Genomic DNA, 83,395 nt, shown 5'->3' on the forward strand with positions numbered 1-83,395 from the left:
CGCAGGAAGTGGGTGAAGATGCTCGGCTGCATGGCCAGCATGAAGATCACGCCGAACGCCGCGCCCGCCAGGTGGGCGCTGTGGTTGATGCGGTCACCGCCGCGCTTGTCCATCCAGATGCTGTAGCCGACGTAGAACGCGGCGTAGACGATGGCCGGCGCCGGGATGAAGAACACCAGGATGATCGACCACGGCTTGATCAGGATGAAGGCGAACAGCACCGCCGACACCGCCCCGGACGCACCCAGGCTGAGGTAGTTCGGGTTCTTCTGGTTCTTCAGGTAGCTGGGCAGGATCGAGACCAGCAGCGCACCGATGTAGAACGCCGGGTAGGTCAGGTAGCTGCCGGTCAGCTGCACCATCACGCTCTCGATGAATCCCCCGAAGAAGAACAGGGTGATCATGTTGAAGATCAGGTGCGACCAGTCGGCATGGATGAAGCCATAGGTCACCAGCCGGTCGTACTGGCGGTGACGGTCGATGGCCGGCGGCCACAGGATCAGGCGGTCGGCCAGCTTGCGGTTGTTGAACGCCATCCACGACAGGATGGCGGTGATGGCGATCAACAGCAGATTGACGGGGGTCATGTCAGGCTCAGGCGCTACGGTAGTTGTCGACCATACGATAGCGTTTTGCGTACCAACCGAAGGCCAACGCCGCGACGAAGGCGAAACCGGCGAAGAAGAACATCAGGAATGCCGCCTCGCTCAGGCCGGTACTGGCGATCTTGTGGGTCACCACGTCATTGCGCACGGCTGCATTGGACAGCAGCACCCACAGGTTGCCGATGGTGGTGGTCAGGTTCCAGAAGCTCATGACCACACCCTTCATGGCCTGCGGCGCCTGGCTGTAGGCGAACTCCAGGCCGGTGGCCGAGACCAGCACCTCACCGAAGGTCAGCAGCGCGTACGGCAGCATCTGCCAGAAGATCGACATGGCGTTGCCCCCGTCCATCACCACCTGGATGCCGCCGACCACGATCCAGGCCAGGCCGCTGAAGGCGATACCGGCGGTCATGCGGCGCAGCGCGGTCGGCTCGAAGCCGAAGCGGCGCAGGGCCGGGTACAGCACCAGGTTGTTGAACGGGATCAGGATCATCACCAGCAGCGGGTTCAGCGCCTGCATCTGCGAGGCGGTGAACCAGCTCGGCATCTGCATCTGCTGGCCCTGCAGGACCCAGGTCGAGGCCTTCTGGTCGAACAGCGAGAAGAACGGCGTGGTCAGCGCGAAGATCACCAGCACGCGCAGCACCGAGCGCACGCCTTCCACGGCTTCGGCCGGATGCTGGCCACGGGCACGCTCCAGCTGCAGCCAGGTGCCGCCGCCGATGCCCGCCAGGATCGACACCAGCGCCAGGCACAGGCAGATGACGATGCCCAGCGAGCCGACCAGGCTGAACGAGGCTGCTGCCAGCACCAGGCCGAGCACGGCGATCACCAGGCCCGGACGGCCCTGGCCGGTCACGCGCGTGGTCAGTGCGGTACGCACCACGTTGGCGAACGAATGCGGATCCTTCGGCGGCAGCGGCACCAGCACGTAGCGCTTGCGGCCCAGCCAGAACACGAAGGTGGCGATGAACATCAGGATGCCCGGGATACCGAACGCCCACTGCGGGCCCCAGTTCTTCAGCACCAGCGGGATCAGCAGCGAGGCGAACAGCGAGCCGAAGTTGATGATCCAGTAGAAGGCGTCGAAGACGATCTTGGCCAGGTGCTTGTTGCTCTGGTCGAACTGATCACCCATGAACGAGGCCACCAGTGGCTTGATGCCGCCGGCACCGAGCGCGATCAGGCCCAGGCCGAGGAAGAAGCCCTCGCGGCTGTTCTCGAACAACGCCAGACACAAGTGGCCGGCGCAGTAGACCAGGCTGAACCAGAGAATGGTGTGGTACTTGCCGAAGAACCTGTCGGCCAGCCAGCCTCCGAGCAGCGGGAAGAAATACACGCCGATCATGAAGCTGTGCATGATGTCCTTGGCTTCACCGGCACGGCCTTCCGCAGTGATTTCCTGCAGCAGCAGCGAGGTGATCAGGAACTGCACCAGGATGTTGCGCATCCCGTAGAAACTGAACCGCTCGCAGGCCTCATTGCCGATGATGTACGGGATCTGGCGCGGCATCTTTCCCTGGCCGGCGATGGGGGCAACTGCGTCGTGGCTCATCCTGTAAGGCAATCCTGCAAAGCGAAAGGCGCAAGATTACCGGAAGCAGGGCTTGCGAAGCACGCTGCAGGGCTGCATGACAACGGTGCCAATCCATGGCAGACACCGCATGCCATGCCGGAAGTCACGGCACCTGCACGACAAAAGCGTAAACTTATCGTTATGCGCCCCCTCGCCCCCGCCCGTCTCCTGCTCAGTTGCCTGGTGCTGCTGATGGCGTTGCAGGCGCAGGCGCGGCCGCAGGCACCGGCCACAACGGCCAGCGAAAGCGAGCCCCGCCAACTGACCGTGGCCGCGCTGGAGCTGCCCAGCCGCGATGATGCGCAATGGAAGTTGCGCCGCGAACAGGTCGCACAGTTGCTGACCGACCTGCAACCGGACGTGATCTCGGTGCAGCAGGTGCTGCAGCAGCAGGGCCGCAACCCGGCCTGCTGGCTCGCCACCCGGCTGCGCTACAGCTGCGACTTCGTTACCGCCGATCCGCCCAGCCAGCCGTTGCGGCATGGCAACGCGATGCTGACCCGGCTGCCGGTCAGCGAGGATGGCGTGACCCTGCTGCACCCACCCGGCATCTTCAGCGCCGCCGGCATGATGCGGCTGAAGCTGGGCGAGGCACTGGTCAACATCTATGTGGCACGGCTGCGCCCGGACCCGGACGAGGCCACCGCCCGCCAGCATCAGACCAGCGACCTGATGACCTGGATCGGCGCCACCGCCGAGGGCATGCCCAGCCTGATCGCCGGCGATTTCTCGGCAACCACCGTCGAGCTCGTGCGCAGCACCCCGGGGTTCCAGCCCGCCCGGCGCAATCCCGGCGGTCGCGTCGAGGCGCCTGCGGCCAGTGGTGGCGGCAGCAGCGGTCATGGCCTGGATGTGCTGTTCCAGGTCAAGCACTTCGGCGGCATCCGCCAGCAGCCGATCCTGCTGCCGGCCGACGGCGACCTGCCCGGCCTGCGCCTGGGCGTGATGGCCACCCTGCGCCTGCAGGGTGATACCGCCACTACCGAATGACTCCTGCAACAGAAAAGGCCGGGTTTTCCCCGGCCTTCTCCGTTCATCCCATCACCGCGATCAGGCGATCGCTTCCTGGTAACGGCGCTCGACCTCGTTCCAGTCGATGACGTTGAAGAACGCGCCGATATATTCCGGACGGCGGTTCTGGTACTTCAGGTAGTACGCGTGTTCCCACACGTCCAGGCCGAGGATGGGGGTGTTGCCTTCCATCAGCGGGCTGTCCTGGTTACCGGTGCTCTCGACCACGACCTTTTTGTCCGGGGTCACGCTCAGCCAGGCCCAGCCGCTGCCGAAACGGGTCAGCGCAGCCTTGGTGAAGGCGTCCTTGAACTTGTCGAAGCCGCCCAGGTCCTTGTCGATGGCCTTGGCCACGTCGCCCACCGGGTTGCCGCCAGCATTCGGAGCCATCACGGTCCAGAACAGCGAGTGGTTGGCATGGCCGCCACCGTTGTTGCGCACCGGACCCTGCAGGTTCTCCGGCAGCGACTTGAGCTTCTTCACCAGTTCTTCGACCGGCAGGTCAGCGTACTCGGTGCCTTCCAGCGCCGCGTTGACGTTGTTGATGTAGGTCTGGTGATGCTTGGTGTGATGGATTTCCATCGTCGCCGCATCGATGTGCGGTTCCAGCGCGTCGTAGGCGTAGGACAGCTTGGGCAGGGTATAGGCCATGATGCATCTCCTGATTGCGAGGGCACCCGACGGTGTCGGGCGTTGCGCGGTGAATGATGGGGACAGACCGCCAGATTACCAAGGGGGATGTAAAGGAAATTGCGTCCTGCCAGTGAGCACGACGGCAATTGTTACGCAGCAGTGACGCGATGCCATTCTCATGCACCGTGCAGCGCACAGGCGCTACAGTGCCTGCACCGCCCTCGCCTGCTCCTTGCCCATGCGCAACCCCCGGCTGCTGATCACCGCCATCGCCCTGCTGCTGCTCGGCCTGGTCGTCAACCATTTCATGCAGCGCCCGCCGGCGCCGCAGTTCGCGCCGGACCTGCAGGGTGCGCCTGCCGCGCGCGCGCCGGCCACCGCCTCGCCCGGCAAGAACAGCGGACTTCCCGCGTTCCTGCCCGCTGAAGCCAGGCAGACCATCGCCCTGATCCAGCGTGGCGGCCCGTTCCCGCACCGCCAGGACGGCAGCACGTTCGGCAACCGCGAGCAGCAGCTGCCGCAGCGCCCGCGCGGCTACTACCGCGAATACACCGTCGATACCCCCGGCGCCCGCACCCGTGGCACGCGCCGCATCGTCACCGGCGGCGATCCGCCGGAGGCGTGGTACTACACCGACGACCACTACGAATCGTTCCGCAGCTTCACCGTACCGGCCCAGGGAGCGCAGTGATGAGCCACGATGATTTCGGCCTCGGCCTGCATGACATCAACAATGCTGGCGTCTACGCCATCGACAGCGACGACATCGGCGCACTTGCCGCAGCGATGCGCGATGCCGGGCTGAAGGTGATCCGCATCGATCTGGAAGGCGTGGGCGACAAGCGCACCCTGCTCGCCCGGCTGGCCGCGCAACTGGATTTCCCGACCGGCTTCGGCGGCAACTGGGATGCGCTGTCGGACAACCTGCGCGACCTGCAGTGGCTGCCAGCCAACGGTTACGCGCTGTTCCTGGCCGACGTGGACACGTTGCGCGCCTCCACGCAGAAGGACTTTGACACCCTGCTGGACGTGATGGACGAAGCCAGCCGCGACTGGGTCGGCCGCGACGTGCCGTTCTGGGTGTTCCTGTCGCAGAGCGCGTAAAGTCAGTGCCCTGGTAGAGGCCGACCTTGGTCGGCGCCTCTGTGCCAACCAAGGTTGGCACCTACCCAAGCGCGAGCCGGCCACTGTGTGGCGCGCCTGCCTTGCCTAGCGGCTCCCGTTGTCTTCCTGCAGCTCCTTCTTGAACGGAATGTCCGGCGGCGGTCGCGCCACGGCCGGCTGGTCCTGCATGTTCGGATTGGTCAGGCCGCAGCCACCACCGGCCTGCAGGATCGAGATCACGCAGGAGATCTTCGTACTGGTTCCCGGCAATGGAATCTCCATTGCCTTGACTCCCTTGCGCACCCACTCGGCCAGCAGCGATTCCTGCGGGACCCAGTACTTGTCGAACGAAGTGGGCGTGTAGTCGTAAGGCGGTCGCTTCAACCAGGTGCCCGATTGCGCGATGCGTTCCTTGCTCCAGCCATCGTTGGCACCACCGGGCGCACCGCGCTCGGCACGACCCTCGCCTTCCTGGCCCGGCACACGCACGCTGCCATCGGCATTGAACAGGCCACTGCCCTTGCCGGTGGCGCTGGCCTGGCGGGCACCCTTGTCGGCGCCGTCATGGTTGCGGCTCGATGCACCCCAGTCATCACCCTTGGCGGGCGTGGCCCAGTTGCCCGGATTGGGGGCCGGGCGCGCTCCTGCCTGAGCCGGGGTCGTGCTGGATGCAGCAGGCCGCGCAGTGCTGCTGCTCGCCTGCGTCGCGCTGCCATTGGCTGCCGGCGCGGGTGTTGCCGCGGGTGCATTGCCACTGGAAGACGAAGGGGCTGCGGCCGGTGCCGAGGCTACTTCGCGCTCGCGCACCTGTACGTCACGACCCGCCGGCGCACGCACCGCCGGATCACGACCGGCAACGGTTGCCATCCGCACCTGCGGATCGACCACCGCCTGCACTTCACGCTCGCGCACCTGCACGTCGCGCTGCGGCACCCGCACCTGCACATCGGCCGTGCGCAGCGGCTGCGACACCGCCGGTGCATCGACCGTACTGACTTCGCGCTCCTGCACCTGGATGTCACGCAGCTGCGGCGTCCGCACCGCGATTTCCGGCGCACGCAGTGCGGTTGGGGTTGGCGGCGCCTGCACCGGCTGCACGCTGCGCTCGCGCACTGCGGGCGTGGTGTCACGCGGCACGATGCTGACCTCCGTGCGCGGCACGCTCACCGGTGGCACCACGAAATCCGTACTGGCCTGCGCTACTTCGGTGGCCTGCACCGGCGAGGGTGGCGGGGCCGCAAGCGGGGCCGGCTCGGCTTCGGCCGGCGGCGACGGCACGCTGGCTGTCGGTGCTGGAGCCGGCGCGGGTGCAGGCGCCGACGCGGCCGCAGGACGTGGCTCAGGTGCCGTCGCTGCCCCTGCCTCCTGGCCGGCGGCAACCTGACCCGCCGGTGCAGCCGCAGCCGCTTCGGCACCCGGCTGATCGCCACCACCTTCCTGGCTGGCGCGACCGACGAATTCCACCTGCACACGCTCGCCTTCGGCGCCCTCTGCTTCCGGTGCCGTGGTGCGGATCACCGCAACCCACAGCAGCAGCATGAAAAACAGCAGGTGCAGCAGCGCGCTGGCAAACGCCGAGGTCCAGCGCATCCAGCGCTGATCGCGCGGCGCAGCGTCCCAGTCCTGCCAGAACAACCGGCGCAGCGACTGCCACGGTGACAGCCGGGGCGATTGCCCCGGCGGTCCAGGCAGCGGGCGCGGCAGCAATACCGCAATCACTTCGCGGGCGTGGAACGGCCGCGGCAGCGGGCCCAGCGAGCGCAGCCACAGCGCCCAGCCATAGGGCAGGCGCGTGGACTTCTCGAGGACGGCGCGTGGCTGCTGGCGGGCCAGCAGCAGTTCGATGAGTTGCTCGGCCCGGGTCAGAGGCACGCGTCAGCGGTCAGGCGACGTTGCCGCGCGGGATGTACGGCGCGTGGCCGCTGTCGTGGTCGGTCGCGTCGCGCACGGCGGTCACGCCCGGCACGCGGCCCATCAGGGTCTTCTCGATACCCTGCTTGAGCGTCACGTCGGCCATGCCACAGCCCTGGCAGCCACCACCGAAGCGCAGCAGCACCACGCCGTCGGCCGAAACTTCCTGCACGGCCACCTTGCCGCCGTGCGAGGCCAGCTGCGGATTGACTTCGTTCTCCACCACCCAGTGCACGCGCTCGACCAGCGACGCGGCATCACCGGGGGCCTCGCCCTTGATGCGCGGTGCCTTGATGGTCAGCTGCTGGGTACCGGCGGTGCCGGCGACGATGTCGATCTCGGCGCCGTCGAGCCAGCCGACGCTGCTCGCATCGACGTAGAGGGTGAAGCCATCGCAGTCCACCGCCCACTCGTCACCGAGCAGGTCGGTCGGTTCGGCGAATTCCAGCCGGGCATCGGCGCGCGGGGTACCGGGGTCGACCGCGCTCAGGCGCACGCCCATGCCGGGCACGCCCTCGCGTTCGATCAGCTTGCGGAAATGGGTCTGGGCAGTGTCGGAGATCTGGATCATCAGGCTATTCTAGCCAAGTAAGCGTCAGCCGCTCATTCGGTTTATACACCGTCCGGCGCATTGTTCAGTCAACACGAGGTGGAGATTCCCATGGCCGACCTGATTCCACTGGCCCAGGCCCGTTGCGTGCCGCGCAAAGGCAGCGACCACAAGCTTGGCGAAGCCCGCCTGGCCGAACTGCTGCCGCAGGTTCCCGGCTGGGAGCTGAGCGAGGGTGGCCAGGCCCTGTTGCGCACCTTCCGCTTCAAGAATTACTACGCCACGATGGCCTTCGTGAACGCGCTGGCCTGGATCGCCCATCACGAGGACCACCATCCGGACCTGGGCGTGCACTACGACCGCGCGGTCGTGCGCTTCTCCACCCACGATGTGGGCGGCCTGAGCGAGAACGACTTCATCTGCGCGGCAAAGACTTCGGCCCTGACGGAGCAACTGCCATGAACGTACGTTTGCTGAGCCTGTCCCTGATCGCTGCGACCGGCCTGGCCGGCTGTGGCCCGTCCGAACCACCGGCACCACCACCGCCGCCGCCGACCGAAGTGGCCGCAGTGAAGACGCCGCCGCCGCAGTACCCGCTTGAGCTGGCCTGCATGGGCGTGGGCGGCACCAGCACCTTCAAGGTGACCATCGGCGCCGACGGCAAGCCGAGCGAGGTCGCGCTGTTGACCGGGGCCGGCAACCCGCAGCTGGACGAACTGGCCAGGACCGCCGTGCAGGGCTGGCAGTTCAAGGCTGCCACCCGCAACGGCGCTGCAGTGCCGGCCACCATCCAGGTACCGGTCAGCTTCAACCCGCCGCAGCCGAAGCCGGACCAGTGCTTCGCCATCGAAGAACGCCTGCGCCGCGGCGGCTGATCGCCCGCGCCCCGACGAGGCCAGCCGACGCCCGCCTCGCCCTCGCCGCCCCGGCCTTGCCCGGGGCGGTTGTCTATTGACCAGGACCGCGTCGGTACATGTTGCAGATTCCTCCCGAAAACATCTGGATCGCACTGGCGGTCACTCTTGCGGCCGGCCTCGCCACCGCCATCGGCAGCCTGCTGGTGCTGTTCTCACGGCGCCCCAACCCGCGCCTGCTGGCGTTCGGCCTGGCCTTCGCTGGCGGCGCGATGGTCTATGTGTCGCTGTCGGAGATCCTCAACAAGTCCATTGCTTCGTTCGCGCTGGCCTATGGCGAACGTACCGGTTTCACCTACGGCACCCTGGCCTTCCTGCTGGGCGTGATCGTGATCGTGCTGATCGACCACTTCATTCCCAATCCGCACGACAGCCTGGACAAGCAGGACCCCGCGTTCCGCGAGAACAGCCGCGAATACCTGAAACGGGTCGCGCTGCTGACCTCGGTCGCGATCACCGCGCACAATTTCCCGGAAGGGCTGGCAACCTTCTTTGCCACGCTGGAAAGCCCATCGGTGGGCATGCCGCTGGCCTTCGCCATCGCCATCCACAACATTCCCGAGGGCATCGCGATCGCGGTGCCGGTGTACTTCGCCACCCAGAACAAGTTCTATGCGTTCAGTGCCAGCCTGCTGTCCGGCCTGGCCGAGCCGGTGGGCGCGGCGCTGGGCTACTGGCTGCTGTCAGGATCGCTGTCGCATGCCACGTTCGGCTGGGTGTTCGGACTGATCGCCGGCGTGATGGTATTCCTTGCGCTGGATGAGCTGCTGCCGGCGGCCAAGCGCTATGCCAAGGGCCACGAGACGGTTTACGGGCTGGTGGCCGGCATGGGCACGCTGGCGATCAGCCTGGTGCTGTTCAAGTGGTGAGGGTTTTGCGGTCAACGGGCTGAGCCCCCTCGCGGCTGGCGGAGCGAGATTCCGGGGTTGGGCCGGGCGAGGTGGGTTTGCGGGGGACGCCGTAAACCCATCCGGACCGACCAAAACCGGAATCCCGCTTTGGAGGCCAGCCGCGAGGGGGCTCCGCCCGTTGGCCGGTCAGCCCCTCGCAGAGGTTACTTCAGGCGATCCAACGCTTCGACCAGCTCATCGGCCAGCGGCGCGTTCAGCACATACGGGCTCTTGCCGTCGTCCAGCGCGAACTCCAGCGACGCCGCGTGCAGGAACAGGCGCTTCAACCCGATCTGCTCACGAAGCCGCTTGTTGACCGCCGGATCGCCGTATTTGTCGTCACCGGCCACTGGATGCCCCAGATGCTGGGCATGCACGCGGATCTGGTGGGTACGGCCGGTCTCGATGCGCACCTCACAGTACGAATGGCCGCCGCGGCGCTCCAGCACCCGGAAGTGGCTGATCGATTCCTTGCCGATCGCATTGACCTGTACATGGCGCTCGCCGCCCTGGCGCAGGCCCACGTGCAGCGGCGCGTCGACCGTCATCACGCCGTCGGGCATGCGCCCGGCCAGCAGGGTCAGGTAGCGCTTGCGGATGCCGGCGCCATGGTCTTCACGCAGCAGCGCCTGCAGTTCGCTCAGTGCCGAGCGCTTCTTGGCCACGATCAGCAGGCCCGAGGTGTCGCGATCCAACCGATGGACCAGCTCGAGGGTCTGGCCCGGGCGCAACGCGCGCAGGGTCTCGATAGCGCCGAAGCTGATGCCGCTGCCGCCGTGGCTGGCCACGCCAGTGGGCTTGTTCAGGGCCAGCAGGCGGGCGTCCTCGAAGACGATGGCCTGCTCCAAGCGGCGCATGAACGCCTCCGGCGGGCCGGCCTTGTCTCCTTCTTCACTGAGACGAACCGGCGGCACGCGCACCTCATCGCCCGCCTCCAGCTTGCGTTCGGCCTTGGCACGGCCGCCGTTCACCCGCACCTGGCCGCTGCGTACCAGCTTGTAGACCAGGCTGCGCGGGGCGCCCTTCAGCTGGCCGAGCAGGAAGTTGTCCAGGCGCTGGCCGGCGCGGTCGGCGGGAACGGTGATCATGCGCACGGAAGGCTTGTCGCCAGCGGGTTTGGTCGGGTCTTGGGCGGTCATCAGGCTGTTTATTCTGTTACACTCGGGGGGCGAGATAAGGGATTGATTTCGTTGGAAGTTACTCAGGGCCAGAAGCCCAGCTTCCGACGAATCCGGCACAGTGCGCGACCACCGCCCGCGGGGCGGCCATGTTAGCGGCTCACCGGCCTTCCCGGCCATCGCCGGATGCCTGACACGCAACCGTGCTGAACATGTCCCGCGTGGCGCTCCAGCCTGGCTGACAGCTGCCTGCGGCCTGTAACACCCCAAAACCCATAAGAGTGAAGCGCTCCCGCGGCCTGCCGTGGTGTCGTAGCGCTGGAAACCCAAGCCGCCCTCCCCGCGCTTGCGCGAATGGGCGGCGAACCGTGTCCAGAGGCGAAACCCCATGGCGTTCCGCGCGGTAGCCGCTTGCGAGGAACGCAACAATGAAGCGAATGCTGATCAACGCCACGCAGGCTGAAGAGCTGCGTGTTGCCATCGTGGATGGCCAGTCGTTGTATGACATCGACATCGAGCAGCCGTCGAAGGAACAGAAGAAGTCCAACATCTACAAGGGCCGGATCTTCCGCATCGAGCCCTCACTGGAAGCGGCCTTCGTTGAATACGGTGGCGGCCGCCATGGCTTCCTGCCGCTGAAGGAAATCTCCCGCGATTACTTCCAGGCCGGTGTCGACCACAACAAGGCCGGCATCCGCGAACTGCTGAAGGAAGGTCAGGAGATCGTTGTCCAGGTCGACAAGGAAGAACGTGGCAACAAGGGCGCCGCCCTGACCACGTTCATCTCGCTGGCCGGCCGTTACATGGTGCTGATGCCGAACTCGCCCAGCGCCGGCGGTGTCTCCCGTCGCATCGAGGGCGAAGACCGGGCCGCCCTGAAGGACGCCCTGGACAAGCTGAACATCCCTGACGACATGGGCGTGATCATCCGTACCGCCGGCGTCGGCCGCGATGCGGAAGAGCTGCAGTGGGATCTGGACTACCTGCTCAACGTCTGGCGTGCCATCGCCGAAGCCGCGCTGAGCAAGCCGGCCCCGTTCCTGATCTACCAGGAATCGCGCCTGATCGTGCGCGCCCTGCGTGACTACCTGCGCGCCGACATCGGCGAGATCTTGGTCGACACCGAGGAGATGTACGAGCACGCCCGCGAGTTCATGCAGCAGGTGATGCCGCAGACCCTGCGCAAGCTCAAGCATTACAAGGACGACATCCCGCTGTTCAACCGCTTCCAGATCGAATCGCAGATCGAAGGCGCCTACGAGCGCAACGTGCGCCTGCCGTCGGGCGGCTCGATCGTGGTCGACCAGACCGAAGCGTTGACCGCCGTTGACGTCAACTCCTCGCGCGCCACCAAGGGCAGCGACATCGAGGACACCGCGTTCCAGACCAACCTGGAAGCGGCCGAGGAAGTGGCCCGCCAGCTGCGCCTGCGCGACCTGGGTGGCCTGGTGGTGATCGACTTCATCGACATGGCCTCCAACAAGCACCAGCGCGAGGTCGAGAACCGTCTGGCCAACGCGCTGAAGTACGACCGCGCCCGCGTCCAGGTCGGCCGCATCTCGCGCTTCGGCCTGCTTGAAATGAGCCGCCAGCGCCTGCGCCCGAGCCTGGGCGAGTCCAGCCAGATCGTCTGCCCGCGTTGCGACGGCCACGGCCGCATGCGCAGCGTCGAGTCGCTGTCGCTGTCGATCATCCGCGTCGCCGAAGAGCATGCGATGAAGGAGAACACCGGGCAGGTGCTGGTGCAGGCCCCGGTGGAGATCGCCAATTACCTGTTGAACGAAAAGCGCAGCGCCCTGCGCGAGATCGAGCAGCGCCACGAGGCGCCGATCGTGATCGTCGCCGACGAGCAGCTGCACACCCCGCACTACACCGTCACCCGCCTGCGCGAGAACGAGCTGGGTGAAGAGAGCAACAAGCCCAGCTACCAGCGCGGCACCCCGCGCAAGCTGCCGGTGCACGCCCTGACCAAGGGCCAGCTGAACATCCCGCCGCCGGCGGTGACCCAGGTCAAGCACACCTCCCCCGCCCCGGTGCGCGAGGAAGTGGAGCCGGCCGCAGCTGCTCCGGCCCCGGTCGTGGCAGCGCCGGTGGCGCCGGCCCCGAGCGGCGGCGTGATCGGTTGGCTCAAGCGCGTATTCGGTGGCGAACCGGCACCCGCGCCGGCGCCGGTTGCTCCGGCAGCGCGGCAGTCGCAGGATGGTGGCCGCAAGGACCGCAACAAGGATCGCAACAAGGACCGCAAGGACCGTCGCGACGACAATCGTGGTAACGGCGGCAACGGCAACGCGCAGCAGCAGAAGGACGGCGGCAACCGCAAGGACCGCGGTGAGCAGCGCAAGGACGGCCGCAACGGCAACAACGGCAATGCCCAGCAGCAGCCGCAACAGGGCAAGCAGAAGGAGCCGCAGCAGAAGGATGGCCAGCAGCAGCCTCAGCAGCAGAACAAGCCGCGCAACGAGCAGCAGGGCCAGAACCAGAACCAGCAGCAGCCGAAGCTGAAGCAGCCCAAGCAGCCGCGTCCGCAGCAGCAGGACGGTGACAAGCCGGCCGAGAAGCCGCAGCGCGGTGCCGCCGATGCACCGGCCGAAGCCGTGACCGCCGCAGCAGCCGTGGCCGCCACCGCCGTCGCCGCCAATGGGGTGACCGCGCAGGAAGCCACTGCACCGGTTGCCCCGGCGGCCGCCGCTCCTGTGGACGCCGCAGTACCGGTCGAGACCGCTGCCAACGCTGCCAGCGAGGCCGAGGTGGTTGCCGTTGCCGGTGAAGAGGCCGCAACCGACGCCAATGGCGAGCAGGCAGGCGAAGGCGCGACCCGGCGTCGTCGTGGCCGTCGTGGTGGCCGTCGTCGTCGTCGCGGTGGCGCCGAGAACGCCGCCGGCAGCGACGCTCTGGGTGATGACCAGGACGAGGGTGATGACGGTGATGACGCCGACGGCGCCGAGCCGAACGTCGACAGTACTGCTGGCACTGCGCCGGTCGCTGTTGCGCAGCCGGCCCGTTCGCAGCCGGAGTTCGACTTCGATGACGAAGCCGAGCCGGTCGTTGCCGACGCCGCGAAGCCGGTCCGTGCTGCCGCCGCCGTTGCCGCCGCACCGGTTGCCGTGGTGAGCAGCGCCGTGGTCGAAGCCGCCGCCCCGGGCGTGGCTGAAGTGCAGGCCCCGGTCGAAGCTGCTGCGAAGACCGAAGCGGCGTCCTCGCCGGTGCAGACCAGCATGCTCGATGCCATCGACGCTGCGACCCCGGCCCAGCCGGTAGCCGCTGCCGCGTCGGTGATCGAAGCCATTGCGCCGGTGACCGAAGCACAGCCGGTCGCGGTTGAAGCAGCTCCGATGGTTGAAGCCGCTCCGGTGATCGAAGCGAAGCCGGCGGCGGTCGAGGCTGCGCCGGTGGCTGAAGCGAAGCCGGAGATCGTTGTAGCCGCGCCGGTGGTCGAAGCCAATCCGGAGGCCGTTGAGGCTGCGCCGGTGGTTGAAGCCAAGCCGGTCGTCGAGCCCGTCGTGGCCGCCGAACAGCCGGTTGCTCCGGTGGCGGTGGAAACCGTGCCGATCGAAGCCGCTGCACCGGTCGCCGAAGCGGTGGTGACGCCGTCGATCGACCCGGTCGCCGATGGCCATGCCGACGCCGCAGCCCAGGCTGCAGAAGCCAAGGCCGATGAAGAAGACGAAGAGGCCGCCAAGCGCACGCCGCCGGCGAACTGATCGCTCTTTGATCGCATGAAATCGAAACGGCGGGGATCAATGATCCCCGCCGTTTTTGTTTGTGCCGTGCCGTGCCGTGGTGGTTGCCGACCTTGGTCGGCGGCATTGATTCAACGCACGCGGATACGTCCGTGCCGACCAAGGTTGGCACCTACCAAAGCAGGGACACGGACGCCGCCGACAGCACGGGCACCGCAGTGGCGGTTGCCGACCTTGGTCGGTGCCGTTGTTCGTGCCAACCAAGGTTGGCACCTACCAGGAGCGTGCTCCGTCAGGGTTTCGGCGCGAACTGCAGGCGGGCCCACACGCCGTAGTGATCGGATGCCCAGCGACCGCTGTCATCGGGCTGGTCGAACAGCAGCTTCGCCTCGCGCGCGACCATCTCGTCCTGCTGGAAGAAGATGTGGTCGATCCGCGACGGCGCCTGGTAATAGTGGCGGTTGAGCGTGCTGACCCCGGCAAGGTCAGTGTTGACGTGCACGCTGCCGTAGCTGTCGCCGTAGTGGCTGCGCAGCTCGCTCAGGTCACCAGCATCCACCAGCGCATTGAAGTCGCCGGCGATCACCACCGGAGCACCGGCCGACGTTGCAGTGATGAAGCGCAGCAGGTCCTCGACCTGGCTGCGGCGGATGCGTTGCCCGCTCTCGTCACTGCGCTCGTTCAGATGCGTGGCGTAGACGTTCACCGCCTGCCCGTCCACGTCGATGCGCAGGTGAGCAACCGTGCGGTAGTCGTCCAACGGCTGCAGCAAATGATCCCCCTGGGCGAGGATCGGCCGCCGGGTCAGCAGTGCATTGCCGTAGCGCTTGGGCGCCCCAACCGGATCGGTGGACACGAACACGTACCTGTAGCCGAGTTGGCTGGCCAGCCATTGCGCCTGGTTGCGCACATTGCGGCGCTGGATCACCTCCTGCAGGGCAACTGCATCCGGCTGCAGGCGCTTGAGCTCGGCCAGGATGGTGCGGCGCCGGCTCGGCCAGTCTTCGCGGTCATGATGCAGGTTGAAGGTGACCATGCTCATGCCCGGCGCGCTGGCAACGTCGGGCGCCGCGGTCGTGGCAGCCGGTTCGGCCGCCATCACCGCGCCCGGCAATGCCAATGCAATGGCCAGCCCCAGGGCACGCACCGATGTGCGCACCCTCGCCCCTTGCTGCTTCATCGTTACTGTCCCTTACGCTCGGCGCGGCGCACCGCGCTCGGCACTTCGATCTCGATCCGCGCCGGCAGCTGGTGCACGTGCAGTTCCTTGTTGATCCACTCGGCGGCTTCGCCGTTGACCGTCGCCTCGCCCGGATCACCCGCGTACGGCCATGGCAGCACCACGCCCCCCACCGGCGGCACCAGGCCCGGCTGCACCTCCAGCACCAGCTGCTTGTCGCTGCGCTGCAGGCGGTAATTGAGCTGGCCCTGTGGGGTACGCAAGCCCTGCACCGCGACACCCTCGCCCTGCAGCCACGCACTCGGTACGCCGGCGGCCAGCACCAGCGCATCGTCCATGTCACGGTTGTAGGCGAACATGTCCAGGGCCGAGCGCACGAAGTCCGAGGCCACCCAGGCATGCGGCAGGTCACCGACGAAGAACGGCTTGCGCGGCGTGCGCGAGACCACTTCGGCCCACTGGTTCCAGGCCTGCGGTGCGCGGTCCTTGAAGAAGAACTCGGTGGCCTGCCAGGCGCGGTCGCGCCAGCCCAGGCGCACGAACGCGGCCACGTTGCGCCACTCGTACGGGGTGTAGTCCTTCCACTCGCGCTTGCCATCGCGCCGCGCGACGAACTCGTTCCAGTAGCGTTCGAAGGTCGCCTCCAGTGCCTGCTGCGGCAGCCTGCCCTGCTCGCCGCCCGGGGCCAGTGCGATGGTGGTCGACGTCGCGTCGAAGTCACCCAGCTCGGCCGAGCCCGGCAGGTAGTCAATGCGGTGCTGCTGCATCGCCGACTGCAACGAGGCCTGCAGGTCATCCCGGAACTGGTCGCGCGATTCGGCCATCTGCATCGCCTCGACCTTGCCCAGCTGGGTCGCCAGCAGCGCCGCGTCCTTGTAGCCGCGCAACGCCCAGAAGTTGTCCCAGTACGAGTGCATCGGCTTGGCCGAATAGCCTTCGTGGCTGATCGAGGCCGGCATCATCCCGTAGAACGCCGGGTTGCGCGCGCGATTCTCTTCGGTGCGCTCGCTGGCGCGCAACTGCTCCATGTAGGTGTAAGCACCCTGCACGTGCGGCCACATCAGCTCGGTGAAGGTGCTGTCGCCGGTGTAACGCCCGTACTCGGCGATGCTGTAGATCAGCTCGCCATGGCTGTCGTTCTCCGGCACCGGATCACTGCCGCGCGCATCGACGCAGCACGGCACCTTGCCGTTCTCGAACTGGTACGGCGCATACCAGTTGATGTAATCGCGCACCGCATCGCTGCGGCCCATGCGCAGCAGGCCTTCGGAAATCATCGCGCCATCGCGGATCCAGCTGCGCGCATACGAACGCGTGCCCGGCTGCAGCCGCGGCCCGACCCGCGAGATCAGCATGTGCGCGACCGCCGTGCGCAGGGTGTCGACCAGCGGTTGGCCTGCAGCGGGCACCTGCAGCGAGACCACGCCCAGCTTCTTGCGCCATTGTTCGGCCACCTGCGCCTGCGCCTTGGCCACGTCCAGCGCCTGCGGCGCCCAGCCACCGGTCTGCGGCAGCACCACCGCCACTTCACGGCTCTGGCCGGGCTCCAGCTTGATCGTGTACATCAGCGCACCCGACGCCATGCCGGTGCTGTCCTTCACCGCCGTGGTCGCCGGATACGTGCCGCTTTCCAGATGCATCGCATCGAGCTTGCCATCGAACGTACTGGCAAAGCGCGCGTCCGGCACCTGCAGCGGGTAGATGCGCGGCTCACCGTTGACCCGCACCAGCTGCTCGCCCACATCCAGTGCATCGATGCGGCTGAAGCCACCGACGGTGTTGAGGAACTGCGTGGGCGGATTGACCTGCCACGGACGGATCGCCAGTGCCAGGGAGTATTCGTGTGCGACCTTGTCCGGATTGCTCAGCCGGTAGCGGCCGATCAGCTGCGCACGCTCCGGCGTGCCCTGCACGAAGCCGGTCACCGCCAGGCCGACTTTTTCATGCACCCAATCGACGTTGGCGATCGGCAGGTAATGATCCTGCAGCGACTGGGTGATGGCCACCTTCGACCAGTCCAGCAGCTTGCCATCGAGGCGGATGAACGGTTCGATGCTGAAGCTGCCCTTGGCCGGCTCCAGTGCGCCGTCCTCGCTGATCAGCGCCTGTTCCTGGCCGCCATCGAGGCCGAGCAGGGTCCAGTACGGCTGCTCGCCCACGTAGGCACGTGGCAGCGAGCCGCGTGGCAGGTCGGCGGCGACCGAGGACAGGAAAGCGTTCGGGGTGGCGGCAAAGGCCAGCGGCTTGAGCGTGATGTCACGGATGCCATAGCGCCAGTTCGGGCCGTCCTGCAGATCGAAGCGCAGGTAACGCGCATCGGTGTCCGGCAGCGCCAGCCAGTCGCGACCACCGGCACCGCTGGTCACTTCACGCACGGTGCGCCAGTCACGGCCATCCTCGGAGGTGCGTACGGTATAGCGGCGGGCTTCCAGATTCGGCAGCCAGTCGATCACCGCACCGCCGATCTCGCGGCTCTTGTGCAGGTCCAGGCTGATGGTCTGCTGCTTGACGCCACCACTGATCCAGAACGTATCGCTCTTGCCGTCGATCATGCGGTCCTGCAGCGCGGTGGCGGTATCGGCAATCACCGACGGCACCAGCGCCGAGTCATCCTGTGCTGGCAGGCCCTGAAGGGTCAGCTTGTCGAAGCACACCGTGCCGCGGCCGCCGACCTTGCTGTAGATCGTGAACTCGATCGCAGCACTGCGTGCCATTTCCTTCTCGGGCGAGGGACCCCACGCCTTGTCGATCTGGCGGCGGCGGTACTCGACCGGCGTCCACGCCTTGGGGAAGCTGTAGCCGGGCCGGTTGACCCACCAGACGTTGTCGCCGCTGGCATCGATCAGCTTGAACTGCAGGTCGTTGCCCGGCGATTCGCCGCGCAGCTGGAAACCGAAGCGGTAATTGACCGGGTATTCGATATCCAGCGCGCGGCGGATGCCGACGTAGCCGGAGACATCGTGGAAGTCATAGTCCAGGCACAACGCGCGGCCACCACCGGCGCCGCTGACCGGCCGCAGCGAACCGCTGACCTGGTCGGACAGCACCAGCTTCCAGGCGGCGATGTCGTCGAAGTCGTCCAGCACCTTCGGTGCCGGCAGCGCCGGTGGCGCGGCGATCGCCAGGGAGGTCCACAACAGGCCCAGTCCAACGGCGATCGCTCGCTTCATCCCTTGACGCTCCCCAGCAACAGACCTTGGATGTAGTACCGCTGCAGCACCAGGAACAGCGCCAGCACCGGAACCACGGTGACCACCGCGCCGGCCATCATCATTTCCACGTCCATGATGTGCTCGCGCGAGAGGGTGGCCAGCGCCACCGGCAAAGTGTAGTGCTCCTGATCGGTCAACACGATCAACGGCCACATGAAATCGTTCCATGCACCCATGAAGGTGAAGATCGCCAGGGTCACCAGCACCGGCTTGAGCATCGGCAGCACGATCTGGAAGAAGATGCGCAGCTCCCCTGCCCCGTCGATGCGGGCCGCTTCCAGCAGTTCGTCCGGAATCGAACGCGCGTACTGGCGCACCAGGAAGATGCCGAACACGCTGGCCAGCGCCGGCACGATCACGCCACCGAAGCTGTTGACCAGGCCCAGCTGCTTCATCAGCAGGAACAGCGGCAGCATCGCCACCTGCGCCGGAATCACCAGCGCCGCCATCAGCACCTGGAACAGGCGCTCGCGGCCGACGAAATTCAGCTTGGCGAAGGCATAGCCGGCCATCGTGTTGAGCAGCAGCGAACCCAGGGTGATGCCGACCGACACCAGCAGGCTGTTGGCGAAGTTGCCGCCCATGCCGGTGCGCGCGAACAACTCATGGTAGTTGCGCGTGGTGATGCTCGATGGCAGCAGCGGCGGCGGGAAGTGGGTCGCCTCGCCCTGCGGCATGAACGAGACCGAGAGCATCCACAGCAGCGGTGCCAGGCTGACCAGGGCCAGCACCAGCAACGCACCATTGATCAACCATGGGTACCAGCGCGACTGGCCGATTTCACGACTCATACCAACTGCCTCTTGCGGCCAAAACGCAGCATCACGGTGGTCACCGCCAGGATGATCAGGAACAGCAGGAACGCCACCGCGGAGGCGCGCCCCAGGTTCCACCACTTGAAGCCTTCCTCGAACATGAAATACAGCACGCTGACGGTGCTCTGCAGTGGGTCGCCGCGGGTCATCACGTACGGTTCGGCGAACAGCTGGAAGTAGCCCGACACGGTGATCACGCCGACCACCAGCAGCACCGGGCCGAGCATCGGCAGGGTGATGTGCAGGAACTGCTTCCAGCGCGAGGCACCGTCGATGCGGGCGGCCTCGTACAGGTCATGCGGGATCGCCTGCAGGCCGGCCAGGAAGATCACCATGTTGTAGCCGAAGTTCTTCCACACCGCGAACAGCATGATGGTCGGCATTGCCCAGTTGGGATCACCCAGCCAGTCGATCGGACTGATGCCCAGATGCGCCAGACCGTAGTTCACCAGGCCGTAGCTGGTATGGAACAGGTAGCGCCAGATCACCGCCACCGCCACCAGCGTGGTCACCACCGGCGCGAACAGCGCGGTGCGGAACAGCGCCTTGAAGCGTGCGGCCGGTGCATTCAGCAGCATCGCCGCACCCAGCGACACGCCAATCGACAACGGCACGCCGATCAACACGAAGTAGGTGGTGTTCCACAGCGACTTCCAGAACATCGGCGTCTGCAGCAGGTCGATGTAGTTGCCGAGGCCGACGAAGCGCAGGTTACCGCCGTCAGCCAGGGCATACAGGTCGAAGTCGGTCACGCTCAGCGCCAGCGCCGAGGCGACCGGCAGGCCGAAGAACATGCCCAGCACGATCAGCGAGGGACCGGCAAAGATCCAGCCGGCAAGTGAAGTACGTTTCATTGCGCGCTCCCGGCGGCCACGGCACTGCTCGATTGCGGCGACGGCACGCGCTGCTGCAGGCGTTGTTGTTCATGCATCCAGCGGCGCTTGGCCAGCACCTTGTCCACGCGCTGGTCCAGCTCTTCCACGGCCTTGTCCTGCGCCAGGCCACCACGCACTACCTTCTCGGTGACGATGCGCATTTCCTGCACGATGCGCTCCCACTCAAGCACCTTCGGCGTCGGCTTGACCCGCTCCAGCTGGTCACGGAACGCAGCGGCCAGCGGATCGTTGGCCAACGACGGCGCGTTCCAGGTACTGCGGCGCGGCGGCAGGTCGCCGATGATCGAATGGAAGCGGGCCTGGATTTCCGGGCGCGACAGGAATTCAATCAGCTTCCAGGACGCCTCCTTCTGCTGCGACTTGCGGAAGATCACCAGGCTGGTGCCACCGGCGATGCCCGCGCCCGGACCGTCCGGCCCCGGCAGCGCGGCGGTGCCCCACTGCCCTTCCAGCTCCTTGGGCTGCAGCTTCTTGAACTCGCGGATGTTCCAGGGGCCGGAGATGTAGAACACATTGAAGCCACGGAAAAACTCGTCCCAGACGTTGGAGATCTGCGTCTCGGACATCTTCGGCGCCCAGCCCTGCTCGAACATGTTGGCGTAGAAGGCCAGCGTGCGGCGGAACCCCGGGCTGGCGAAATTGCCGCGGGTGTCATCGTCACGCAGCAGCGGATCGGGCTGCTGCAGCGCCAGCGACAGCTGCTGCTCGAACTCGTTGATCGGCATCAGCACCGCATAGAGGTTCGGGCCCTGCATCTTCTTGATCGCCGCCATCTGCTCGTCCCACTCTGCCCACGTACGCGGCGGATGGTCGTAGCCGGCCTTGGCCAGCAGGTCCTTGCGGTAGTAGATCAGGCGGGTATCGACGTACCACGGCACGCCCACCAGCTCGCCGTGGATCACGTTGGTATCCCAGATACCCTGGAAATAGTCCTTCGGGTCGACCACGGCCGAACGCTGCACGAACGGCTGCAGCGGCGTCAGCGCGTCGAGTTCGGCGAACTCCGGCACCCAGGTGTTGCCCAGCTGGCACACGTCTGGCAGACCGTCGGCGGCGAACGCGGTCAGCAGCTTCTCGTGCGCGGCAGTCCACGGGATGTTCTGCACATCCACCTTGATGCCCGGATTCTCGGCCTCGAACTCATGGATCAGCTCGCTGACCACCTCCGCCTCGCGGCCCATCGCCCAGAAACGTACGGTGGTGGTGCCCGGATCGGTACGGGCGCAGCCGGCCACGGCCAATGCGGCCAGGGCAGGCAGCGCCCAGCGGCGCAGGCGGTCGATCCAGTTCGGCATCGGGTTACTTGCCCTGGCCTGTGGTGCGGTTGGCATTGTTCTTCTGTTCCTGCGCGGCAGCCGCGCGTGATTCGGCGATACCCACCGCGCGTGCCGCCGCGGCCTTTTCGTCTTTCTGCAGTTCCAGCGGCTGGAACGAACCTTCCGGTGCCAGCCAGCCACCACTGAACCCGGCCCGTTCCAGGCCCTTGCGGATGTACGGGTTCTTCTTCATCACTTCCCAGACAAAGTCATCGCGGTAGTTGGCGATCATGGTCAGGATCGGGCCCTGGTCGATGGCGATGTAGTCGCTGGCGACCCAACCGCGATCCGGCACCAGGCGGCCGGTCTTGATCGGGATGTCGTAGTTGAAGCTGGGGTTGAACGAATCCAGGAAGCCGTAGCTGGAATAGATGTAATCGCCAAAGCGCTTGTGCATCTCCAGCGTGGCCGGGATCACCTGCTCGGGGGCGAACACCACCGACGCGATCGCAGCGGTGGGAGCGATGGTGCCGTCATCGAAGTTCTCGCGCAGGCCGGCGCCGCGCGAGGAGTAATGGCGGAACTGGCGCTGCTCGCCGCGATAGTCCTGGGTGGTGTTCTGTGGTCCGTCGCTGGCGGTCAAACCCCACACATTCTCGCCATACTCCTTCCACTGCATCGGGTTGGCGATGGCGTACTCGCGCTGGGCCAGTGCGGCCGAGCGGCTGTTGAGGAAGTAGGTGCTGCCGCGCTCGCGCATGTACGCGTCCTGGATGTCGCGGAAGTCGATCCAGACGTGGCTGTACTGGTGGCCGAACAACGGGCCGAAGGACAGGTATTCCTGGCCCTGGTAGACGCCCCAGTCGTTGTCATAGGTACGCGTCCACACCGTCCACGCATCCGGGCTGACCGGGTGCGTCGGCGAGCCCAGGGCAAGGATGTAGACCATCATCGCCTCGTTGTAGCCCATCCAGTCGTGGTCGATGAAGCCGCTCTCGGGGAACCAGCCCATCGAGATCAGCGGTGCACGCTGCTGCAGCCACGGCCAGTCGACCTTCTTGTACAACGTGTCGGCGATCTGGCGGATCTCCTTCTCGCGCGGATCGTCGCCGTCGTAGTACGACTGCGCGAACAGCACACCCATCATCAGCAGCGCGGTATCCACCGAGGACAGTTCAACCCAGCTGTCGTAGCGACGCCCTTCCTGCATGTCCAGGAAGTGGTAATAGAAGCCCTTGTAGCCGGCCTTGCCGGTGCGCTGCGGGCCCATCGGCACGTCGCGGAAGAACTTCAGCGTGGTCAGGGTGCGGTCGATCGCCTGGTTGCGGCTGACCCAGCCGTTCTCGATACCGATCGGGTACGCGGTCAGCGCGAAGCCGACCGAGGCGATGCTGGCGAACGGCCGCGACGGATAGCGGTCCGGGGTCAGGCCATTGATCTCGTTGGTGGTATCCCAGAAGAACTGGAAGGTACGGCGCTCGATGTCATCGAACAGCGGCGGCAGCACCGGCTTCATCGGCCGCGGCGGTGCGTCGGCCTCGATCAGGATCACCGGCGGCCGCGGCTTGGCAGGTTCCTGCGGGGCCGGCTGGCAGGCGGCCACGGCCAGGCTCAACGCTGCGGCGGACAACAGATGGCGTGCCTGCATGGCGTGATTTCTCCGGTGGTCTGATCGATGGGAAAGCATACCGTCCAATGATCTGAAATCGTTTACAAGATGCGCTCTGAAAAAACCACGAAAAACGTGGTTTGACACCGCGATCATTGCCCATGCCGCTGCCCCCTGGCCGGCAGCGGCATGGGCAATGGACCGGCACGGGGCCGGCCATTGCCGTTTTCAAGCAGCCGATGCCGCCGGCGGAACGGCGGCATCGGGTCGTGCATCTACATCCGGGCTTAGAAGCGGAAGCCCACTTCGGCCTTGATCTGGCGCGGCGTACCGACGATGTCGCCGGTCTCGTTGTAGCTCGCGGTCAACTTGCCATTCTTGTAGTAGTTGTAGTTCGAGAAATTGTCGAAGTTGAACACGTTGATGATGTCGATACGCGCATACAGCTCGGTATCGCCCGGCATCTTGAACGTCTTCGTCGCCTGCAGGTCGACCGAGCGATAACCGAAGATCTTGCCACCCAGCAGGAACTTGCCGTTGCCACCCGGAACCGCCGCCATCGGGGTCGGCAGGTCGAAGCCATTGGCCTGCGGCACGCCGTACCAGTCGTTGATCGCGGTTGGGGTGGCCAAGGTGATCTTGCCACCGAAGGTGATGCCCCAGAAGCCCGCATACGAACCGGTCACCACCAGGCGGTGACGCGGCGCGCCGTTGGAGCGGATGGTCGGATAATCACCGATCACGCCACGGTCGAACGCGTAGTGCTCGTTGATGTCACGGTTGTGGCGGGCGGTGGTCCAGGTATAGGCGATGGAGGTGCCCCAGCCGCTTTCCTGGGTGAACGGCTTCTGCGCCGACAACAGGATCTGGGTAGCACGGGTCTTGATGCCCTGCTGGCCGATGATCAGGCTGCCGAAGCCCGGCACGTTGCAGCTCCACGCCTGGCCCAGACCGGCTTCGGTGCCACCGCACAGACGCGGATCGTCGAAGAAGTTGCCGGTCGGGTAGCGATTACCCAGGGTGAAGGCGAAGCCGTCATAGGTGAGCGTGCGCGAGATGGTGGCGTCGGTCAGCCAGTCGCCGATCTGATTGCTCATGCCCAGGCTGAACTGGTCAGCGTAGGGGACCTTCAGATTGTTGTTCAGCAGGTCGACTTCCAAGCCGGCATTGCTGGTCGAACCGACCAGGCTCTGGAGGTTGCCGATACCGTTGAGCAGATTCGGGTTCCAGTCATAGCACGCGGCGTTGCCCTGGAAGCACTGACCGGTTGCCGGATTGCGGAAGTAGATCGTCGGCTGCGGCAGGGCCAGCTTGGTGGTTTCCAGCTGCAGGTAGTCGAACAGGTCGCGGTCGTAGGAACGACCGGCACCGCCGTGGATCACGTGCTGCTCGTCGGCATTGATGTCATACGAGAAACCCAGGCGCGGCTGCCAGGCATTCTTGAATGCCTTGCGGTTGTGGCCGTTGCTGATGTAATCGTTGATGTTCAGGCCGCTCAGCGCCAGCGTGTCGGCGTAGCTCTGGCCAGCGGCGGCACGCGGATCCTGCGCGAACAGCGCATTGACCACTTCCGGCGGGGTCACGAAGTCCAGATAGGACGGGTTCTTCTCGTAGTCCCAGCGCAGGCCGAGGTTCAGCTGCAGATGGTCGTTGACCTGCCAGTCATCCTGGATGAACAGACCGATCTGCTTCACCTTCGAGCGCACTTCGCCAGACACGCCGGACACGCCGGTGACCGGCTTCACGAACTGTGCCTTGTACGGGATGCTGTCCGGGAAGGTCGGGTTGTCGATGGTGTAGTAGAACTGCGGATTGATCTGCGCCGCATCGGAGGCGTACAGGTCGATCTGCTTGTACTTGGCACCCATCTTGATGGTGTGGTCGCCCGCCCACTCGATGCCATCCAGGGTCAGGTTGTCTTCGATCGACCAGCCCTTCTGGCCCTTCACCTGCGACGACATTGCCGAGGAACCACCGATCGAGACGATGGCGCGCTCCTCGCTCTTGCCGTCCGGCGCGGTGTAGTTGAAACCGTTGCCCATGCTCAGCGGCTTGGGATTGTTGAACGAATCCTCGTGGGTAACCATCAGCTCGTTGTAGTAACGCTCACCGCTGTGGTTCCAGCGCAGCGCGTAACGACGGTCAGTGTTCTTGGTTTCCTTGCCGTGCATCGGCGCGGTCTGGTCCGAGAACTGCTGCTGGGTTTCATCACGGTCCTGGAAGGTCAGTTCCAGGCGATCGTTGTCGGTCGGCTCGAAGTCGACCTTGGCGAAGATCAGGTCCTGCTGGAACGGCTGGCTGGCCGGGCCCAGGCCGGCCTGGGCATCAGCCGGGACGCGGTTGGCCTTGTTGGTCACCGCACCATGCGGTGCGATGGTCACCGGCAGATCGAAGCGCTTGGCTTCATAGGTCACGAAGAAGTGGGCCTTGTCCTTGACGATCGGGCCGCCCAGGGCGAAGCCGTATTCCTTCTCGGCCGAATCCTCCTTGCCCTTGCCCGGCTGACGCTCGGCCGGGGTCATCGCGCGCATGCTGTCGTTGGTATAACGGTAGAAGGTTTCACCCTTGAACTCGTTGGTACCCGACTTGGTCGCGGCCGTGACCGCTGCACTGGACACCTGGCCGTACTCGGCCTTGTAGTTGCCGGTGATGACCTTGTACTCGCCGATGGCCAGCTGCGGGAACGGGTTACCGGCACTGCCGGACTGACCGGCCACGCCGCCGCCCTTGACGTAGCTCTTCTGGCCCACACCGTCGATGTAGACGTTGGTGCCGTCGGAGTTGGTGGCACCGCCGCGCAGCGAGGTGTTGCCCTTGGCGTCGCGGGTGAAGATCATGCCCGGCACCGCGTCGGCGAACTCCAGGAAATTGCGCGAGACCTGCGGGGTGGTCTGGATCTGCTGCAGGCTGACGGTCTTGCCGACTTCGGACGTGCGCACTTCCTGCAGCAGGGTCGGCGCGACGACGTTGACGGTGTCCAGGTTGGTGGCTGCGGTCGAACCCGGGGTGCTGCTGGCCGCGCCGGCAAAGTTCAGCGTAGCGGTCGAGGCCACGGTGACGGTGACCTTCTGCGACTGGCCGTTGGCGACCACGTCGTAGGTGCCCGGGTCCAGGCCCATCAGCGAGTAGCTGCCATCGGCACGGACGGTGCCGCGACGGACGGTGCCGGTGGCGACGTTGGTGGCGGTGACTTCGGCGCCGGCCTGGGCGCCGGACACCTGGCCGCGCAGGCTCGCATTGGCCGACTGCGCCATGACGTTCGGGGCGGCGGCCAGCATCAGGCAGCTGACCAGTGCGGTGCTCAGCAGCCGGCGTGTCGGCGTGCGGAAGGTGGTGTGCATCATCAACTCAATCTCCGGGTGGCGGTAACCGCTCGCGCGGTACCTGCGATCAATCAAAAAAGAAGGAACGCCTCTGGCTTCAATGGCCCGATGGCGGAGTGGTGGAATCGCGAACTATCAAGCGGGGAACCAGGGTCTGCTTGTCCCCTGTCCCATCCGTGGAGGTGCCGTCCATCAACTGCAGCAGGCGCGTCATGGCCCGGTCGCCGAGCTCGGCGATGCTGACCTGCATGGTGGTCAGCGACGGGTGGACGAAACGCGCCAGTGGAATGTCATCGAAGCCCGCCAGGGCGACATCGGTCGGAACACGGACACCGGCCTGCGTGAATGCATACAGGCATCCCAGAGCCATCATGTCGTTGGCGGCGAACACGGCATCAGGCAGCGCTCCGGCTGCCAGCAACTCCTGACCGGCGCGATGGCCGGAAGCTTCGTCGAAATCACCGGGCAGCTCGATGCCCTCGGCGCCACCGCCAAAAGCCGCCAGCGCGTCACGGAAGCCGCGCAGGCGCTCGCGCGCGTCGAAGTTGAGATCCGGGCCAGAAATGAAAGCGATGCGACGGTGGCCAGCGTCGAGCAGATGGCGGGTCATCGCCATCGCACCAGCGTGGTCGTCAATGCTCAGCACCGGGTGGTCCTGCCCGGGCAGATAGGTGTTGATCAACACCGTCGGCAACGACTGCGGCAGGTTGTCGGTCAGGAAACCGGGGCTCTCGGCATAGGGGGAGAGCACCAGCAGGCCATCGACGCGGCCGCGCATGGCGCGCAGGGCCGCACCCTGCTGCTCCTGGTCACCGTGATAGCTGGACACCAGCAGGTGCTGGCGGCGGCTACGGGCGACATTGTCGATGCCACGCATCAGTTCGGAGAAGAATTCGCCGTACAGGTCCGGCAGCACCACGCCCACCGTATTGGTGCGGCGGCTGCTCAGGCTGCGGGCGGCGGCGTGCGGGGTGTAACGCAGCCGTGCGGCCACCTCCAGCACAAGCTGGCGGACCGGTTCGGCGACATTTTCATGCCCGTTGAGCGCGCGGGAAACCGTGGCCACGGAGACCCGGGCTTCGCGTGCGACGTCTTTGATTGTGATAGCTGCCTTGTTCACGAAGCCGCCCTCCACGGCTTGGACCTACCAGCATTGGCGCGGAATGTAAGCGTTTCCATCTGGGCTTGTAAACAGTCCGTTAGGCGAATGTCCCGAAATGGACATGGAAATCTGTCTGCAGCGAGCCCCCGCAGGGACCCGCCAGGACAGCGTGGGACAAGGGCTCAGCCCTGTTCTGACGGGGTCTGCGCGCGGATGGACAACGCGTGGATATCGGTCTCCATCATCGCCCCCAGCGCGGCGTACACCGCGCGATGCCGGGCCAGCGGGCCCAGCCCGGCGAAGCGTTCACTGACCACATGCACGTTGAAATGGCCGCGACCATCGCGCGCACCGGCATGGCCGGCGTGGCGATGGCTGTCGTCTTCGATCTCGAGCACGCTCGGCGCCAGTGCATGCTGCAGCGCATCACGCATTCGCGAGATCCGTTCCGCGTTCACGGCAACACCTTGCGGAACGGTCGCACCTGCACGCGGGTGTAGACGCCGGCCGCCACGTACGGGTCGGCGTCGGCCCAGGACTGGGCCTGCAGCAGCGACTCGAACTGCGCGATCACCACCGAGCCGCTGAAACCGGCCGGGCCTGGGTCTTCACTGTCCACCGCCGGGCACGGGCCGGCCAGCAGCAGGCGTCCCTCGTCGCGCAGCGCGTGCAACCGCGCCAGGTGTTCCGGCCGCGCCTGCAGCCGCTGCGCCAGCACATCCTGGCCGTCATACCCTTCGATCACATACCACACCGGCATTTCCTCGCTTGCGTTGTCGGGTCCGCAGATTCTAGCCAATGCCGCCCCTGCCCCGGCCCGGCTGGACACTGGCGCGACAAAGGCTTACCCTAGACTCCATTGCACGTGGCTGGATGCAGCAGCCCGTCGGTTTTTGCGGCCAACGCAGCCCCCGACGACCGTCCCGCTGCTTCAAACCGGTCCACCTGGCCGGGCCACGTAGACGACCTCCCCGTAGTTCCGTCGCCGCCGTTTCCTGCGGCGCGTCCTGCTGTTTGATATGTGTGGAATCGCGCCGATCCCGGCGTGTCTGGTGCCCTGGGGCTCCGTGGCATTGGCCCGGCGAACCCGGTGCCGCGACTGGTCCGTTGCAATCCTGATGTCCATTAGATGACTTCCGAACTCGCGCTCGACGCGAACCCGCCAACCCGGCCGCCCGCCCCACAGCAGCAGGAAATGCCGCTGGCCGTGGTGCATGGGCAACCGGTCCTGCAGATTCCGCAGGACCTGTACATTCCGCCGGACGCGCTGGAAGTCATCCTGGATGCCTTCGAAGGCCCGCTGGACCTGCTGCTGTACCTGATCCGCCGGCAGAACCTGGACGTGCTGGACATTCCCGTGGCCGAGATCACCCGGCAGTATGTGGAATACATCACCGTGATGCGCGAGCTGCGCTTCGAGCTGGCCGCCGAGTACCTGGTGATGGCGGCGATCCTGGCCGAAGTGAAGTCGCGGATGCTGCTGCCGCGCCCGGTCAGCGAGGAAGGCGATGAGGCCGACCCGCGCGCCGAGCTGGTGCGCCGGCTGCAGGAGTATGAACGCTTCAAGCAGGCCGCCGAGGACATCGACGCCCTGCCCCGCCAGGACCGCGATACCAGCCTGGCACACGCCTTCATGCCCGAACGCGCCACGGTGAAGCTGCCGCCGCCGGTGGACCTGAAGGAAATGCTGCTGGCCCTGCACGACGTGCTCAAGCGCGCCGAGCTGTTCAGCGGTCACGCCATCAAGCGTGAGGCGCTGAGCGTGCGGCAACGCATGGGCGAAGTGCTGGGACGCCTGGAAGACGGCAAGTTCTATCGCTTTGAAGGGTTGTTCACGGCTGAAGAAGGCAAGCTGGGCGTGCTGGTCACGTTCCTGGCGGTGCTGGAACTGGCAAAGGAACAGCTGCTGGACATCGTCCAGGAAGAACCGCTGGCGCCGATCTACGTGAAATCGCTGGCCGCCGGCAACACCAATGCCCCGCTGCAGTTCAGCAGCGAGTTCGACGACAACGACGACGACGCCAATGCCAATGCCAATGCAGACGAGTGAGCGCTGACTGCCGATGGATCAATCGCTGATCAACCGCATTGTCGAGGGTGCCCTGCTGGCCTCCAGCCAGCCGCTCACCCTGGCCCAGCTGAAGGACCTGTTCCCGGAAGAGGAACCGGCACCGCCGGGCAGCATCGAACGCGCGCTGGAACGCCTGCGCGAGGCCTGCGAAGGCCGCGGCGTGGAACTGGTCGAGGTCGCCTCCGGCTTCCGCTACCAGGTGACCGGCGAAGTGCATGGCTGGATCAGCCGGCTGTGGACCGAACGCAAGACCCGTTACACCCGTGCCACCTTGGAAACCCTGGCGCTGATCGCCTACCGGCAACCGATCACCCGCGGCGAGATCGAGCAGGTGCGCGGCGTGGCGGTCAGCAGCAACATCATCCAGGCGCTGGAAGAACGCGAGTGGATCCGCGTGGTCGGCCACCGCGATGTGCCCGGCAAGCCGGCGCTGTTCGGTACCACCAAGGGCTTTCTGGATTATTTCGGCCTGAAGCGATTGGATGAGCTGCCGCCCCTGTCGGAACTGAAGGACCTGGGCGAGCTGGAACCCCAGCTGTCCCTGGACCGCGATGTGCCCGCAGCAGCAAGCGCCGACGGTCCTGACATCTCGGCCGGCGACGAAGGCGCTGCCGCGAACGATGATGCCGGCCTGGCCGGCAGTGACACCCCCGATTCCGCCGACGCAGCTCCTGCAGCGGCTACCGATGAGCAAGCACCTTCGCCCCTCGATGATGGGCACCCCGATTCCGCGCCGGGCGAGCGCGCGGTGCCAGTGAACGAACGCGAAGACAACGCCGTCGCGATGACGACCGTGGCTGTTGACCAAGCCGATTCCGAACCAGAGGCCGACCTCGAAACCGTCGGCCGGAGCAAAACTGATGAGTGACACCCCCCGTAACAAGCTCTCGCTGAAGCGCGAAGCCACCTCCGAACAGTTCAAGCTGGAAGAGCGCCTGCACAAGGTGCTGGCCCAGGCCGGCCTCGGCTCGCGCCGCGCGCTGGAACAGCGCATCGCCGAAGGCCTGGTCAAGGTCAACGGTGAAGTCGCGCAGACCGGCATGTCGGTCAAGAGCGGCGACAAGATCGAACTGGACGGCCGTGGCTTCGTCGCCACCGCCCTGGCCGAGCCGTCGCGCGTGCTGGTCTACAACAAGCCGGAAGGCGAAGTGACCACCCGCGATGATCCGGAAGGCCGCCCGACCGTGTTCGAATCGCTGCCGCCGCTGAAGGGCGCGCGCTGGATCGCGATCGGCCGCCTGGACATCAACACCACCGGCCTGCTGCTGGCCACCACCGACGGTGAACTGGCCAACGCCATGATGCACCCGTCGTTCGAGGTCGAGCGCGAATACGTGGTCCGGGTGCGTGCGCCGGAAGGCGAGGAAAAGGTCTCCGACGCCATCGTCGACCGCCTCACCCGTGGCGTGGCACTGGAAGACGGCCCGGCCAAGTTCGACGAGATCGAACGTATCGGCGGCACCGACTCGCACGACTGGTTCCGCGTCGTGGTGAAGGAAGGCCGCAACCGCGAAGTGCGCCGCCTGTGGGAGTCGCAGGGCTGCCAGGTCAGCCGCCTGAAGCGCACCCGCTACGGCAAGGTGAGCCTGCCGCGCGAACTGGCCCGCGGCCATTCGGTGGAACTGGGCACCACGCAGGTTGAAGCCCTGCGCGCGCAGCTGAAGCTGGAAGAAGGCGCACCGTCGGCACTGACGCTGCAGCCGGTGATCGGCCAGCGCCGTGCCGCCAAGACCACCGTGCGCGTGCGCGAAGGTGGCCGCGGCAATGCCTACGTCAACGGCCATAACACCGCCGACGAAGGCCGCGAGCTGCGTCGTTTCGACAACGTCCGCGAAGACCGCGGCCGTGGCCGCGGTGGCAAGGGCGGCGGCTTCAAGGGTGGCCTGACGGTCAGCGGTGAAGCGGCGGCCAAGCAGTCGCAGAAGCCGTTCAAGCAGCGTGCCCAGAAGAACGACCGCTCGCTGCCGGAAGGCAACCCGGCCGCGTTCCGCACCTGGTACGTGCCGGATGGCGTGAGCACCGGCCCGAGCGGCCATCGCAATGCCGGCCCGGGCGCACGTGGCCCCGGTGCCCGTGGTCCGGGTGCGGGCGGCCAGGGCCGTCCGTACGGCAAGCCGAAGGGTCCGGGCGCAGGCGCCGGTGGCGGCCAGGGGCGTGGCGGTTTCGGCGGTGAAGGCCGTGGCGGCGCAGGCGGCCAGGGTCGTCCGGCCGGTGCGGGCAACCGCTCGCAGGGCCAGGGCAACAAGCACCCGTACGGCCATCCGGGCAATGCCCCGAGCTTCCCATCCGACCACGCCACCCCGGGCTTCAACCCTTATGGCAGCCCGAAGCCGGCACAGGGCGCCCGTCCGGGCAGTCGCGGTCCGGGCGGCGGCAACCGAGGTCCAGGCGGTAATCGCGGCCCGGGTGGTCCGGGTGGCAACCGTGGCCCGGGTGGCCCCGGCGGCAACCGCGGTCCGGGCGGCCCGCGCCGCAGCGGCCCGCGCGGCGGCTGATCGCTGACACGCATGAAATGAGAAACCCCGGCGCAGGCCGGGGTTTTTCGTTGAAAAGGGGACGGAGGGGATTAAGTCGTTTTTGCCACGGTGTGTGTCGAAGGGGCGAAAGCGACTTAATCCCCTCCGTCCCCTTTTGCGTGGCGCTGGAAAGCGGCGGGAGTGGTGCCGGTCATGCTGCGGAAGAAGGCGATGAACGGGCTCTCGGCGGAGAAGCCGGTGTCCTGGGCCACATGCGCGACGCGATGACCCAGCAGCAGCAACTCCATGGCCCGCATCAGGCGCCATTGCTGGCGCCAGGCCTGATAGCTCATGCCGGTATCACGCTGCATCAACCGGCCGACGGTACGCGCGCTCAGGCCCGTGCGCGCGGCCAGCTCCCCCAGTTCGGGCGGCAGCTGCTCGGCCAGCGGCAGGCAACGTGCGATCCGCGGATCACGCGGTAAAGGCAGGTCCATCGGCGCCACCGGTGCAGCGGCGATTTCCAGCACGCACAACGCCAGTTGATGGTGCGCGCGCGGCGACTGCCAGTCATGGTCGAACGGCGCCTGCGCGATCGGCTCCAGCAAGGCCTGCAGCAGCGGACCGACGCCGATGATCGCCGGCTGCCGGGGCAGCTGGGCCGACAGGGTGGCGTCGAAGTACAACGAACGGTAGTCGACTGCCTGGCGCATCTGCGCACGATGGCGCAGCCCACCCGGAATCCACGCCGCGCGCGCGGGCGGCAGCAGGCTGACGCGATCACCGTAGGTCAGGCGCGTACAGCCCTGCCGGGTGTACAGCAGCTGCGCGCGTGCATGTTGGTGCCAACCCGAGTCGTGATCCGCCAGTGAGGCCGCGATCCCCAACACCGGAGCGCCCCAGGCATCGGCGTCGAAGTGCGCATCCGGCTGCAACCAGGCCATGTCTGATTTCATATATCTGATGACAGGATAGACAGAGTGCGCCATTGCGGGCGCGACCACAATGCGCGGCCCTGTTCCTGGAGCGCCCGCATGTCGCGCCGCCTGTTGTTGCTCGCCATTGCACTGCTGATGTTTCCGCAGCTGGCACAGACCCTGTACAGCCCGGCCCTGGCCGATCTGGCCGAACGCTTCGCCCTGCCGCCGAGTGCCGCCAGCCAGGCCATGAGCCTGTACCTGTTCGGCTTCGCTGCAGGCGTGCTGCTGTGGGGGCGCCTGGCCGATCGTATCGGTCGTCGCCCCGCCCTTCTCTGTGGCCTCGGCGTCTTCGCAGTGGCTGCACTGGGCGGGCTGATGGCTGGCAGCTTCGGCCAGGTGCTGCTGGCCCAGGTGTTGGCCGCAGTCGGCGCCGCCGCCGCTTCGGTGGTGACCCAGACCGTGCTGCGCGACCATCTGCAGGGGCCAGCGTTGGCGCAGGCATTCTCCTGGATCGGCATGGCCCTGGCCCTGAGCCCGGCCATCGGTCTTGCACTGGGCACGCTGCTGGTCGCCGCCAATGGCTATGCCGGCGTACAGTCCGGCCTGCTGCTGATAACTGCCCTGCTGGCGGTCGCATGCCTGGCTGGCCTGCGCGAAAGCCGTCCTGCACAGATCCCGCACACGCCCATGCTGCCGCTGCTGCGGGAACTGCTGCGCGATCGCTGGATCTGGTCACACGCGTTGCTGGTGATGGCCTTCAACGTGGCGATGTACAGCTGGTATGTGCTCGGCCCCTTCGTGTTTGCGCGCCTGCACTGGCCAGCCACCTGGTTCGGCGCCAGCGGCGCGGTGCTGGCACTGGGCTCGGCACTGGGCGCGTGGGGCAATGGCCGCCTGCTGCGTGCAGGCGTTGCCTCAACCACGCGCATCCGCATCGCCGCAGGACTGGTTCTGACGGGAGGCCTGCTGGCCGCGCTGCTGCATGATCACCCTGCCCTGGTCGCGGCGATGGTACCGGTGGTGATGGGCTTCGGTCTTGCCATCCCCAATGTGCTCGGCCAGGCCCTGCGCGGCTATCCACACTGCCTCGGCAGCGCAGGCGCGCTGTTCGGCCTGCTCTACTACCTGTTGATCGGTGCGGCAATGGCGCTGGTCGGTGCAGTGCAGCTGCTGGCACCGACCCTCATCGCGTGTGGCCTGCTGGCCTTGTGGCTGCAGCGGCAGCGTTTCGCTGCAGCCTAGGAATTGCTGCAAAAGCAGCGCACTGTGCGCGCCTTCCGGGAACGGCTTTGATTCCCTGGCTATCGTGCGCGCTCTCCCACACAAGGCAGATGCCCATGATCACCATCACCGCCGAACAGGCCCGCGCCAACGCCGATGCCGCCAAGCGCCCGATCGAACTGTTCTACCGCGATCTCGACAACGCCATCCAGATCGGCTCGGAAAATGGCCGCCGCTACATCGTGTTCGGCTTCAGCCAGGTGATGGCCAGCGAGCAGCTCGTCGAAGACGTGGTCGCACAGCTGCTGAAGAATGGTTTCGGTGTTGAACGGTTGTTGAGCGATTCCGAACAGCACTACATCCGCATCAACTGGGGAACTGCCGCGCCGTCGCGCCTCAGCGCCGGCTGAGGGTGAACGCGGTGCCGTCCACGCCCAGATCCCAGCCCTTGCCGGTACCGGACAGGGCCAGCGAGATGTCGCCCTTGGTCATCACCTGCGCGTTGCTGGACTTCACCGCACCGGCATGCGCGCCGACCGAGGCGTACGTACCCAGCAGTTCATTGACGCTGACAGCGCCGGTGAAACTGCCACGCCCGTTGGTGATTTTCGACTTGCCGACGGTCAGGCCGCCACCCTTCATCTGGATGCGCACCGGCATGCTGGCGCCGTTGCTGCAGGTGACCGTGCCATTGCCGGATGCGGTCTTGTAGATCAGCGACCAGCCGGAGAGGTTGTAGCGCAGCTCGCAATCGAGGTTGCCAGCGGCGTGCGCGGCCGGGGCCAACGATGCGGCGGACAGCGCCAGTAGCAGGGCGAAGGACGTGTTCATGGCGGGACTTCCAGTTCGGTCGGACTGGCGGCGAATCTAACAGCGCGCGCGTGCACGTTGAATGCAGGCGCGCGCGCTGGTGCGGCAGCGTTCAGGCCGTCGCTCAGGCCTGCTGGTCCAGGTGGAAGGCATCGGCATCAAGCATGGCCGGGAAGCGCGCGCGGTGCGCGGCCAGCGCCTCGGCCGAGATGGTGGTGGTGACCACCTGTTCGCGTTCGCGGATCTCCACCTGCGGCTGACCGAGGAAATCCAGCACCGCGCTGTCGCCGGCGTAATGCAGCTGGTTGCCATCGACGCCCACGCGATTCACTGCCGCCACGAAGCACAGGTTCTCGATCGCACGTGCACGCAGCAGTGTCTTCCACGCATAGGCGCGTGCCGACGGCCAGTTGGCAACGAAGATCTGCAGGTCGAAATCCAGCTGCTGCGGACGCTCTACGTTGTAGCGGTTGCGGCAGAACACCGGGAAACGCAGGTCGTAGCAGACCTGCGGATTGATCCGCCAGCCCTTCCATTCCACGCTCAGGCGGTCGCGGCCGGCAGCATAACGCTCGTGCTCGCCGCCGTAGCGGAACAGGTGGCGCTTGTCGTAGTACTCCAGGTTGCCATCGGGCGTGGCGAACAGCAGGCGGTTGTAGACGCCTTCGCCATCACGCAACTGCACGCTGCCGATCACCGCCGCGTTCAAGGCCCTGGCCTGCTCGCGCACCCAGGCCACGGTCGGGCCGTCCATGCCTTCGGCCTGGGCGATGGCTTCATTGGAGAAGCCACTGGTGAAGGTCTCCGGCAGGATTACCAGATCGGTGGTGCCGGCCAGCGGTGCCAGCAGCGCGCCGTAGTACTCACGGTTGCCCGCCGGGTCATGCCAGCGGGTGTCGCCCTGGACGAGGGAAATACGCAGGTCCTGCATGTCCACGCCTCCGCTCAGAGCAGGCGCAGGCGTTCGATCGCCGCGTCCATGGTCGCTTCATTCTTGGCGAAGCACAGGCGCACCAGGCGCTGGCCGGCCGGCGGATTCTCGTAGAACGGCGACAGCGGGATGGCGGTGACACCCTTTTCGATGGTCAGCCACTTCACGAACTCATGGTCCGGCAGGTCGCTGATGGCCGAGTAATCGACCAGCTGGAAGTAGCCACCCGGGACCGGCAGCGCCTTCAGGCGGGTGCTGGCCAGCTGCTCGCGGAAACGGTCGCGCTTGGCCTGGTAGAACGCGCCCAGCTCGAGGTGGTGTTCGGGCTCATCGCGGATCATCGCAGCGAAGCCGTACTGTGCCGGGCCGAAGCTGGTGAAAGTGTTGTACTGGTGCACCTTGCGGAACTCGGCGGTCAGCGCCGGCGGCGCGATTGCGTATCCGATCTTCCAGCCGGTGCAGTGGTAGGTCTTGCCGAAGCTGGAGATGACGAACGCGCGTTCGCGCAGTTCCGGGTAGCGCAGCGCCGATTCATGGCGGCGGCCGTCATAGATGATGTGCTCATACACCTCATCGGAGATAAGGTAGATCTGCGTGCCACGCAGCAGCTCGGCCAGTGCCAGCATGTCCTGCGCCGACAGCATCGCGCCGGACGGGTTGTGCGGGGTGTTGACGATCAGCATGCGGGTGCGCGGGGTGATCGCCGCACGCACGCGGTCCCAGTCGACGGCAAAGGTCTGCGGATCCAGCGACACATGCACGGCCTTGGCGCCGGCCAGGTCGATCGCCGGCTCATAGCAGTCATACGCCGGGTCGAGCACGATCACTTCCTCGCCGGCACGCACCACGGCGTGGATGGCGTTGAAGATGGCCTCGGTACCGCCACTGGTGACGGTGATCTCGCTGTCCGCATCGACCTGCGCGCCGTAGCAGTCCAGCGCCTTCTGCGCGATGGCCTGGCGCAGCGGCGCCACACCGGTCATCGGCGGGTACTGGTTCAGCCCGGCGGCCATCGCCTTGGCCGTCTCATCGATCAGGCGCTGCGGCACGGAAAAGTCCGGGAAACCCTGGCCCAGGTTGACTGCGCCGTGTTCGGCGGCGAGCTGGGACATCACGGTGAAGATCGTGGTACCGACCTTGGGCAGCTTGGTGTTGGGTTGCATCGGCCTGGAGTCTGGGGGAACGAGGCCCAGAAGTGTACGAAATCCACGCTGCGACTGTGGGTTCAGCCGGTAGCACCGGGTCATGCCCGGCGGCTCTTTGCATATGCCCTGCGGCCGCCGGGCATGGCCCGGCGCTACCGGGACGGCATTCACCGCTACAATTGCCGCCGCACTCCGGCATGAAGACCCCTGCCCCTTGAACACCCCTGCATTGCTGGCCGCGAGCGGCCTGAGCTTCTCCCGCAATGACGAGCCGGTGTTCGGCCCGCTGGACTTCCATGTGGACGCCGGCGAAGCCCTGCTGGTGCAGGGCGGCAACGGCGCCGGCAAGACCACCCTGCTGCGCGTGTTGGCGGGCCTGGCCCGGCCCGGTGCCGGGCAGGTGCAGATCGATGGCCGGCCAGCCGGCAATGCCGAGCGCGCGCGCTACGTCGCCTACCTCAGCCACCTGCCCGCATTGAAGCCCGATCTGGACACGCTGGAGAACCTGCACTTCCTGTGCGGCCTGCACGGGCGCCGCGCGCGCCAGATGCCGGGCAACGCGCTGGCCATCGTCGGCCTGGCCGGTTATGAGGACACCCTTGTTAGGCATCTGTCCGCCGGGCAGAAGCGGCGGCTGGCACTGGCACGCATCTGGCTGTCGCCGGCGCCGCTGTGGCTGCTCGACGAACCCTATGCCAACCTCGACCTGGAGGGCATCACCCTGGTCAACCGGATGATTTCCGCGCACCTGCGCGCCGGCGGCGCGGCGTTGGTCACCACCCATGGCGCCTATGCCGCGCCGCCAGTGCGCACCCGCCAACTCGACCTCGGCGGTGCCGCATGATCGCGCCAGGCACCGAACCGGGCCTGTGGCAGACCGCAGGCGCCCTGCTCAAGCGTGACCTGCGCCTGCTCTGGCGCCGTCGCGGCGATGCGCTGCAGCCGCTGCTGTTCGCGGTGCTGGTGGTGGTGCTGTTCGCGCTGGCGCAGGGTCGTGAGCCACAACTGCTGGCCGCCACCGCAGGCGCAGTGCTGTGGCTTGCGGTGCTGCTGGCCGGGCAGCTGTCGCTGGATTCACTGTTCCGCTCCGATGCCGAAGACGGCTCGCTGGAACAATGGCTGCTGGCGCCGGTGCCGCTGGCCTGGCTGGTGCTGGTGCGCGTGCTGCTGCACTGGGCGACCACCGCGCTGCCGCTGATCGTGGTCAGCCCGCTGCTGGCCGAAATGCTGCATCTGCCGCATGACCAGCTGCCGATGTTGCTGGCATCGTTGCTGCTGGGAACGCCGTTGCTGAGCCTGATCGGTGGCGTGGTCGCCGCGCTGACCGTAGGCATCCGGCGCTCTGGTATTCTCGTGGCGTTGCTGTCGCTGCCGCTGTACGTGCCGGTGCTGGTGTTCGGCGCCGGCAGTCTGGCGGCAGCCGGACGCGGACAGGATCCGGTCGGTGCGCTGCTGATGCTGGGCGCCGGCCTGCTGGTCGCGCTGGTGCTGGCGCCGTTGGCCACCGCCGCTGCAATACGTATTTCTCTGAGTTGACCGAGCTGAGAGCCAATCCACCCCTGCTGGATAGCCGCCACGCATGAATCCGATTGTCCGCTGGTTCCACCAACTCGGTTCGCCCCCCACGTTCGACCGATTCGCTGCCCGCTGGTCGCGGGTGTTCTACCTCGCGGCGGTGCCTGTGCTGCTGGTCGGCATGTGGCAGGCGCTGCTGGTGGTGCCGCCGGAAGCCAAGCAGCTGGACAGCTTCCGCATCCTCTACATCCACGTGCCCAGTGCCTGGATGAGCCTGTTCGTGTTCGCGCTGATGGCGCTGTATGCCGCCATCGCCCTGATCTGGCGGATCAAGGTCTGCGAGATCCTGGCCATGGCCTGTGCGCCGATGGGCGCCGGCTTCACCCTGATCACCCTGCTGACCGGCAGCATCTGGGGCAAGGGTACCTGGGGTACCTGGTGGGACTGGGACCCGCGCATGACCAGTGAACTGGTGCTGCTGTTCCTGTACCTGGGCGTGATCGGCCTGTACCACGCCATTGAGGACCGCCGCAGCGCCGCGCGCGCGGCCGGCCTGCTGGCCATCGTCGGTGTCAGCCTGCTGCCGGTGATCCGCTATTCGGTGGACTGGTGGGGCGGCCTGCATCAGCGCCAGTCGATCAACGTGTTCGGTGAATCGGCGATCAGCAGCGCGATGATCGCGCCACTGTGGTGGATGGTCATCGGCACCAAGTTCTGGTTCGCCAGTTCGGTGCTGGCCAAGGCCCGCGCCGACAATCTCGACCGCGAGGCCGGCAAGGCCTGGGTCGGTGGCCGGGTCGATGCCGCACGCGCGGCCGGGGAGGCCCAGCCATGACCCACCTGCCCTATGTGATCGGCGCGTACGCCGTGTTCGTGCTGGTGCTCGGCGCCGATGCCATCGGTTCGTGGCTGCGCCTGCGCATGGCACGCCGGTTGGCGCTGGCACGCCAGCAGCGGCAGCAGACCCGCGCCGTCAAACAGGAAGCTGCAGCGCCGCTGTCGACGGAGCTGGAACGATGACGCCGGTACAACGCCGCCGCCTGGCCTGGGTACTGCTGGCCCTGCTCGCCTCCGGGCTGGCCACCGCACTGGTGGCGATGGCGCTGGAACGCAACATCGCCTACCTCTACACGCCCTCGGAAGTGCTGCGCGGGGATGTCGATGCACAGTCGCGGTTCCGCCTGGGCGGCATGGTGGTGAAGGGCTCCTTCAACCGCCCGGTCGGTTCGCTGGAAGCACGTTTCGAAGTAACCGACGGCGATGCCCAGCTGGCGGTGACCACGTCGCGGATTCTTCCGGACATGTTTGCCGAAGGCACCGCGGTGGTCGCCAGTGGCCGCCTGCAGGAGGGTGTCTTCGTTGCCGACGAAGTGCTGGCCAAGCACGATGAAAAGTACGTGCCGAAGGAAGTGGCCGACAAGATGGGCGATGCCCATCGCAAGCATGACGTGCCGGTGACGGCACCCGAGGTGCGCTGAGTGCTGCCCGAACTGGGTCAGATCCTGCTGTTGTGCGCGTTGCTGGCCTCGCTGCTGCAGACCGGCCTGCCGCTGGTCGGCGCGCATCGCAGCAACACGGCATGGATGGCGGTGGCACGGCCGGCCGCCTTCGCACAGCTGCTGCTGCTCGCCGGCGCCTTCGCGGTGCTCACCGCCGCGTTCGTGCAGCAGGATTTCTCGGTGCGCTACGTGGCCGAGAACTCCAATTCGCTGCTGCCGATGATCTACCGCTACTCGGCGGTGTGGGGGGCCCACGAGGGCTCGCTGCTGATGTGGGCGCTGGTGCTGGCGCTGTGGACCGGCGCGGTGGCGCTGTTCTCGCGGCACCTGCCTGCACCGGTACAGGCGCGCGTGCTGGCGGTGATGGGCGTGGTCAGCGTCGGCTTCCTCGCCTTCCTGATCTTCACCTCCAATCCGTTCCTGCGCCTGAACCCGGCGCCGCTGGAAGGCCGCGACCTCAACCCGCTGCTGCAGGACCCGGGGCTGATCATCCATCCGCCGATGCTGTACATCGGATACGTGGGCTTTGCCGTTCCGTTCGCATTCGCGGTGGCGGCCCTGCTGGAGGGGCGCATCGATGCGCGCTGGCTGCGCTGGACGCGGCCGTGGACCAACGTCGCCTGGGGCTTCCTGACCCTGGGCATCGCACTGGGCAGCTGGTGGGCCTATTACGAGCTGGGCTGGGGCGGCTGGTGGTTCTGGGACCCGGTGGAAAATGCCAGCTTCATGCCGTGGCTGGTCGGTGCGGCATTGATCCATTCGCAGGCCGTCACCGAAAAGCGCGGCACGTTCGGCAGCTGGACACTGCTGCTGGCGATTGCCGCCTTCGCGCTGTCGCTGCTCGGGACCTTCCTGGTGCGCTCCGGTGTGCTGACCAGCGTGCATTCGTTCGCTGCAGATCCGTCGCGCGGCCTGTTCATCCTGGTGTTCCTGTCGGTGCTGGTCGGCGGCAGCCTGCTGCTGTACGCGCTGCGCGCCAGCCAGCTGAGCGTGGACGCCGACGATCCGCGCCGTGGCTTCACCGCCACCTCGCGCGAGACCCTGCTGCTGGCCAACAACCTGCTGCTGGCCACCGCCTGCGCGATGGTGCTGCTCGGCACGCTGTATCCGCTGCTGGCCGATGCGCTGTCGCTGGGCAAGATCTCGGTCGGCCCGCCCTACTTCGGCAGCCTGTTCCTGCTGCTGATGGCGCCGATGATCCTGCTGCTGCCGTTCGGCCCGCTGGTGAAGTGGCAGCGCGACCAGCCCTCGCGCTCGTTCGCGCTGCTGGCACCCTGGCTGGGTCTGGCAGTGCTGCTGGGCGCGCTGGCCTGGTGGAAGGCGCCGCAGAACGGCTGGAAGGCCGGTCTCGGTGTCGCCGCCGCGGCCTGGGTCGGCTTCGGTACCGCACGCTTCGTCTGGCAGCGACTGCGCGGCAACGGCCGCTTCACCGCCGAAATGCTCGGCATGATCGTCGCCCACGCCGGCATCGCCGTGTTCCTGGCCGGTGCGTTGCTGGTGGAAGCCCTGAACGTGCAGCGCGAAGTGGCGCTGGCACCTGGCCAGCAACTGGTGGTCGGCCGCTACGAAGTGCGCTTCGAGGGCGTGGACCACCGCGAAGGCCCCAACTTCATCGCCGACCGTGGCCATCTGCGGGTGTTCCGCAACGGCCGCGAACAGGCCCTGCTGCATCCGGAGAAGCGCCAGTACGCCAGTGGCGGCCAGGTGATGACCGAGGCCGGCATCGATGCACGCTTCGACGGCGATGTCTACGTGGCATTGGGCGAGCCGCTGGGCAACAATGCATGGGCGGTCCGGGTGCACATCAAGCCGTTCGTGCGCTGGATCTGGCTGGGCGCGCTGTTGATGGCCCTGGGCGGATTCATCACCGCAGCCGACCGCCGTTTCCGTCGTCCGTAGGAGTTTCCATGTCCGAGTCCCCCGCCCCGCGCCCCTCCCGCCCGCTGCCGCCGGTAGCCATCGTGATCGGCGTGCTGTTCTTCTTCGGCCTGCTCGGGCTGATGATCTACGGGGTGATGAAATCGGGTGATCCGCAGCGCGACGTGCTGCCCTCGGCGCTGATCGACAAGCCGGCGCCAGCGTTCGCGCTGCCGGTGCTGCACGACCCGGAAATGATCGTGCACAGCGACGAACTGCGCGGCGCGCCTTACCTGTTGAACGTGTGGGGCAGCTGGTGCGCAGCCTGCCGCGAGGAACACCCGGTGCTGACCCGTTTCGCCGAGAGCAAGCGCGTGCGCGTGATCGGCTACAACTGGAAGGACGAGCCGACCGATGCCCTGCACTGGCTGGAGCAGCTGGGCAACCCGTTCATGGTCGTGCTCAGTGATGTTGAAGGCCGCACCGCGATCGACTGGGGCGTGACCGCTGCACCGGAGACCTTCCTGGTCGACGGCAGCGGCATCGTGCGCTGGAAGTACAGCGGTGCGATGACCCAGCGCGTAGTCGACGAGAAGCTGATCCCGGCATTGGAAAAGGTCGAGAAGGCCCAGGGCAATGCCGGCAGCACGCTGCACACGGCGCCCTGAGCCCATGCGCTGGCTGCTGGCGTTGCTGCTTCTGATGCTGCCGCTGGCTGCGGTGGCACAGCAGCCGCTGCACGATCCGCAGCCGCTGCAGTTCCGCGATGGCGCCGAAGAACGCCGCTTCCATGACCTGGCCGCGCAGCTGCGCTGCGTGCAGTGCCAGAACCAGTCGCTGGCCGATTCCAACGCGCAGATCGCGCAGGATCTGCGCCGCGAGGTGCTGCAGCTGATGCAGCAGGGCCACGACGACGCACAGATCAAGCAGTTCCTGGTCTCCCGCTACGGTGAGTTCGTGCTCTACCAGCCACCGTTGCAGCCGGGCACCTGGCTGCTGTGGGGCGGTCCGCTGCTGGTGCTGGGCGCCGGCGCGCTGGTGGTACTGGGCATCGTCCGCCGCCGTGGCCGCACGGTCGCTGCCGCCCCCGCCAGCAAGACCGATGAAGGAGACGGATGGTGAGCCATTGGCTGCCGATGCTGGCCGGGCTGGTGGCCGCACTGATGGCGGCGCTGGTGCTGTGGCCGCTGCGCCACCACGGTCGCCGCGGTTTCGTGGTGGGTGTGCTCGCGCTGGGCGTCGCCGGTGCCTGCCTGTATCTGCTGGTCGGTGATCCGCGTGCAGCACAGGTACAACCGACGCCGTCGGTAGCCACCCTGCGCGATGGCGTGCAGGCCCTGCAGGATGCACTGAAGCGTGACCCACAGCGGGCCGATGGCTGGGCGCTGCTGGGCCGGTCGCAAGCCGAACTGGGCAACGCCGCAGCCTCGGCGGACGCCTTCGCACGTGCCGCCGCTCTCGCTCCGGAAGACCCCGGCGTACTGGTGGAAGCGGCGCAGGCACGTGCGCAGGCCGATGCCGGCAAGCAGTTCGATGACACCGCGATGGCCTGGTTGCAGCAGGCGCGTGCACAGGCACCCGATGCCGAGCGCGCCAGCTGGCTGCTGGGCATCGCCCTGCGCCAGCGCGGAAAGAATGCCGAGGCCGCGGATGTGTGGAGCGGCCTGCTGCCACGGCTTGAGCCCGGCGCCGCGCAGGCGCTGCAGGCGCAGATCGCCATCGCCCGCGAAGCGGCCGGCCTGGCACCCGATGCCGCTCCTGCGGCACCAGAGGCGCTGCTGCAGGTGCGCGTGCAGCTGCCTGCGCTGAAGAACACCGAGTGGCCGGCCAGCACCCAGGTATTCGTGCTGGCCCGCGCCGTGGGTGGACCGCCGATGCCGGTGGCCGCACGCAAGCTGCCGCTGGCCGGTTTCCCGGCCACGGTCGGGCTGGGCGACGCTGACAGCCCGATGCCGACCGCGCCGCTGTCGGCACATCGCGACGTGGAAGTGCTGGCACGCATCTCGCGTACTGGTAGCGCCAATCGCAGCGAGGGCGACCTGCAAAGCGACGTGGTGCGGGTGACACTGCCGCATGACGGCGTGGTTGAGCTGCGGTTTCCCTGACCTGTAGAGCCGAGCCCACGCTCGGCTGCGATTGGGTTGCCGGCGCCCTCCAGCCGAGCATCGTCTCGGCTCTACAGCAGATCCACGCCATGCGTGGATACGACGGTCCGGTCCGCGTCCACCCGCTGCTGGAAACCAGCGTGTCGCCAGCTCCACATGCGGCCCCGCTAGAATGGCTGCATGACCGAATTCATCCCGCCCGGCACCCGCTTCCACGCCCTTCCCTCTCCGTTCCCTTTCAAGCGCGGCGGCGCCCTGCACGGCGCGCGCGTGGCCTACGAAACCTGGGGAACACTGGCGGCCGACGCCAGCAATGCGATCCTGATCGTCACCGGCCTCTCACCAGATGCGCATGCCGCGGCCAATGACGCAAACCCGGCTGCGGGCTGGTGGGAAGGCATGGTCGGCCCCGGCAAGCCGATCGATACCAACCGCTGGTTCGTGGTCTGCGTGAACTCGCTGGGCAGCTGCAAGGGTTCGACCGGTCCGGCCTCGCTCAACCCGGCCACGGGCGAACCGTATCGCCTCGACTTCCCCGAGCTGTCGATCGAAGACGGCGCGCGCGCCGCGATCGAAGTCGTGCGTGCCCTGGGCATCGAACAGCTGGCCTGCGTGGTCGGCAATTCAATGGGCGGCATGACCGCACTGGCCGTGCTGATGCTGCAGCCGGGCATCGCGCGCAGCCACGTCAACATTTCCGGCAGTGCGCAGGCGCTGCCGTTCTCGATCGCGATCCGTTCGCTGCAGCGCGAGGCGATCCGCCTCGATCCGCGCTGGAATGGTGGCCACTACGACGATGCCGAATACCCCGAGTCCGGCATGCGCATGGCGCGCAAGCTGGGCGTGATCACCTACCGCTCCGCACTGGAATGGGATGGCCGCTTCGGCCGCGTGCGGCTGGATTCGGACCAGACCGACGACGATCCGTTCGGCCTGGAATTCCAGGTGGAAAGCTATCTGGAAGGCCACGCACGGCGCTTCGTGCGTTTCTTCGATCCGAACTGCTACCTGTACCTGAGCCGCTCGATGGACTGGTTCGACCTGGCTGAGTATGCCGACGGCGACGTGCTGGCCGGGCTGGCGAAGATCCGGGTGGAGAAGGCGCTGGCGATCGGCGCCAACACCGACATCCTGTTCCCGGTACAGCAGCAGCAACAGGTCGCCGACGGCCTGCGCGCCGGCGGCGCCGATGCGCGCTTCATCGGCCTGGAATCGCCACAGGGCCATGACGCCTTCCTCGTCGATTTCGAGCGTTTCGGCCCGGCCGTGCGCGGCTTTCTCGACGCGCTGTAGGTGGCATGGCGGCGTCATCTCGCGCTGGCCGCGTTCGGCGCGTCGATCGCGCTGACGGTCAGCGGCGTGCTGCCGCTGTGGCTGGGTGGGTGGTGCCTGCTCGCCAGCGCGGTGTCGTTGGGCCTGTACGGCCACGACAAGCGCGCGGCGCAGAGAAAGCAGTGGCGTATTCCGGAGCGCACATTACAGCTGCTGGCCTTTGCCGGCGGTTGGCCCGGCGCGCTGCTGGGCCAGGCGATGTTCCGCCACAAGCACCGCAAAGCCTCGTTCCAGTGGGTGTTCTGGCTGTGCGTGCTGGCCAACGTGGCCTCGATCGCGGTGATGCTGCGCGAGTTTTCGCGATAGCCAACCTGTAGAGCCGAGCCCATGCTCGGCTCCGTACCGAGGCAGCCGAGCATGGGCTCGGCTCTACAGTAGATCCACGCCACGCGCGGATGTGCATCGGTCAACGTTCGCGGACCAGCGCCCCATCGCGCAACCGGTACTGCGCATCGACCACGCCTTCAGGCAGGTCGTCGTGGGTGATCATCAGCAGGCTGCGCCCGTCCAGCAACCCGGAAAGGTCCCGCAACAGCGCGCGTGCGGTATCCACGTCGAGGCCTTCGGTGGGTTCATCCAGCAGCAGGATCGGCGCGTTGCGCAGCAGCGCCCGCGCCAGCGCCAGCCGCCGCGCCTGGCCGGCCGACATCGTCGCGCCGTTCTCGCCCACCCAGGCCTGCAGGCCACCGTTGCGCCCGGCCCATTCGCCCAGGCGCACGCGGCGCAGCACCGCCCACAAGGCGGCGTCGCTGGCATCGGGATCACCCAGGCGCAGGTTCTCGGCCACGGTGCCGGCGAACACCGGCGCGTTCTGCGGCAACCAAGCCAGCTGCCGATGCCAGTCGGCCTGGCTGAAATCACGCAGGTCGATGCCACCATAGGTGATTCGCCCCTGCTGCGGATCCCACAGCCGCAGCAGCAGGCTGGACAGCGTGGTCTTGCCACTGCCGCTGTCGCCACGGATGGCGATGCGTTCCCCAGGCGCCAACGTCAGCTGCAGGCCGGACAACACCGGCCGCGCTGCACCCGGCCACTGGAAATGCACGTCATCCCAATGTACGGGCGCGGCCTGCGGTACCGGCTGTGGCGCTGCGGGATCCTCCACCGTCGGCGGCTGCTCGACGATGGCCTGCAACCGATCGGCGGCGATTCGCCCGGACTGCAGTGACTGCCACGCCAGGCCCATCCCGGCCCACAGTTCGATCAGCGCGACGGTGAGGAACACCAGGCCCGCCGCCATTTCCGGCGCGATGCGCTGCTGTTCGGCCGCATGCAGGGCCAATGCCAGCATCGCCACCAGGCCCAGACCAGCCACCAGGCCATGCAGGGTCGAGGCCGCGATCAGGCGCCAGCGGCGCCGACGATCCCGCGAAGCCAGCTGCTTGGCGGCCACACGTACCTTCAACTGCCACGCCGCATCGGCATGCAGTGCGGCCAGATCGCCCGCGCCCTCCAACCCTTCAAAGGCGGCGGTGCGCAGTGCGGCGCGATGCGCGGCACGGTCGGCCTCTTCATCGTCACGACCTCGCACACCCAGCCACGGCACGCCGAAAGCGATCAGCAGCGCCAGCACCGCCAGCAGTACCGCCGCCGACGGCAGGATCACAGCGGCTGAAGTGATCGCCACCAGCGTCAGCGCACCCAGCGCCACCAGCGGCCCGATCGCACGCACCAGCAGGCCGTCCACTTCACCGATGTCACCGAGCAGGCGCGCCAGCAGATCGCCGGTGCGCGTGGCCCCCAGCCGTGCCGGTGCCAATGGCAGCGCGCGGCGGAAGAACCACACGCGCAGGTCGCGGGCGATGCGCAGGGTGGCATCGTGGCCCACCAGCTTTTCGAAGTAGCGCGACACGATGCGCGCCATGGTCAACCCGCGGATACCCGCGGACGGCGAGAAGAAGTTGAAGCCCTGGCCGAGGCCGGCCGCACCGGCCAATGCAGCGGCGGTGAGGAAACCACCGGACAGGCCCAGCAGTGCGGTGCCGGCCAGCATGGTGGTCCACAACAGCAGGATCGTCAGCAGCAGGCGCGGCAGATGGCGCAGGAACACCGCGCGCAGCGAATCAGGCGAACGGCTCATGCGCGCACCGCCTGTGCCGGCTCAACCACACGACCTTCCGGCAACAACAGGCAACGGTCGGCCCAGGCGATCACCGCCGGGCTGTGGGTGGCGACCACCACGCTGCGGCCGCGTGCATAGGCGGCCAGGCTGCGCAGCAGCGCCGCTTCGGTATCGGCATCGAGGAACGCGGTGGGTTCGTCCAGCAGCAGCACCTGCGGGTCGCGCAGCAGCAGGCGGGCCAGGCCGATGCGACGAGCCTCACCACCGGACAGGCCGAAGCCGCGCTCGCCGATCACCGTATCCAGTCCTTGTGGCAGGCGCTGCGCGAACTGCAGCACCTGCGCGGCCTCGGCCACTGCGCGCAACCGCGCGTCGCTGGCGCCGGGATCGGCCAGGCGCAGGTTGTCGGCGATGCTGCCGTGGAACAGGTACGGCCGCTGGCTGGCATAGGCTACCTGCACGCCGGGGCGCAGCTGCAGTTTGCCGGCACGGGGTTGCAGCCAGCCAGCCAGCGCTTCCAGCAAGGTGCTCTTGCCGGATCCGCTGGGGCCGACCAGGGCCAGCCGCTGACCCGGTTCCAGCAGCACATCCAGATCCTGCAACACGTCGTGCGGCGCGCCCAACGGACGCAGCACCAGCCCCTGCGCCTGCAGCGGCGGCAAGGCGGCCTCGGCCGGTTCCACCGCAAGCGGCGCACTCTCGTTTTCGATCAGGCCCTGCTCGTCCGGCAATGACTGCAGCAGACGCTCAACCTCGGCCGCCGCTGCCAGTGCATTGGCGCGGTCGTGGTAGTGCGCAGCCAACCGCCGCAGCGGCGCGTAGAACTCCGGCGCCAGCAGCAGGCAGAACAGGCCCGCGCCCAGCGTCGGCACCGCCGAATGCAGCGACATCATGCCCAGATAGCTCAGGCCCAGGTACAGCGCGACCATCGCCACGCTGACCGAGGCAAAGAACTCCAGCACCGTGGACGACAGGAAGGCGATCCGCAGCACTTTCAGCGTACGCACGCGCACACCTTCGGCGGCCGCCTCGATACCCTCCAGCTCGGCCTCGCCGCGGCCATACAGGCGCAGCAGGCCCAGGCCCTTGATGCGGTCGGCGAAGTGGCCGCTCATCCGCGCCAGTTCGCCCAGCTGCGCACGACCGGCGGCTTCGGCACCCCACCCCACCAGCATCATGAAGAACGGCACCAGCGGCGCGGTGAACAGCAGGATCAGTGCCACCACCCAGTCCACCCAGGCCACTGCAGCCAGGATCAGCAGCGGCACCACCACTACTTCGGTGCGCACCGGCAGGAAACCGCTGTAATAGCTCTCGATCGCATCGCCGTGATGCAGCATCAGTTCGCCCAGCTCGCCGGTGCGGCGCTGGCGCAGCCACAGCGGCCCATGGCCAAGCAGGCGCGCGAACACACGCTCGCGCAGGGCCAGCCGCGCGGCATCGGCCACATCGCCTGCGGCCGCCTGGGTGGCGCTGCCCAGCAGCGTGCGCAGCACCAGGATCACGGCCAACCCAGCGAGCACCGGCAGGCCCGACGCCAGCGGTGCGCGTTCCACCAGCACCAGCTGCACCAGCCAGGCGATGGCAGCCGCCTGGCCGATCAGCAGCGCGCCGGACAGGCTGATGCACAGCGCCGCCAGCCTCTGGCGACCTCGAGCGGAGCGGGCGAGATCGGCCAGCCAAGCGCTGCGGGCACGCCGCTGGCGGGTCGTTTCGGCTTCCGGGGAAAGGCCGTCAGGGGTCGTTTCGGCAGCGCTCAAGGGGTCTTCACGGGCAACAGGGGAGACACGGCATTGTAGGCGCAGGCAACAGCCTCCCCCTGCGGCCGGCGGTCGCAGTCTTCATCGGGTTGGCATACGATCCTCCTGAATACCCATTCATACATTGATCTGGATCAAGGCTGTTTGAAGTAGTCGGTCACATCATTCACGTCGTAGACCACCCTTCCCGCCACCTGCAACGGCACTATCCAACGAGGTAGCCAGGCCATGATTGATCAGACAGTCGTAGAGCTGTCGCGGCTGCAATTCGCGCTGACCGCGATGTACCACTTCCTATTCGTACCACTCACCCTCGGCCTGTCCTTCATGGTGGCCATCATGGAGAGCGTGTACGTGATGACCGGCAAGGAGATCTGGCGCAGGATGACCCTGTTCTGGGGCGTCCTGTTCGGCATCAACTTCGCCATGGGCGTCGCCACCGGCATCGTCATGGAATTCCAGTTCGGCATGAACTGGTCCTACTACAGCCACTACGTGGGTGACATCTTCGGTGCGCCGCTGGCCATCGAAGGCCTGATGGCATTTTTCCTGGAAGCCACCTTCGTCGGCCTGTTCTTCTTCGGCTGGAACCGCCTGAGCAAGGTCAAGCACCTGATGGTGACCTGGCTGATGGCACTGGGCACCAACCTGTCGGCGATCTGGATCCTGATCGCCAACGGCTGGATGCAGAACCCGACCGGCGCGGTGTTCAACCCGGAAACCATGCGCATGGAAGTCGTCGACTTCATGGCCGTGGTGTTCAACCCGGTGGCGCAGGCCAAGTTCGTGCACACCGTCAGCGCCGGCTACGTGACCGGTGCGGTGTTCGTGATGGCGATCAGTGCCCTGTTCCTGCTGCGCAACAAGCACAAGGACCTGGCCCGTCGTTCGTTCGCGGTGGCCGCGGCGTTCGGCCTGCTGTCATCGCTGTCGGTGGTGGTGCTGGGTGACGAGAGCGGCTACGCCGCCAGCGAACACCAGAAGATGAAGCTGGCCGCGATCGAAGCGATGTGGGAGACCGAGCGTGCGCCGGCCGACTTCACCGCCTTCGGCATCCCGAACCAGGAAACCCACCAGAACGACTACGCGGTGAAGATCCCCTACCTGATGGGCCTGATCGCCACCCGTTCGTTGAACCAGCCGATTCCGGGCATCCTGGAACTGGTCGAGCGCGCCGAACACCGCGTGCGCGGTGGCCAGCTGGCCTACGGTGCACTGGAACGCCTGCGTGCCAACAAGAACGACGTCGAGGCGCGCGAGATGTTCGATCGCCACTGGCAGGACCTGGGCCACGGCCTGCTGCTCAAGCGCTACCGCGATGACATCCTCAACGCCACCCCGCAGGAGATCTCGCAGGCGGCGATGGATACCGTGCCGCGCGTGATGCCGCTGTTCTGGACCTTCCGCGTGATGGCCGGCCTGGGCTTCTACCTGATCGCCTTCTTCGCCCTGGCCTTCTACTACTCCTGCCGCAACAACTTCCAGGACAAGCGCTGGTTCCTCAAGGTGGCCCTGTGGACGCTGCCGGCACCGTGGATCGCGATCGAGTGCGGCTGGTTCGTGGCCGAGTACGGTCGCCAGCCGTGGGCGGTCGATGGCGTGCTGCCGACCTTCTATGCGGCATCGGGCCTGGCCCTGCATGAAATCGTGCTGACCCTGGCCGGCTTCACCGCGATCTACACCGCGCTGATCGTGGTCGAGATCAAGCTGATGCTCAAGGCGATCCGCAAGGGTCCGGACGAGGTGCTGCCGTCGCTGCAGTCGCCCCAGCCGCATGCTTCCCACAATGCCTCGGCGCCCGCCGCCGGCCAGGCCTGAGGCAGGAGAACCACGATGGATTTCATTCTTCTGGACTACACCACGCTGCGCGTGATCTGGTGGCTGCTGCTCGGCATCCTGCTGATCGGTTTTGCCGTGATGGATGGTTTCGACCTGGGCGTGGGCACCCTGCTGCCCTTCGTCGCCCGCAACGATGCCGAGCGCCGGCTGGTGATCAACACCATCGGCCCGGTCTGGGAAGGCAACCAGGTGTGGCTGGTGCTCGGTGGCGGTGCGATCTTCGCCGCCTGGCCGCCGCTGTATGCGGTCAGCTTCTCCGGGTTCTACCTGGCGATGTTCGTGATCCTGTTCGCCCTGATCCTGCGTCCGGTCGGCTTCAAGTTCCGCAGCAAGATGCCCAGCGAACGCTGGCGCAACACCTGGGACTGGGCGCTGTTCATCGGTGGCTTCATCCCGGCGCTGATCATGGGCGTTGCGGTGGGCAACGTGGTGCTGGGCGTGCCGTTCCACTTCGATGACAGCATGCGCATCTTCTACACCGGCTCGTTCTTCGGCCTGCTGATGCCCTTCGCGCTGCTGGCCGGCCTGCTCAGCGTATCGATGCTGGTCGCCCACGGTGCGGCCATGCTGGTGCTGAAGACCGACGGCCCGGTGGCCGAACGTGCGGCACGTTTCGGCAGCATCGCAGCGATCATCGCCTTCGTGCTGTTCGCGGTGGGCGGTGCCTGGGTGGCCTTCGGCCTGCCGGGTTACCAGATCACCTCGCAGGTGGTTACCGATGGCGCCACCAATCCGCTGCTGAAGACTGCCGAACTCGGCGCTGCCGGTGGCTGGATGCGCAACTACAGCGCGATGCCGGCCACGATCCTGGCGCCGCTGCTGGGCCTGGCCGGCCTGCTGGCCAGTGCGGTACTGCTGCGTGCCCGTCGCGGCGGCCTGGCCTTCATCGCCTCCGGTGCGGCCATCGCCGGCATCATCCTGACCGTCGGCTTCGCCATCTTCCCGTTCCTGCTGCCGTCCTCCAGCCAGCCCACCTCCAGCCTGACCGTGTGGGATGCCTCGTCCAGCCACCTGACCCTGTGGATCATGCTGCTGGCCACGGCGGTGTTCCTGCCGATCATCATCGGTTACACCACCTGGGTGTACCGCGTGCTGAAGGGCAAGACCACCACCGAAGAGATGGGCAACAACCCGAACGCTTACTGATTGCCGGTGTGCCGGCCCACGGCCGGCACACCCTTGAACAAAGGAGATTGACCATGTGGTATTTCGCCTGGATTCTCGGCGCCGGCCTCGCCTCGACGGTGGCCATCCTCAACGGCATGTGGTTCGAAGCCCGCGAGCAGAACCGTATCGAGAAAGAAAATCGTCGCTGAGCTGTAAAAAAAACCTTGCCGCCTTGGCCTTCACACGGTATCTTAGGCGGCTCCTTCGGGGTGTAGCTCAGTCTGGTAGAGCGCTACGTTCGGGACGTAGAGGTCGCAGGTTCGAATCCTGTCTCCCCGACCACTCAAGTGGTCGCATTGAAGCCTGGTGAAGTCGTCCAGGCTTTTTTGTTCCCTGAAGTGGCACTGCTTCGGCAGTGTGAAGAAAACAGCATTCACCCCTTGCCGCCATCGGGGTGAATCGCTAGAATAGGCGGCTCCCTTCGGGGTGTAGCTCAGTCTGGTAGAGCGCTACGTTCGGGACGTAGAGGTCGCAGGTTCGAATCCTGTCTCCCCGACCACTTCGGTGGTCACCAAGAAGCCTGGAAGACATCACTGTCCTCCGGGTTTTTTTGTTTGACGATGACTCCAGCCCGGCATTTCGCTGGACTACGCCTAAGCCCGCTACAGCAGGTTTATCAATAACTTAGGCGCGTCCATCATATGCCGGTGCTTTCCGAAACTTGACCCGGCTTCCGGTCGCGTGGCTCCCATGTGGCTCTTGGAAACCGAGGTTTCCGAGGAGTCGTCATGGCAAGAATCAAACTCACCAAGTCCGCCATCGATGCGGCAAAGCCCCAGGCGCAGGCCGTCGAACTCCGGGACACCGTGGTGCCCGGCTTCCTGTGCAAGATCACCCCGGCCGGCCGCAAGGTGTTCATGCTCCAGTACCGCACGAACGCCGGCGAGCGCCGCAAGCCTGCCTTGGGCCAGTTTGGCGAACTGACTGTCGAACAGGCCCGTTTCATGGCGCAGGAGTGGCTGGCCGAAGTGCGCAAGGGCGGCGACCCCAGCGCGGCCAAGAATGCCGCCCGCAAGGCGCCGACCATGAAGGAGTATTGCCAGACCTTCATGGAGGACTACTCCAAGCAGCGCAACAAGCCGAGCACGCAGCGCGGCTATCAGGGGGTCATCGACCGCAACATCATTCCCATCATGGGCCGGATGAAGGTGCAGGAAGTGAAGCGCCCGGACGTGGCCGCACTGATGAAGAAGCTGGCCCACAAGCCGGCCGAGGCGAACCGCACCTTCGGCGTGCTGCGCAAGATGTTCAACCTGGCCGAAGTGTGGGGCCTTCGCCCGGACGGCACCAATCCGTGCCGCCACGTTCCCATGTACCCGCCCGGCAAGGAAACCCGGCTCATCGTGGACGATGAACTGGTGCGGATCTTCCGTCACCTGGAGCACTTGGAAGCCGAGGGACTGGAGAACTACGTCATCCCGCTGGCGATCCGCCTGCAATTCGAGTTTGCCGCCCGCCGCTCCGAAATCTGCCCGCTCGAATGGGACTGGATTGATCTGGAAAAGCGTCGCGTCGTCTGGCCCGACAGCAAGACCGGCGGCATTTCCAAACCCATGAGCGAGGAAGCCTATCGGCTGCTTTCGACGGCGCCGCGCCTGGAAGGTTGCCCCTATGTCCTGCCGTCGCCCAACGACGCGACCAAACACTTGACCCACGGCGAGCACTATGGCGGTTGGAAGCGCGTGCTCAAGGCCGCCGGCGTGCCACATGTTGGCACGCACGGTATCCGCCACCGGGCCACCACCGACATTGCCAATTCGGGCGTGCCAACCAAGGTGGGCATGAAGCTGACGGGCCACAAGACCGTAGCGATGTTCATGCACTACGTCCACACCGAGGACAAGCCGGTGCGGGAAGCGGCCGAGCTGGTGGCGAGCCGGCGGCAGGCCATCACGGGCGTGCGGCGCCTTGCGGAGGCGACGGCATGAGCAAGAAGACGCTTTCGGTGGCGGGGGACACCCCCGCCGCCCCGCCAGCCGGTTATGCCGGCATCCACGACGGTATCGTGGAAGTGCTCGATGCCGCCCGCCATGCGGCGGCACGCAGCGTCAATGCGCTGATGACCGCCAGCTATTGGGAGATTGGCCGCCGGATCGTGGAGGCCGAGCAACGGGGCAAGCGGCGTGCCGGGTACGGCGAACAGTTGATCGAACGGCTGTCGGCTGACTTGACCGCGCAGTTCGGGCGCGGGTTCAGCCGCCCGAACTTGCAGCAAATGCGGTCGTTCTTCCTGACCTGGCCAATTCGCCAGACAGTGTCTAGCGAATCTTCCCCGGCGCCAGTGGCGCGGGCGCGTCCCTGGCGCCTCGATGAACTGGCCCAGGTCTTCACGCTGCCGTGGTCGGCCTACGTCCGGCTGCTGTCGGTCAAGGACGAACACGCCCGCCGCTTCTACGAGGCCGAAGCCCTGCGCGGCGGATGGAGCGTGCGCCAGCTCGACCGGCAGATCAACAGCCAGTTCTACGAGCGCACGGCGCTGTCGAAGAACAAGGCGGCGATGCTGGTCAAGGGCGCCGTGCCCAACCCCGGGGATGCCGTCACCCCTGACGACGCGATCAAAGACCCGTATGTGCTGGAGTTCCTTGACCTCAAGGATGAGTATTCGGAATCCGATCTTGAGCAAGCCCTGATCCGGCGGCTGGAGGATTTCCTGCTCGAACTGGGCGACGGTTTCGCCTTCGTCGGGCGGCAGCGCCGATTGCGCATCGACCAGACCTGGTATCGGGTCGATCTGCTGTTCTTCCATCGTCGCTTGCGTTGCCTGGTCATCATCGACTTGAAGCTCGGCGCGCTGACCCATGCCGACGTGGGCCAGATGCACCTCTATTGCAACTATGCGAAGGAGCACTGGACGTTTGCCGACGAGAACCCGCCCGTGGGTCTGATCCTCTGCGCCGACAAGGGCCATGCCTTGGCGCGGTATGCGCTGGAGGGCTTGCCGTCCAAGGTGATGGCGGCGAACTACAAGATGGTGCTGCCGGATGCCGAAGTGCTGCAAGAGGAACTGGAGAACACGCGGCGGCTGATCGAATCTCGCGGAACGATCGTCCCCAAGAGACGCAAGCGATAACCGGGCGTCCCGGCGTGCCGCCGTCGGGTTCGCGGGCTGCGCCTCGCGCTTCGTGCCGAATCGCGGCCATTCGGCGCTGCCCCCTGACGCCTTCGGCCCTCGCGGGCCTGCGCGCTGCGCTTGCTTAAAGGCGGGTGTGTGCAGTGGGCGGGGTTTAGGCGGTCTTGCTGTTCCCTTCACCGTACCACGGCGTTCTCGCCGTCAAAGGCGGCGCGCGCCATGCGCGCTGGCGTCCTGGCGGCCGTCTTCGACCTTGTGACTGCTTGCGCTGCGCCGTGCTGAACACGGTTCCGGGCAATTCCGCCCGAGCAACCGGAGCACGATCATGTCGCAACTGTCCTTTTCCTCGTTCGATGACGCTTTGCTGGTGCGTGACTCTCACGGGCACTATGCGCTGGCATCGGCCGATCAGATTCTGGAGGCCGCGCGCCTGGTCATCGACCAGAAGATGCAGCGGGGTACGTCTTTCACTTCACCGGCGGCGGTCAAGGAATACCTGCTTGCCAAGCTGGCCGGCTTCGAGCATGAGGTGTTCTCGGTGTTGTTCCTCGACACGCAGCATCGGCTGATCGAATACAGGGAAATGTTCCACGGCACAATCGACTCGGCCGAAGTGCATCCGCGCGAAGTGGTCAAGGAGGCGCTTCGGCTCAACGCGGCGGCTCTGGTCATCTCGCACAACCACCCAAGTGGCAACCCGGAGCCGAGCGCGGCAGACCGGGCGCTGACCCGGCGGCTCAAGGATGCGCTGGGGCTGGTGGACGTGCGCGTGCTCGATCACGTCATCGTCGCTGGCAGCACCACGGCGTCGTTCGCAGAACGCGGCCTGATCTGACCAAGGGGCTTCGGCCCCTTTTTGCTGCGCCCGATTGTGGCTATGCCAAGGCCCGCAGCCATGCCAGCAAATCGGCCTGCGGGCTATCGGGCTGCAAGGGCCGCGGCGACAACAGGCAATAGCGCGAGCCGTCCTCCACGAAACCCAGCGGCGCGGCCAGCACGCCGCTGTCCAGATCGTCGCGTGCCAGATGCCACGGGCCGACCGCCACACCCAGGCCGGCCACGGCCGCCTGCAAGCTGAAATAGAAATGATCGAAGGTTTGTCCCGGCGCATCAGGTGCGCGCTGGTCTGCGGCCGCCGCCCATTCCGGCCACGCGCCCGGCCGCGTGCGCGTGTGCAGGCGCGGTGCGCCGGCCTTGAGCGCGGCGCCGGCCTTCTTCGTGGTGAACCAGGCCGCCACCTTGTCGGGACGGCAGACCGGGCCGACCTTTTCCGCGAACAAGGGTTCGGCGTGGTAGCCATCGGGCCAGGGGAAGTCGTCGCGGCGGATGGCCAGGTCGATGCCGTTGGCGAAGGAGAACGGCCCGCCACCGGCGACCAGGTGTACGTCGATCCCCGGATGCCGGGCCTGGAAGTCCGGCCAGCGCGGGATCAGCCAGCGCATCAGCAGCGTCGGCTCGCACGACAGCACCCAGCGCCGCCCCTGGCGGGCGCTGGCGCGCAACTCGCCGACGGCCTGCCGCATCAGATCCAGCCCATTGCCCACGGCCCGCGCCAGCGTGCGGCCGGCATCGGTCAGGAACACGCGCCGGCTGCGGCGCTCGAACAGCGCCACGCCCAGTTCGTCTTCGAGCAGGCGCACGGCGCGGCTGACCGCGCCGTGGGTCAGGTGCAGCTCGGCCGCCGCCCGGCTGAAATTCTCCAGCCGGGCCGCCGTCTCGAAGCAGCGCAGGGCCAACAGCGAAGGCAGGCGCGAATCGCTCGATGGTGATTCCAGCTCACCATTCTTGTCAGAAAACATCGTTATTCACCGGGGGATGCAGTCGCTAGCATCTCGCTAATTCGTTGTTCTTCGACAGGATACGCCATGACCGAATTGATAGCTGTCATCACAATCACCTTGCTGGCCGTCATCAGCCCTGGGCCGGACTTTGCGATGGTCACGCGCAACAGTCTGATGCTGTCGCGCCGTGCCGGCATGCTGACGGCGCTGGGCATCGGCCTGGGCGTGCTCGTCCACGTCACCTATACGCTCGTCGGCGTGGGCCTGTTGATCCAGCAGTCGCTCTGGCTGTTCAACGCCATCAAGTTGGTCGGTGCCGTCTATCTGATCTATCTCGGCGTGAAGATGCTGCGCGCCAAGCCCAGTGGCGCGCTGGCCGACAGTACCGTGGCGCCGCTGTCGGATATGGCGGCTTTGCGTACCGGCTTCCTGACCAATGCGCTGAACCCGAAGACCACGGTGTTCATCGTCAGCCTGTTCATGCAGGTGGTGCGGCCCGACACGCCGCTGGCGGTGCAGATCGGCTACGGCGCATTCATCTCGGTTGCGCACATGGCCTGGTTCGGCCTCGTGGCGCTTTGCTTCTCGGCCGGGGCCGTGCGCGACCGGCTGCTGGCCGTGCGCCACTGGATCGACCGCGCCTTCGGCGGGCTGCTGGTCGGCTTCGGTGTCCTGCTGGCGGTGGCGCGCGGGGCGCGCTGACTGCGCGGGGCATCGCGCCGCCCTGCGGCGTCTCGACCCTGGGGGAAACGCTGCCTCGGAAATCCGAGACAGCGTTTCGGAAATCCATTCCCTATCGCGTGCTTCTCAACGCGCCAGGAGGACAAGGACAGCCACCGCCAGCAGGATCAGCATGGCACCGGAGATGCGTTCCAGCCACGGCAGCGCCCGCGCGAAGCGGCGCAGGACGGCCTGGTTGCCGATCATGACCGCGACCAGCAGATCCCACAGCAACACGACGCTGAACATCCAGACGCCATAGATCGTCTTCCAGCCCGCGCTGGCATGCGCGCCGGTCAGCATCGCGGCCAGGCTCGCGTAGAACAGCGCGTTCTTCGGATTCAGGATGCCGGACAGGAAGCCCATGCCGGTTGCGCGTCGCCACGCGATGAAAGGATGCGCGGGTGCCGTGGAACGCCCGCCATTCGAGACATCCAGGTCGCTGCGGCCCGCGTGGCGGATGAACAGCACGCCAAGATGGAGCAGGTAAGCGCAGCCGGCCAGTTGCAATACGACGAACGGGAGGCTGTCCGGGCGCAGTGCCGCCATGCCGGCGAAGGCGGCAACGATGAAAACGCCATTGGCGACGGCGATCCCCAGGCAGGCGCCGCTGGCGACCCGCCAGCCGGCGGACAGCGAGGTTCGGGCGATCAGGAAGAAGTCGGGGCCGGGAGAAAGCAGCGCCAGGAAATGCGCTGCGGCAATCATCAGGAACGGCTGCATTCAGGACGCACTCGTAGTTTTTCTACGCAGTGTGCCGGCCGCAGCGCCTTCCGTATTGAAGGAAATTGCAGCCGCGCCGCTTGCGGCGTCAGGCCCGGAAACGGCCGGGCGTCACACCGGCATGCGCCTTGAACACCCGCTGGAAATGGGCCTGATCGGCGAAGCCGAGATGCTGGGCCACGTCTGCAAGGCTGTCACCGCTGCGAATCCACTCCCTGGCGAGGTTGACGCGCTGGTTGAGTTGCCAGGCGTGCGGCGTCATGCCGGTGACGGCGCGGAATGCCCGGATCACCTGATAGCGGCTCATGCCTGCCAGCTCTGCCAACTTCTCCAGGGTGGTAGTGGCGGTGGGCGAAGCACACAGACAGTCCAGGGCGGGCCGAATCCGCTCCGCCAGGTTCGACGGCACGGTCGGCCCTTTGATGGAGAGCCCCTGTTCGGTGTCGTAGTCCCCGACGAACTCGATCAGCGCGGCTTCCTTCTCGATCGGGTCGCCTTCCTTGAACAGCAGCACGTTGAGTCGGCAGAAGTGCGCATAGACCGCCGGATCGGTCACGATGCGCACCGGCTCGTCGTCCATCGCGTCGGTTCGGGCGTACTCCCGCCGAACAGCCTGGAGCCACGCGGCGTCCAGGTGCAGCATCTGGTAGCTCCAGGCGGTGTCCGGAGCCGGGTTGCACGCATGGACACGTGATGCGGGCACGAAGACGAGCGTGCCAGGGGACAGGAGAACCGGGCCATCGGCGGCACCGGTGAAAACGCTGGTGCCGCCATCGACGGCACCAATGGAAAAGGTCGGGTGATGGTGGGGCTTGTAGCAGGCCCGGCTCTGGCAGGCGCGGCGGCTCTCGACGAAGGGCAAGGCCGGATCGCGCCAGAATGCCTGGGTATCGCTGCGTTGGCCTGCACAGTACGGACGGCTAGTCATCGTTTCGAGATCGGCGTCCATGCAGTCTTCGCACATTGTTGTTCTGAAAGGTGCGGTGTCTCGGAAACAGACACCCCTGGGTCGCTGGCAATTTTAGCTTCCGGGCCTGGAACAGGCATCCATGCATTAGCGTCCCCGGCCAAGAAGCATGGCCGGGTCGCGCTGTCGTGCGTTGCATCGAGCCTCGCTGCGCGAGTCTCGCCCCTGACGGGCTTCCATCCCTGACGCCTCCGGCCCGGCTTCCAGCTCCGGGCCTGCGCGCTTCGCTTGCGTGCGGTCGGCACACAGGGATGGCCGTTGCCATGTCCAGCCGTCTCCCCTGACCTCATCACCTTGTCCGCGACTGTAGCCCGCGGCCGTGTGCCGTCAAGGCGCGCAGGGCCGTGTCCTCGGCTGCGCCTGCGGGCCGCACCAACCCTGCGCTTTCCTCCTTGACGGCCCCCGTCCGCGCGCTCCTGACCGTCGCGGGCGATGAACTCAGGAAAGACGGTGGCAACAGGGCCAACCGGGTTCCTCGTGCCGACCGCACCGAACAGCCGAAAGGCTGGGCTCCGAATCTAGGAATCCGGTGTGCGGTTTGAACAGCAAACCCTTCTTTGTCAGGAGAAAGACCATGCAACTCGCATCCCGATTCGCTTCCCGTTCCCCCTCGCTGCGCAGCGATTACCCGCTGTCCGATGACCAGATTCACCGCGTGGCCCCGTCCATCTTCGCGGATGCCCCGCATGAGAGCCGTTCCGAGCGGTACGCCTACATCCCCACGTCCGCCGTGCTGGCCGAGCTTCGCAAAGAAGGATTCCAACCCTTCATGGCTTGCCAGACCCGCGTGCGCGATGAAGGCAAGCGCGAGCACACCAAACACATGCTGCGCCTGCGCCATGCCAGCCAGATCAACGGCGCGGAAGCCAACGAAATCGTCTTGCTCAATTCCCATGACGGAACGAGCAGCTATCAGATGCTGGCCGGCATGTTCCGGTTCGTGTGCAGCAATGGCCTTGTCTGCGGCGACACCGTGGCAGACGTGCGCGTGCCCCACAAAGGCGACGTGGCCGGTTCCGTCATCGAAGGCGCTTACGAAGTCTTGCGTGGCTTCGACCGCGTGAAGGAATCCCGCGATGCCATGCGCGCCATCACCTTGAACGATGGCGAATCCGAAGTGTTCGCCCGCGCCGCGCTGGCCCTCAAGTACGACGACCCCGACAAGCCCGCGCCCATTACCGAATCGCAAATCCTGATGCCGCGCCGGTTCGATGACCGCCGCCCGGACTTGTGGAGCGTGTTCAACCGCACGCAAGAAAACCTGACCCAAGGCGGCCTGCGCGGGCGCAGCGCCAACGGACGCCGCCAGCAAACCCGCCCGGTGCAGGGCATCGACCAGAACATCCGCCTCAACCGTGCGCTTTGGCTGCTGGCCGATGGCATGCGCCAGTTGAAAGCCTGAATCCCCACGCGGCTGGGGCAGGCAGCAGCCCTTGCCGCTTTCTTCGCTGCTGCATCCCAACCGCAAGGAGTTATCACCATGAATGCCATTACCCAAACCGAAGCCCGCGCCATTCAAGCCCACGCGCTGGAAGCCGCCGACCCGACCAAGAACCTGATTCTGGTGCCGCTGTCGCGGCTGGTGTCGCGGCCCACTGGCCGCAACGTGCGCAAGACCCCGCGCATGTCCATCCCCGAACTCGCCGCCAGCATCCAGCGTGTCGGCCTGCTGCAAAACCTGATCGTGATTGCCGCCGCCGATGGCGAGCATTACGAAGTCGTGGCAGGTGGCCGTCGCCTCGCTGCGTTGAAGTTGTTGGCGAAGAAGCACCGCATCAGCAAGGAATGGGAGGTGCCTTGCCTGCTGGTGGCCGATGCCACCGCCCGCACGGCCAGCTTGACCGAGAACGTACAGCGCGAAGCCATGCACCCTGCCGACCAGTTCGAGGCATTCGCCGCGCTGGTGGCCGAAGGCCGCCCCATCGAGGACATTGCAGCGGATTTCAGCGTCACGCCGCTGGTGGTGCAACGCCGCTTGAAACTCGCCAACGTCTCGCCGCGCCTGCTGGCCGACTACCGCGCCGAGGCCGTCTCGCTCGATCAGTTGATGGCCCTTGCCATCACCGACGACCACGCCGCGCAGGAGGCCGCGTTCTACGATGCGCCGACGTGGCAGCGCCATCCGTCCCACTTGCGCGAACGCCTGACCGAGCGCGAAATCGACGCCCACCGGCATCCGCTGGTGCGCTTCGTCGGGCTGGACACCTACGAGCGCGAAGGCGGCGGCATTCGCCGCGACCTGTTCGCGGAAGGCGATAAGGGCGTGTATCTGGCCGACGCCGCGCTGCTGGAGCGGCTGGCGCAAGACAAGCTGGCGGGCATCGCCGCCGAAGTGAAGGCCGAGGGCTGGGCATGGGTGGATGCCACGCCCGGCATGACCCATGCCGACCTGCACGCCTTCCAGCGCGCCCCGCAGGAACGCCGCAGCCCGAACAAACGCGAAGCGCAGCGCATCGAGAAGCTGCAAGCCAAGCTGCACGAACTGGCCGAAGCCGTGGATGCCGCGCTGGACGCCGACGACGAGGAAAAAGCCGATGCCTTGCAGGAAGAAGGCGAAACCCTGGGCGAACAGTTGCAGACGCTGGAAGATGGCTTGCAGGACTACGCCACGAACGTGAAGGCCGCAGCCGGTGCCATCGTCACCATCGACCGCAACGGCGAAACCGTGATTCATCGCGGGTTGATGCGCGAAGCCGAAGCCAAGGCGCTGCGCACGCTGGAACGCTTGCGGCAGGGTTTCGGCAGCGAAGGCGAAGCCGCGAACGACGAAGAAGGCGAGAACGACGAGCAGCCCAAGACCGCCGCCATGTCCGACCGGCTGGCGCAGCGGTTGAGCGCCCACCGCACCGCCGCGCTGCAAATCGAAGTCGCACGGCATCCGCAAGTCGCGCTGGCCGCGCTGGTGCATGGCATGGTGCAGACCGTCTTGCAGGACAGCCATTACGGCCACGATTTGCCGCTAGGCGTGAGCCTGAAAGTGCAAGGCCGGCTGGAAGGCATGGCCTCCGACTGGCCCGAGTCGCCCGCCGCCGTGGCCCTGCGCGAATTGCAGCAGGTCGCGGGCGAAGCGCTGCCGCAGGACAGCGCCGAACTGTTCGCCGCGCTGCTGGCGATGGAGCAAGGCGAACTGGTGCGGCTGCTGGCGGTATGCGTGGCGGCGACCGTGGACGTGGTGACGCCTCGCGCCACGACGCACCAGCCGGGCGCGGAACTGGCGCAGGCCGTGGGGCTGGACATGGCGGCATGGTGGAAGCCGACCGCAGAAGGCTACTTCCGGCATGTGCCGAAGGCCGTGATTCTGGAAGCCGTGGGCGCGTTCGCGCCATCGCACGTCACCCGGCTGGCGAAGCTCAAGAAGGCCGACATTGCCAGTGAAGCCGAACGGCTGGCCGATGGCACCGGCTGGATGCCCGCCATTTTCCGCGCCGAAGCCCCGCAGCAGGACGCGCAGGCCGTGGCGGCGGATGCGGGCGCGGAAGCGCCGGAGGATGCCGCCGCCGTGGCGGATGAGCCGCAGGCCGAGGCGCTGGCCGCGTGACCTTGCACCGCAGATAAGCGCCCCGGTTCCGGCCGGGGCGCTTCGGCGTGTCAGGCTTGGCTTACTCGAAGGCACCCATGAGCAGATAGGTTCCAGGCGACCGTTGATGCTTATCTATCAGTGGCACCAATCTCTTGAAATGCTCGGTATTGCAGTGTGCATCCAACGCAGCACGATCAGGCCATTCCTCTATGAAGATAAAGTGTCCAGGGTCTTTCTCGTCGATGAAAAGCTCGTAAGACACGCACAACGGTTCTTCTTTGGTTTTCTCGACAAGCTCCCGATACAGGGGAATGACATTCTCGATGCACTCTGGCTTGATGAAGTCTTGGGCAATCACTTTGAGCATTAGTCATACATCCGGCTATTTGGCATAGCGGTCATTCGTTCCATAGTCTAAAACGCCATGCCGCCGCCTTCGCGCTGGCTCAGGCGGCGGCGTTGAAGGCATCGCTGTAGTGCGCGATGCCTTCCGGCACTGTCCCATGCAGGGGCAGCGCCATGAAATAGCCGGGCGGCACGCCCGGCAGTTGCAGCCCCGCATGGGCCTGAAAGCCAAACCGCGTGTAGTACGCGGGATCGCCCAGCAGTACGCAGCCTGCGGCCCGCATGGTTCGCAGTTCGGTCAGCGCCTGTTCCACCAGGCGCGAACCGATGCCTTGCCCCTGCCTTTGCGGTAGGACGGAGATTGGCCCCAACCCGTACCAACCATCAGCCTTCCGTCCTTGGTCATCGGTAATCATGACGGGGGACAGTGCGACGTGGCCGACGACCTGCCAATGTTCCTCGGCCACGATGGAAAGCGTCAGTTCATTGGCTGCACGCAAGGCGCACACGATGAACTGCTCAGTGTGGCTGGTGTGCGGTGCATCGGCAAAAGCGGCAATCGTGACGGCTTCGATGGCTGCAATATCGTCCGTGGTTTCGTGTCGGAGCTGGATGGTCATGTGCTTATCTTGGGTTTCTTACTGAAAATATAGAACGACCTGGGCGTGTCGGCGCCATGCGCCACCGGGCTTTCGGGCTGCGCCCCGTGCCGCCGGTGGCGTCACGGCCATTCGGCTTCAATCCCTCACGCCTTCGCGCCTGCGGCGCTGCGCGCTCCGCTTGCGAGATAGCCAGCGTCCCGACGCAATAGGTGGAGCGTGGGCGGCTACGCCCCGGCTTGCTGCGGCAGGTTGTGCGAAAGCGTGCCGTCCCCGACGCTGGCGGTTCGTCGCCGGTAATTCTGGAACCGCAGACTGCAGCCCCCAATGCGCCCGTATAGGAGTTCTGCGGACGCGCGAACCCGCTAACTGTGCTCGCGGAAGCAATTGCGCCCCTCGCGCTTGGCACAATACAGCGCACGATCCGCATCCCGGATCAGGGCTGCAGATGAATAACTCCCAGGAATGGCCGTCGCCGCGACACCGATGCTGATCGTCACTACACCATGAGAGCTTCCTGCGTGTTCAATGCCCAGTGCCTTGATGCGCGACACAGCTTCCTGCGCCATGCGGCAGGCCACGGCAAGCCCGCATCCCGGCAGCAAGATCGCGAACTCTTCACCACCATAGCGAGCTACAAGGTCTTCGGGCCGATGGACAATCGAACTCAATTCATGAGCAACCCTGCGTAGACATTCGTCACCTTCCTGGTGGCCGTATCGATCGTTGAAGCCTTTGAAGTGATCGACGTCGATCAGCAGAATACTCCCCATGGTTGGCACCAGTGGGGCGGCCTGAAGCATCGCTGCGAGGTGATTGTCAAAGGCTCGCCGGTTGGCAACCAGCGTCAGCGCGTCCGTTCTCGACTCTTCGATCAGCTTGATTTCATTGCCGAGGGTCTCGATCAATTTACGATCCAGCCATAGGGCAGCCCCTAGCAGAAGCATGACGATAAGCCCTCCACCGACGGCCCCCATGGTGATCAATAGCGGCATGGTCGAAAGCGCTTCGTCCCCGTCCAAACCGACTACGAGGCATAAGTCGTAGGGGGGAACAGGAGCGGAAGCAGCGATTATGAGGTTCCTGTGTCTATCCTTCGCTGACACAGAGCTGGCCTGCCAGGTCGTCCGGGTTGCATCTGACTTGCACTGATCGCCATTCTGCGCCACTTCATTATTCAGTCTGGAGGAAAGCAAGACGACGCCATCGCTATTCACGAGGTTGATCAACCCCTGCGGGCCCAAGTCGAATTGCTGGTAAAGCGCTTCGAAATAGCTTGTTTTGAAACTGATGAGCACGACGCCGCCAAACGTGTCGTCCGGTTTATTGAAGCGTCGGCTGATGGTCAGAATGCGCTCGCCGTCCATGCGTGAAAGGATGGGCTTACCCACGTAAGATTGATCGTCATCGTGATTCTGATGAAAAACAAAATAATCACGATCGGAATTATTGGCGAGAGCGACACCCTCCTGTTTCGGTGAAAGCACCCAATTTCCATGCTCGTCGTACACGAAAATACCTTGAATCCGATCTGATCGCCCCAACTGCCTGAGAACCAGAGCATGAAGCTTCTCGGGATCGATTCGCGCAGCTCCTTCCATTAGATCGACCATCGGGCCCAATGTCGCATCGGCCATTTTGAAGGTGTCATCAAGCTGCCTGGCAAGCGAGATCGCCAAATTTTCTGCGTTGTCTTCGGCGTGATCGATGGCGGCAGCACGCCCTGCAATAATGGATAGAATCACTACACCAATCACCGCGCAGCAGGCTGAAAAGATGACGGCATGCAACACGAAGCGATGAAGCCGCTGTTTGATTTTCTTGCTTATCATTGCAAACTCATTATTCGATGGGCCAAACAGTAACCCTGTCCAGAAACAAAATCAGATTCAGTTGACGACCTCAAGCCGATGCAAAGGCCAGAGGGCATCAGGGCTGTTGGCCCATCCCCATTCAAGCGATGCCCAACCTCAACGAAATTTACACAAAGCAAAGACCGTTCGGAAGTTTCCCACTGATGGGAACCTCCAAGAACCGGCCGTTCCATTAAACTCTGAGTCCCCGAACCACAGGGCTGTCAGCGCATGTTCAGCCTATTTGCCGTGCGCGCGCCATAAGCCCCACCTTCAAATGACCTGAAGTGCCAGAGTCATTTTCGATCCAATTGGTGGCCCGGGCCTGAACCAACTCGCCGAAGCCGCATGAGCAGTGCGAGAGCAGCGCGCCCGCCGCAACAGGCCTGCGCGGGCCTACGCAGCGACTTGCTGCGGCAGGTTGTGCGAAAGCGTGCCGTCCTCGACGCTGGCGGTTCGCGCCTGTACGTCACAAAGGACGGTTCACCGACACGCCACCCGGCCTCGCTATGGAGCATCCACGCCACGCCTCAAGCATGTTGCCGCAAGCAGCGGCAAGGGGCGTTCTTGCTTGCCGTTGGGCTGTTGGCCTTGCCCGCGTCAGGGCGCAAGCCGGTGAAGCCGTCACTCGGGGATGCCGAGTCGGCCACGTCTCCATTCGGGAGTGGGCGGCCCGTGCGTCCTTGGCTTGTCGTGAATCCTGGCGAGGGAACGGCTGCGCCTTGGGCTTCATGGCCGCAACCTTCCAGCGAAAACAATTTCCCCGCCGCTGCGCGGCTTCCTCGCGCAGCAAATTCTTTTCGCTTCCAGGTTCTCCACGGTGTTGCGACCGCTGCGCGGTGCGGCCAGCCCATCCCCCGCCGGCCGGATCACAACAAGGACGCACTGGCGCGACCTTGTTCAACCCGAAAGGAGAAACATCATGGCAAACATCGGCACCTTCACCGCAGAGAAAGACGGCTTCACCGGCACGCTTCGCACCCTGACGCTCAACGTCAAGGTCAAGCTGGTTCCCAACGACAAGGGCGACAGCGAGAACGCCCCCGATTTCCACCTCCAGGCGGCCGGCCACGAGGTCGGCGCGGCGTGGAAGAAGACCAGTGAGGCCGGGCGCGAGTACCTGTCCGTGAGCATCGACGATCCTTCGTTCCCGGCGACGGTGTATGCCCGCCTGATCGAGAACGAGGACGGCACGCACGACCTGATCTGGTCGCGCAGCAAGCCCAAGGCGGCCTGACGGCCGCAGCGCCCCGCCCGTTGCGGCGGGGTGTTTCCTTCCAGCGGCTATGCCTCGGCGGCTTGAAGTCGGCTTTCCGCCTCGGCCATCAGTACCGCGGTACTGCATTCCAGCGCACCGGCGATCTTGAAGATCACCGCCAGGGTCGGCGCATGTTCGCCGCGCTCGATCTTGCCCATGTGCGAGCGCTCGATGCCCGCCAGGTTGGCCAGCGTCTCCTGGGCGATGCCGCGTTCCGTACGCAGCGCACGCACCGCCGCGCCGAAGGCCTGGGCCAATTCGGCGTCGAAGGTAGTGGCACCGACTGGTCGGCCGCGCTGGACGGGTCGCTTCTGCATAGACAGAAGCGTCGATTCGCAACACAATTAAAACCACGTTATCTTTAACTCATTCATCCAATCTCACCTGTTTTCGTGCCTTTACAGAAATCCGCCTCGGCGGATTTCTTCAAAAGCGGAGAGCCTGATCCGTGTCTTTCCTGACTTCCGTACATGCGCCTTCGTGCCTCTACGCTTCTGCGGATGCGTGGACTTGCGCATCTGTGCATCCGTGCGGAAACGGGGATACGCTTCGGCGGCTTCGTTCATTCGTGGAAGGGACACGGCCGTGATCCCGCTTGTCACCGATGAAGAACGGGCGCGGTTGCTGGCCAACGGCCAGGCCCGCGCCACCGGGCAGGACACCGATCCGGTGCCGACTGTGCGGCTGTTCACCCCGGACGCGCACGCGACCTGGTTGCTGGCCTCGCTCGATCCCGCCGATGGCGATACGGCCTACGGCCTGATCGACCTGGGGATCGGGATGCCCGCCTTGGGGACGGTGAAGTTGTCCGACCTGGCTGCCATCGTCGGGCCGCGCAAGCTGCCGGTGCGGCGGGATCGGTATTTCCAGGCGGCACGCCCGCTGTCGGAGTACGTCCGGCTGGCGCAGGAGAACGGCTCGATCACGGACTGATCGAACCCTGCGCAGTCCGTCCAGCCGGGACGCATTGTGACTATTTCGGTCTTAGTCGAGACCGTGCGGGTCTGATTCCGCACTCTTGCACCGAAGCGGTGCGACTGTGTTGGAAACAGTCACGATCTTTGGCGCGGGCTGCGGCACGGTGTCCAGTGCTGCGCACCATTTTCCGGCGGTGCAGCCGTCGCGTTCAGACGATTTTGGCAATGCACCGGAGCGAATCGGTCTTGACACCACAAGTTACAGCTTACCCCGATCTTGATGGCAGTTTGATGTTGAAACGGTAGCTCCCGCAAGCCGCAATCCATAGCGACGTTCCTGCTGATCGACAGGAGGCTGCGTCATGGCTGATTCGAGCGCCGCACACTGGTATCCGACCGCAGCGTATCTCTACACGCTGCATCTCGATGGCCCCGCGCTGGCGTGGGAGTACCTGCGCAGGAATCCCGACTACCGGCGCGACTGGCTGCGCCGTCGCCGCCAGCCGGACGCGGCGCAGGCTTGGGGCCTGCGCCTGTTGGAAGATCCCGCCCTGGATGCGCGTGACGCGCATCCGGCCTGGTTCCCCGACCACGATGCCGTGGTGCAGCTTTACCCCGATGCCGATCCGCCACCCGATGCCTATGCCTTCGAGTTCTGGCGCGTCCCAGGCCGCAAGCACCTGATCCACGACGGCAAGCGCCTGGTGCTGGTGTCGCACTGGCCGGGCTGCTGCCTGCGACTCGCCCTCGGGCCAGGGATGGAAGACGGCATGGCCTACCTGTACGCGACCCGCGCCTGCGCCACGCCTTGCGCGCGCTATCGCACGCTCGCGGCCGAACTGGACGCCCTGGCCGTGGCGACGGCTGCCGCGCCTGCGGCGGCGGCCCGTTCCCGGCCCACGCCCACCGCGCTGCTGGAACTGCACACATTCCAGGCGCTCGACGCGACCCTGACGGGCGCGTCCTTGCGCGAGGTGGCCGAAGGGCTGTTCGGCGCGGATGCCGTCGCGGCCGACTGGCACAAGGACAGCGCCTTGCGTGCCCGCGTGCGGCGGCTGGTGCGTCGTGGCGAGGCGCTGATGCGCGGCGGTTATCGCCGCCTGGCGCAGCTTCCGCCAGTTGCACCGCATTAGGGGGGGGCGTTTCGCGCCCCCTGCAAATCGTCCCTTAGCAGGAAGCCTTGCTTTCTTGAAAGTGCCTCTATCCGGCCGCGTGGTGTGGCCGGGCTTGATGGAGGTACATCCCATGCGACCTGCTCCCTTGCGGCCTGCCGCCGCTGCTGTCGCTGCGCCCGCGCAGCCCCAACGCTACCTGACCAACGACGAGGCCGCCGAATATCTGCGCCTCAGCCCGCGCACGCTGGAGAAACAGCGCGTGATCGGCGGCGGGCCGAAGTTCCGCAAGTTCGGCCGTCGCGTCATGTACGCGGTGTCCGACCTCGACGCCTGGGCCGATGCGCGCAGTTTCGATGCCACGTCCGACCCCGAGTATGCCGAGCGCCATGCGGGTGACTACCGTGATCGCCGCTGATCGTTGGTTCACGGGTGGCCGCCGTCATGTCCAGTCCCGCGCTGCCGTCCCGGCAGCGGCCGGCACAGGAGCGCGAACAGCTCGACCTGTTCCGCGCCTTGCCCGGCGACATGGCGCCGCGCGACAGCCAGGACTTGATGGCCTATCCGTTCTTCTCGCTGGCGAAGTCGCGGCGCACGGCGCCGATCGACTTCCGTGCCGGCAACGTGACGATCCGCGTGGAAGGCACGCAGGAACACGGCATCGCCACCATCTGGGATGCCGACATCCTGATCTGGGCGGCCTCGCAGATCGTGGAGGCGAAGGATGCGGGCCTGCGGCCGTCGCGGCTGATGCGCGCCACGCCCTACGAGATCCTGCGCTTCATCGGGCGAGGCAAGTCGCTGCGCGACTACCAGCGCCTCAAGGCCGCGCTGGATCGCCTGCAATCGACCACGGTGGCCACATCCATCCGCGAGACGACCGGGCGACGCCTGCACCGCTTCTCGTGGATCAACGAGTGGAAGGAGCTGGCCGATGCCAGCGGCACGCCGCTGGGTATCGAGCTGATCCTGCCGGATTGGTTCTATGCGGGCGTGCTCAATGCGGCCCTGGTGCTGACCATCGACCCGGCGTATTTCCGGCTCACCGGCGGTATCGAGCGCTGGCTGTACCGCCTGGTGCGCAAGCACGGCGGCAAGCAGGAATACGGCTGGCAGTTCGACTTCCGCTACCTGCACCAGAAATCCGGCAGCACCGCCAAGCCCTACGACTTCGCCTGCGACCTGCGCGCACTGGTGGCGCGGCAGTCGCTGCCCGGCTACGTCCTGGGCATCGAGCGGATGCCGGACGACGGAACGGAGCTGCTGACCTTTCGGCCCGTGCCGCCTACGGCACGGGGATAACTTCGGGACAAGCTGTGAATGGTGTCGTGCTATCAGGCGTGCGGGGTATCGTGCTATCAGGCGTGGCACTATCGTGCTATCAGGCGTGCCAATCGGCCGCAAACCCGCGCCAGCACTGGGTTTTCTCGCCCTCTAACATTACTAACTTAAATTCTCTAACTTTTAGTAGAGAAGCGCCGTTTCGGTGGACAACTGCCGAAAGGCAAAAAGCGCCGCAGTACCGAAGGCAAAGGCAGACCAAAAACCAACCCCGTTCGGCAAGGCAAAACCACGCTGGCTTTCCAGTTCGGAGGGCCGCGCCATGATCGTCGCCTTGCTCAACCAGAAAGGCGGCGTCGGCAAGACCACGCTCGCAACCCACATCGCTGGCGAGCTGGCGATGCGTGGGCAATCGGTCGTCCTGCTGGACGCCGACCCGCAAGGTTCCTCACTGGACTGGACGCAGCGCAGAAGCCAGCAGGGCTTGCCACGATTGTTCAGCGCCGTGGGCCTCGCCCGCGAGACGCTACACCAGGAAGCCCCAGAACTCGCCAGGCGGGCCGATCACGTCATCATCGACGGGCCACCCAGGATCGCCGCCTTGGCGCGCTCCGCGCTGCTGGCGGCCGAGCGCGTGCTGATCCCCGTGCAGCCCAGCCCCTACGACCTGTGGGCCAGCGCCGAGATGGTGGCACTGATCCGCGAGGCCCAGGTGTTCCGGCCTGCGCTGCGCGCGGCCTTCGTCATCAACCGCCGCGTCAGCACCACGGTGATCGGTCGGGAGGCGCGGCAGTCGCTGGCCGAACAGCCGCTGCCGGCACTGCGCGCCGAGGTTCGCCAGCGCATCGTCTTCGCCGACAGCGTGGCCGCCGGTCGGCTCGCACGCGAGACGGCGCCGGACAGCGCCGCCGCACGCGAGATAGCCGCGCTGGTGGACGAACTGCTGCGGTGGCCGACATGACTGCAAAGCCATCACGCAGCAAGCGCGTCGGCATCGGTGCGCGTCCGCCCGCGAATCCGCACGCCGAGGCGTGGATTCGCCAGGGCGACGCCGATGCGCTCAACAAGGGCGACCTCTACACCGCACGCCTCACGCTCGACGTGACGCCCGCGCTACGCGCGCGCATCAAGATCGCCGCCTTCGGCCAGGGCGTGACCGTGGCCGAAATGCTGCGCGGCCTGCTGGAACGGGAGTTTCCCGACAAGCGCCCGGAGAACCTGCCATGAACGCATCCGTTCTGCCTGCCGCTCACGCGGCGACGGCTGCACCGGCTACTGCGTCGCTGCCTTCGCTTTCGACGCTCGCCGGCGAGGCCGGCAACGTGCCACTGACGCGCGTATCGCTGGCCTACATCGAACCGCGCTTCAAGCTCTACCTGCGCTTCGGCGAACCGGCGCGCACGCTCCAGCTCGATCGCTGGCGGCGCTGCGCGGTGTTCCTGCCGCGTGCAATGTTCTGCCGTGTGCGCTGGCAGGCCAACGACTACGGCACGATCCGCTGGCAGCTCATGGTGATGCAGGCTGGCACCCCGCTGGATGCCTTGCAGCGCATCCCCGGCGTGCGGCCCGGCGCGCGCCTGCTGCTGCACGCCGAAGGCGAGAACTCGGTGCGCGCCGTGCTGGAACGCATCGACGCCATCGAGGCGCTGGGCATCGCCCCGTCTGCCGTCTCGCCCGCGTACTGGCGCACGCTGGGCAACCGGCTCGCGGCGCGCCTGCCGCTGCCCGAATACACCGCCGAGCGGCATACCGCCTGGCTCGCCGGGAAGGTGCTGCCATGACGACCGTTTCCACTTCATCCGCCTCGCCGCGTCCTCGCTCGCGCCTGCGCGCTCGCCTCGTGCTGGCGGGCCTGACCGCCTGCGGCCTCGCTGCGCTGGCCTGGGCGGCTTTCGTGTCGCCGCTGCCGCGCCTGACGTACAACCCATCCGACAGCGTGGCGGTCGGCTGGTATCGCATCGAACCGTTCGACCCACGCACCGCCTCGCTGCCACGTCTGCTGTCCGTGGACAGCATCGTGCTGGTGCCGCTGCCAGCCGAGGCCGCCGCACTGGCTGCGCAGCGCGGCTACCTGCCGACGCGCGTTCCGCTGCTCAAACGTGTGGGCGCAGTCGCACCGCAGCACGTTTGCATCGGCGCTGGTCAGGTACGCATCGACGGCGTGCCTTCGGCCGCCGTGCTGCCTGCCGACCGGCTGAGCCGGCCGTTGCCATCCTTGCAGCTTTGCCGCCGCCTTGAACCGGGCGAGCTGTTCCTGTTGAGCGTGACGAATCCGGCATCGTTCGATAGCCGGTATTTCGGCCCGGTCAGCGCATCCGCCGTGATCGGCGTCGCGCATCCGCTCTGGTTGGAGACACGCCCATGATGGTCGCCGATTCGCTGCACGTTGCCGCGCATCCCATCGTGCGATCGGGCGTGTTGTTCCGGCTGCTGCTGCCGTGTCGTCGCGCGTGCAGTGCGAGCGATGACTTTGCGTATTCGGCGCCGCACTTCGCGCAACATCCGGCGCAGCCGTCCAACGTGCAGGCGTCTTGCCTTGAACACGCCCGGCCTGCGGCCATTGGCGGGTTCGCCGGCGCGCTGGCTGCAAGCAGCACAGCGCCGCCGGGCCGCCGCTGCCCGGAGCGACAGCGAGGGGCAAAGGCGGAAGGCAAGACAAAAGGACGCGGCACCGGGCCGCGTCGAAAGCCTGTCTGCACATGGGGTTGGCGCGGCACGCAGTGGCTTCGCCGTCGTGCCGCGTGGGGCGCGAGGCCCGCGCCAATGCAGGCATGTCCGCGTGCTTCGCACGACAGGACACGCCGTAGCTTGCGGGGAGCGCAGCCATGACCGACCGCCGCGACGACGATTTTCGCGTGCGTCCCAGCGCCCCGAAGAACCGGGGAAAGGGCCAGGGCCAGAGCTTCGTTTCCAATGTGCTCAAGCAGGCTGGCAAGGCCAGCGGCGGCAAGTCCTCGATGCGCCATTCCGCCGCGTCCGGCGGCCAGGGCCAGCGCACAGGCCAGCGGCCCGGCTCGCGCCTGGGGCGCGGCCATACGGCGGCGCGTTTCGCCGGCGCGAAGCTGACGTCCATGTCGCGGCGCATGACCATCAAGACCCTGCTGGTCAATCAGCGCAATGCCAGCCCGCAATCGCTCGCCAAGCATCTGCGCTACATCGAGCGCGACGGCGCCGGCCGCGATGGCGAACCTGCGCGGGCCTACGGGCCGCAGACCGACGAAGCCGACCTCGATGCCTTCAAGGAGCGGGCCGCCGACGACCGGCACCATTTCCGCTTCATCGTCTCGCCCGAAGACGGCGCGGAGTTGGACGACCTGCGCACCTACACGCGGCATCTGGTTAGCCGCATGGAAGCCGACCTGGGGACGCGGCTGGATTGGGTGGCGGTCGATCACTGGAACACCGACAACCCGCACACCCACCTGATCGTGCGCGGACGCGACGACACCGGCAAAGACCTCATCATCGCGGGCGACTACATCGCCCACGGCTTCCGGCATCGCGCCGCCGAGCTGGCGACGGAATGGCTGGGGCCGCGCACCGAACTGGAGATCCAGCAAACCTTGCAGCGCGAAGTGGAGCAAGAGCGGTGGACGAGCCTCGACCGCACGTTGCAGCGCGAGGCCGGCGAGGATGGCCGGGTGCAGATCGAACGCTTCAACGAACCCCGGCTGCAACGCCAGCGCCTGCTGCTGATCGGCCGCCTGCAACGCTTGCAGCGCCTGGGCCTGGCCGACGAGACGCAGCCTGGCACCTGGGCCGTCCATGAGGACGCGGAGAAGACCTTGCGCGCCCTGGGCGAGCGTGGCGACATCATCCGCACGATGCAGCGGGCCATGAGCGGCCAGCCGCGCGAGTTGGCGGTGTTCGAGCCGGGAGACGACGGCCGCACCGTTATCGGCCACGTCGCTGCCAAGGGGCTGGCCGACGAGCTGCACGACCGCGGCTATCTGGTCATCGACGGCATTGACGGCAAGGCTCACTACGTTGCCTTGAACGCCCGCGACGAACTGGCGAACTATCCCACCGGCGCGGTGGTGGAGGTGCGCGGTTCCGCCGAGGTGCGGGCGGCCGACAGAAACATTGCGGCGCTGGCGAGCGATGGTCTGTACCGCACCGATCATCACCTGGCGATCGAGCAGGGCCGAGCCACGCCCGGCCGCGACCCGCAGGAGGTCGTAGCGGCCCACGTCCGCCGGCTGGAAGCCCTGCGCCGGGCCGGCATCGTGGAGCGCGTGGCCGATGGCTTATGGAAGGTGCCGGACGACCTGGCCGAGCGTGGCCGCCAGTACGACGCGCAGCGCCTCGGTGGCGTGGCCGTGGAGCTGAAATCGCACCTGCCGATCGAGCGACAGGCGCGGGTGATCGGCGCGACCTGGCTGGATCAGCAGTTGATCGGCGGCGGCAAGGGGCTGGGCGACCTAGGCTTTGGCAGCGAGACCAAGCAGGCGATGCAGCAGCGCGCCGATTTCCTTGAAGAACAGGGCTTGGCCCAGCGGCGCGGCCAGCGCGTGATCCTCGCCCGCAACCTGCTGGCGACGCTGCGCAACCGGGAGCTGGCGCAAGTTGGAAAGGACATTGCCGCCGAAACCGGACTGTCACATCGCCCAGTGGCGGACGGACAGCGCGTAGCCGGCATCTACCGGCGCTCGGTCATGCTTGCCAGCGGGCGGTACGCGATGCTGGACGACGGCATGGGCTTCTCGCTTGTGCCGTGGCGTCCGGTGATTGAACAGCGGCTGGGGCAGCAGCTTGCAGCGACGGTGCGCGGCGGTGGAGTGTCATGGGAAATCGGGCGGCAGCGCAATCTCTCAATAAGCTGAGTTGTTAGGTGCAGGCACTACACGCGGGCCATTGGCGGGAAGTGCTCCATGAGAAACGCCACAAAACTACGTAGCTTGGTCGAATGGTAGCGGTCAGGAAGGTAAACAACGCTCATCGGTCGGCTCGGCAGACCTTGCTCGGGAAACAATTGAATCAAACGGCCAGCTTGAATGTCCTCTTCCAACAGAAGGGTGGATTGCAAGACGATGCCCATGCCATTGAGTGCAGCAATGCGGAGTGCCTGGCCGTTGTTTATCTGCAATCTTCCCGACACTGATCGACGACGCACGTCCTCACCAGTGCCAAGCCAATAGGACAAGGCTGTCGGGCTGAACGATAGGCATTCGTGATGCTGCAGGTCTTCCACTGTTTCCGGTATGCCCTGATGCGCCAAGTACCCCGGGGAAGCGCACATCGTCAGGCTGTATGGAGTAAGCGGCCTTGCGACCAGAGGCGCATTCTCCGGTAACTCTCCAATGCGAATGGCGGCGTCGAACCCCTCTTCGGCTAAATCCACCACGCGATCAGAAAGGACTACATCGAGTGCGATTTCTGGATAACGCGCCATATAGATCGCCAAGGCAGGCATCAATGCGTGTGTCCCGAAGATAACGGGCGCCGTGATGCGCAGCTTGCCAGCAGGTGCTAATTTCTGGTGCTGGGCCTGCGCATCTGTCTCCGCTACCAAGCGCAGAATCTCTTTGCATCTCGTGTAGTAGTCCTCACCGAACGAGGTTAGATGCTGCCGCCGCGTCGTTCGGTTAAGCAACTGCATTCCCAGGCGCGCTTCCAGTGACCGCAGATGCTTGCCTGCCATTGTTGCGGAGACGCCCAACGTAGCGGCAGCCCCGCTCAGACTGCCTTTCTCCACCGTAAGGACGTACACCTTCATGCTGTCCAACAGATCCATTGTGAACCCACAGTTTTAAGTTATGAAACTTAAAGGTAGTTTATCAAGCAATGGTTCTCAATAAAATACATGGAACAGTTTGGCGCGCAGGTTGCAAGGCACACAGCCACATCCCGTAGGCCGGACTCCTGCCATTTCATAGGAGGACACGGTGGAATTGAACTTAAGAGGACGAACGGCGCTTATCACCGGCGCAAGCAGTGGCATAGGTGCGGGTGTTGCACGCCTGCTCGCCGATGAAGGCACCCGCATAGCCGTCACCGCGCGCAGGGACGATCAGTTGGAACGGGTTGCTTCACAAATCGAAGCCTCCAGTGAGCAAGTTCCCATTGTCGTCAGCGGTGATGTGACAGACGCAGCCGATGTCGCGCGCATTGCCGCCGAAGCGGCGACAGCCCTTGGTCACATCGACATCCTGGTCAACTGCGCTGGCGGTTCACGCCCAACGGAATTGTCAGCATCTGATGAGGACTGGGAAGAAGCGTTTGCGCTCAACTTCACCGCTGCGCGGCGGTTGACCCAAGCCATCCTTCCAACGATGCGTGTACGTCAGTGGGGTCGCATCATCAGTATCAGCGGCTCGATGGAGCCTCGCTCGCTGAATGCTGCCACGGCTGCCAAAGCCGCCCTGCATCTTTGGGCCAAAGGACTTTCCTGCGACGTGGCCGCGCAGGGAGTCACGGTCAATACGATTGCTCCTGGACGGATCAACAGCGCCCAAGTGTTGAGCAGGCTCCATCCAACCGAGGAAAGCAGACGGGACTTCATTACTCGCAATATTCCCATTGGGTATTTCGGTGAACCGGAAGATATAGGCCATTTAGTGGCGTTTCTTGCTTCACCTTTGGCTCGTTACATCACCGGCGCTGTGATTCCCGTCGATGGAGGAATGCACTTTTTCGCTCATTAGGACGCCTTATGGTACGGCTGTCTCGAAACCCTTTCGCTTCCCAGCATAAAGAGGTGGCGTGATGGAATTGCGCCATCTGCGTTGTTTCCTGGCCGTAGCCGAAGAACTCCACTTCGCCCGTGCGGCGGAGCGGCTGCATATCGAGCAATCGCCGCTGTCGCGCGCCATCAAGGAGCTGGAAGAAGAACTGGGCGTGGTGCTGTTCGCCCGCACCACGCGCAGCACCCGATTGACCCGTGCGGGCAAGCTGTTCCTGGATCATGTGCCACGCATCTTCTCCGCCTTGCAGCAGGCACGGGACAGCGTGAAGGCGGCAGCCAACGGCTTTCACGGCCAGTTGCGCATCGCGCTGTCCGACGGCATCACGCCGTCGCGCCTGCCGGCTTTGCTGGCGCTGTGCCGGCAGGAGGAACCGGAAGTCGAAATCCGCTTCTTCGAGGTGCCGCTGGCGCAGCAGATCAAGGGTCTGCACGATGACCTGTACGACGTGGGCTTTGCCCGCGCCGATGAAGCCGGCGATGGCGTCGTCGCCTTGCCCGTCTGGAGCGATCCGCTGATGGTGGCTGTGCCAGCGCGGCATCCCCTGCTGGCCCACAAACGCATTCCTTTGGAAGAACTGCTGCGCTACCCGCTGGTGCTGTGCGATCCGCAGGCGTGCGAGGGGCATGCCCGGCAGGTGGATCGTGTGCTGCGCCGCGTGGACATGGAACCCTTGGTGGCCGAGCGGGTGGCGTCCTGCGACCTGATGATGGCGCTGGTCTCCGCAGGCTTCGCCCTGGGCTTGACTGGCGCCGCGCATATCACCGCCAGCCGGGAGCAAGGCGTGGTGGCACGGCCGCTGGCGGGACGCTCGCCGCTGCTCACGACCTATCTGCTGCGCCTGGATGGCGAGCCTTCGGAAACGCTGGCCCGCTTGATCGAGCGCGTGCAGGCCATCGAATCACCCGAAGACAACAGGCCGACATCGGGCCTTGATGCCGACACCCCTGAGGAACCTGAGCCATGAAGAAGTCCATTACGCTCTTGCTAGCCGTGGCATTGACCGCTTGCGGTCAATCGGAGACGCCCAAGCAAGCCGACGTGCCAACCGTGGAGGAACTGGCCGCCAATCCGGCACGGTTGAAGGAGCTGCGCCAGCAGTGCAAGACCGATCGCGCCGGGCTTGGCGACGTGTTATGCAACCGCGTGGCCGAGGCTACGCGCAAGCGGTTTTACGGCGATGGCAAGGTGCCCTATACGCCACCGGAGCAGCCGCCAAAGTTCTGACCGCAGTTTCCATCCACCGTTGGTGGCGTATGCCGACAGGGCCGATCTTCTGTCAACGAACGGCAGAAGGCAGGTGGCCAAAGCGTGCGCGGAATCGGTCGGCGAAACGCGCGCGGGACTGGTATCCGCAGGCCTGCGCAATACGGGGAATGCTCCAGGATGTCGTTTGGAGCAGCATCATGGCACGGTGCATGCGGATGTCGACCAGCAAGTCCTCGAAGCGCACGCTTTCGCCTGCCAGGCGGCGTCGCAGTGTGGCTTCGCTCATCGCCAATACACGTCCCGCCTCGTGCGCTGTCCAGTGCTGATCCGGTGCTTCGCCAATCAATGTGCGCAAGCGCCCGGCCGTGCCGCTCTGCTTGGCGTCCTTGAAGGCATGGCCTCGTTCAGCGAGGGCCAGGACGAAATCCATCAAACGGTATTGGAGCCGTTCGTCGCTCACAGGCTTAGCTTCCACGCTTTCAAGCACTCGTCGGAACGTCGACTCCAGATCTTCGTCCAGTGCTACCTGCTGGTATGACGTCCGGTTATCTTTGTTCGGTGGCTGCGGGGTGCGATCGCGGTGAAATGCGTCCAGCAAGCTTGCCGAGACCGTCAGGAAGATGGAGCGGAAGCGCTTCTCGGGGCCTCCCGGGGTTTTCAGCAGGTCGGCGCATGTGCCCGGCTCGACGAGCAGCAGCGATGCTTGTGTGTTAACCGATAGCGGGCTGACAGCATCATTGAGATCGAGCCGCCCCGCGACGACAAAGAGCACGGTGGCTTCATGGAACAGAAATCGTGGCGTGTGCTGGATCTGCTTCAGGACAGGTTGCGCAAGACTGCACAGGCCACGCCGCAGCACTGGTGCGCCAGATGGCAACGACCAGTGCGTGCGGCAGCCTGTTTCCGTCTGGACGGAAGCAGGCTGCCGTGACGATACCGTGACTGGCTTGCGTGTGCTCACAGGTCAATCAAGGGGCACGGATAGGTTGAGGCGATACAGGCCGGTCAGGCTGGCTTGCCCCAGCACCGGCGCGGTGGCCAAGGCCGCGCGCACGCTAACGCCTGTCAGCGGCGCGTCCACGGCAAGCGCAGGCGTGGCCAGCGCATAGACCGTAAAGATGTAGCGATGAACCAGCGTGTCGTTCCACGGCGGGCATGGGCCATCGTAGCCATAGTATTCACCCTTCATCTGCGCGTCGCCGGCAAACCAGACGGTGTAGTCGTTGGTGCCATGACGCAAGCCGTCGGCAGCATTCGGACCTGGCTTGCCGCGTGGCGTCACACCGTTCGAATGCGAGCCAGCCTCGATCTGCTTGATGCTAGCGGGAATGTCGAGCAGCAGCCAATGGAAGAAGTCGATGCGTGGCAGTTCGGCAGGCACTTCGCGGCCTTCCTGGTTCACGTCGTCACCTTTGCTGGGAACGTCAGGGTCGTGGCAGATGATCACGAAGGACTGCGTACCTTCGGGGATGTCACTCCATGCCAAGTGCGGATTCCTGTTCGATGACAGTGCAATGTGTGCGGTGGCGTCGGGGACCGCGAACGCGAATTCGCCAGGAATGGCCTGGCCGTCCTGGAAGTTGTGACTGATGAGTCGCATGTGAGGTTTCGTCCTGTGCGTTGATGGGAAAAGCCGATGTTGCGCAAGGCTGCGCACAGGACGGAATTCTAGGGCCGCATGGATTTTTGAAAATACCATATCCAATCAATTATTTTCCAAATCCAGTCAAGTTGATCGTTTTAGGTTTGTTTTCCTGGTCGTCGGCGATAAGTTCCAGATGCGGCACATATGACGTGCTGATTCCTTTCAGATCATGTGCCGATACCACATGGTCTCGCTGCTTCGAACTTTGGAAGACACCATGAAAACCTACCGCGTCGGCCAGATCGTGCCGAGTTCCAACACGACGATGGAAACCGAAATCCCCGCCATGCTGAACGCGAGGCGGCGTTTTTTTCCAGAAGAACATTTCACGTTCCATGCCGCGCGCATGCGCATGATGCACGTCACGCCCGGCGAGCTGAAGGCGATGGATCAGCAAAGCGTTCGCTGCGCACAGGAGTTGAGCGATGCGCGTTGCGATGTGCTGGCTTACGCTTGCCTGGTTGCCATCATGTGCCAAGGTCCTGGTTACCACCGCCAATCCGAAAAGCGCCTTGGCAAGGCCACCGAGGAGAACCAGGCCCCTACGCCGATCATCAGTTCTGCCGGGGCACTGTGCGACAGCATCAAGGCCATGAACTTCACCAAGGTGGCGATCCTGACGCCCTACATGAAGCCACTGACGCAACAGGTTGCCGCTTACATCGAGAGTGAAGCCATCCGCGTGACGGACTCCCTCAGCCTGGAAGTGTCGGACAACCTTGCTGTCGGCCGAATCGACCCGATGAGCCTGCTTGAACACGTCAAGCGCCTCGACATCAGCGAGGCGGATGCCGTCGTCCTGTCCGCCTGCGTGCAAATGCCTTCACTGGCGGCTATCCAGCGTGTTGAGGACGCGCTGGCCAAGCCGGTTCTTTCGGCTGCGGTGGCGACCGTCTATCAGATACTCAAAACCCTGGGTTTGGCAGCGCATGTACCTGATGCGGGGTATCTGCTTTCCGGGCGGTTTTGATCGCTTTAGCCGTGCAGATGAAATCGACCCGCTGGCAAGCACCCTGGCAGTCAAAGGTTCAAGTGCTCCCCCAGATGCCGGAACACCGTAGACACCCGCCGCAGATGCCGAGACTCGGGGTGCGTAAGCAGCCACAGTTCGGTCTGGCATTCGTCGAGGATGTCGGTCAGCGCGATCAAGTCCTTGCGCGGCTGCGCCAGGAACACCGGCAGCACGCCCACGCCCATGCCGGCCGCCACCAGTTCCATCACGGTCAGGATGCTGTTGACGCGATAGCGCGGCACTGCCTTGGGATGGTGGCGCTTGCGCCACAGCACCGAGGGGTGCTCGGGTAGCGCATCGTCAGGGGCAATCCAAGCGGCCTTGCCGGCTTCCACGTCCTGGTGGCGCCGGATGCCGCTGCCCCTGCTGGCGTACAGCGCCACCCGGATCGGGCCGATGTGCTTGCCGACCAGGTGCTGCGGCGGTTTCTTGGTGGCGCGCACCGCAATGTCGGCCTCGCGCCGCGTCAGGCTGGTCAACTCATTGCCGGTATGTAGCTCATAGTCCAGCAAGGGATGGCGGGTAGCGAGTGTGCGCAGCGCTGGCGCGATCAGCCCGTGCAGGATGGTGTCGGTGGTGGTGATGCGCACCGTGCCCGACACTTGCTCGGGCGTGAGCTGCACGGCGGAGCGCGCCTGTTCCAGCCGCGACTCCACCTGCTCGGCATGTTCGGCCAGCACCTGCGCCTGCTCCGACGGCAAGTAGCCCGCGCGTGACCGCTCGAACAGCCTTTGCCCCAAACCACGCTCGATGCGACGGATCGAGCGGAAGACGGTCGAGGCATCGACGCCCAGCCGTTCGCCCGCACCGGCCAGGTTGCCGGCACGCACCAGGGCCAGGACGATCTCCAGGTCGCCTGCGCCCAATTTGTATTGCGTTTTTGCAATTGGTGCTTTCATTTCTGCCTATTTTTATTGCGCTAACGCAATCATACGATTGAGACCATTCATTCGTAAATTGGAGGTTTCATGGCAATCACGCCGTCTTCTTCTTCGGCCTATGGCATTGCCTTGCTGCGCATCAGCCTGGGCGTCATATGGGTGGCGCACGCGTTGCTCAAATGGTTCGTCTTCACCCTGCCGGGTACGGCGCAGTATTTCGGCAGCGTCGGCATTCCAGGCTGGCTGGCCTATCCGGTGTTCGCCGTGGAGCTGCTGGGCGGCATCGCGTTGTTGCTGGGCTTCTATGCGCGCCAGATCGCGCTGGCACTGGTGCCGGTCATGGCCGTGGCGGCCTGGGTGCATGTGCCCAATGGCTGGGCGCATACCAATGCCGGCGGCGGCTGGGAGTACCCGGTGTTCCTGGTCGCGGCCTCGGTGGCGCTGTGGTTGCTGGGCGACGGCGCACATGCGCTGCGGCGCAGCCATCGCTTCGTGCCGGCAGCTTGAGCGGGAGATCGCGCGATGAGCCACCCACTCACCCTGGTCAGCCATGTGCTGTGCCCGTATGTGCAGCGCGCGGTGATCGTGCTCAAGGAAAAGGGCGTGCCCTTCGAGCGCCGCGATGTCGATCTGGCACACAAGCCAGACTGGTTCCTGGCCTGCTCGCCGCTGGGCAAGACGCCGGTGCTGCTGGTCGGTGATGCGCCGATCTTCGAGTCGGCCGTGATCTGCGAGTACCTGGACGACACCCTGATGCCGCGCCTGCATCCCGAGGATGCGCTGAGCCGTGCCCGCCATCGCGCCTGGATGGAGTTCGGTTCATCGCTGCTCAACACCATCGCTGCGTTCTACAACGCCAAGGACGATGCGGCGCTGGACGCGCAAGCCGATCAGCTCCGTGCGCGGCTGGCGCAGGTCGAGGCTGCGCTGGCCATTCGCACCGGCAACGGCGCCTGGTTCGCGGGGGAACCGTTCAGTCTGGTGGATGCGGTGTTCGGGCCGGTGTTTCGCTACTTCGACGTGTTCGATGGCTTGGGGGATTTCCGCTTCTTCGACGGCTTGCCCAAGACCACGGCTTGGCGTGCTGCGCTGGCCGGCCGCGCGTCGGTGCGCGAGGCCGCGCATCCAGACTACCCGGCGCTGCTGCGGGACTTCCTGCGCAGGCGGGAATCGGCCTTGTCGCGCAGGATGGCGAAGGATTGAAGGGGCAATGAAGAACGGACAACAACCGATTGCCCTATGTGACCTTCCGTACTTCGGTCGTGGCCGGTTCCAGCACGGAGCCATCCCTCGCCGTGGGTGCCATGCGCGGAATCGGCTTGCCGGTGCGCGTGTCGATCAGCACCGAATGCCGCTCGCCACGCTCGAACAGATGTTGTTCGCCCCATTGCCGCAACGCCACCACGATGGGGAACAGGTTTTCCCCTTTGGCTGTCAGCACGTACTCCTGGTAGGCGGTGCCATCCGAGGCCGCCTGCGTTTCAAGGACGCCGGCATCGACCAGCTTGCGCAGGCGGTCGGAGAGGATGTTGCGAGCGACGCCCAGGCTGCGCTGGAAGTCGCCGAAGCGGCGCATGCCGTCGAAGGCATCGCGCACGATGAGCAACGACCAGCGATCCCCTATCAGATCGACGGAGCGCGCAACAGGACAAGGTGCGTCGTTCATGGGTTTGCGGGTTGGCATGAAATCTCCTGGCTGGCTGACAGGGATAAGGCTAATGGTTGCATTATAAAACCACGTGAT

Annotated in this window: 83 protein-coding genes and 2 tRNA genes; 50 read left to right on the forward strand and 35 right to left on the reverse strand. The window is 65.9% G+C overall.

The features are described from left to right. On the reverse strand, nucleotides 1-587 hold a 587-nt coding region (locus N5D20_RS17030; protein WP_279948131.1), incomplete at its 3' end, for a rhomboid family intramembrane serine protease. A 7-nt stretch (nucleotides 588-594) separates the two neighbouring features. Then, a complete protein-coding gene (locus tag N5D20_RS17035) occupies nucleotides 595-2,160 on the reverse strand; it encodes an oligopeptide:H+ symporter (RefSeq protein ID WP_049409328.1) in 1,566 nt (521 codons plus the stop codon). A 162-nt stretch (nucleotides 2,161-2,322) separates the two neighbouring features. On the opposite strand from N5D20_RS17035, the gene N5D20_RS17040 reads away from it, so the two are divergent. Continuing rightward, nucleotides 2,323-3,171, forward strand: coding sequence for an endonuclease/exonuclease/phosphatase family protein (locus tag N5D20_RS17040; protein WP_029380095.1), 849 nt, complete (start codon nucleotides 2,323-2,325; stop codon nucleotides 3,169-3,171). Between the two features lie 60 nt (nucleotides 3,172-3,231). Here the strand turns inward: N5D20_RS17040 and N5D20_RS17045 are convergent, their stop codons facing one another. Continuing rightward, nucleotides 3,232-3,843: a superoxide dismutase gene (locus N5D20_RS17045; RefSeq protein ID WP_005410310.1), complete on the reverse strand. Its 612-nt coding sequence runs from the start codon at nucleotides 3,841-3,843 to the stop codon at nucleotides 3,232-3,234. 220 nt (nucleotides 3,844-4,063) lie between these two features. Here N5D20_RS17045 and N5D20_RS17050 point away from each other — a divergent pair, with 220 nt between their 5' ends. Both N5D20_RS17050 and N5D20_RS17055 read left to right on the forward strand, forming a co-directional pair. After that, on the forward strand, nucleotides 4,064-4,516 hold the full coding sequence (locus N5D20_RS17050; protein WP_029380094.1) for a ribonuclease domain-containing protein: 453 nt from the start codon (nucleotides 4,064-4,066) through the stop codon (nucleotides 4,514-4,516). Then, the gene (locus N5D20_RS17055) at nucleotides 4,516-4,929 is read left to right on the forward strand and encodes a barstar family protein (protein WP_010486750.1); all 414 of its coding nucleotides are present in this window, start codon (nucleotides 4,516-4,518) and stop codon (nucleotides 4,927-4,929) included. Before N5D20_RS17050 ends, N5D20_RS17055 begins: the two co-directional genes overlap by 1 nt. Nucleotides 4,930-5,034: 105 nt before the next feature. Here the strand turns inward: N5D20_RS17055 and N5D20_RS17060 are convergent, their stop codons facing one another. Further along, the gene (locus N5D20_RS17060) at nucleotides 5,035-6,801 is read right to left on the reverse strand and encodes a hypothetical protein (RefSeq protein WP_197578421.1); all 1,767 of its coding nucleotides are present in this window, start codon (nucleotides 6,799-6,801) and stop codon (nucleotides 5,035-5,037) included. Nucleotides 6,802-6,811: 10 nt separating this feature from the next. After that, nucleotides 6,812-7,411, reverse strand: coding sequence for an NfuA family Fe-S biogenesis protein (locus tag N5D20_RS17065; protein WP_010486746.1), 600 nt, complete (start codon nucleotides 7,409-7,411; stop codon nucleotides 6,812-6,814). A gap of 90 nt (nucleotides 7,412-7,501) precedes the next feature. Here N5D20_RS17065 and N5D20_RS17070 point away from each other — a divergent pair, with 90 nt between their 5' ends. From N5D20_RS17070 to zupT, 3 genes are all read left to right on the forward strand, one after another. After that, nucleotides 7,502-7,852 carry a 4a-hydroxytetrahydrobiopterin dehydratase gene (locus tag N5D20_RS17070; RefSeq protein WP_006377739.1) on the forward strand — a complete coding sequence of 117 codons (351 nt, stop codon included), beginning with the start codon at nucleotides 7,502-7,504 and terminating at the stop codon, nucleotides 7,850-7,852. After that, a complete protein-coding gene (locus N5D20_RS17075) occupies nucleotides 7,849-8,265 on the forward strand; it encodes an energy transducer TonB (protein ID WP_010486743.1) in 417 nt (138 codons plus the stop codon). Before N5D20_RS17070 ends, N5D20_RS17075 begins: the two co-directional genes overlap by 4 nt. Before the next feature lie 98 nt (nucleotides 8,266-8,363). Beyond that, nucleotides 8,364-9,173 (forward strand): zinc transporter ZupT, encoded by an 810-nt coding sequence (gene zupT, locus N5D20_RS17080; RefSeq protein WP_010486740.1) that lies wholly within the window; start codon nucleotides 8,364-8,366, stop codon nucleotides 9,171-9,173. Between the two features lie 185 nt (nucleotides 9,174-9,358). On the opposite strand, the gene N5D20_RS17085 is transcribed toward zupT, so the two are convergent. Then, nucleotides 9,359-10,333 (reverse strand): RluA family pseudouridine synthase, encoded by a 975-nt coding sequence (locus tag N5D20_RS17085; RefSeq protein ID WP_029550681.1) that lies wholly within the window; start codon nucleotides 10,331-10,333, stop codon nucleotides 9,359-9,361. A gap of 407 nt (nucleotides 10,334-10,740) precedes the next feature. On the opposite strand from N5D20_RS17085, the gene rne reads away from it, so the two are divergent. Beyond that, entirely contained in the window at nucleotides 10,741-14,013 is a 3,273-nt protein-coding gene (gene rne, locus N5D20_RS17090; RefSeq protein ID WP_197578422.1) for a ribonuclease E, read from the forward strand. A 271-nt stretch (nucleotides 14,014-14,284) separates the two neighbouring features. Here rne and N5D20_RS17095 read toward each other — a convergent pair whose 3' ends face one another. The 10 genes from N5D20_RS17095 to N5D20_RS17140 form a co-directional block, all read right to left on the reverse strand. Further along, nucleotides 14,285-15,172, reverse strand: coding sequence for an endonuclease/exonuclease/phosphatase family protein (locus tag N5D20_RS17095; protein ID WP_054172165.1), 888 nt, complete (start codon nucleotides 15,170-15,172; stop codon nucleotides 14,285-14,287). A gap of 2 nt (nucleotides 15,173-15,174) precedes the next feature. Then, nucleotides 15,175-18,342, reverse strand: coding sequence for a discoidin domain-containing protein (locus N5D20_RS17100; protein ID WP_197578423.1), 3,168 nt, complete (start codon nucleotides 18,340-18,342; stop codon nucleotides 15,175-15,177). Then, a complete protein-coding gene (locus tag N5D20_RS17105) occupies nucleotides 18,339-19,175 on the reverse strand; it encodes a carbohydrate ABC transporter permease (RefSeq protein ID WP_006378064.1) in 837 nt (278 codons plus the stop codon). Before N5D20_RS17105 ends, N5D20_RS17100 begins: the two co-directional genes overlap by 4 nt. Then, nucleotides 19,172-20,053 (reverse strand): sugar ABC transporter permease, encoded by an 882-nt coding sequence (locus N5D20_RS17110; RefSeq protein WP_197578424.1) that lies wholly within the window; start codon nucleotides 20,051-20,053, stop codon nucleotides 19,172-19,174. The genes N5D20_RS17105 and N5D20_RS17110 overlap by 4 nt, the downstream gene beginning before the upstream one ends. After that, nucleotides 20,050-21,390: a sugar ABC transporter substrate-binding protein gene (locus N5D20_RS17115; RefSeq protein WP_197578460.1), complete on the reverse strand. Its 1,341-nt coding sequence runs from the start codon at nucleotides 21,388-21,390 to the stop codon at nucleotides 20,050-20,052. The genes N5D20_RS17110 and N5D20_RS17115 overlap by 4 nt, the downstream gene beginning before the upstream one ends. Nucleotides 21,391-21,394: 4 nt before the next feature. Then, nucleotides 21,395-22,999: a glucoamylase family protein gene (locus N5D20_RS17120; RefSeq protein WP_197578425.1), complete on the reverse strand. Its 1,605-nt coding sequence runs from the start codon at nucleotides 22,997-22,999 to the stop codon at nucleotides 21,395-21,397. 248 nt (nucleotides 23,000-23,247) lie between these two features. After that, the gene (locus N5D20_RS17125; protein WP_197578426.1) at nucleotides 23,248-26,304 is read right to left on the reverse strand and encodes a TonB-dependent receptor; all 3,057 of its coding nucleotides are present in this window, start codon (nucleotides 26,302-26,304) and stop codon (nucleotides 23,248-23,250) included. 76 nt (nucleotides 26,305-26,380) lie between these two features. Then, nucleotides 26,381-27,418, reverse strand: a complete 1,038-nt coding sequence (locus N5D20_RS17130; protein WP_032129774.1) for a LacI family DNA-binding transcriptional regulator — start codon at nucleotides 27,416-27,418, stop codon at nucleotides 26,381-26,383. 149 nt (nucleotides 27,419-27,567) lie between these two features. After that, complete coding sequence (locus N5D20_RS17135) at nucleotides 27,568-27,819, reverse strand: BolA family protein (RefSeq protein ID WP_010486717.1); 252 nt, start codon at nucleotides 27,817-27,819, stop codon at nucleotides 27,568-27,570. A gap of 20 nt (nucleotides 27,820-27,839) precedes the next feature. Further along, nucleotides 27,840-28,139 carry a YciI family protein gene (locus N5D20_RS17140; RefSeq protein ID WP_049433697.1) on the reverse strand — a complete coding sequence of 100 codons (300 nt, stop codon included), beginning with the start codon at nucleotides 28,137-28,139 and terminating at the stop codon, nucleotides 27,840-27,842. A gap of 375 nt (nucleotides 28,140-28,514) precedes the next feature. Between N5D20_RS17140 and N5D20_RS17145 the strand changes: the two genes are divergently transcribed. From N5D20_RS17145 to N5D20_RS17155, 3 genes are read left to right on the forward strand one after another with little or no spacing between them, the layout of a single operon-like run. Beyond that, nucleotides 28,515-29,435 carry a ScpA family protein gene (locus N5D20_RS17145; protein ID WP_197578427.1) on the forward strand — a complete coding sequence of 307 codons (921 nt, stop codon included), beginning with the start codon at nucleotides 28,515-28,517 and terminating at the stop codon, nucleotides 29,433-29,435. 13 nt (nucleotides 29,436-29,448) lie between these two features. After that, nucleotides 29,449-30,324, forward strand: a complete 876-nt coding sequence (gene scpB, locus N5D20_RS17150) for an SMC-Scp complex subunit ScpB (protein ID WP_049433687.1) — start codon at nucleotides 29,449-29,451, stop codon at nucleotides 30,322-30,324. Next, complete coding sequence (locus N5D20_RS17155) at nucleotides 30,317-31,951, forward strand: pseudouridine synthase (RefSeq protein WP_197578428.1); 1,635 nt, start codon at nucleotides 30,317-30,319, stop codon at nucleotides 31,949-31,951. The genes scpB and N5D20_RS17155 overlap by 8 nt, the downstream gene beginning before the upstream one ends. 116 nt (nucleotides 31,952-32,067) lie before the next feature. On the opposite strand, the gene N5D20_RS17160 is transcribed toward N5D20_RS17155, so the two are convergent. Beyond that, the gene (locus tag N5D20_RS17160; RefSeq protein WP_032129778.1) at nucleotides 32,068-32,856 is read right to left on the reverse strand and encodes a helix-turn-helix transcriptional regulator; all 789 of its coding nucleotides are present in this window, start codon (nucleotides 32,854-32,856) and stop codon (nucleotides 32,068-32,070) included. 90 nt (nucleotides 32,857-32,946) lie between these two features. Between N5D20_RS17160 and N5D20_RS17165 the strand changes: the two genes are divergently transcribed. Further along, nucleotides 32,947-34,074 carry an MFS transporter gene (locus N5D20_RS17165; RefSeq protein ID WP_197578429.1) on the forward strand — a complete coding sequence of 376 codons (1,128 nt, stop codon included), beginning with the start codon at nucleotides 32,947-32,949 and terminating at the stop codon, nucleotides 34,072-34,074. A 95-nt stretch (nucleotides 34,075-34,169) separates the two neighbouring features. Then, nucleotides 34,170-34,463, forward strand: coding sequence for a hypothetical protein (locus N5D20_RS17170; RefSeq protein ID WP_197578430.1), 294 nt, complete (start codon nucleotides 34,170-34,172; stop codon nucleotides 34,461-34,463). Here N5D20_RS17170 and N5D20_RS17175 read toward each other — a convergent pair. The 3 genes from N5D20_RS17175 to N5D20_RS17185 all read right to left on the reverse strand — a co-directional run bounded on the left by N5D20_RS17175 (nucleotide 34,450) and on the right by N5D20_RS17185 (nucleotide 36,957). Further along, nucleotides 34,450-34,884, reverse strand: coding sequence for a hypothetical protein (locus tag N5D20_RS17175; RefSeq protein ID WP_032129781.1), 435 nt, complete (start codon nucleotides 34,882-34,884; stop codon nucleotides 34,450-34,452). The two genes, N5D20_RS17170 and N5D20_RS17175, sit on opposite strands and share 14 nt — an antisense overlap. Nucleotides 34,885-34,987: 103 nt before the next feature. Further along, a complete protein-coding gene (locus N5D20_RS17180) occupies nucleotides 34,988-35,794 on the reverse strand; it encodes an amidohydrolase (protein WP_197578431.1) in 807 nt (268 codons plus the stop codon). A 14-nt stretch (nucleotides 35,795-35,808) separates the two neighbouring features. After that, a complete protein-coding gene (locus tag N5D20_RS17185) occupies nucleotides 35,809-36,957 on the reverse strand; it encodes a pyridoxal phosphate-dependent aminotransferase (protein ID WP_197578432.1) in 1,149 nt (382 codons plus the stop codon). Nucleotides 36,958-37,153: 196 nt separating this feature from the next. On the opposite strand from N5D20_RS17185, the gene ccmA reads away from it, so the two are divergent. The 11 genes from ccmA (at nucleotide 37,154) to N5D20_RS17240 (ending at nucleotide 45,553) form a co-directional block, all read left to right on the forward strand. After that, nucleotides 37,154-37,783 (forward strand): heme ABC exporter ATP-binding protein CcmA, encoded by a 630-nt coding sequence (ccmA, locus tag N5D20_RS17190; RefSeq protein ID WP_019336398.1) that lies wholly within the window; start codon nucleotides 37,154-37,156, stop codon nucleotides 37,781-37,783. Then, nucleotides 37,780-38,475, forward strand: coding sequence for a heme exporter protein CcmB (gene ccmB, locus N5D20_RS17195; protein WP_006456616.1), 696 nt, complete (start codon nucleotides 37,780-37,782; stop codon nucleotides 38,473-38,475). Before ccmA ends, ccmB begins: the two co-directional genes overlap by 4 nt. Nucleotides 38,476-38,518: 43 nt before the next feature. Further along, entirely contained in the window at nucleotides 38,519-39,289 is a 771-nt protein-coding gene (gene ccmC / locus N5D20_RS17200) for a heme ABC transporter permease CcmC (protein WP_197578433.1), read from the forward strand. Beyond that, nucleotides 39,286-39,474: a heme exporter protein CcmD gene (locus N5D20_RS17205; RefSeq protein WP_010486686.1), complete on the forward strand. Its 189-nt coding sequence runs from the start codon at nucleotides 39,286-39,288 to the stop codon at nucleotides 39,472-39,474. The genes ccmC and N5D20_RS17205 overlap by 4 nt, the downstream gene beginning before the upstream one ends. Further along, nucleotides 39,471-39,932: a cytochrome c maturation protein CcmE gene (gene ccmE / locus N5D20_RS17210; RefSeq protein ID WP_019336396.1), complete on the forward strand. Its 462-nt coding sequence runs from the start codon at nucleotides 39,471-39,473 to the stop codon at nucleotides 39,930-39,932. The genes N5D20_RS17205 and ccmE overlap by 4 nt, the downstream gene beginning before the upstream one ends. After that, on the forward strand, nucleotides 39,933-41,852 hold the full coding sequence (locus tag N5D20_RS17215; protein WP_197578434.1) for a heme lyase CcmF/NrfE family subunit: 1,920 nt from the start codon (nucleotides 39,933-39,935) through the stop codon (nucleotides 41,850-41,852). 8 nt (nucleotides 41,853-41,860) lie between these two features. Beyond that, nucleotides 41,861-42,478, forward strand: coding sequence for a DsbE family thiol:disulfide interchange protein (locus N5D20_RS17220; protein ID WP_049435069.1), 618 nt, complete (start codon nucleotides 41,861-41,863; stop codon nucleotides 42,476-42,478). Between the two features lie 4 nt (nucleotides 42,479-42,482). After that, nucleotides 42,483-42,932 (forward strand): cytochrome c-type biogenesis protein, encoded by a 450-nt coding sequence (locus N5D20_RS17225; RefSeq protein ID WP_049435070.1) that lies wholly within the window; start codon nucleotides 42,483-42,485, stop codon nucleotides 42,930-42,932. Continuing rightward, nucleotides 42,926-43,915, forward strand: a complete 990-nt coding sequence (locus N5D20_RS17230; RefSeq protein ID WP_054172175.1) for a cytochrome c biogenesis protein — start codon at nucleotides 42,926-42,928, stop codon at nucleotides 43,913-43,915. Before N5D20_RS17225 ends, N5D20_RS17230 begins: the two co-directional genes overlap by 7 nt. Nucleotides 43,916-44,095: 180 nt before the next feature. Then, complete coding sequence (locus tag N5D20_RS17235) at nucleotides 44,096-45,208, forward strand: homoserine O-acetyltransferase (protein WP_043401487.1); 1,113 nt, start codon at nucleotides 44,096-44,098, stop codon at nucleotides 45,206-45,208. Then, entirely contained in the window at nucleotides 45,209-45,553 is a 345-nt protein-coding gene (locus N5D20_RS17240; protein WP_197578435.1) for a DUF1294 domain-containing protein, read from the forward strand. It abuts the gene before it with no gap. A gap of 100 nt (nucleotides 45,554-45,653) precedes the next feature. On the opposite strand, the gene cydC is transcribed toward N5D20_RS17240, so the two are convergent. Both cydC and cydD read right to left on the reverse strand, forming a co-directional pair. Beyond that, nucleotides 45,654-47,327 (reverse strand): thiol reductant ABC exporter subunit CydC, encoded by a 1,674-nt coding sequence (gene cydC / locus N5D20_RS17245; protein ID WP_197578436.1) that lies wholly within the window; start codon nucleotides 47,325-47,327, stop codon nucleotides 45,654-45,656. After that, complete coding sequence (cydD, locus tag N5D20_RS17250) at nucleotides 47,324-49,069, reverse strand: thiol reductant ABC exporter subunit CydD (RefSeq protein ID WP_197578437.1); 1,746 nt, start codon at nucleotides 49,067-49,069, stop codon at nucleotides 47,324-47,326. Before cydD ends, cydC begins: the two co-directional genes overlap by 4 nt. A 228-nt stretch (nucleotides 49,070-49,297) precedes the next feature. Between cydD and N5D20_RS17255 the strand changes: the two genes are divergently transcribed. From N5D20_RS17255 to radC, 8 genes are all read left to right on the forward strand, one after another. Next, nucleotides 49,298-50,887 carry a cytochrome ubiquinol oxidase subunit I gene (locus N5D20_RS17255; protein WP_197578438.1) on the forward strand — a complete coding sequence of 530 codons (1,590 nt, stop codon included), beginning with the start codon at nucleotides 49,298-49,300 and terminating at the stop codon, nucleotides 50,885-50,887. 15 nt (nucleotides 50,888-50,902) lie between these two features. After that, entirely contained in the window at nucleotides 50,903-52,054 is a 1,152-nt protein-coding gene (cydB, locus tag N5D20_RS17260) for a cytochrome d ubiquinol oxidase subunit II (protein ID WP_049435076.1), read from the forward strand. A 53-nt stretch (nucleotides 52,055-52,107) separates the two neighbouring features. Next, the gene (cydX, locus tag N5D20_RS17265; RefSeq protein WP_005410354.1) at nucleotides 52,108-52,224 is read left to right on the forward strand and encodes a cytochrome bd-I oxidase subunit CydX; all 117 of its coding nucleotides are present in this window, start codon (nucleotides 52,108-52,110) and stop codon (nucleotides 52,222-52,224) included. 56 nt (nucleotides 52,225-52,280) lie between these two features. Further along, nucleotides 52,281-52,357 (forward strand) — tRNA-Pro (locus N5D20_RS17270). Nucleotides 52,358-52,497: 140 nt separating this feature from the next. Continuing rightward, nucleotides 52,498-52,574: transfer RNA gene (locus N5D20_RS17275), tRNA-Pro, on the forward strand. A gap of 229 nt (nucleotides 52,575-52,803) precedes the next feature. Next, nucleotides 52,804-54,003 carry a site-specific integrase gene (locus tag N5D20_RS17280; protein ID WP_106468523.1) on the forward strand — a complete coding sequence of 400 codons (1,200 nt, stop codon included), beginning with the start codon at nucleotides 52,804-52,806 and terminating at the stop codon, nucleotides 54,001-54,003. Continuing rightward, nucleotides 54,000-55,145: a PDDEXK nuclease domain-containing protein gene (locus N5D20_RS17285; RefSeq protein WP_033939121.1), complete on the forward strand. Its 1,146-nt coding sequence runs from the start codon at nucleotides 54,000-54,002 to the stop codon at nucleotides 55,143-55,145. The genes N5D20_RS17280 and N5D20_RS17285 overlap by 4 nt, the downstream gene beginning before the upstream one ends. Before the next feature lie 325 nt (nucleotides 55,146-55,470). Then, nucleotides 55,471-55,980 (forward strand): DNA repair protein RadC, encoded by a 510-nt coding sequence (gene radC, locus N5D20_RS17290; RefSeq protein ID WP_033939127.1) that lies wholly within the window; start codon nucleotides 55,471-55,473, stop codon nucleotides 55,978-55,980. A gap of 40 nt (nucleotides 55,981-56,020) precedes the next feature. Here the strand turns inward: radC and N5D20_RS17295 are convergent, their stop codons facing one another. Continuing rightward, nucleotides 56,021-56,944 carry a LysR family transcriptional regulator gene (locus N5D20_RS17295; protein ID WP_106468522.1) on the reverse strand — a complete coding sequence of 308 codons (924 nt, stop codon included), beginning with the start codon at nucleotides 56,942-56,944 and terminating at the stop codon, nucleotides 56,021-56,023. Between the two features lie 66 nt (nucleotides 56,945-57,010). Between N5D20_RS17295 and N5D20_RS17300 the strand changes: the two genes are divergently transcribed. After that, nucleotides 57,011-57,628 carry a LysE family transporter gene (locus N5D20_RS17300; protein ID WP_033939129.1) on the forward strand — a complete coding sequence of 206 codons (618 nt, stop codon included), beginning with the start codon at nucleotides 57,011-57,013 and terminating at the stop codon, nucleotides 57,626-57,628. Between the two features lie 105 nt (nucleotides 57,629-57,733). Here the strand turns inward: N5D20_RS17300 and N5D20_RS17305 are convergent, their stop codons facing one another. Together N5D20_RS17305 and N5D20_RS17310 are read right to left on the reverse strand one after the other, a co-directional pair. After that, nucleotides 57,734-58,369 carry a LysE family translocator gene (locus N5D20_RS17305; RefSeq protein WP_033939131.1) on the reverse strand — a complete coding sequence of 212 codons (636 nt, stop codon included), beginning with the start codon at nucleotides 58,367-58,369 and terminating at the stop codon, nucleotides 57,734-57,736. A gap of 88 nt (nucleotides 58,370-58,457) precedes the next feature. Then, nucleotides 58,458-59,318, reverse strand: coding sequence for an AraC family transcriptional regulator (locus N5D20_RS17310; RefSeq protein ID WP_234026070.1), 861 nt, complete (start codon nucleotides 59,316-59,318; stop codon nucleotides 58,458-58,460). Between the two features lie 592 nt (nucleotides 59,319-59,910). On the opposite strand from N5D20_RS17310, the gene N5D20_RS17315 reads away from it, so the two are divergent. Together N5D20_RS17315 and N5D20_RS17320 are read left to right on the forward strand one after the other, a co-directional pair. After that, complete coding sequence (locus N5D20_RS17315) at nucleotides 59,911-60,738, forward strand: DUF932 domain-containing protein (RefSeq protein ID WP_033939133.1); 828 nt, start codon at nucleotides 59,911-59,913, stop codon at nucleotides 60,736-60,738. A gap of 78 nt (nucleotides 60,739-60,816) precedes the next feature. Next, nucleotides 60,817-62,874: a ParB/RepB/Spo0J family partition protein gene (locus N5D20_RS17320; RefSeq protein ID WP_212632151.1), complete on the forward strand. Its 2,058-nt coding sequence runs from the start codon at nucleotides 60,817-60,819 to the stop codon at nucleotides 62,872-62,874. 61 nt (nucleotides 62,875-62,935) lie between these two features. Here the strand turns inward: N5D20_RS17320 and N5D20_RS17325 are convergent, their stop codons facing one another. From N5D20_RS17325 to N5D20_RS17335, 3 genes are all read right to left on the reverse strand, one after another. Then, a complete protein-coding gene (locus tag N5D20_RS17325; protein ID WP_106468520.1) occupies nucleotides 62,936-63,223 on the reverse strand; it encodes a putative quinol monooxygenase in 288 nt (95 codons plus the stop codon). A gap of 79 nt (nucleotides 63,224-63,302) precedes the next feature. After that, nucleotides 63,303-63,821, reverse strand: coding sequence for an N-acetyltransferase (locus tag N5D20_RS17330; RefSeq protein ID WP_106468519.1), 519 nt, complete (start codon nucleotides 63,819-63,821; stop codon nucleotides 63,303-63,305). Nucleotides 63,822-64,165: 344 nt separating this feature from the next. After that, nucleotides 64,166-65,632, reverse strand: coding sequence for a diguanylate cyclase (locus N5D20_RS17335; RefSeq protein WP_106468518.1), 1,467 nt, complete (start codon nucleotides 65,630-65,632; stop codon nucleotides 64,166-64,168). A gap of 943 nt (nucleotides 65,633-66,575) precedes the next feature. Between N5D20_RS17335 and N5D20_RS17340 the strand changes: the two genes are divergently transcribed. Further along, entirely contained in the window at nucleotides 66,576-66,890 is a 315-nt protein-coding gene (locus N5D20_RS17340) for a DUF736 domain-containing protein (protein WP_106468516.1), read from the forward strand. A gap of 47 nt (nucleotides 66,891-66,937) precedes the next feature. Here the strand turns inward: N5D20_RS17340 and N5D20_RS17345 are convergent, their stop codons facing one another. After that, complete coding sequence (locus tag N5D20_RS17345) at nucleotides 66,938-67,228, reverse strand: helix-turn-helix transcriptional regulator (protein ID WP_006452450.1); 291 nt, start codon at nucleotides 67,226-67,228, stop codon at nucleotides 66,938-66,940. A gap of 268 nt (nucleotides 67,229-67,496) precedes the next feature. Here N5D20_RS17345 and N5D20_RS17350 point away from each other — a divergent pair, with 268 nt between their 5' ends. The 4 genes from N5D20_RS17350 (at nucleotide 67,497) to N5D20_RS17365 (ending at nucleotide 70,242) form a co-directional block, all read left to right on the forward strand. Further along, nucleotides 67,497-67,844, forward strand: a complete 348-nt coding sequence (locus N5D20_RS17350; RefSeq protein ID WP_199792477.1) for a DUF2958 domain-containing protein — start codon at nucleotides 67,497-67,499, stop codon at nucleotides 67,842-67,844. Nucleotides 67,845-68,190: 346 nt separating this feature from the next. Further along, entirely contained in the window at nucleotides 68,191-68,961 is a 771-nt protein-coding gene (locus N5D20_RS17355) for a DUF2285 domain-containing protein (RefSeq protein WP_106468514.1), read from the forward strand. A 112-nt stretch (nucleotides 68,962-69,073) separates the two neighbouring features. Then, on the forward strand, nucleotides 69,074-69,358 hold the full coding sequence (locus N5D20_RS17360; RefSeq protein ID WP_106468513.1) for a helix-turn-helix domain-containing protein: 285 nt from the start codon (nucleotides 69,074-69,076) through the stop codon (nucleotides 69,356-69,358). A 26-nt stretch (nucleotides 69,359-69,384) separates the two neighbouring features. After that, on the forward strand, nucleotides 69,385-70,242 hold the full coding sequence (locus N5D20_RS17365; RefSeq protein WP_106468512.1) for a replication initiator protein A: 858 nt from the start codon (nucleotides 69,385-69,387) through the stop codon (nucleotides 70,240-70,242). 162 nt (nucleotides 70,243-70,404) lie between these two features. On the opposite strand, the gene N5D20_RS17370 is transcribed toward N5D20_RS17365, so the two are convergent. Continuing rightward, nucleotides 70,405-70,545, reverse strand: coding sequence for a hypothetical protein (locus N5D20_RS17370; protein WP_158704774.1), 141 nt, complete (start codon nucleotides 70,543-70,545; stop codon nucleotides 70,405-70,407). On the opposite strand from N5D20_RS17370, the gene parA reads away from it, so the two are divergent. The 5 genes from parA to N5D20_RS17395 all read left to right on the forward strand — a co-directional run bounded on the left by parA (nucleotide 70,544) and on the right by N5D20_RS17395 (nucleotide 75,044). After that, nucleotides 70,544-71,182 (forward strand): ParA family partition ATPase, encoded by a 639-nt coding sequence (parA, locus tag N5D20_RS17375; protein WP_106468511.1) that lies wholly within the window; start codon nucleotides 70,544-70,546, stop codon nucleotides 71,180-71,182. The genes N5D20_RS17370 and parA overlap by 2 nt on opposite strands. Continuing rightward, complete coding sequence (locus N5D20_RS17380; RefSeq protein ID WP_106469695.1) at nucleotides 71,179-71,448, forward strand: chromosome partitioning protein ParB; 270 nt, start codon at nucleotides 71,179-71,181, stop codon at nucleotides 71,446-71,448. Before parA ends, N5D20_RS17380 begins: the two co-directional genes overlap by 4 nt. Next, on the forward strand, nucleotides 71,445-72,002 hold the full coding sequence (locus N5D20_RS17385; RefSeq protein ID WP_033938356.1) for a DUF2840 domain-containing protein: 558 nt from the start codon (nucleotides 71,445-71,447) through the stop codon (nucleotides 72,000-72,002). The genes N5D20_RS17380 and N5D20_RS17385 overlap by 4 nt, the downstream gene beginning before the upstream one ends. Beyond that, nucleotides 71,999-72,586, forward strand: coding sequence for a S26 family signal peptidase (locus tag N5D20_RS17390; RefSeq protein ID WP_033938355.1), 588 nt, complete (start codon nucleotides 71,999-72,001; stop codon nucleotides 72,584-72,586). Before N5D20_RS17385 ends, N5D20_RS17390 begins: the two co-directional genes overlap by 4 nt. A 460-nt stretch (nucleotides 72,587-73,046) precedes the next feature. After that, entirely contained in the window at nucleotides 73,047-75,044 is a 1,998-nt protein-coding gene (locus N5D20_RS17395; protein ID WP_033938354.1) for a relaxase/mobilization nuclease and DUF3363 domain-containing protein, read from the forward strand. Nucleotides 75,045-75,061: 17 nt separating this feature from the next. On the opposite strand, the gene N5D20_RS17400 is transcribed toward N5D20_RS17395, so the two are convergent. Next, the gene (locus N5D20_RS17400) at nucleotides 75,062-75,955 is read right to left on the reverse strand and encodes a LysR family transcriptional regulator (RefSeq protein WP_279914454.1); all 894 of its coding nucleotides are present in this window, start codon (nucleotides 75,953-75,955) and stop codon (nucleotides 75,062-75,064) included. Between the two features lie 151 nt (nucleotides 75,956-76,106). Here N5D20_RS17400 and N5D20_RS17405 point away from each other — a divergent pair, with 151 nt between their 5' ends. The 3 genes from N5D20_RS17405 (at nucleotide 76,107) to N5D20_RS17415 (ending at nucleotide 78,131) form a co-directional block, all read left to right on the forward strand. Further along, nucleotides 76,107-76,865, forward strand: coding sequence for an SDR family oxidoreductase (locus N5D20_RS17405; protein ID WP_037039090.1), 759 nt, complete (start codon nucleotides 76,107-76,109; stop codon nucleotides 76,863-76,865). A gap of 61 nt (nucleotides 76,866-76,926) precedes the next feature. Further along, nucleotides 76,927-77,871, forward strand: a complete 945-nt coding sequence (locus N5D20_RS17410) for a LysR family transcriptional regulator (protein ID WP_033938352.1) — start codon at nucleotides 76,927-76,929, stop codon at nucleotides 77,869-77,871. After that, the gene (locus N5D20_RS17415; RefSeq protein ID WP_033938351.1) at nucleotides 77,868-78,131 is read left to right on the forward strand and encodes an EexN family lipoprotein; all 264 of its coding nucleotides are present in this window, start codon (nucleotides 77,868-77,870) and stop codon (nucleotides 78,129-78,131) included. The genes N5D20_RS17410 and N5D20_RS17415 overlap by 4 nt, the downstream gene beginning before the upstream one ends. A gap of 52 nt (nucleotides 78,132-78,183) precedes the next feature. On the opposite strand, the gene N5D20_RS17420 is transcribed toward N5D20_RS17415, so the two are convergent. Next, complete coding sequence (locus N5D20_RS17420) at nucleotides 78,184-79,074, reverse strand: AraC family transcriptional regulator (protein ID WP_033938350.1); 891 nt, start codon at nucleotides 79,072-79,074, stop codon at nucleotides 78,184-78,186. Nucleotides 79,075-79,077: 3 nt separating this feature from the next. Continuing rightward, nucleotides 79,078-79,713 (reverse strand): YbhB/YbcL family Raf kinase inhibitor-like protein, encoded by a 636-nt coding sequence (locus N5D20_RS17425; protein ID WP_033938349.1) that lies wholly within the window; start codon nucleotides 79,711-79,713, stop codon nucleotides 79,078-79,080. A 262-nt stretch (nucleotides 79,714-79,975) separates the two neighbouring features. On the opposite strand from N5D20_RS17425, the gene N5D20_RS17430 reads away from it, so the two are divergent. After that, entirely contained in the window at nucleotides 79,976-80,728 is a 753-nt protein-coding gene (locus N5D20_RS17430; protein WP_033938348.1) for an Asp/Glu racemase, read from the forward strand. A gap of 50 nt (nucleotides 80,729-80,778) precedes the next feature. Here the strand turns inward: N5D20_RS17430 and N5D20_RS17435 are convergent, their stop codons facing one another. Further along, the gene (locus tag N5D20_RS17435; RefSeq protein WP_279914453.1) at nucleotides 80,779-81,636 is read right to left on the reverse strand and encodes a LysR family transcriptional regulator; all 858 of its coding nucleotides are present in this window, start codon (nucleotides 81,634-81,636) and stop codon (nucleotides 80,779-80,781) included. A gap of 102 nt (nucleotides 81,637-81,738) precedes the next feature. Between N5D20_RS17435 and N5D20_RS17440 the strand changes: the two genes are divergently transcribed. Both N5D20_RS17440 and N5D20_RS17445 read left to right on the forward strand, forming a co-directional pair. Next, nucleotides 81,739-82,158 carry a DoxX family protein gene (locus N5D20_RS17440; RefSeq protein WP_033938340.1) on the forward strand — a complete coding sequence of 140 codons (420 nt, stop codon included), beginning with the start codon at nucleotides 81,739-81,741 and terminating at the stop codon, nucleotides 82,156-82,158. A 15-nt stretch (nucleotides 82,159-82,173) separates the two neighbouring features. Next, on the forward strand, nucleotides 82,174-82,854 hold the full coding sequence (locus tag N5D20_RS17445) for a glutathione S-transferase family protein (protein ID WP_033938338.1): 681 nt from the start codon (nucleotides 82,174-82,176) through the stop codon (nucleotides 82,852-82,854). A gap of 34 nt (nucleotides 82,855-82,888) precedes the next feature. On the opposite strand, the gene N5D20_RS17450 is transcribed toward N5D20_RS17445, so the two are convergent. Then, nucleotides 82,889-83,317 (reverse strand): helix-turn-helix domain-containing protein, encoded by a 429-nt coding sequence (locus N5D20_RS17450; RefSeq protein WP_198717379.1) that lies wholly within the window; start codon nucleotides 83,315-83,317, stop codon nucleotides 82,889-82,891. Nucleotides 83,318-83,395: the final 78 nt, after the last annotated feature.

Source organism: Stenotrophomonas sp. GD03877, from assembly GCF_029840555.1.
In the GTDB taxonomy this organism is placed as follows: Bacteria; Pseudomonadota; Gammaproteobacteria; order Xanthomonadales; family Xanthomonadaceae; genus Stenotrophomonas; species Stenotrophomonas geniculata.

Coding starts and splice junctions, on each gene's coding strand:
- N5D20_RS17035 (WP_049409328.1), bottom strand. CDS start 2,160: ATGAGCCACGACGCAGTTGCCCCCATCGCCGGCCAGGGAAAGATGCCG.
- N5D20_RS17040 (WP_029380095.1), top strand. CDS start 2,323: ATGCGCCCCCTCGCCCCCGCCCGTCTCCTGCTCAGTTGCCTGGTGCTG.
- N5D20_RS17045 (WP_005410310.1), bottom strand. CDS start 3,843: ATGGCCTATACCCTGCCCAAGCTGTCCTACGCCTACGACGCGCTGGAA.
- N5D20_RS17050 (WP_029380094.1), top strand. CDS start 4,064: ATGCGCAACCCCCGGCTGCTGATCACCGCCATCGCCCTGCTGCTGCTC.
- N5D20_RS17055 (WP_010486750.1), top strand. CDS start 4,516: ATGAGCCACGATGATTTCGGCCTCGGCCTGCATGACATCAACAATGCT.
- N5D20_RS17065 (WP_010486746.1), bottom strand. CDS start 7,411: ATGATCCAGATCTCCGACACTGCCCAGACCCATTTCCGCAAGCTGATC.
- N5D20_RS17070 (WP_006377739.1), top strand. CDS start 7,502: ATGGCCGACCTGATTCCACTGGCCCAGGCCCGTTGCGTGCCGCGCAAA.
- N5D20_RS17075 (WP_010486743.1), top strand. CDS start 7,849: ATGAACGTACGTTTGCTGAGCCTGTCCCTGATCGCTGCGACCGGCCTG.
- zupT (WP_010486740.1), top strand. CDS start 8,364: ATGTTGCAGATTCCTCCCGAAAACATCTGGATCGCACTGGCGGTCACT.
- N5D20_RS17085 (WP_029550681.1), bottom strand. CDS start 10,333: ATGACCGCCCAAGACCCGACCAAACCCGCTGGCGACAAGCCTTCCGTG.
- rne (WP_197578422.1), top strand. CDS start 10,741: ATGAAGCGAATGCTGATCAACGCCACGCAGGCTGAAGAGCTGCGTGTT.
- N5D20_RS17095 (WP_054172165.1), bottom strand. CDS start 15,172: ATGAAGCAGCAAGGGGCGAGGGTGCGCACATCGGTGCGTGCCCTGGGG.
- N5D20_RS17100 (WP_197578423.1), bottom strand. CDS start 18,342: ATGAAGCGAGCGATCGCCGTTGGACTGGGCCTGTTGTGGACCTCCCTG.
- N5D20_RS17105 (WP_006378064.1), bottom strand. CDS start 19,175: ATGAGTCGTGAAATCGGCCAGTCGCGCTGGTACCCATGGTTGATCAAT.
- N5D20_RS17110 (WP_197578424.1), bottom strand. CDS start 20,053: ATGAAACGTACTTCACTTGCCGGCTGGATCTTTGCCGGTCCCTCGCTG.
- N5D20_RS17115 (WP_197578460.1), bottom strand. CDS start 21,390: ATGCCGAACTGGATCGACCGCCTGCGCCGCTGGGCGCTGCCTGCCCTG.
- N5D20_RS17120 (WP_197578425.1), bottom strand. CDS start 22,999: ATGCAGGCACGCCATCTGTTGTCCGCCGCAGCGTTGAGCCTGGCCGTG.
- N5D20_RS17125 (WP_197578426.1), bottom strand. CDS start 26,304: ATGATGCACACCACCTTCCGCACGCCGACACGCCGGCTGCTGAGCACC.
- N5D20_RS17135 (WP_010486717.1), bottom strand. CDS start 27,819: ATGCGTGATGCGCTGCAGCATGCACTGGCGCCGAGCGTGCTCGAGATC.
- N5D20_RS17145 (WP_197578427.1), top strand. CDS start 28,515: ATGACTTCCGAACTCGCGCTCGACGCGAACCCGCCAACCCGGCCGCCC.
- scpB (WP_049433687.1), top strand. CDS start 29,449: ATGGATCAATCGCTGATCAACCGCATTGTCGAGGGTGCCCTGCTGGCC.
- N5D20_RS17155 (WP_197578428.1), top strand. CDS start 30,317: ATGAGTGACACCCCCCGTAACAAGCTCTCGCTGAAGCGCGAAGCCACC.
- N5D20_RS17160 (WP_032129778.1), bottom strand. CDS start 32,856: ATGGCCTGGTTGCAGCCGGATGCGCACTTCGACGCCGATGCCTGGGGC.
- N5D20_RS17165 (WP_197578429.1), top strand. CDS start 32,947: ATGTCGCGCCGCCTGTTGTTGCTCGCCATTGCACTGCTGATGTTTCCG.
- N5D20_RS17170 (WP_197578430.1), top strand. CDS start 34,170: ATGATCACCATCACCGCCGAACAGGCCCGCGCCAACGCCGATGCCGCC.
- N5D20_RS17175 (WP_032129781.1), bottom strand. CDS start 34,884: ATGAACACGTCCTTCGCCCTGCTACTGGCGCTGTCCGCCGCATCGTTG.
- N5D20_RS17180 (WP_197578431.1), bottom strand. CDS start 35,794: ATGCAGGACCTGCGTATTTCCCTCGTCCAGGGCGACACCCGCTGGCAT.
- N5D20_RS17185 (WP_197578432.1), bottom strand. CDS start 36,957: ATGCAACCCAACACCAAGCTGCCCAAGGTCGGTACCACGATCTTCACC.
- ccmB (WP_006456616.1), top strand. CDS start 37,780: ATGATCGCGCCAGGCACCGAACCGGGCCTGTGGCAGACCGCAGGCGCC.
- ccmC (WP_197578433.1), top strand. CDS start 38,519: ATGAATCCGATTGTCCGCTGGTTCCACCAACTCGGTTCGCCCCCCACG.
- N5D20_RS17205 (WP_010486686.1), top strand. CDS start 39,286: ATGACCCACCTGCCCTATGTGATCGGCGCGTACGCCGTGTTCGTGCTG.
- ccmE (WP_019336396.1), top strand. CDS start 39,471: ATGACGCCGGTACAACGCCGCCGCCTGGCCTGGGTACTGCTGGCCCTG.
- N5D20_RS17220 (WP_049435069.1), top strand. CDS start 41,861: ATGTCCGAGTCCCCCGCCCCGCGCCCCTCCCGCCCGCTGCCGCCGGTA.
- N5D20_RS17225 (WP_049435070.1), top strand. CDS start 42,483: ATGCGCTGGCTGCTGGCGTTGCTGCTTCTGATGCTGCCGCTGGCTGCG.
- N5D20_RS17230 (WP_054172175.1), top strand. CDS start 42,926: ATGGTGAGCCATTGGCTGCCGATGCTGGCCGGGCTGGTGGCCGCACTG.
- N5D20_RS17235 (WP_043401487.1), top strand. CDS start 44,096: ATGACCGAATTCATCCCGCCCGGCACCCGCTTCCACGCCCTTCCCTCT.
- cydC (WP_197578436.1), bottom strand. CDS start 47,327: ATGAGCCGTTCGCCTGATTCGCTGCGCGCGGTGTTCCTGCGCCATCTG.
- N5D20_RS17255 (WP_197578438.1), top strand. CDS start 49,298: ATGATTGATCAGACAGTCGTAGAGCTGTCGCGGCTGCAATTCGCGCTG.
- cydB (WP_049435076.1), top strand. CDS start 50,903: ATGGATTTCATTCTTCTGGACTACACCACGCTGCGCGTGATCTGGTGG.
- cydX (WP_005410354.1), top strand. CDS start 52,108: ATGTGGTATTTCGCCTGGATTCTCGGCGCCGGCCTCGCCTCGACGGTG.
- N5D20_RS17280 (WP_106468523.1), top strand. CDS start 52,804: ATGGCAAGAATCAAACTCACCAAGTCCGCCATCGATGCGGCAAAGCCC.
- N5D20_RS17285 (WP_033939121.1), top strand. CDS start 54,000: ATGAGCAAGAAGACGCTTTCGGTGGCGGGGGACACCCCCGCCGCCCCG.
- radC (WP_033939127.1), top strand. CDS start 55,471: ATGTCGCAACTGTCCTTTTCCTCGTTCGATGACGCTTTGCTGGTGCGT.
- N5D20_RS17295 (WP_106468522.1), bottom strand. CDS start 56,944: ATGTTTTCTGACAAGAATGGTGAGCTGGAATCACCATCGAGCGATTCG.
- N5D20_RS17300 (WP_033939129.1), top strand. CDS start 57,011: ATGACCGAATTGATAGCTGTCATCACAATCACCTTGCTGGCCGTCATC.
- N5D20_RS17305 (WP_033939131.1), bottom strand. CDS start 58,369: ATGCAGCCGTTCCTGATGATTGCCGCAGCGCATTTCCTGGCGCTGCTT.
- N5D20_RS17310 (WP_234026070.1), bottom strand. CDS start 59,318: ATGGACGCCGATCTCGAAACGATGACTAGCCGTCCGTACTGTGCAGGC.
- N5D20_RS17315 (WP_033939133.1), top strand. CDS start 59,911: ATGCAACTCGCATCCCGATTCGCTTCCCGTTCCCCCTCGCTGCGCAGC.
- N5D20_RS17320 (WP_212632151.1), top strand. CDS start 60,817: ATGAATGCCATTACCCAAACCGAAGCCCGCGCCATTCAAGCCCACGCG.
- N5D20_RS17325 (WP_106468520.1), bottom strand. CDS start 63,223: ATGCTCAAAGTGATTGCCCAAGACTTCATCAAGCCAGAGTGCATCGAG.
- N5D20_RS17330 (WP_106468519.1), bottom strand. CDS start 63,821: ATGACCATCCAGCTCCGACACGAAACCACGGACGATATTGCAGCCATC.
- N5D20_RS17335 (WP_106468518.1), bottom strand. CDS start 65,632: ATGATAAGCAAGAAAATCAAACAGCGGCTTCATCGCTTCGTGTTGCAT.
- N5D20_RS17340 (WP_106468516.1), top strand. CDS start 66,576: ATGGCAAACATCGGCACCTTCACCGCAGAGAAAGACGGCTTCACCGGC.
- N5D20_RS17345 (WP_006452450.1), bottom strand. CDS start 67,228: ATGCAGAAGCGACCCGTCCAGCGCGGCCGACCAGTCGGTGCCACTACC.
- N5D20_RS17355 (WP_106468514.1), top strand. CDS start 68,191: ATGGCTGATTCGAGCGCCGCACACTGGTATCCGACCGCAGCGTATCTC.
- N5D20_RS17360 (WP_106468513.1), top strand. CDS start 69,074: ATGCGACCTGCTCCCTTGCGGCCTGCCGCCGCTGCTGTCGCTGCGCCC.
- N5D20_RS17365 (WP_106468512.1), top strand. CDS start 69,385: ATGTCCAGTCCCGCGCTGCCGTCCCGGCAGCGGCCGGCACAGGAGCGC.
- parA (WP_106468511.1), top strand. CDS start 70,544: ATGATCGTCGCCTTGCTCAACCAGAAAGGCGGCGTCGGCAAGACCACG.
- N5D20_RS17370 (WP_158704774.1), bottom strand. CDS start 70,545: ATGGCGCGGCCCTCCGAACTGGAAAGCCAGCGTGGTTTTGCCTTGCCG.
- N5D20_RS17380 (WP_106469695.1), top strand. CDS start 71,179: ATGACTGCAAAGCCATCACGCAGCAAGCGCGTCGGCATCGGTGCGCGT.
- N5D20_RS17385 (WP_033938356.1), top strand. CDS start 71,445: ATGAACGCATCCGTTCTGCCTGCCGCTCACGCGGCGACGGCTGCACCG.
- N5D20_RS17390 (WP_033938355.1), top strand. CDS start 71,999: ATGACGACCGTTTCCACTTCATCCGCCTCGCCGCGTCCTCGCTCGCGC.
- N5D20_RS17395 (WP_033938354.1), top strand. CDS start 73,047: ATGACCGACCGCCGCGACGACGATTTTCGCGTGCGTCCCAGCGCCCCG.
- N5D20_RS17400 (WP_279914454.1), bottom strand. CDS start 75,955: ATGGATCTGTTGGACAGCATGAAGGTGTACGTCCTTACGGTGGAGAAA.
- N5D20_RS17410 (WP_033938352.1), top strand. CDS start 76,927: ATGGAATTGCGCCATCTGCGTTGTTTCCTGGCCGTAGCCGAAGAACTC.
- N5D20_RS17415 (WP_033938351.1), top strand. CDS start 77,868: ATGAAGAAGTCCATTACGCTCTTGCTAGCCGTGGCATTGACCGCTTGC.
- N5D20_RS17425 (WP_033938349.1), bottom strand. CDS start 79,713: ATGCGACTCATCAGTCACAACTTCCAGGACGGCCAGGCCATTCCTGGC.
- N5D20_RS17430 (WP_033938348.1), top strand. CDS start 79,976: ATGAAAACCTACCGCGTCGGCCAGATCGTGCCGAGTTCCAACACGACG.
- N5D20_RS17440 (WP_033938340.1), top strand. CDS start 81,739: ATGGCAATCACGCCGTCTTCTTCTTCGGCCTATGGCATTGCCTTGCTG.
- N5D20_RS17445 (WP_033938338.1), top strand. CDS start 82,174: ATGAGCCACCCACTCACCCTGGTCAGCCATGTGCTGTGCCCGTATGTG.
- N5D20_RS17450 (WP_198717379.1), bottom strand. CDS start 83,317: ATGAACGACGCACCTTGTCCTGTTGCGCGCTCCGTCGATCTGATAGGG.